Annotated in this window: 103 protein-coding genes and 1 tRNA gene (2 of these 104 cut by a window edge); 13 read left to right on the plus strand and 91 right to left on the minus strand. The window is 72.3% G+C overall.

The annotated features are described in order from the left end of the window. The 16 genes from gltB to M3666_RS08935 all read right to left on the minus strand — a co-directional run. On the minus strand, positions 1 to 3,448 hold the 5' portion of the coding sequence (gene gltB, locus M3666_RS08860) for a glutamate synthase large subunit (RefSeq protein ID WP_251155141.1). Its footprint begins 1,028 nt before the window's first position; only the first 3,448 of its 4,476 coding nucleotides appear in the window; its start codon is at positions 3,446 to 3,448; its stop codon lies off the left edge, out of view. 347 nt (positions 3,449 to 3,795) lie between these two features. After that, a complete protein-coding gene (lgt, locus tag M3666_RS08865) occupies positions 3,796 to 4,791 on the minus strand; it encodes a prolipoprotein diacylglyceryl transferase (RefSeq protein WP_081984882.1) in 996 nt (331 codons plus the stop codon). Between the two features lie 202 nt (positions 4,792 to 4,993). After that, the gene (trpA, locus tag M3666_RS08870; protein ID WP_251155142.1) at positions 4,994 to 5,758 is read right to left on the minus strand and encodes a tryptophan synthase subunit alpha; all 765 of its coding nucleotides are present in this window, start codon (positions 5,756 to 5,758) and stop codon (positions 4,994 to 4,996) included. 35 nt (positions 5,759 to 5,793) lie between these two features. After that, positions 5,794 to 7,008, minus strand: coding sequence for a tryptophan synthase subunit beta (trpB, locus tag M3666_RS08875; protein WP_066654498.1), 1,215 nt, complete (start codon positions 7,006 to 7,008; stop codon positions 5,794 to 5,796). Positions 7,009 to 7,070: 62 nt separating this feature from the next. Continuing rightward, a complete protein-coding gene (gene trpC, locus M3666_RS08880) occupies positions 7,071 to 7,871 on the minus strand; it encodes an indole-3-glycerol phosphate synthase TrpC (protein WP_251155143.1) in 801 nt (266 codons plus the stop codon). Between the two features lie 13 nt (positions 7,872 to 7,884). Beyond that, entirely contained in the window at positions 7,885 to 8,124 is a 240-nt protein-coding gene (locus M3666_RS08885) for a DUF6704 family protein (RefSeq protein WP_066654504.1), read from the minus strand. Then, entirely contained in the window at positions 8,121 to 8,825 is a 705-nt protein-coding gene (locus tag M3666_RS08890; protein ID WP_066654506.1) for a Trp biosynthesis-associated membrane protein, read from the minus strand. Before M3666_RS08890 ends, M3666_RS08885 begins: the two co-directional genes overlap by 4 nt. Then, the gene (locus tag M3666_RS08895; RefSeq protein WP_251155025.1) at positions 8,822 to 10,366 is read right to left on the minus strand and encodes an anthranilate synthase component I; all 1,545 of its coding nucleotides are present in this window, start codon (positions 10,364 to 10,366) and stop codon (positions 8,822 to 8,824) included. The genes M3666_RS08890 and M3666_RS08895 overlap by 4 nt, the downstream gene beginning before the upstream one ends. After that, on the minus strand, positions 10,363 to 10,812 hold the full coding sequence (hisI, locus tag M3666_RS08900) for a phosphoribosyl-AMP cyclohydrolase (protein ID WP_251155026.1): 450 nt from the start codon (positions 10,810 to 10,812) through the stop codon (positions 10,363 to 10,365). Before hisI ends, M3666_RS08895 begins: the two co-directional genes overlap by 4 nt. 40 nt (positions 10,813 to 10,852) lie before the next feature. Further along, positions 10,853 to 11,650: an imidazole glycerol phosphate synthase subunit HisF gene (hisF, locus tag M3666_RS08905; protein WP_251155027.1), complete on the minus strand. Its 798-nt coding sequence runs from the start codon at positions 11,648 to 11,650 to the stop codon at positions 10,853 to 10,855. 20 nt (positions 11,651 to 11,670) lie between these two features. Then, positions 11,671 to 12,510, minus strand: coding sequence for an ATP phosphoribosyltransferase (gene hisG, locus M3666_RS08910; RefSeq protein ID WP_251155144.1), 840 nt, complete (start codon positions 12,508 to 12,510; stop codon positions 11,671 to 11,673). Positions 12,511 to 12,585: 75 nt separating this feature from the next. Then, entirely contained in the window at positions 12,586 to 12,849 is a 264-nt protein-coding gene (locus M3666_RS08915; RefSeq protein ID WP_058726551.1) for a phosphoribosyl-ATP diphosphatase, read from the minus strand. 92 nt (positions 12,850 to 12,941) lie between these two features. Further along, a complete protein-coding gene (gene rpe / locus M3666_RS08920; RefSeq protein ID WP_251155028.1) occupies positions 12,942 to 13,601 on the minus strand; it encodes a ribulose-phosphate 3-epimerase in 660 nt (219 codons plus the stop codon). Between the two features lie 9 nt (positions 13,602 to 13,610). After that, positions 13,611 to 14,486 (minus strand): Abi family protein, encoded by an 876-nt coding sequence (locus M3666_RS08925; RefSeq protein ID WP_251155029.1) that lies wholly within the window; start codon positions 14,484 to 14,486, stop codon positions 13,611 to 13,613. A gap of 183 nt (positions 14,487 to 14,669) precedes the next feature. After that, on the minus strand, positions 14,670 to 16,253 hold the full coding sequence (locus M3666_RS08930; RefSeq protein ID WP_251155030.1) for a transcription antitermination factor NusB: 1,584 nt from the start codon (positions 16,251 to 16,253) through the stop codon (positions 14,670 to 14,672). After that, positions 16,250 to 17,185: a methionyl-tRNA formyltransferase gene (locus tag M3666_RS08935; RefSeq protein ID WP_251155031.1), complete on the minus strand. Its 936-nt coding sequence runs from the start codon at positions 17,183 to 17,185 to the stop codon at positions 16,250 to 16,252. Before M3666_RS08935 ends, M3666_RS08930 begins: the two co-directional genes overlap by 4 nt. A 93-nt stretch (positions 17,186 to 17,278) precedes the next feature. Here M3666_RS08935 and M3666_RS08940 point away from each other — a divergent pair, with 93 nt between their 5' ends. Beyond that, complete coding sequence (locus tag M3666_RS08940) at positions 17,279 to 17,734, plus strand: DUF4383 domain-containing protein (protein ID WP_174234689.1); 456 nt, start codon at positions 17,279 to 17,281, stop codon at positions 17,732 to 17,734. A gap of 94 nt (positions 17,735 to 17,828) precedes the next feature. On the opposite strand, the gene M3666_RS08945 is transcribed toward M3666_RS08940, so the two are convergent. The 16 genes from M3666_RS08945 to M3666_RS09020 form a co-directional block, all read right to left on the minus strand. Further along, positions 17,829 to 19,010, minus strand: a complete 1,182-nt coding sequence (locus M3666_RS08945; RefSeq protein ID WP_066654521.1) for a glycine C-acetyltransferase — start codon at positions 19,008 to 19,010, stop codon at positions 17,829 to 17,831. Beyond that, positions 19,010 to 20,062 carry an L-threonine 3-dehydrogenase gene (gene tdh / locus M3666_RS08950; protein WP_251155032.1) on the minus strand — a complete coding sequence of 351 codons (1,053 nt, stop codon included), beginning with the start codon at positions 20,060 to 20,062 and terminating at the stop codon, positions 19,010 to 19,012. The genes M3666_RS08945 and tdh overlap by 1 nt, the downstream gene beginning before the upstream one ends. A gap of 156 nt (positions 20,063 to 20,218) precedes the next feature. Continuing rightward, positions 20,219 to 22,201: a primosomal protein N' gene (locus M3666_RS08955; RefSeq protein ID WP_251155033.1), complete on the minus strand. Its 1,983-nt coding sequence runs from the start codon at positions 22,199 to 22,201 to the stop codon at positions 20,219 to 20,221. 7 nt (positions 22,202 to 22,208) lie between these two features. Next, on the minus strand, positions 22,209 to 23,423 hold the full coding sequence (metK, locus tag M3666_RS08960; protein ID WP_251155034.1) for a methionine adenosyltransferase: 1,215 nt from the start codon (positions 23,421 to 23,423) through the stop codon (positions 22,209 to 22,211). Between the two features lie 5 nt (positions 23,424 to 23,428). Beyond that, positions 23,429 to 23,692, minus strand: coding sequence for a DNA-directed RNA polymerase subunit omega (rpoZ, locus tag M3666_RS08965; RefSeq protein WP_022906709.1), 264 nt, complete (start codon positions 23,690 to 23,692; stop codon positions 23,429 to 23,431). 115 nt (positions 23,693 to 23,807) lie between these two features. Continuing rightward, complete coding sequence (gene gmk, locus M3666_RS08970) at positions 23,808 to 24,701, minus strand: guanylate kinase (protein ID WP_066658295.1); 894 nt, start codon at positions 24,699 to 24,701, stop codon at positions 23,808 to 23,810. 56 nt (positions 24,702 to 24,757) lie between these two features. Next, on the minus strand, positions 24,758 to 25,642 hold the full coding sequence (gene pyrF / locus M3666_RS08975) for an orotidine-5'-phosphate decarboxylase (RefSeq protein WP_251155035.1): 885 nt from the start codon (positions 25,640 to 25,642) through the stop codon (positions 24,758 to 24,760). Further along, positions 25,639 to 28,917, minus strand: a complete 3,279-nt coding sequence (gene carB / locus M3666_RS08980) for a carbamoyl-phosphate synthase large subunit (protein ID WP_251155036.1) — start codon at positions 28,915 to 28,917, stop codon at positions 25,639 to 25,641. The genes pyrF and carB overlap by 4 nt, the downstream gene beginning before the upstream one ends. Beyond that, positions 28,917 to 30,146 (minus strand): glutamine-hydrolyzing carbamoyl-phosphate synthase small subunit, encoded by a 1,230-nt coding sequence (gene carA, locus M3666_RS08985; protein ID WP_209682459.1) that lies wholly within the window; start codon positions 30,144 to 30,146, stop codon positions 28,917 to 28,919. Before carA ends, carB begins: the two co-directional genes overlap by 1 nt. Beyond that, entirely contained in the window at positions 30,146 to 30,688 is a 543-nt protein-coding gene (locus M3666_RS08990) for a hypothetical protein (RefSeq protein WP_251155037.1), read from the minus strand. The genes carA and M3666_RS08990 overlap by 1 nt, the downstream gene beginning before the upstream one ends. A 16-nt stretch (positions 30,689 to 30,704) precedes the next feature. After that, a complete protein-coding gene (locus tag M3666_RS08995; RefSeq protein ID WP_209682454.1) occupies positions 30,705 to 32,078 on the minus strand; it encodes a dihydroorotase in 1,374 nt (457 codons plus the stop codon). Next, positions 32,075 to 33,037: an aspartate carbamoyltransferase catalytic subunit gene (locus M3666_RS09000; protein ID WP_066654539.1), complete on the minus strand. Its 963-nt coding sequence runs from the start codon at positions 33,035 to 33,037 to the stop codon at positions 32,075 to 32,077. The genes M3666_RS08995 and M3666_RS09000 overlap by 4 nt, the downstream gene beginning before the upstream one ends. Further along, complete coding sequence (pyrR, locus tag M3666_RS09005; protein ID WP_251155038.1) at positions 33,034 to 33,627, minus strand: bifunctional pyr operon transcriptional regulator/uracil phosphoribosyltransferase PyrR; 594 nt, start codon at positions 33,625 to 33,627, stop codon at positions 33,034 to 33,036. The genes M3666_RS09000 and pyrR overlap by 4 nt, the downstream gene beginning before the upstream one ends. A 57-nt stretch (positions 33,628 to 33,684) precedes the next feature. After that, positions 33,685 to 34,170, minus strand: coding sequence for a transcription antitermination factor NusB (nusB, locus tag M3666_RS09010; protein ID WP_066654543.1), 486 nt, complete (start codon positions 34,168 to 34,170; stop codon positions 33,685 to 33,687). Positions 34,171 to 34,181: 11 nt separating this feature from the next. Then, positions 34,182 to 34,745, minus strand: coding sequence for an elongation factor P (gene efp / locus M3666_RS09015; RefSeq protein ID WP_058729119.1), 564 nt, complete (start codon positions 34,743 to 34,745; stop codon positions 34,182 to 34,184). A gap of 171 nt (positions 34,746 to 34,916) precedes the next feature. Further along, positions 34,917 to 36,605, minus strand: a complete 1,689-nt coding sequence (locus tag M3666_RS09020) for an AarF/ABC1/UbiB kinase family protein (RefSeq protein ID WP_251155039.1) — start codon at positions 36,603 to 36,605, stop codon at positions 34,917 to 34,919. Between the two features lie 126 nt (positions 36,606 to 36,731). On the opposite strand from M3666_RS09020, the gene M3666_RS09025 reads away from it, so the two are divergent. Both M3666_RS09025 and M3666_RS09030 read left to right on the plus strand, forming a co-directional pair. Next, positions 36,732 to 37,040, plus strand: a complete 309-nt coding sequence (locus tag M3666_RS09025; protein WP_251155040.1) for a hypothetical protein — start codon at positions 36,732 to 36,734, stop codon at positions 37,038 to 37,040. Continuing rightward, complete coding sequence (locus tag M3666_RS09030; protein ID WP_209682440.1) at positions 37,037 to 37,219, plus strand: hypothetical protein; 183 nt, start codon at positions 37,037 to 37,039, stop codon at positions 37,217 to 37,219. Before M3666_RS09025 ends, M3666_RS09030 begins: the two co-directional genes overlap by 4 nt. Positions 37,220 to 37,236: 17 nt before the next feature. Here M3666_RS09030 and aroB read toward each other — a convergent pair whose 3' ends face one another. The 9 genes from aroB to M3666_RS09075 form a co-directional block, all read right to left on the minus strand. Continuing rightward, positions 37,237 to 38,334 (minus strand): 3-dehydroquinate synthase, encoded by a 1,098-nt coding sequence (aroB, locus tag M3666_RS09035; RefSeq protein ID WP_200884091.1) that lies wholly within the window; start codon positions 38,332 to 38,334, stop codon positions 37,237 to 37,239. After that, positions 38,331 to 38,975, minus strand: coding sequence for a shikimate kinase (locus M3666_RS09040; protein ID WP_374109575.1), 645 nt, complete (start codon positions 38,973 to 38,975; stop codon positions 38,331 to 38,333). Before M3666_RS09040 ends, aroB begins: the two co-directional genes overlap by 4 nt. Beyond that, the gene (gene aroC, locus M3666_RS09045; protein WP_066658306.1) at positions 38,972 to 40,207 is read right to left on the minus strand and encodes a chorismate synthase; all 1,236 of its coding nucleotides are present in this window, start codon (positions 40,205 to 40,207) and stop codon (positions 38,972 to 38,974) included. The genes M3666_RS09040 and aroC overlap by 4 nt, the downstream gene beginning before the upstream one ends. Before the next feature lie 55 nt (positions 40,208 to 40,262). After that, complete coding sequence (gene mltG / locus M3666_RS09050) at positions 40,263 to 41,852, minus strand: endolytic transglycosylase MltG (RefSeq protein ID WP_251155041.1); 1,590 nt, start codon at positions 41,850 to 41,852, stop codon at positions 40,263 to 40,265. Between the two features lie 89 nt (positions 41,853 to 41,941). Next, entirely contained in the window at positions 41,942 to 42,385 is a 444-nt protein-coding gene (ruvX, locus tag M3666_RS09055) for a Holliday junction resolvase RuvX (protein WP_066658313.1), read from the minus strand. 8 nt (positions 42,386 to 42,393) lie between these two features. Beyond that, positions 42,394 to 45,051, minus strand: a complete 2,658-nt coding sequence (alaS, locus tag M3666_RS09060) for an alanine--tRNA ligase (protein ID WP_251155042.1) — start codon at positions 45,049 to 45,051, stop codon at positions 42,394 to 42,396. Between the two features lie 56 nt (positions 45,052 to 45,107). Then, the gene (locus M3666_RS09065; protein ID WP_066654557.1) at positions 45,108 to 45,290 is read right to left on the minus strand and encodes a hypothetical protein; all 183 of its coding nucleotides are present in this window, start codon (positions 45,288 to 45,290) and stop codon (positions 45,108 to 45,110) included. Positions 45,291 to 45,426: 136 nt separating this feature from the next. Further along, positions 45,427 to 46,056, minus strand: a complete 630-nt coding sequence (gene rpsD / locus M3666_RS09070) for a 30S ribosomal protein S4 (protein ID WP_066654559.1) — start codon at positions 46,054 to 46,056, stop codon at positions 45,427 to 45,429. 236 nt (positions 46,057 to 46,292) lie between these two features. Then, a complete protein-coding gene (locus tag M3666_RS09075; protein WP_209683326.1) occupies positions 46,293 to 47,705 on the minus strand; it encodes a replication-associated recombination protein A in 1,413 nt (470 codons plus the stop codon). A 129-nt stretch (positions 47,706 to 47,834) separates the two neighbouring features. Between M3666_RS09075 and M3666_RS09080 the strand changes: the two genes are divergently transcribed. Further along, positions 47,835 to 48,647: a peptidylprolyl isomerase gene (locus M3666_RS09080; protein ID WP_209682435.1), complete on the plus strand. Its 813-nt coding sequence runs from the start codon at positions 47,835 to 47,837 to the stop codon at positions 48,645 to 48,647. 149 nt (positions 48,648 to 48,796) lie between these two features. Then, positions 48,797 to 50,029: a DUF349 domain-containing protein gene (locus M3666_RS09085; protein WP_200884092.1), complete on the plus strand. Its 1,233-nt coding sequence runs from the start codon at positions 48,797 to 48,799 to the stop codon at positions 50,027 to 50,029. Positions 50,030 to 50,277: 248 nt separating this feature from the next. On the opposite strand, the gene M3666_RS09090 is transcribed toward M3666_RS09085, so the two are convergent. The 5 genes from M3666_RS09090 to M3666_RS09110 form a co-directional block, all read right to left on the minus strand. After that, entirely contained in the window at positions 50,278 to 51,240 is a 963-nt protein-coding gene (locus tag M3666_RS09090) for a bifunctional riboflavin kinase/FAD synthetase (RefSeq protein WP_209682432.1), read from the minus strand. A gap of 8 nt (positions 51,241 to 51,248) precedes the next feature. Then, a complete protein-coding gene (locus tag M3666_RS09095; RefSeq protein WP_066654565.1) occupies positions 51,249 to 51,689 on the minus strand; it encodes a hypothetical protein in 441 nt (146 codons plus the stop codon). A 65-nt stretch (positions 51,690 to 51,754) separates the two neighbouring features. Continuing rightward, positions 51,755 to 52,120 carry a hypothetical protein gene (locus M3666_RS09100; protein WP_209682430.1) on the minus strand — a complete coding sequence of 122 codons (366 nt, stop codon included), beginning with the start codon at positions 52,118 to 52,120 and terminating at the stop codon, positions 51,755 to 51,757. After that, on the minus strand, positions 52,117 to 53,079 hold the full coding sequence (gene truB, locus M3666_RS09105; RefSeq protein ID WP_209682427.1) for a tRNA pseudouridine(55) synthase TruB: 963 nt from the start codon (positions 53,077 to 53,079) through the stop codon (positions 52,117 to 52,119). The genes M3666_RS09100 and truB overlap by 4 nt, the downstream gene beginning before the upstream one ends. Before the next feature lie 48 nt (positions 53,080 to 53,127). Further along, on the minus strand, positions 53,128 to 53,574 hold the full coding sequence (locus M3666_RS09110) for a hypothetical protein (protein WP_144411305.1): 447 nt from the start codon (positions 53,572 to 53,574) through the stop codon (positions 53,128 to 53,130). A 52-nt stretch (positions 53,575 to 53,626) separates the two neighbouring features. Here M3666_RS09110 and M3666_RS09115 point away from each other — a divergent pair, with 52 nt between their 5' ends. Then, the gene (locus M3666_RS09115) at positions 53,627 to 54,526 is read left to right on the plus strand and encodes an A/G-specific adenine glycosylase (protein ID WP_374109580.1); all 900 of its coding nucleotides are present in this window, start codon (positions 53,627 to 53,629) and stop codon (positions 54,524 to 54,526) included. 108 nt (positions 54,527 to 54,634) lie between these two features. Here the strand turns inward: M3666_RS09115 and rbfA are convergent, their stop codons facing one another. From rbfA to M3666_RS09175, 12 genes are all read right to left on the minus strand, one after another. Then, complete coding sequence (gene rbfA / locus M3666_RS09120; protein ID WP_209682424.1) at positions 54,635 to 55,084, minus strand: 30S ribosome-binding factor RbfA; 450 nt, start codon at positions 55,082 to 55,084, stop codon at positions 54,635 to 54,637. Positions 55,085 to 55,173: 89 nt separating this feature from the next. Then, a complete protein-coding gene (gene infB / locus M3666_RS09125) occupies positions 55,174 to 58,035 on the minus strand; it encodes a translation initiation factor IF-2 (protein ID WP_251155043.1) in 2,862 nt (953 codons plus the stop codon). Between the two features lie 75 nt (positions 58,036 to 58,110). Beyond that, positions 58,111 to 58,428 (minus strand): YlxR family protein, encoded by a 318-nt coding sequence (locus tag M3666_RS09130; RefSeq protein ID WP_082687788.1) that lies wholly within the window; start codon positions 58,426 to 58,428, stop codon positions 58,111 to 58,113. A 99-nt stretch (positions 58,429 to 58,527) separates the two neighbouring features. After that, on the minus strand, positions 58,528 to 59,523 hold the full coding sequence (gene nusA, locus M3666_RS09135; RefSeq protein WP_066654582.1) for a transcription termination factor NusA: 996 nt from the start codon (positions 59,521 to 59,523) through the stop codon (positions 58,528 to 58,530). A gap of 143 nt (positions 59,524 to 59,666) precedes the next feature. Continuing rightward, positions 59,667 to 61,421, minus strand: a complete 1,755-nt coding sequence (locus M3666_RS09140) for a proline--tRNA ligase (protein WP_251155044.1) — start codon at positions 61,419 to 61,421, stop codon at positions 59,667 to 59,669. A 38-nt stretch (positions 61,422 to 61,459) separates the two neighbouring features. Then, positions 61,460 to 62,593: a flavodoxin-dependent (E)-4-hydroxy-3-methylbut-2-enyl-diphosphate synthase gene (gene ispG / locus M3666_RS09145; protein WP_126892096.1), complete on the minus strand. Its 1,134-nt coding sequence runs from the start codon at positions 62,591 to 62,593 to the stop codon at positions 61,460 to 61,462. Positions 62,594 to 62,643: 50 nt separating this feature from the next. Then, on the minus strand, positions 62,644 to 63,219 hold the full coding sequence (locus tag M3666_RS09150; RefSeq protein ID WP_251155045.1) for a cysteine hydrolase family protein: 576 nt from the start codon (positions 63,217 to 63,219) through the stop codon (positions 62,644 to 62,646). Further along, entirely contained in the window at positions 63,216 to 64,664 is a 1,449-nt protein-coding gene (locus M3666_RS09155; protein ID WP_251155046.1) for a cytosine permease, read from the minus strand. Before M3666_RS09155 ends, M3666_RS09150 begins: the two co-directional genes overlap by 4 nt. Positions 64,665 to 64,711: 47 nt before the next feature. Further along, positions 64,712 to 66,046 carry a site-2 protease family protein gene (locus M3666_RS09160; RefSeq protein ID WP_251155047.1) on the minus strand — a complete coding sequence of 445 codons (1,335 nt, stop codon included), beginning with the start codon at positions 66,044 to 66,046 and terminating at the stop codon, positions 64,712 to 64,714. 145 nt (positions 66,047 to 66,191) lie between these two features. Beyond that, positions 66,192 to 67,277 (minus strand): 1-deoxy-D-xylulose-5-phosphate reductoisomerase, encoded by a 1,086-nt coding sequence (gene dxr, locus M3666_RS09165; protein ID WP_066654590.1) that lies wholly within the window; start codon positions 67,275 to 67,277, stop codon positions 66,192 to 66,194. Positions 67,278 to 67,280: 3 nt separating this feature from the next. After that, positions 67,281 to 68,252 (minus strand): FKBP-type peptidyl-prolyl cis-trans isomerase, encoded by a 972-nt coding sequence (locus M3666_RS09170; RefSeq protein ID WP_251155048.1) that lies wholly within the window; start codon positions 68,250 to 68,252, stop codon positions 67,281 to 67,283. Between the two features lie 6 nt (positions 68,253 to 68,258). After that, entirely contained in the window at positions 68,259 to 68,735 is a 477-nt protein-coding gene (locus tag M3666_RS09175) for an OsmC family protein (RefSeq protein ID WP_066654593.1), read from the minus strand. A gap of 70 nt (positions 68,736 to 68,805) precedes the next feature. On the opposite strand from M3666_RS09175, the gene M3666_RS09180 reads away from it, so the two are divergent. Next, entirely contained in the window at positions 68,806 to 69,798 is a 993-nt protein-coding gene (locus tag M3666_RS09180) for an asparaginase (RefSeq protein ID WP_251155049.1), read from the plus strand. 25 nt (positions 69,799 to 69,823) lie between these two features. Here M3666_RS09180 and M3666_RS09185 read toward each other — a convergent pair whose 3' ends face one another. The 22 genes from M3666_RS09185 to M3666_RS09295 all read right to left on the minus strand — a co-directional run bounded on the left by M3666_RS09185 (position 69,824) and on the right by M3666_RS09295 (position 97,532). Further along, entirely contained in the window at positions 69,824 to 70,669 is an 846-nt protein-coding gene (locus M3666_RS09185; protein WP_251155050.1) for a hypothetical protein, read from the minus strand. A 109-nt stretch (positions 70,670 to 70,778) separates the two neighbouring features. Then, complete coding sequence (locus M3666_RS16725; protein ID WP_308301846.1) at positions 70,779 to 72,698, minus strand: zinc-ribbon domain-containing protein; 1,920 nt, start codon at positions 72,696 to 72,698, stop codon at positions 70,779 to 70,781. Then, complete coding sequence (locus M3666_RS09200) at positions 72,695 to 75,211, minus strand: transglutaminase domain-containing protein (RefSeq protein WP_251155051.1); 2,517 nt, start codon at positions 75,209 to 75,211, stop codon at positions 72,695 to 72,697. The genes M3666_RS16725 and M3666_RS09200 overlap by 4 nt, the downstream gene beginning before the upstream one ends. After that, positions 75,208 to 76,620, minus strand: coding sequence for a DUF58 domain-containing protein (locus tag M3666_RS09205; RefSeq protein ID WP_251155052.1), 1,413 nt, complete (start codon positions 76,618 to 76,620; stop codon positions 75,208 to 75,210). The genes M3666_RS09200 and M3666_RS09205 overlap by 4 nt, the downstream gene beginning before the upstream one ends. Continuing rightward, positions 76,617 to 77,588, minus strand: coding sequence for a MoxR family ATPase (locus M3666_RS09210; protein WP_066654604.1), 972 nt, complete (start codon positions 77,586 to 77,588; stop codon positions 76,617 to 76,619). Before M3666_RS09210 ends, M3666_RS09205 begins: the two co-directional genes overlap by 4 nt. A 48-nt stretch (positions 77,589 to 77,636) precedes the next feature. Continuing rightward, positions 77,637 to 83,480, minus strand: a complete 5,844-nt coding sequence (locus tag M3666_RS09215) for an Ig-like domain-containing protein (RefSeq protein ID WP_251155053.1) — start codon at positions 83,478 to 83,480, stop codon at positions 77,637 to 77,639. Further along, positions 83,477 to 84,886 (minus strand): serine/threonine-protein kinase, encoded by a 1,410-nt coding sequence (locus tag M3666_RS09220; protein ID WP_251155054.1) that lies wholly within the window; start codon positions 84,884 to 84,886, stop codon positions 83,477 to 83,479. The genes M3666_RS09215 and M3666_RS09220 overlap by 4 nt, the downstream gene beginning before the upstream one ends. Before the next feature lie 152 nt (positions 84,887 to 85,038). Further along, entirely contained in the window at positions 85,039 to 85,860 is an 822-nt protein-coding gene (locus tag M3666_RS09225; protein ID WP_209682393.1) for a PP2C family serine/threonine-protein phosphatase, read from the minus strand. 51 nt (positions 85,861 to 85,911) lie between these two features. Then, positions 85,912 to 86,637, minus strand: coding sequence for an FHA domain-containing protein (locus M3666_RS09230; RefSeq protein ID WP_251155055.1), 726 nt, complete (start codon positions 86,635 to 86,637; stop codon positions 85,912 to 85,914). A 2-nt stretch (positions 86,638 to 86,639) separates the two neighbouring features. Then, positions 86,640 to 87,251 (minus strand): hypothetical protein, encoded by a 612-nt coding sequence (locus M3666_RS09235; RefSeq protein WP_251155056.1) that lies wholly within the window; start codon positions 87,249 to 87,251, stop codon positions 86,640 to 86,642. A gap of 108 nt (positions 87,252 to 87,359) precedes the next feature. Further along, positions 87,360 to 88,133 (minus strand): peroxide stress protein YaaA, encoded by a 774-nt coding sequence (locus tag M3666_RS09240; protein WP_308301847.1) that lies wholly within the window; start codon positions 88,131 to 88,133, stop codon positions 87,360 to 87,362. Further along, positions 88,127 to 88,390 carry a F0F1 ATP synthase subunit epsilon gene (locus tag M3666_RS09245; protein ID WP_058729238.1) on the minus strand — a complete coding sequence of 88 codons (264 nt, stop codon included), beginning with the start codon at positions 88,388 to 88,390 and terminating at the stop codon, positions 88,127 to 88,129. The genes M3666_RS09240 and M3666_RS09245 overlap by 7 nt, the downstream gene beginning before the upstream one ends. Position 88,391: 1 nt before the next feature. Next, the gene (atpD, locus tag M3666_RS09250; protein WP_066654617.1) at positions 88,392 to 89,846 is read right to left on the minus strand and encodes a F0F1 ATP synthase subunit beta; all 1,455 of its coding nucleotides are present in this window, start codon (positions 89,844 to 89,846) and stop codon (positions 88,392 to 88,394) included. A 46-nt stretch (positions 89,847 to 89,892) separates the two neighbouring features. Then, complete coding sequence (locus tag M3666_RS09255; protein WP_069710758.1) at positions 89,893 to 90,795, minus strand: F0F1 ATP synthase subunit gamma; 903 nt, start codon at positions 90,793 to 90,795, stop codon at positions 89,893 to 89,895. After that, a complete protein-coding gene (gene atpA / locus M3666_RS09260; protein ID WP_066654625.1) occupies positions 90,796 to 92,424 on the minus strand; it encodes a F0F1 ATP synthase subunit alpha in 1,629 nt (542 codons plus the stop codon). Positions 92,425 to 92,533: 109 nt separating this feature from the next. Further along, positions 92,534 to 93,328: a F0F1 ATP synthase subunit delta gene (locus tag M3666_RS09265; RefSeq protein ID WP_066654626.1), complete on the minus strand. Its 795-nt coding sequence runs from the start codon at positions 93,326 to 93,328 to the stop codon at positions 92,534 to 92,536. A 2-nt stretch (positions 93,329 to 93,330) separates the two neighbouring features. Continuing rightward, the gene (locus M3666_RS09270; RefSeq protein ID WP_066654628.1) at positions 93,331 to 93,885 is read right to left on the minus strand and encodes a F0F1 ATP synthase subunit B; all 555 of its coding nucleotides are present in this window, start codon (positions 93,883 to 93,885) and stop codon (positions 93,331 to 93,333) included. A gap of 9 nt (positions 93,886 to 93,894) precedes the next feature. After that, on the minus strand, positions 93,895 to 94,131 hold the full coding sequence (gene atpE / locus M3666_RS09275; protein WP_027465781.1) for an ATP synthase F0 subunit C: 237 nt from the start codon (positions 94,129 to 94,131) through the stop codon (positions 93,895 to 93,897). A 62-nt stretch (positions 94,132 to 94,193) separates the two neighbouring features. Continuing rightward, positions 94,194 to 94,979 carry a F0F1 ATP synthase subunit A gene (atpB, locus tag M3666_RS09280; protein WP_144411309.1) on the minus strand — a complete coding sequence of 262 codons (786 nt, stop codon included), beginning with the start codon at positions 94,977 to 94,979 and terminating at the stop codon, positions 94,194 to 94,196. Between the two features lie 179 nt (positions 94,980 to 95,158). Further along, positions 95,159 to 95,638 (minus strand): hypothetical protein, encoded by a 480-nt coding sequence (locus M3666_RS09285; protein WP_081984896.1) that lies wholly within the window; start codon positions 95,636 to 95,638, stop codon positions 95,159 to 95,161. Continuing rightward, positions 95,635 to 96,861, minus strand: coding sequence for an MraY family glycosyltransferase (locus tag M3666_RS09290; protein ID WP_066654629.1), 1,227 nt, complete (start codon positions 96,859 to 96,861; stop codon positions 95,635 to 95,637). The genes M3666_RS09285 and M3666_RS09290 overlap by 4 nt, the downstream gene beginning before the upstream one ends. After that, on the minus strand, positions 96,858 to 97,532 hold the full coding sequence (locus M3666_RS09295) for an L-threonylcarbamoyladenylate synthase (RefSeq protein ID WP_251155057.1): 675 nt from the start codon (positions 97,530 to 97,532) through the stop codon (positions 96,858 to 96,860). The genes M3666_RS09290 and M3666_RS09295 overlap by 4 nt, the downstream gene beginning before the upstream one ends. A gap of 37 nt (positions 97,533 to 97,569) precedes the next feature. On the opposite strand from M3666_RS09295, the gene M3666_RS17075 reads away from it, so the two are divergent. Beyond that, the gene (locus M3666_RS17075) at positions 97,570 to 98,217 is read left to right on the plus strand and encodes an HAD family phosphatase (protein ID WP_251155058.1); all 648 of its coding nucleotides are present in this window, start codon (positions 97,570 to 97,572) and stop codon (positions 98,215 to 98,217) included. A 123-nt stretch (positions 98,218 to 98,340) separates the two neighbouring features. Here M3666_RS17075 and prmC read toward each other — a convergent pair whose 3' ends face one another. From prmC to argS, 9 genes are all read right to left on the minus strand, one after another. After that, positions 98,341 to 99,216: a peptide chain release factor N(5)-glutamine methyltransferase gene (prmC, locus tag M3666_RS09305; RefSeq protein WP_251155147.1), complete on the minus strand. Its 876-nt coding sequence runs from the start codon at positions 99,214 to 99,216 to the stop codon at positions 98,341 to 98,343. Positions 99,217 to 99,235: 19 nt separating this feature from the next. After that, positions 99,236 to 100,318: a peptide chain release factor 1 gene (gene prfA, locus M3666_RS09310; RefSeq protein ID WP_066654635.1), complete on the minus strand. Its 1,083-nt coding sequence runs from the start codon at positions 100,316 to 100,318 to the stop codon at positions 99,236 to 99,238. Between the two features lie 3 nt (positions 100,319 to 100,321). Beyond that, complete coding sequence (gene rho, locus M3666_RS09315) at positions 100,322 to 102,532, minus strand: transcription termination factor Rho (RefSeq protein ID WP_251155059.1); 2,211 nt, start codon at positions 102,530 to 102,532, stop codon at positions 100,322 to 100,324. Positions 102,533 to 102,709: 177 nt separating this feature from the next. After that, entirely contained in the window at positions 102,710 to 103,666 is a 957-nt protein-coding gene (gene thrB, locus M3666_RS09320; RefSeq protein WP_251155148.1) for a homoserine kinase, read from the minus strand. A gap of 32 nt (positions 103,667 to 103,698) precedes the next feature. Further along, positions 103,699 to 104,778 carry a threonine synthase gene (gene thrC / locus M3666_RS09325; RefSeq protein ID WP_066654638.1) on the minus strand — a complete coding sequence of 360 codons (1,080 nt, stop codon included), beginning with the start codon at positions 104,776 to 104,778 and terminating at the stop codon, positions 103,699 to 103,701. A 50-nt stretch (positions 104,779 to 104,828) separates the two neighbouring features. Beyond that, entirely contained in the window at positions 104,829 to 106,148 is a 1,320-nt protein-coding gene (locus M3666_RS09330; RefSeq protein WP_066654640.1) for a homoserine dehydrogenase, read from the minus strand. Between the two features lie 56 nt (positions 106,149 to 106,204). Next, complete coding sequence (lysA, locus tag M3666_RS09335) at positions 106,205 to 107,605, minus strand: diaminopimelate decarboxylase (RefSeq protein ID WP_066654642.1); 1,401 nt, start codon at positions 107,603 to 107,605, stop codon at positions 106,205 to 106,207. 87 nt (positions 107,606 to 107,692) lie between these two features. Further along, on the minus strand, positions 107,693 to 108,448 hold the full coding sequence (locus M3666_RS09340; protein WP_251155060.1) for a DUF2993 domain-containing protein: 756 nt from the start codon (positions 108,446 to 108,448) through the stop codon (positions 107,693 to 107,695). 465 nt (positions 108,449 to 108,913) lie between these two features. Then, complete coding sequence (gene argS, locus M3666_RS09345) at positions 108,914 to 110,584, minus strand: arginine--tRNA ligase (RefSeq protein ID WP_251155061.1); 1,671 nt, start codon at positions 110,582 to 110,584, stop codon at positions 108,914 to 108,916. 72 nt (positions 110,585 to 110,656) lie between these two features. Between argS and M3666_RS09350 the strand changes: the two genes are divergently transcribed. After that, positions 110,657 to 111,229 carry a hypothetical protein gene (locus tag M3666_RS09350; protein WP_251155062.1) on the plus strand — a complete coding sequence of 191 codons (573 nt, stop codon included), beginning with the start codon at positions 110,657 to 110,659 and terminating at the stop codon, positions 111,227 to 111,229. A gap of 134 nt (positions 111,230 to 111,363) precedes the next feature. Beyond that, positions 111,364 to 111,435 (plus strand) — tRNA-Arg (locus tag M3666_RS09355). Between the two features lie 16 nt (positions 111,436 to 111,451). Here M3666_RS09355 and M3666_RS09360 read toward each other — a convergent pair. Further along, complete coding sequence (locus M3666_RS09360) at positions 111,452 to 111,757, minus strand: helix-turn-helix domain-containing protein (RefSeq protein WP_209682366.1); 306 nt, start codon at positions 111,755 to 111,757, stop codon at positions 111,452 to 111,454. Positions 111,758 to 111,804: 47 nt separating this feature from the next. Here M3666_RS09360 and map point away from each other — a divergent pair, with 47 nt between their 5' ends. After that, positions 111,805 to 112,575: a type I methionyl aminopeptidase gene (gene map, locus M3666_RS09365; RefSeq protein WP_251155063.1), complete on the plus strand. Its 771-nt coding sequence runs from the start codon at positions 111,805 to 111,807 to the stop codon at positions 112,573 to 112,575. Positions 112,576 to 112,670: 95 nt separating this feature from the next. Here the strand turns inward: map and M3666_RS09370 are convergent, their stop codons facing one another. After that, entirely contained in the window at positions 112,671 to 112,874 is a 204-nt protein-coding gene (locus M3666_RS09370; protein ID WP_058729997.1) for a hypothetical protein, read from the minus strand. A gap of 325 nt (positions 112,875 to 113,199) precedes the next feature. Between M3666_RS09370 and M3666_RS09375 the strand changes: the two genes are divergently transcribed. Both M3666_RS09375 and M3666_RS09380 read left to right on the plus strand, forming a co-directional pair. Continuing rightward, the gene (locus tag M3666_RS09375) at positions 113,200 to 115,146 is read left to right on the plus strand and encodes a TPM domain-containing protein (RefSeq protein WP_251155064.1); all 1,947 of its coding nucleotides are present in this window, start codon (positions 113,200 to 113,202) and stop codon (positions 115,144 to 115,146) included. A gap of 79 nt (positions 115,147 to 115,225) precedes the next feature. After that, positions 115,226 to 115,343, plus strand: partial view of a PspA/IM30 family protein gene (locus tag M3666_RS09380; protein WP_066654658.1) — the beginning only. Its footprint extends 608 nt past the window's final position; only the first 118 of its 726 coding nucleotides appear in the window; it begins with the start codon at positions 115,226 to 115,228; its stop codon lies beyond the right edge, outside the window.

Genomic DNA, 115,343 nt, shown 5'->3' on the forward strand with positions numbered 1-115,343 from the left:
CGAGCTCGGCGAGGAGCTCCCGGACCTCCTGCGCGATGAACTCGAAGAAGTTGACGACGAACTCCGGCTTGCCCGTGAAGCGCTTCCGGAGCTCCGGGTTCTGCGTCGCGACGCCGACCGGGCACGTGTCCAGGTGGCAGACGCGCATGAGGATGCAGCCCTCGACGACGAGCGGAGCCGTCGCGAAGCCGTACTCCTCGGCGCCGAGCAGCGCCGCCACGACGACGTCACGGCCGGTCTTCATCTGCCCGTCCACCTGCACGACCACCCGGTCGCGCATGCCGTTCAGCATCAGGGTCTGCTGGGTCTCGGCGAGACCGATCTCCCACGGGGTGCCCGCGTGCTTCAGCGAGTTGAGCGGGGACGCGCCGGTGCCACCGTCGTGGCCCGACACGAGCACGACGTCGGCCAGCGCCTTCGTCACGCCCGCTGCGACCGCGCCGATGCCGGACTGGCTCACGAGCTTCACGTGGACGCGCGCGGCCGGGTTCGCCCGCTTGACGTCGAAGATCAGCTGCTTGAGGTCCTCGATCGAGTAGATGTCGTGGTGCGGCGGCGGCGAGATGAGTCCGACGCCGGCGGTGGCGTGCCGCGTGCGGGCGACCCACGGGTACACCTTCGTCGGCGGCAGCTGCCCGCCCTCGCCCGGCTTCGCGCCCTGCGCCATCTTCAGCTGGATGTCGGTCGCGTGCGTCAGGTACATGCTCGTGACGCCGAACCGACCGGAGGCGACCTGCTTGATCGCACTGCGACGCTCGGGGTCGAGCAGACGCTCGACGTCCTCGCCGCCCTCGCCCGTGTTCGAGCGCGCACCGAGGCGGTTCATCGCGATCGCGAGGGTCTCGTGGGCCTCTTGTGAGATCGACCCGTAGGACATCGCGCCGGTGTTGAACCGCTGCACGATCGACTCGATCGGCTCGACCTCGTCCAACGCGATCGGCTTCCGGACGCCGTGACGGAACCGGAACAGACCGCGGAGCGTCATGAGCTCCTCGGACTGGTCGTCGACCGCCTGCGAGTACTCGCGGAAGATGTCGTACCGGCGGGCACGGGTGGCGTGCTGGAGCCGGAACACCGTGTCCGGGTTGAACAGGTGCGGCGGACCCTCACGGCGCCACTGGTACTCGCCGCCGGTCTGCAGCCGCTCGTGCGACAGCACGGCGCCGTCCTGCGGGTACGCCTGGGCGTGCCGCTCGGCGTTCTCCTTGGCGATGACCTCGATCCCGACGCCACCGAGGATGGACGACGTCCCGGTGAAGTACCGGTCGACGAACTCCTGGCTGAGCCCGACCGCCTCGAACGCCTGGGCGCCGGCGTAGCTGGACACCGTCGAGATGCCCATCTTCGACATGATCTTGAGCACGCCCTTGCCGAGCGCCTTGATGACGTTCCGGACGGCCTGCTCCGGGGTGATCCCGGTGATCATCCCCGAGCGCACGAGGTTCTCGCAGGTCTCCATGGCCAGGTACGGGTTGATCGCCGAGGCGCCGTAGCCGATCAGGGTCGCGACGTGGTGGACCTCGCGCACGTCGCCGGCCTCGACGATGAGGCCGACCTTCATGCGCTGCTCGGTGCGGATGAGGTGGTGGTGCACCGCAGCGAGCAGCAACAGGCTCGGCACGGGTGCCTGCTCGGCGTTGCCGTCACGGTCGGACAGCACGATGAACTGCTTGCCCGACTCGATCGCCTGGTCGACCTCGTCGCAGACCGCGGCGATGCGCTTCTGCATCGCCTTCTTGCCCGCGTCGACGCGGTACAGGCCCTTGATCGTCACCGTCAGGTGCCGACCGGACTCCGTCTCGAAGTGCTGGATCTTCGCGAGCTCGTCGTTGTCGATCACCGGGAAGTCGAGCACGATCTGCTTCGCGTGCTCGGGGCCGGCGCTCAGCAGGTTGCGCTCCGGCCCGAGGCCCATGCCCATCGAGGTGATGACCTGCTCGCGGATCGAGTCCAGCGGCGGGTTCGTCACCTGCGCGAACTGCTGCGTGAAGTAGTCGAACAGCAGGCGCGGGCGCTCGGAGAGCACGGCGATCGGCGTGTCCGAGCCCATCGCGCCGAGGGGCTCCGCACCCGTCTGCGCCATCGGGCGGAGGAGGATGCGGACCTCTTCCTCCGTGTAGCCGAACGCGCGCTGTCGCCGGGTGACCGACGCCGGGGTGTGCACGATGTGCTCGCGCTCCGGCAGGTCGCTCAGGTTGATGCGCCCCTCGTCGAGCCACTGCGCCCACGGCCCCGCGGTCGCCAGCTCGCGCTTGACCTCGTCGTCCTCGATGATCCGCCCGGCCTCGGTGTCCACGACGAACATCCGACCCGGACGCAGGCGGCCCTTGCGGACGACCTTGCCCGGCGGCACGTCGATGACGCCCGTCTCCGAGCCCATCACGATGAGGCCGTCGTCGGTCACCAGGAAACGCCCGGGACGCAGGCCGTTGCGGTCGAGCGTCGCGCCGACGACCGCGCCGTCGGTGAACGTGATGGCCGCCGGGCCGTCCCACGGCTCCATGAGCATCGAGTGGTACTCGTAGAACGCCCGCAGGTCGGGGTCCATCCCGACCTGGTTCTCCCAGGCCTCCGGCACCATCATCGACACCGCGTGCGGCAGGCTGCGGCCGGTCAGCGTGAGCAGTTCGAGGGTCTCGTCGAACGACGCCGAGTCGCTCGCGCCCGGGCTGACGATCGGCAGCAGCGGTGCGAGGTCGCCGAGCAGCTCGCTCTCGAGCTGCGACTGGCGCGCCCGCATCCAGTTCCGGTTGCCGCGGACGGTGTTGATCTCGCCGTTGTGGGCGAGCGTCCGGAACGGTTGCGCCAGCGGCCACGACGGGAAGGTGTTCGTCGAGTAGCGGGAGTGCACGATCGCGAGCTTCGAGGCGAAGCGCTCGTCGCTGAGGTCCGGGTAGAACGGCTCGAGCTGGAGCGTCGTGACCATGCCCTTGTAGACCATGGTGCGGCTCGACAGCGACATGAAGTAGACCTCGACGCCGTGCTCCGCGCGCTTGCGCAGCCGGAAGGCCTGCCGGTCGAGGGCGATGCCGCTCCAGGCGGCGCCGTGCACGTCGTGTCGGGTGGAGGCGACGAACAGCTGCTCGAACGCGGGCATCGCGGCGCGCGCGAGCGTCCCGAGGACCTCGGGCCGCACCGGGACCGCACGCCACCCGAGGACCTTCAGGCCCTCCTCGCGGGCCAGGCGCTCGACCGCACCCTTCACCGCGTGGCGCTCGTCCTCGTCGACGGGCAGGTAGGCCGTCCCGACGGCGTACTCCCCCGCGGCGGGCAGGTCGAACGGCACCTCGTCGCGCAGGAACGCGTCCGGCACCTGGCACAGGATGCCCGCGCCGTCACCGGTGCCCGCGTCGGAACCGACGGCGCCGCGGTGCTCGAGGTTCCGGAGTGCACCCAGCGCGGCGTCGACGATGTCGTGCCCCGCGGTACCGCGGAGCGTCGCGACCATCGCGAGGCCGCAGGCGTCCTTCTCGTTCGCCGGGTCGTACGCACCGGTCGCCTCGGGCACGGCCGAGAATCGTCGGTGCGCCGGCTGCAGGGAGCGCGTCGAACGGGGGGCAGGGTCTGGCTGGAGCGCCATGGGGAACCGTCCTCACGAGGGAGTGGAACAGGGACGTCGGTGGCCCGGTGGTGCGTTCCGCCCGAGCGGGCGGACCTGGTGCCCGTGCGCGTCGCCGTGGAGGGTGCGCAGACGACGCGCGAGGTGGCGGGGCCGCTCGTGGCGACCCGACCGTTCGGATGGTGCCCCGCGGCCGGCGGGTGCCGTCCGAGGAGCCGGTGCTGCCGGTCGCGGAGTTACCGCGCGCGGCCTGCTGCTGGGACCGGATCGGCGTCGTCGGCGACCGCCGGAGCGTCGTCGTCGTGTTCCGACCAGGTGTCGTCCGAGTCTACATCGGAGGACCGACGCGGCTCGCGACCCGGCAGGTACGGGCTGGGCTCGTTGCCGGTGTGCCGACGGGTCTGCACGAGGAAGATCACGATGCCGAGCAGGATCGCGGCGAAGGACATCCAGACGTTCGTGCGGATCCCGGCGAAGGTCTCGCTCGTGTCGACGCGGATGGACTCGAGGACCGAGCGACCGGTGCCGTACCAGATCAGGTAGAGCGCCATGACCTTGCCCCACTGCAGCCGGAAGCGCTTGTCGAGCAGCAGGATCACGACGACGCCCACGACGTTCCAGATGATCTCGTAGAGGAAGGTCGGGTGGAACAGGGTGCCCTCGGGCAGCCCCTTCGGGAACGCCGCGTTCGACGACTCGATCTCGAGCCCCCACGGCAGGCTCGTCGGCATGCCGAAGAGCTCGTGGTTGAAGTAGTTGCCGAGGCGACCGAACGCCTGGGCGAGCAGGACGCCGGGAGCGATCGCGTCGATCAGGGTCGAGAAGCGCAGGCCCACCTGACGGCACCCGATGTACGCACCGACCGACCCGAGGATGAGCGCGCCGAAGATGGCCAGCCCGCCCTCCCAGATGTAGAGGAACGAGAGCGGGTCACGCCCCGGCCCGAAGTAGTCGCTGACGTGGCTGAACACGTGGAACAACCGACCGCCGATGATGCCGGCGGGCACCGCCCAGATCGCGATGTCGATGATGATCCAGCGCTCGACCCCGCGGGCGTTGAGCCGCCGGTTCGCGAGCACGACGGCCGCGACGATGCCCAGCAGGATGCAGATCGCGTACGCGTGGATGCGGAAGTCGAGCGGCAGCGACCACCCGAAGACGTCGCGCAGCCAGGCGGTCAGGTCGAAGTACTGCCACGCGGTGCTCGGGCTCGGGATGCTCAGGAGGGGCATGGAGGTGCTGTCGCCTTTCGGTGCTGGACGGCCGCGGTGCCGCTGGAGGGTCGGCCCCGCTCACTGTAGCGCGGGAACCGCGCCGACCAGGAACGGGGTGGTTCGACCTGTGGGAACTGGGAGCACGGTGCACGGGAGGCGCGGGGCCGGTGCGCCGGTCGACCCACCGACACCGCGCCTCCCGTCCGGACCGGTGCTCGCCTCAGCTGCGCGCGGCGCCCCTGGTCAGGTCGGCCGCGCGGTCCGCGACCCCCTGCACGCCGAGGTCGGCGAGGGCGCGCACGAAGGCGGACCCGACGATCGCCCCGTCGGCGTACTCGAGGACCTCGCGCACCTGGTCTGCCGTCGAGATGCCGAGGCCGACGCACGTGCGCTCCACACCGGCGTCGCGCAGTCGCGACACGACGGTGCGGGCGGCGGTGTCGACGCCGACGCGGGCGCCGGTGACGCCCATCGTCGACACGGCGTAGACGAAGCCGCGGCTGGAGCGGACCGCCTGTTCCATGCGGGTGTCCGTCGAGGACGGCGCCGCGAGGAAGACCCGGTCGAGCCCGGTGCGCTCGGAGGCGTCGATCCAGGCGCGACCCTCGTCCGGGATGAGGTCCGGGGTGATGAGCCCGGACGCCCCGGCCGCGACGAGGTCGTCGGCGAACCGGTCGACCCCGTACCGGAGCACCGGGTTCCAGTAGGTCATGACGAGCACGGGCACGTCGACACGGCTCGTGATCTGGTCGACGGCGTCGAAGACCTGCGCGACACGGAAGCCGTTCGCCAGGCTCTCCTCCGCGGCGCGCTGGATCACCGGACCGTCCATCACCGGGTCGGAGTACGGCAGGCCGAGCTCGATGACGTCGACGCCGTTCTCGGCGAGGGCGACCGCCGCGTCCACGCTCGTCTGCAGGTCGGGGAAGCCGGCGGGCAGGTACCCGACGACGGCTCCGGCGCGCTCGGCGTTGGCGGTGTCGATCGTCGTCGCGACCGAGGTGGAGGGACCGGGGTTCGTCACAGCTGCACCGCGTTCTCGTCGAGGATGCCGAAGTAGCGACTGGCGGACGCGACGTCCTTGTCACCACGTCCGGACAGGGACACCAGCACGACGCCGTCGGGGCCGAGCTCCTTGCCCAGCTTGATCGCCCCTGCGAGCGCGTGCGCCGACTCGATGGCCGGCAGGATGCCCTCGGTCCGGCCGAGCAGGCGGAAGGCCTCCATCGCCTCGGCGTCGGTGATCGGCGAGTACTGCGCGCGGCCGATCGAGGCCAGGTAGGCGTGCTCGGGACCGACGCTCGGGTAGTCGAGGCCCGCCGAGATGCTGTGGCTCTCGATGGTCTGGCCGTCCTCGTCCTGCATGAGGTACGACATCGTGCCCTGGAGGACACCGGTGCGCCCGAGCGAGATGCTCGCGGCGTGCCGCCCCGTCTCGATGCCGTCGCCGCCGGCCTCGAAGCCGTGCAACCGGACCGACTCGTCGTCGAGGAAGGCCTCGAAGATGCCCATCGCGTTCGAGCCGCCGCCGACGCACGCGGCGACGGCGTCCGGCAGGCGACCGATGCGGTCGAGGACCTGCTGTCGGGCCTCTTCGCCGATCACCTTGTGGAACTCGCGGACCATCTCCGGGAACGGGTGCGGCCCCGCGACGGTGCCGAGCAGGTAGTGCGTCGAGTCGACGTTCGCCACCCAGTCGCGCAGCGCGTCGTTGATGGCGTCCTTCAGCGTGCGCGAACCCGTCTCGACCGGGATCACCTCGGCACCGAGCAGCCGCATCCGCGCCACGTTCAGTGCCTGGCGCTCGGTGTCGACGGCGCCCATGTACACGACGCAGTCCATCCCGAAGAGCGCAGCGGCGGTGGCCGTCGCGACGCCGTGCTGCCCGGCTCCCGTCTCGGCGATGAGCCGGGTCTTGCCGAGCCGCTTCGCGACGAGGGCCTGACCGAGCACGTTGTTGATCTTGTGCGAACCGGTGTGGTTGAGGTCCTCGCGCTTGAGGATGATCCGGGCACCACCGGCGTGCTTCGCGAACCGCGGCGCCTCGGTGATGATCGACGGGCGGCCGGTGTACTCGCGCTGGAGCGTGTCGAGCTCCTCGCGGAACGCCGGGTCCGCCCAGGCCGCGCGGAAGGCGGTCTCGAGCTCGTCGAGCGCGAGCACGAGCGACTCGGGGACGAAGCGTCCGCCGAAGTCGCCGAAGTACGGGCCCTGCAGGTCACGGAGTGAGGTCACGGTGGGTCTCCCGGGGTGTTCGGACGCCCCGGTGTGCGGGGCGACCGGTGGGACGGTGTCGGTCAGGCGCGCGGGCGGCCGGAGCCGTCCGCGGCGGCGATGAACGACGCGAGGGTGGTGGCGGGGTCCGCGCCCGTGACGAGCGCCTCCCCCACCAGGACGACGTCGGCACCCGCTGCGCGGTAGTGGGCGACGTCGGCGGGCCCGGCGACGGCCGACTCGGCGACGCGCACGACCCCGTCGGGGATGCGGTCGGCGAGGGAGCCGAAGAGGTCGCGGTCCAGCGAGAAGTCGGTGAGGTCGCGGGCGTTGACGCCGAGGATCCGCGCGCCGGCGTCGAGGCCACGGGAGACCTCGTCACCGGAGTGGGCCTCGACGAGCACGCGCATGCCGAGCTGCTCGGCGAGCTCGTGCAGCTCCACGAGCTGTCGCTGCTGGAGCGCCGCCACGATGAGCAGCACCAGGTCGGCACCGGCGGCGCGGGCCTCGAGCACCTGGTACGGGTCGGCGATGAAGTCCTTGCGGAGCACCGGCAGCGACACGCGCGCCTTCACCGCCTCGAGGTCGGCGAGGCTGCCGAGGAACTTCCGCCCCTCGGTGAGCACGCTGATCGTCGACGCTCCGCCACGCTCGTAGTCGGCGGCGAGGGCGGCCGGGTCCTCGATGGGCGCCATGGAGCCGCGCGACGGGCTCGCGCGCTTGACCTCGGCGAGGATCTTCACGCGGTCGCCGGGCGACAGGAAGTCGAGGGCGTCGAGCGGCGACGCCACCCGGTCCAGGTCGCGCTCGACGTCCGAGAGCGGACGGTCGACACGACGGGCGGCGGCGTCCTCGAGCGCGCCCGCGACGAGGGTCTCGAGCACGTTCGGCACGGGACTACTCCGCGTGGTGCTTGGCGACGTACTTCGGACCGTTGACGCCGTAGCCGGCCTTCGCCATCACGGCGCCGACGACGAGGCCGATCACCACGACGACGGCGGACGCCCAGACGCCCCACGCCAGGTCGAACCAGAAGAACAGCGTGCCTGCCGCGAAGCCGATCAGCATGATCACGACGGCGGTCCAGGCGGCGGGCGAGTGGCCTTCGCCGAGTTCTGCGGGCTCAGTGTTGCTCACGGTGCTCCTCGTTCTGCTCCGGCGCCGTCGTCCGATCGGCGCCGATCCGATCCTACCGTGTCGGTCGTGGGCGGTTCCCCCACCGCACCGTCCCCGGCGGTCGGGTCGTCACCGGCGCTGAGGTCGTCCCAGTCGGTGATCGCGTCGCGCTGGGTCGGCGCGGCCGCACGGGCGTCGGCGGCGGCCCCGGCGGTCGCCGCGGCGTACTTCCGGGTCGGCCCGGGCCACTGCCGCTGCACCACGAACACGACGATCCCGAGCACCACGGCGAGCACGCCACCCGCGATGCCGACGGCGGGCCACGCGGTGACGTCGACCCGGTCGACGACCTGGCGCACCGCGCCGGTGTCGCTGACGCCCGCGACCTCGCCCACCGCGCCCTTCGACGCCGCGACGGGGTCCGCCAGGGCGCCGATGCCGGTCGCCACGACGGCGATGCCGAGCAGCACCTCGACGGCCGCGAGCACGACGCGCAGCACACGGCCGGCGATCGTCAGCGCGAGGAACAGCGCCAGGCTCGCGATCGCGAGCGCCGTGTACTGCGGGACGACCGCGGCACCGTCCGCCACCACGCGCGGCACCACCGCGGTACCGGCGTGCAGGTGCACCGTGAACCACGTCTGGGTCCACGACAGCATCACGATGCCGGCGACCGCGAGGCCGGCGACGACGACGAGCGGGCGGGAGCGCCGGGCCGTCACGCGCGCACCTCGCGCATCCGGTTCGCGGTCGCGACCGCGCGCAGCGGGGCGGCCGCCTTGTTCACGGCCTCCTCGTGCTCGGTGCGCGGGTCGGAGTCGGCGACCAGGCCGGCACCGGCCTGCACGCGTGCGACCCCGTCCTTGATGAGCGCCGTACGGATGGCGATCGCCAGGTCGGCGTCACCGGCGAAGTCGAAGTAGCCGACCACGCCCGCGTACGCCCCGCGCTTCGCCGGTTCCAGCTCGTCGATGATCTCGAGCGCACGCGGCTTCGGTGCCCCCGACAGGGTGCCGGCCGGGAAGGTCGCGCGGAAGACGTCGATCGCCGACGCCCCCGGTCGGACCGATCCCTCGACGCTCGACACCAGGTGCATGATGTGGCTGAAGCGCTCGACGGTCATGAACTCGGTCACCGCGACGGTCCCCGGCTCGCACACCTTCTGCAGGTCGTTCCGGGCGAGGTCGACCAGCATGAGGTGCTCGGCGCGCTCCTTCGGGTCGGCGAGCAGCTCGTCACCCAGGCGGACGTCCTCGACCGGGCTCGCGCCGCGTGGGCGCGAGCCGGCGATCGGGTGGGTGATCGCCCGCCCGTCCTGCACCTTGACCAGGGCCTCGGGCGAGGCGCCGACGATCCAGAAGCGCTCGTCGGCGCTGTCCGCCAGCGCGAGGAAGTACATGTACGGGCTCGGGTTCAGTGTCCGGAGCACCCGGTAGACGTCGAGCGGATCGGCGGTGACGTCGTGGTCGAACCGCTGCGAGACGACGACCTGGAAGACGTCACCGTCGCGGATGAAGTCCTTGGACCGCTCGACCGCGGCCATGTAGTCCTCCGGCGACGTCCGGTGGCGCGGGGTCGGCTCGGCGATCTCGAACGCCTCGGCGACCGTCGCCGCGCTCGGCTGCACCAGGTCCGCCTGCATCCGGTCGAGCCGGGACTGCGCGTCGGACCACATCGTGTCCGGGTCGTCGGTGCCGTCGTTGAGGACGCTCGCGACGAGGAGCACGAGGCCGGTGCGGTGGTCGAGCGCCGCGAGCTCGGACACGAAGGCGAGGGCCTGCCCGGGCACCTCGAAGTCGGCCGCGGGCACGTTCGGCAGGTGCTCGAGCTGCCGCACGGCCTCCCACCCGATGAACCCGACCGTGCCGCCGACCAGGGGCGGGGTGCCGGGAACGCGGGGCGTCGCCCACCGGTCGTGCAGGCGGGCGAGGACGTCGAGGGGGGCACCGTCGAGCGAGCCGACGGCCCGCGACGCCGGGATGCCGGTGTCGATCCAGGACGCCCGGTCGCCGTCCTGGGTCAGGACGCCGAAGCTCCGGACGCCGACGAAGGACCAGCGCGACCACAGGCCGCCCTGGCCGGCGGACTCGAGCAGGAACGAACCGGGGCGACCGTCCGCCAGCTTGCGGTACACACCGACCGGCGTCTCGCTGTCGGCGTAGAGCGCGCGGACGACGGGGACGACGCGGTGCCCGTCGAGCAGGTCGTCGAAGGCCTGCCGGGAGGTCGTGCGCGGCTCCTCCGCGCGGCTCGCGCCGGTCATCGGATCGCCTCCGCGGTCGTGGTCGCCGACGTCGGGCCAGTCGCGTCCGTCCCGGCCTGCGCCGGCGCGGCCTGCACCGGCGCGGTCGCGGTCACGGGCTCGAGCGGGTCGACCTCGAAGCAGCTGTGCGCACCGGTGTGGCAGGCGGCCCCGACCTGCTGCACGGTGACGAGCAGCGTGTCGTCGTCGCAGTCGAGTGCGGCAGCCCGGACGTACTGCGCGTGCCCGGACGTGTCGCCCTTGCGCCAGTACTCCTGTCGGGAGCGCGACCAGAAGGTCACGCGGCCCTCGGTCAGGGTGCGGCGGAGGGCTTCGCGGTCCATCCAGCCGAGCATGAGGACGTCCTTCGAGGACTCCTCCTGCACGACTGCGGGGAGCAGGCCGTCCGCACCGAACCGTGCGCGGTCGAGGACCGCTTCCGTGCTGGTGCTGGTGCTGTCGGTCATGAGACTCCTAGCCTACGGCGGGGTGTCGGCGGACGGGGTGTCAGCGGACGGGCTGGCCGGCGGCGCGCAGCGCCGCCTTGACGTCCCCGATGGTCATCTCGCCCCGGTGGAAGACGCTGGCAGCGAGCACGGCGTCCGCGCCCGCCTCGACGGCCGGGGCGAAGTGCTCGAGGCGACCAGCGCCTCCCGAGCCGATGACCGGGACCGACGACACCGCACGCACCGCGGCGATGAGCTCGAGGTCGAAGCCGTGCTTCGTGCCGTCCGCGTCGATCGAGTTGACGAGCAGCTCGCCCGCGCCGCGCTCGACGCCCTCGCGTGCCCACGCGATCGCGTCGAGGTCGGACTCGGTCCGTCCGCCGTGGGTCGTGACGACGAAACCGGAGGGCATCCGGTCCGAGCGCTTGACGTCGAGCGACAGCACCACCGCCTGCGCGCCGAAGCGGTCGGCGATCTCGCTCACGAGCTCCGGCCGCGCGATCGCCGCGCTGTTGACGCCGATCTTGTCCGCGCCGCACTGCTGCAGGCGGGAGACGTCGTCGACGCTCCGGACGCCACCGCCGACGGTGAGCGGGATGAAGACCTGCTCCGCCGTGCGCGTCACCGTCTCGTACATGGTCGCGCGGTTCTCGACCGTGGCACCGACGTCGAGGAAGGTCAGCTCGTCGGCACCCTGCTCGTAGTAGCGGGCCGCGAGCTCGACCGGGTCGCCGGCGTCCTGCAGGTCGAGGAAGTTGACGCCCTTGACGACGCGACCGCCGGACACGTCGAGGCACGGGATGACCCGGACCGAGACGCCACCGGCGACACCGGCCGCGCCGCTGTCGGGTCCGGTCACGTCGGCTCGCACCGCGTCGTTCACAGGCGTGCGGCGTGGATCGGGCTGACCAGGATGGCGCGCGCACCGAGGTCGTACAGCGCGTCCATGATGAGGTTCGCGTCCTCGCGCGGGATCATCACGCGGACGGCCGACCAGTCGCGGTCGTGCAGCGGGGAGACCGTCGGCGACTCGATGCCAGACGCCACCGCGGTGGCCTGCTCCAGCAGGTCGGTCGGGATGTCGTAGTCGAGCATGACGTAGCCGCGGGCGACGAGCACGCCCTGCAGGCGGCGACGCAGGACGTCGATGCCCGGGATGCGCTCGTCGGTCGAGATGAGCAGCGCGGTCGACTCGAGGATCACCGGACCGAAGATCTCGAGCCCGGCGGCACGGAGCGTGCTGCCGGTCGAGACGACGTCGGCCACGGCGTCCGCGACTCCGAGTCGCACGGCGCTCTCGACGGCGCCGTCGAGCTTCACGAGGGTCGCGGTCACCCCGTGCCGGGCGAGGAACTCCCCTACGAGACCCGGGTAGCTGGTGGCCACGCGGACGCCGTCGAGGTCCTGCAGTTCGGTGAACCGGCCGGGCGTCCCCGCGAACCGGAAGGTCGAGTCGGCGAAGCCGAGCGCGTCGACCTCGTGCGCCGCCGACCCGGAGTCGAGCAACAGGTCGCGGCCGGTGATGCCGACGTCGAGTGCGCCGGAGCCGACGTACGTCGCGATGTCGCGCGGGCGGAGGAAGAAGAACTCGACGCCGTTGCGCTCGTCGAGGAGGTGGAGCGCCTTCGGGTCGCGGCGACCGGCGTACCCGGCCTCCTTGAGCATCTCGGAGGCGGTGTCGGACAGCGAACCCTTGTTGGGCACGGCGATGCGGAGCATCAGGTGGTCTGCTTTCTGCTGGAGGTCGGGACGGCTGCGGGTCGCGGTGGCGCTCGGTGAGCGCGACACGCGTTCCTACAGATGTCGCCAGACGTCCGCCGGGGTGAGCCCCTTCGCGACCATGAGCACCTGGAGGTGGTAGATCAGCTGCGAGATCTCCTCCGAGGTGCGCTCGTCGCCCTCGTACTCGGCCGCCATCCAGACCTCGGCGGCCTCCTCCACGATCTTCTTGCCGATCTGGTGCACGCCGGCGTCCAGTTCGGCGACGGTGCCGGAGCCCTCGGGGCGCGTGCGCGCCTTCTCGGTCAGCTCCGCGAACAGGTCGTCGAACGTCTTCACGGGGACCAGGCTACCGTCCTGCGCGGCTGCGCCGGACGCACCGTCCGGACGGGAGGCGCCGGTCGCCCCCGGCGCGCCGCCCACCTGGGCGGTCACGCGCGTGCCGCCGCAGCCGCCTCGCGCAGGTCGGCGATGCGCTGCGCGGGCTCACCGCCGTAGACGGCGGATCCGGCGACGAGCGTGTCGGCGCCGCTGCGGACCGCCTCGGGCACGGTGTCGACCGCGATGCCGCCGTCGACCTCGAGCCAGACGTCGAGCCCCGAGGCGTCGACCGCGGCACGGGCGTCGGCGAGCTTCGGCATGACCGAGGGCATGAACGACTGCCCGCCGAACCCGGGCTCGACGGTCATGAGCAGGATCATGTCGTACGCGTCGAGGTGGTGGAGCACCTGCGTGATCGGGGTGCCGGGCTTCACGGCGACGGCGGCGCGGGCACCGTTCGATCGGATCGCCGCGGCGGTCGCCACCGGGTCGTCGGCGGCCTCGAGGTGGAACGTGACGCTCGAGGCGCCGGTCTCGGCGTACTTCGGCGCCTGGGTGTCGGCGTCGGTGATCATGAGGTGCACGTCGAGCGGCACCGGCGAGACGTCCTGCAGGCGCTGCACGATCGGCAGGCCCAGGGTGAGGTTCGGCACGAAGTGGTTGTCCATCACGTCGACGTGCACCATGTCGGCGCTCTCGATGCGGTGCAGCTCCCGCTCGAGGTTGGCGAAGTCGGCGGACAGGATGCTCGGCGAGATGCGGATCGTCACCCGGCAACCCTACCGAGCGCCGCTGCCCGTCCAGACGGCGGTCTCCCACTCCAGCGGGGCTCCCGTGTCGGAGAACGGGACGAGCGGCACGGTCGGGAACTCGCGCAGGACACCGGTGAGCTGCGTCGCGGTCCCCAGTCCGCTCCGGACACGGAGGTACTGCACCAGGGTGAGCTGCCCGTACGTGCGGTTCATCGATGCGCGTGCGGTGTCCAACGAAGGGTCGGCGCCGACCGGGGCCAGCTTCGGTCGGATGGCGTACGCGCGGTTGAACAGGCGTCCGTGGTGGGCACATGCGTTGCGCACCACGTTGAGCGCGCGCAACCACGAGGTCAGCTGCGGTGCTCGGAGACCGAACCGTCCGCTCAGCTCGGTCTGGACGCTCGGCGGCGCGAAGCCGAGCAGCCTCGAGACCGTCCCCCAGTCCATCACCTCGACCGCGGCCCACACCGGCAGGACTCCCCCGTACCAGGACCGGTGGTGCTCGACGAACTCCTCCCGGCTCCTGGCGACCTCACCGCGGTGCCGCTCCAGCCAGTTGCGGTGGCCGTCGCCGGCGCGTGCCAGCGGACCGAGCAGATCGGGACGCAGATGGGCGCTCGGGTGGAGCCACCCGAGTGCGTGCCCCAGCGCGGCTCTCAGTGCGAGCTCGACCGGAGCGAGGGCGTCGAACACCGTCGTCCGCAGACGCTCGTCGAAACGGTGGAGCGCGAGGACGTCCTCGAGGTGGGTCCCCGGGCGGAAGCGATCACCCCGCGCACCGCCCGTGGTCTCGCGGAACGCGTACCAGTAGCCACTCAGCCGGTAGTAGTTGACGAGGCGCAGTTCGCGGACGGCGGCGTCCTCGTCGGGCACGTGCATCCCACGTCCTCGCAGGAGTGCCACCTGCTCTCGGTACGGCCGGAACGGCTTGGGTTCCACAGCAGGCCTCCCCCGGGCCGAGAACGCAGAGGACCGGCCCTGGACCTGCTCTCGCAGGCGGAACCGGTCGTGTTCCTCCAACATATCAGATCGTTCCTGGGCCGACAACCCGCGAGCAGACGCCGAGGTTGCGTGTTGCGGAAGGGGTCAGGGGCGACGACGGAAGAGGGCGACGAACATGGCGTCGGTGCCGGTCCGGTGCGGCCAGAGCTGCACCGTCGGACCGTCGGCGACCTGCGGGTCCCGGGCCGCCACCGACCGGACCACGCCGGCGGTGTCGAGCTGGTCGAGCACGTCGCCGTGCCGCTCCAGGAGCGCGTCGACCTGCCCGCGCGTCTCGGCCAGGTGCGGCGAGCACGTGACGTACGCGAGCGTGCCACCCGGCGCGAGTGCACGGACCGCCGCGTCGAGCAGCTCGGCCTGCAGCGCCGCGAGTTCGGGGACGTCCTCGGGCTGCTTGCGCCACCGCGCCTCGGGACGCCGACGGAGCGCGCCGAGGCCGGTGCACGGAGCATCGAGCAGGATCCGGTCGAACAGCTCGTCGCCCGGCTTGCCGAAGCGCCGTCCGTCGCCCTCGACGACCGTGACGGTGTCGTCACCCGCCACGGTGGACAGGGCCTTGCGCACGAGTCCGGCGCGGGCGGGCACGAGCTCGTTGGCGACCAGGGACGCTCCGCCCTGCGCGGCCTCGGCGGCGAGGAGCGCGGCCTTGCCCCCGGGCCCGGCGCACATGTCGAGCCACCGCTCCCCCGGACGGACGGCGGACGACCGCGTGAGGGCGAGGGCCGCGAGCTGCGACCCCTCGTCCTGCACCCGGAGCCGACCGGCGGCGACACCGGGGACCCGTGCGGGGTCGCCGGTCGTCCCGCGGATGCCGACCGGGGACACCGGGCCGGCGTCGGCCCCGGCGACCCGGCCGGGAGGCGCGGTGCCGGTCTCGTCGTCAGCTCCGGCTCCGTCGTCGGTGCGGGGCTGCTCGTCGGCTCCGGCCCCGCCGTCGGCTCCGTCCCCGCCGTCGGCTTCGGGCCCGCCGTCCGCTCCGGATCCGTCCTCGGCAGCGGTCGCCGTCGCGGTGCGGACGTCCTCGTCGGTGGCGAGCCCGGGCAGCGCGACGAGCTGCACGCGGGGCGCGACGTTGTCGGCCGCGAGCAGGGCAGCGAGCTCGTCCCGCGACCGCTCGGCCGCCAGGGCGTCACGGAGTGCGGCGACCACCCACGACGGGTGCGACCAGCGGGTGGCCAGCAGCGCGTCGCTGCTCCGACCCTCGGTGACCAGGGCGTCCCACTCGTCGTCGGTCTTCGCGGCGACCTTGCGCAGGACCGCGTTGACGAAGCCGGTGGCCCGGCGGGCGCCGATCTCGCGTGCGAGCTCCACGGTCGCCGAGACCGCCGCGTGCGTTGGTGTGCGCATGCCGAGCAGCTGGTGCACGCCGAGGCGCATCACGTCGAGCACGTCGGACTCGATGTTGTCGACCCGGCGACCGGATGCGACCCCGACGATCGCGTCGTAGCGGCCGAGCATGCGGATCGACCCGTAGGTGAGCTCGGTGGCGAAGGCGGCGTCGCGGGCGGACAGACCGGCGCGACGGATGCGCGTGGGCAGGAGCAGGTTCGCGTAGGCGTCGTCGACCTGCACCGCGCGGAGCACGTCGAACGCGACCCGCCTGGCGCTGGTCGGACGGGGGCGACGGTCGCCGCGCGACCGCCGGGAGGACTGCTGTGCGGCGCTCACGAGAGCACCACGCCCTCAAGCGAGCCGAGGCCGCGTGCCCACGCAGCGCCGTCCATCGCCTTCTTGCCGGCGGGCTGGACCTCGGTGAGCACGAGCGGGACGTCGGCCGTGCCGACGAGGAGTCGTCCCTCGACCAGTGCGAGCGCACCGGGCGCGAGGTGCGGGGCGGAGGAGGCCGCGCCTCCCGGCAGGAGCGCGCTGCGGAGCAGCTTCACCCGCGTCTGGCCGAGGTGGGCGAACGCGCCGGGCTCGGGCGTCACACCGCGGACGCGGGCACGGACGGCCACGGCCGGCTCCGTGAAGGCGACGTGCGCGTCGTCGGCGGTCGGCTTCGGGGCGAGGGTCACCGTCCCGGACTGCTCGGTGGCGACCGCGCTGCCGTCGGCCAGGGCGTCGACGACCCGCAGGACGGTGTCCGCTCCGGTCTCGGCCATCGCGGCGAGGACGTCGCCGCTGGTGGCGTCCGGGTCGATCGTGAACGGGTCGGCGGCGTACACGGGACCGGCGTCGAGCGCCTCGACGAGCTGGAAGACGGTCGCGGCGGTCCGGGTGTCGCCCGCCATCACGGCACGCTGGACGGGTGCGGCGCCGCGGTACGCCGGCAGCTCGGAGAAGTGCAGGTTGACCCAGCCGAGACGTGGAGCGTCCAGGGCGGGACGACGGAGGAGCGCACCGTACGCGACGATGACGCCGAGGTCGGCCTGCAGTTCGACCAGCTGCGCGGTGACGGCGTCGTCCACCCGGGTGGCCTCGATGACGGGCAGTCCGAGCTCCTCGGCGACCTGCGCCACCGGGGTCGGCGTGAGGACACGCTTCCGACCCTGGGGTGTCGGGGGTCGGGTGAGGACGGCCGCGATCTCGTGGTCGGAGGCGGCGAGACGTCGGAGGGTGGGGACGGCCGCAGCGGGGCTGCCGGCGACGACGAGACGCATGGGGTCCATCGTCCCACGGCCGACGGTGTCCGACGCGCGCGGGACGCTGCCGGCCGGGAACGGACTGCGAGCGGGCTGGGTAACGTCCGGACCATGAGTGACGTCACCACCTCCACCAACCGCTACGCCGGCTCGTCGATCCAGAAGGTCGCGCTCGTCGTCGGCATCGTGTTCCTGCTCGTCGGGATCGCCGGGTTCGTGCCGGGGCTGACCTCCGGCGACCTCGGCGGTGCCGGGCACCACTCGATGGCGATGCTGCTCGGGATCTTCCAGGTGTCGGTCCTGCACAACATCGTGCACCTGCTGTTCGGCGTCGTCGGCCTCCTCGCGGCGAACCGGGCGACGGGGTCGCGGATGTACCTCGTGATCGGCGGCGTCGTCTACTTCGTGCTGTGGGTCTACGGCCTGTTCACGGCGGGCACGATGTCCGGCGCGAACTTCGTCCCGCTCAACTGGGCGGACAACTGGCTGCACCTGGTGCTCGCGATCGGCATGGTCGCGCTCGGCGTCGTCTTCCCGCGGGAGCGCCGCCGTCCGGTCGGCGCCTGACCCGGGGCCGAACCCGCTGGACGCAACGTCGGCGGCTCCTCGCAGCGGTACTCCCCTGCGAGCGGCCGCCGTCGTTGCGTTCCGCGGGAGGTCGTCAGGCGTCGACGGCGGCGCGGGCCCCGACGAAGGCGTCCACGCAGCGGCGCACCTGCTCCTCGGTGTGCGCCGCGGAGAGCTGCACCCGGATCCGGGCTCTCCCCTGCGGCACCACCGGGTAGCTGAACGCCGTCACGTAGACGCCCCGCGCCTGCATCTCGTCCGCGATCCGCGCGGTACGGCCGGCCTCGTGGAACATCACGGGCACGATCGGGTGCTCCCCCGGCAGCAGCTCGAAGCCCGCGTCCGACATGAGCGTCCGGAACGTCCTGGCGTTGGCTGCGAGCCGGGCGCGGGCGTCGTCCGACCGTTCGACGAGGTCGAGCGCCGCGACGGTCCCCGCCGCGATCACCGGCGCGAGCGAGTTCGAGAACAGGTACGGGCGTGAGCGCTGCCGCAGCAGGTCGACGATCTCCCGGCGCGAGGCCACGTACCCGCCGGACGCCCCGCCGAGCGCCTTGCCGAACGTGCCGGTGTAGACGTCGACGCGGTCCGCGACGCCGCACAGCTCGGGGGTGCCCCGCCCGTGCTCGCCGACGAACCCGACGGCGTGCGAGTCGTCGACGATGACGAGTGCGTCGTACCGCTCGGCGAGGTCGCAGATCTCGGCGAGCGGCGCGATCGAGCCGTCCATGGAGAAGACGCCGTCGGTGACCACCGCGCGGAACCGGGCGGACGAGGCGGCGGCGAGCTGCGCCTCCAGGTCGGCCGTGTCGCGGTTGCGGTACCGGAACCGCTGCGCCTTCGAGAGCCGGATGCCGTCGATGATCGACGCGTGGTTGAGCTCGTCGGAGATGATCGCGTCCTCCGGGCCGAGCAGCACCTCGAACAGCCCACCGTTCGCGTCGAAGCACGACGAGTACAGGATCGCGGCCTCGGTGCCGAGGAAGCCGGCGACCCGACGCTCGAGGTCGAGGTGCAGGTCCTGCGTGCCACAGATGAACCGCACGCTCGCCACCCCGTAGCCCCAGCGGTCGAGGGCGTCCTTCGCCGCGTCGACGAGGTCGGTCGAGTCCGCGAGCCCGAGGTAGTTGTTCGCACAGAAGTTGAGCAGGTCGGTGCCGTCCGCCGCGATCGCCGCACGCTGCGGACCGGCGATGCCGCGCTCGCGCTTCGTCAGCCCCGCGGCCTCGATCCCGGCGAGCTCCGTCGCCAGGTGGTCCTTGATCGCGCCGTACATCAGGTCTCCGTCCAGTCGATGACGACCTTGCCGCCGTCCGCGCTCGCCGCCGCGGCGAACGCTGTCTCCCAGTCGCGCGCCGGGTGGCACGCCGACACGATCGAGCCGATGCGCTCGCGCAGGACCGCACTCGTGGCGAGCATCGAGCTCATCGCCTGCCACGTCTCGTACATCTCACGGCCGTAGATGCCCTTCACCGTGAGCATGTGCGTGACGACCTTGGCCCAGTCCACCGCGATCGGGCCGCTCGGCAGCCCGAGCATCGCGATCCGCCCCCCGTGGTTCATGTTCTCGACCATCGCGGGCAGTGCGGTCGGGGCGCCGGACATCTCGAAGCCGACGTCGAAGCCCTCGCGCATGCCGAGCCGCTCCTGAGCCGCACGGACCGTGGCCGCCCCGTCGTGACGCACGTCCACCCCGAGGTCGGCGCCCATGCCCTCCGCGAGGCGCAGCCGCTCCGTGCTGACGTCCGTCCCGACGACGAACCGCGCACCGGCGTGTCGGGCCACCGCGATCGCCATGAGGCCGATCGGTCCGCACCCGGTGACCAGCACGTCCTCGCCGACCAGGGGGAACGCGAGCGCGGTGTGCACCGCGTTGCCGAGCGGGTCGAAGAGTGCGCCCACCTCGGGTTCGACGGGACCGTGGTGGACCCACACGTTCGTGCCCGGCAGCGTCAGGTACTCCGCGAACGCGCCGTCGCGCTGCACGCCGAGGCCCTTCGTGCGGATGCACATCTGCCGACGCCCGGCGCGACAGTTCCGGCAAGTGCCGCAGACGACGTGCCCCTCGCCGGACACGAGGTCGCCGACGGCGACGTCGCGCACGGCGGCGCCGACCTCGACGACCTCGCCGGAGAACTCGTGGCCGGGCACGAGCGGCGCGGTCACGGCCGATGCGGCCCAGTCGTCCCACCGCTCGATGTGCAGGTCGGTCCCGCAGATCCCGGTCCGCAGCACGCGGACGAGGACCTCGTCCTCGGTCGGGGCCGGCACCGGCCGGTCGGTCATGATCAGTCCCGGACCGGCGTCCGGCTTCCAGAGCGCCCGCATCGGCGTCACCTCGTCACTCCGTCGTGCGTGTGGTGTGGTCGTCGGCGGCTCGTGGCCACCACCGACCAGCCTGGCACACCGTCCGGACGGACGGGAGGCTCGGTGCGCGCCCGGCGCGTCGTGGCACCTCGTCCGCGTGGGCGCGTCCGCGGCGGGTCAGACCTCGGTGAACGGCTCGGCGTCGTCGAGTCGCACGCGCAGGGTCGGCGCCGCGCGACGTCGGTTGCCGCCCGGGAGCACCCGGCGCGTCGACGAACGGCGGATGACCTCGGCCTTGAGCGTCGCCGCGACCTCGGCCCCGTGCGCGTAGGCGAAGCGCACGATCGCACGGACCGTCCCGGGCACCGGGTCGTCGGGTACCGGAACCGGCCCGAGCACCGCCCCGACCACCGCGTCACCGAGGGCCTCGACCGCCTCGGTCACCGCCTCGTCCGTACCGGTGAGCGTCGCCACCCGGACGGCCGGCGGGAAGTGCAGGGCCCGTCGGTCGACGAGCTCGTCGTGCGCCGGCCCGTCGAGCCGCCAGAGGGCCATCGCCGTGGCGAGCTTGCCGCCGATGCCGACGAGGTACACCTCGGCGCCGGGTGCGCCCTTGGCAGCGGCGTTCGTCCAGAAGCGGAGCACGTCCTCCTGCACCCGGAGGCCCTCGCGGGCCAGGAGCCGTTCGCCGTCGAGCAGCAGTACGCACGCGTACCCGCCCGGCGCGCTCGGCTCCGCGCCGCGTGTGGCGACGACGACCGCGGGGCGGGCGGGGACCTCGTCGAGCGGTCGGGAACCGTCCGCCACCACGATCCGGGTGCCGGGGAACGCCCGGCCGAGCTCGTCGGCGGTCCGCTGGGCCCCCTGCCCGACGGGCTTGAGCCGCCCGCCGCCGCACGTCGGGCACCGGAACCCCACGGCGAGGGCACCGCAGAACCGGCACTGCGGGGTCGCGTTCCGGTGCGGGCTCCCCAGGGGGCCGCCGCACACCCGGCAGTGCGCGCGTTCCCCGCAGTCGGCGCAGACCAGCCCGGTGCCGAAGCCCGGGTTGGCGACCTGCACGAGGACGGGCCCGTGCTGGCTTGCCTCCCGCGCGGCGCGCCACGCCGTGCTGGGGATGCGGGCCTGGGCCGCGAAGCCCTCGGCACCCGCCTGCTGCGCGGTCGGGATCACCTTCGGCGTCGGTACCCGGTACGGCGCGAGCTCCTGGAGCCAGTGCAGCTCGACGAGCCGCTGGACGTCGGTCGACCTGGCGTGCGCGACGAAGAGGAGTGCGGCGCCGGACTGCGCGGTCCGCACGAGGGCGACGTCGCGCGTGTGCACGTACGGGGCCCGGGGCTCGACGAAGGACGCGTCGCCGTCGTCCCACATCGCCACGAGCCCGAGCTCGGACGCCGGTGCGAACGCCGCGGTCCGGTTGCCGATCGCCACGACGGCGTGCGTCCGCGCCTGCAGCAGCGCCTTCGCACGCTGCCCGTTCGTCTGCTTGGCGTCGAACCGGACGACGCGCTCCGGCGGGAGCACCGCGAGGAGCGCGCGTTCGAGGTCCGTGACGTCGCGGAAGTCCGGGACCGCGAGCACGGCCGACTGCTCGCGGGCGACGACGTGCGACGCCGCCTGCGCGAGCGTCGCGGCCCAGCCGGGCACCCACACGGGGTCATCGGCGGTCCCGAGGTCGACGGGGTGGGGCACGGCGTCGACCGCAGCCCGTCCGTGGTCGGCGAGCAGGGCCTCCAGGACGCCCTCGGCGTAGCCCGTCACCGGGGTCGGCTCGACTGTCGGCGGTGACCACGAGGTGTCGCGGGCGAGCCAGGCCTTCTCGGCACGGACCTGACGGGTCGGCACGGCGAGCCGGAGCACGTCGGAGGCGACACCGGCGGCGCGGTCGGCGACGGCACGCGCGAGCGTCCAGATCTCCGGGGCCAGCACGGGCACCGCTGACACGACCTGTTCGACGGGACTGAGCTCCCCCGGCCAGTCTCCCTCGGAGACGACCTCGACGACGTACGCGTCGGACATCCGGGCGCCGGTGCGCAGCGGCACCTTGACCCGGACCCCCGGCACGCAGTCGTCCTCGAGCTCGGCCGGCACCCGGTAGTCGAACAGACGGTCCAACTGCGGGAGCGGCGAGTCGAGGACGACGCGCGCGACGGTGGTCACACGGTGCCTAGACGGCGGCGGTGACGAGTCCTGCTGCGGCGCGGAGCTCCTCGACGCGGTCGAGCTGCTCCCAGGTGAAGCCCGGCAGCTCGCGGCCGAAGTGGCCGTACGCCGCGGTCTGGGCGTACCGGGGCTTGAGCAGGTCGAGGTCGCGGATGATCGCGGCGGGACGCAGGTCGAACACCTCGGTGATGGCGGCCTCGATCGTGGCGTCGTCGACGTGTCCGGTGCCGAACGACTCGACGTACAGACCGACGGGCTTCGCGCGGCCGATCGCGTAGGCGACCTGGACCTCGAGCCGGTCCGCGAGCCCCGCGGCGACGACGTTCTTCGCGACCCAGCGGAGCGCGTAGGCGGCCGAGCGGTCGACCTTCGACGGGTCCTTGCCGCTGAACGCGCCGCCACCGTGGCGGGAGGCCCCGCCGTACGTGTCGACGATGACCTTGCGTCCGGTGAGTCCGGCGTCACCCTGCGGGCCGCCGATCTCGAAGCGACCGGTCGGGTTCACGATCACGTCGACGTGCGACGAGTCGAGGTCGACCAGGTCGAGCACCGGACGGATGACGTGCTCCGTCATCTGCGCGGTGAGCTCGTCGAGCGTGACCGCGGGCGAGTGCTGCGTGGAGAGGACCACCGTCTCGACGGTCTTCGGCACGACGCCGTCGTAGCCGACGGTGACCTGGGTCTTGCCGTCCGGGCGGAGGAAGTCGAGCTGCCCGCTCTTGCGGACCTCGGCCAGCCGCTCCGCCAGGCGGTGCGCGAGCCAGATCGCGACGGGCATGTACTCGGGCGTCTCGTTCGTCGCGAAGCCGAACATGATGCCCTGGTCGCCGGCGCCCTGGCGGTCGAGCTCGTCGAGGCCCGCACCGGACCGGCTGTCGAGCGACTCGTCGACGCCCTGGGCGATGTCCGGCGACTGCGCACCGATCGACACCTCGACACCGCAGGTGCGGCCGTCGAAGGAGACCTCGGACGAGTTGTACCCGATGCCCGTGATGACGTCGCGGACCAGCTTCGGGATCTCGACGTAGCCGGACGTGGTGACCTCGCCCGCGACGTGCACGAGCCCGGTGGTGACCATCGTCTCCACGGCAACGCGCGCGTGCGGGTCGACCGTGAGCAGCGCGTCGAGGATCGTGTCCGAGATCTGGTCGCAGATCTTGTCGGGGTGCCCCTCCGTCACCGACTCGGACGTGAAGAGGCGCAGGTTGGTGCCGCTCACCGGGGTCAGTCGGTGGGCTGCTGCTGCTTGGTGACGGTCAGCTTGTCCTCGTTGATCTCGTGCAGAGCAACGGACAGCGGCTTGTCGTCGATCGTCGAGTCGACGAGCGGACCGACGTTGTCGAACAGCGACCCCTCGTGCAGGTCGGCGTAGTAGTCGTTGATCTGACGGGCGCGCTTCGAGGCGAAGATGACGAGCGCGTACTTCGACTCCACCTTGGCGAGCAGGTCGTCGATGGGCGGGTCGATGATGCCCTGGGGGTTGGCCATGGTGTCTCCTGTCGGCTGCGGGTGCGTGGGGCGCGGGTCCGACCGGATCGGACCGCCCGACCGCGGTCGGGCTGCGCGGGCGCGACGCCGAGGAGGCGCGCGCGGGTGCGCCGTGTCAGGGCGCAGAGAACAAGTCTACGACCTCGCGTGCCGCGGTGCCGACATCCGAGTTCACGATGCGCACGTCGAACTCGTCCTGCGCGGCCAGTTCGACCTTCGCGGTCTCGAGTCGGCGTGCCTGTTCCTCGGCGGACTCGGTCCCGCGACCGATGAGCCGCCGGACGAGTTCCTCCCACGTCGGCGGCAGCAGGAACACGAGCACGGCCTCGGGCATGGCGTCGCGGACCTGCCGAGCACCCTGCAGGTCGATCTCGAGCAGCACCTTGTCGCCGGCGTCGAGCGCGCGGTCGATCGGCGGCCGTGGCGTGCCGTACCGGTAGGAGTTGTGCACCACGGCCCACTCGAGCAGCTCGCGGTCCCGGATCATCCGGTCGAACTCGGCGTCGTCCACGAAGTAGTAGTGCACGCCGTCGACCTCGCCCGGGCGGGGCTTCCGGGTCGTCGCCGACACGCTGAGGTCCACGTCGGGGAAGTGCTCGCGGATGTGCGCGCTCACGGTGCCCTTGCCGACGGCGGTCGGTCCGGCCAGCACGACGAGCTTCGACGCACCGCGCTTCCGGCCGCGGGCGGCGAGCCAGTCGGCCAGGGCGGAGCGCTGCCGGGTGCCGAGCCCGCCGAGCCGCTTCGACGGGGCGATGCGGAGCTCCCCCATCACGGCCTCGGCACGCGCCGGGCCGATCCCGGACATGCTCGTGAGCAGGTCGCGCACGCGCAGCGACTTCTCGGCGGGCAGGTCCGCGTCGGACCACGCGGCGCGAGCGACCTCGAGGGCGCTGCGCTCCCCCGACGCCACCTGCGCCTTGACGGCAGCACGGGCGCGCCGGGCGGCGACCGCCGCGCGGGCGGCGGCGACGCGGTCGACCTCCGGCGGGTTGCGGTGCGCGGGCAGGTCGCTGCGGTCCGGGGTCCCGGAGCCGGGCGTCTGGCCCGTGGGCGTCTGGTCCGTCACGCGGCGGCCCCGAGTGCGGCGTGGATGCGGTCCACGCGGTCCTGCACCAGCGCGGCGACCCCGTCCGGGCCGTCGGTCAGCAACCCGCGCGACTCGTTCACCAGGACCTGCTCGGCTCGCACACCGTACCGGGCGCGCAGGTCCTCGATCCGGGCACCCTGGGCACCGAAGCCCGGGGCGAGCACCGGCGCGTTGCCGATGGCGCCCGCGTCGATGCCGAAGTCGTCGAGGTCGAGGGTGGCGCCGAGCACGAGCCCGACGTCCCCGAGCGGCTGCTCGCCGCCGGTCCGGTTGTCGTCTGCCACAGCAAGGACGATACCGGCAGCGACGGACCGTCCGGCACGCGGCCCCTCGGCGAGCACGGCCGTCTGGAGCACGCGCGCCTCCGGGTTGCTCGTCGCCGCGAGCACGAAGACGCCCGCACCGTTCCGTCGGGCGACGTCGACCGTGCCGGCGAGGGACCCGTACCCGAGGTACGGCGAGACCGTCATCGCGTCCGCCCGGAACGGCCCGTCGCGGTCGAGCCACGCGAGCGCGTAGTCGTCGCCGGTCGAGCCGATGTCGCCCCGCTTCACGTCGGCGACGACCAGGAGGCCCGCATCGCGTGCCCGACGCAGGGTCGCGTCGAGCGCGCGGTAGCCGGGGACCCCGGCCGCCTCGAAGAAGGCGATCTGCGGCTTCACGATCGCGGCGCGGCCGGCGGCCGCGTCGACCAGGGTCGCGCCGAAGGCGGTGAGGCCCTGCTCGTCGCGGCCGAGCCCCCACGCCGCCAGGGTGGCGGCGTGGGGGTCGATGCCGACGCACAGGGGGGAACGCTCCCCCACGGCGGCGGCGAGGCGGACACCGAAGGAGGCCGGGCCTCCCGTCCGTCCGTCGCTCACCAGGTCGCGCGCTCGAGCGCGTAGTCCTGCAGGCTGCGGGCGCTGAGCGGGGTGCCGATCGTCTCGATCGCGGCGACGGCCGCACCGAGCTGCGCGATCGTCGTGAAGAGCGGCTTGTCCGCGGCGACCGTGGCCGCACGGATCTCGTAGCCGTCCGCACGACCGGCGGCGCCGGAGGGCGTGTTGATGACGATGTCGACCGCGTCGCGGGCGAGCAGGTCGACCACGCTCTCACCGCCCTCGCTGTACTTGCCGACCAGGGTGACCTCGATGCCGTTGCGGCGCAGGACCTCGGCGGTCCCCTCGGTCGCGGTGATCGTGAAGCCGAGCTGCTGCAGGCGGTGCACGGGCAGGACGACCTGGCGCTTGTCGGTGTCCGCGACGCTCACGAAGACCGTGCCGCTCGTCGGCAGGCCGCCGTACGCGGCGTCCTGCGACTTGAGGAACGCCCGCGGGAAGTCGCGGTCGATGCCCATCACCTCGCCCGTGGAGCGCATCTCGGGGCTGAGCACCGAGTCGACGACCTGGCCGTCGTGGGTGCGGAAGCGGCGGAAGGGCAGCACGGCCTCCTTGACGGCGACCGGTGCCTGCGGCGGCACCGAGGAGCCGTCCCGCTCCGGCAGCATCCCCTCGGCGACGAGCGCGTCGATCGAGGTGCCGGTCATCACGCGGGAGGCCGCCTTGGCGAGCGGGATGCCGAGTGCCTTCGACACGAACGGGACCGTGCGGCTGGCGCGCGGGTTCGCCTCGAGGACGTAGAGCACGCCCGCACCGATCGCGAACTGCACGTTCAGCAGGCCCTGCACGCCGATGCCGCGGGCGATCTTCTCGGTGGCCTCGACCACGCCGCGGATCTCCGCCTTGCCGAGTCCCACCGGCGGCAGGGTGCAGGCCGAGTCGCCGGAGTGGATGCCGGCCTCCTCGATGTGCTCCATGATGCCGCCGACGTAGAGCCGCTCGCCGTCGAAGAGCGCGTCGACGTCGATCTCCACCGCGTCGTCGAGGAACCGGTCGACCAGCAGCGGCAGGTCCGGACCGATGATCGCCTGGTCGGCCATCCGGTCGAAGTAGTCCGCCAGGGCGGCCGGGTCGTAGACGATCTCCATGCCGCGTCCGCCGAGCACGAAGGACGGGCGGACGAGGACCGGGTAGCCGATCTCCTCGGCGACCGCGGTCGCGCTCGCGAGGTCGTGGGCCGTGCCGTTCCGCGGTGCGAGCAGCCCGGCCTGCTCGAGGATCGCGGCGAACTGGCCACGCTCCTCGGCGGAGTCGATCGCGCTCGGGGTCGTGCCGAGGATCGGGATGCCGGCGGCCTCGAGGGGCTTCGCCAGGCCGAGGGCGGTCTGCCCGCCGAGCTGGACGACGACGCCGACGAGCTCACCGGAGGCCGCCTCGGCCTCGATGACCTCGAGGACGTCCTCGGTGGTGAGCGGCTCGAAGTAGAGCCGGTCCGAGGTGTCGTAGTCGGTGGAGACCGTCTCGGGGTTGCAGTTGATCATGATCGTCTCGTAGCCGGCGTCGCTCAGTGCGAACGAGGCGTGCACGCACGAGTAGTCGAACTCGACGCCCTGACCGATGCGGTTCGGGCCGGAGCCGAGGATGACGACCTTCTTCCGGTCGCTCGGGGCGACCTCGGTCTCCGCGTCGTACGACGAGTAGTGGTACGGCGTGAGGGCCGGGAACTCACCGGCGCAGGTGTCCACCGTCTTGAAGACCGGGCGGATGCCGAGCGCGTGACGGGCGTCGCGTGCCTCCTGCTCGGAGATGCCGCGCAGGGACGCGATCTGGGCGTCGCTGAAGCCGTGCTCCTTCGCCCAGCGCAGGGTGTCCGCGTCGAGCGTCTCCGCCGCACGCACCTCGTCGGCGACCTCGTTGATGAGGACGATCTGGTCGATGAACCACGGGTCGATCTTCGTGGCCTCGAACACCTCGTCCGCGGTGGCGCCGGCGACCAGGGCCTGCTGCACGGTCACGATGCGGCCGTCGGTCGGCACCTGGGCCTTCGACAGCAGCGCGTCCTTGTCGAGCTCGGCCGCCGGGGTGTCCCAGTGGAAGCTCGACCCGCGCTTCTCGAGGCTCCGCAGGGACTTCTGCAGCGCCGTTGCGTAGTTGCGGCCGATGGCCATCGCCTCGCCGACGCTCTTCATGGTGGTGGTCAGGGTGGCGTCGGCCGCCGGGAACTTCTCGAACGCGAACCGCGGGGTCTTCACGACCACGTAGTCGAGCGTCGGCTCGAAGCTCGCCGGCGTCACACGGGTGATGTCGTTCTCGATCTCGTCGAGGCGGTACCCGATCGCGAGCTTCGCGGCGATCTTCGCGATCGGGAAGCCGGTCGCCTTCGACGCGAGCGCGGACGAGCGCGACACGCGGGGGTTCATCTCGATGACGATCAGGCGCCCGTTCGACGGGTCCACGGCGAACTGGATGTTGCAGCCGCCGGTGTCGACACCGACGCGACGGATGATGTCGATGCCGATGTTCCGCATGTTCTGGTACTCGCGGTCGGTCAGCGTCAGCGCCGGGGCGACGGTGATCGAGTCGCCCGTGTGCACGCCCACGGGGTCGACGTTCTCGATCGAGCAGATCACGACCGTGTTGTCGAAGTTGTCCCGCATGAGCTCGAGCTCGTACTCCTTCCAGCCGAGGATCGACTCCTCGAGGAGCACCTCGGTGGTCGGGCTGGACTGCAGGCCGTCGCCGACGAAGCGGACGAGCTCCTCCTCGTTGTACGCGAAGCCGGAGCCGAGACCACCCATCGTGAAGGACGGCCGGACGACGAGCGGGTAGCCGAGGTCCTGCGCGAACGCCTTCGCCTCGTCCAGCGTGTGCGCGATGTGGCTGCGGGCGACGTCGGCACCGGACTCGAGCACGAGCTCCTTGAAGAGCTGGCGGTCCTCGCCGCGCTGGATGGCGTCGACCTTGGCGCCGATGAGCTCGACGTCGTACTTGTCGAGGATGCCCTCGGAGTCGAGCTTGATCGCCGCGTTGAGCGCCGTCTGCCCGCCGAGCGTCGGCAGGACCGCGTCCGGGCGCTCGATCTTGATGATCTCCTCGAGCGAGGCGCTCGTGATCGGCTCGATGTACGTCGCGTCGGCGAAGTCGGGGTCGGTCATGATCGTCGCCGGGTTCGGGTTGACGAGGATGACCCGGACGCCCTCGGCGCGGAGGACGCGGCACGCCTGGGTGCCGGAGTAGTCGAACTCGGCGGCCTGACCGATGACGATCGGGCCCGAGCCGATGACGAGGACGGAGTTGATGTCTGCGCGCTTCGGCATCAGTTGCTGCTTTCGTTCTGCGCGGCCGACGCGCCGGCGTCGGTCGTCGGGTCGGCTGCGGGGGTCGTGGCGGTGGCGGTCGCCGCGTCGAGCGGCTCCCCGTCGCGTCGCGCACGGACCAGGTCCGCGAACCGGTCGAACAGGTACATGGAGTCGTGCGGGCCGGCCGCCGCCTCGGGGTGGTACTGCACGCTGAACGCGGGCACGTCGAGCGCGCGGAGGCCCTCGACCACGTCGTCGTTCAGGGAGTAGTGCGAGACCTCGACCCGCCCGAACCCGGCCGGCGACTCGAGCACCTCGCCCAGGGGCGCGTCGACCGCGAAGCCGTGGTTCTGGCTCGTGATCTCGACCTTGCCGGTGGCGGTGTCGAGCACGGGCTGGTTGATGCCGCGGTGGCCGAACGGCAGCTTGTACGTGCCGAAGCCGAGCGCGCGACCGAGGAGCTGGTTGCCGAAGCAGATGCCGAAGAACGGGCGGCCGGTCCGCAGGGACTCCTGCAGCAGGGACACCTGCGCGTCGCTCGCGGCGGGGTCACCCGGGCCGTTCGAGTAGAACAGCGCGTCCGGGTCGAGCTGCTGCAGCGCCTCGGACGTGATGTCCTGCGGCACGACGTGCACCTCGAACCCGCGCTCGGCGAGGTAGCGGGTGGTCGAGGCCTTGACACCGAGGTCGAGCACGGCGAGCCGGCCGATCTGCTCGCCGACGGCGGGGACCACGTAGGTCTCCGGGGTCGACACGATCGACGAGAAGCTCGCGCCGGTCATCGCGGCCTGCTCGCGCACGGCCCGGAGCTGCTCCTCGGCGGACAGGTCCGCGTCGGCGCCGCTGAACACGCCGCCCTTCATGGCGCCGGCGTCGCGGATCCGGCGGGTGAGCGCGCGCGTGTCGATCCCGGAGATGCCGACGATGCCGTCGCGCACCAGGTGGTCGTCCAGCGTCGCGTTCGCGCGGTGGTTCGACACGACGCGGCTGGGGTCGCGCACCACGTACCCGGCGACCCAGATGCGACGGGACTCGGGGTCCTCGTCGTTGACACCGGTGTTGCCGATGTGCGGCGCGGTCTGCACCACGATCTGTCCGGCGTAGGACGGGTCGGTCAGCGTCTCCTGGTAGCCGGTCATGCCGGTGGCGAAGACGACCTCTCCCAGGGATCGGCCTCGGGCGCCGTACGCCCGTCCGTCGTAGCGGGTGCCGTCCTCGAGGACCAGTACGGCCCGTTCGCGTGTCATCAGTTCGTCCCTTCGCCCGCGGTGTGCGGGTGTTCGTGCGTCGTCGTCAGTCCCTGCAGGGCGGCGAGTGCTGCTGCGCCGCCCTCCGGGAACCGGAAGTAGGTGTCGAGGTCCGTCGCTGCTGCGGCGCCGGTCGCCGTCCATCGCAGACGGACCAGTCCCCCGGGTTCGACCACGCGGTCGATGGCCGCGGTGGCCCGGTCGGCGCCGCGGACGGCGGTCGCGGCGATCCACCGGTCCTCGGCTCCGGCGTGGTGCAGGACCACGCCGGTGTCGTGCACGGTCACGCCGCCGCGGCCCCGGAACCCGAGACCGCCTGCCGTGATCCGCTCGAGCGGCGCGTCGGCGCGGGTCGTCGCGACCGTGAACCCGTCCCACGACCCGACCGCCGGTCCCAGCCCGGTCGGGACCGGGACCGGAGGCACGGCTGCCGTCTGCGCGCGGGTCCGGGTCCGCCAGGTGCGCGCCATCGCGACGAACAGCGCGGCCACCAGGAGCAGGATCGCCGCTCCGGTCAGCCAGCGCAGCGCGTCGCCGCTCACCGTGTCACCGCCCGGCTCACGCGGACGCCGCCTTCGTCGACCGCGCCGACGGGGTCGCGGCTGCGGCCGCGGCGACGGTCTCGGTGTCGACGAGCACGCCGTCGAGCAGCGTCGGGTAGCCGTGGTGGAAGGTCGCGACCACCCTGCCGGGCAGCCGCATGCCGAGGTACGGCGAGTTCTGCGACTGGCCGTGCAGGTCGTCGACCGAGAACTCCCGCACCGCCGCGGGGTCGTACAGCGTCAGCTCGGCGGGGGCACCCTCGGTGATGCGCTGACCGTGCCCCTCGACCTGGCCGATGCGCGCCGGTGCCTCGGACAGCACGCGGGCGACGTCGGCCCAGTCGAGCCGGCCGTCCTCGACCACGGCGGCGTGCACGACGCTCAGCGCGGACTCGAGCCCGACCATGCCGTTCGCCGCGGCCGGCCACTCGCAGCACTTCGCCTCGGCGGTGTGCGGCGCGTGGTCGGTCGCGACGATGTCGATCGTGCCGTCGGCCAGTGCTCCGCGCAGCGCGTCGACGTCCTCGCGGGAGCGCAACGGTGGGTTCACCTTGTACCGGGCGTCGTACCCGGGTGCGCCGTCGATCCCCGCGATGAGGTCCTCGGTCAGGGTCAGGTGGTGCGGTGTGACCTCGGCGGTGACGTCGATGCCGCGGGACTTCGCCCAGCGGATCACCTCGACGCTGCCGGCGGTCGAGACGTGGCAGACGTGCAGCCGTGCGCCCACGTGGTCGGCGAGCAGGACGTCGCGGGCGATGATCGCCTCCTCGGCGACGGCCGGCCACCCGGCGAGCCCGAGCTCCGACGAGAGCCGGCCCTCGTTCATCTGCGCGCCGATCGTCAGCCGGGGCTCCTGCGCGTGCTGTGCGAGCACACCGCCGAAGCCCTTGACGTACTCGAGCGCCCGGCGCATGAGGAGCGGGTCCGACACGCAGGAGCCGTCGTCCGAGAACACCCGGACCCGGGCGCGCGAGGTCGCCATCGCGCCGATCTCGGACAGGTGCGTGCCCTGCAGCCCCTGGGACACCGCGCCGATCGGGCGGACCGTCACGTACCCGGCGTCGTCGCCGAGCGCCTGCACCTGCTCGACCACACCGGCGGTGTCGGCGACCGGCGACGAGTTCGCCATCGCGTTCACCGCGGTGAAGCCGCCGGCTGCCGCGGCCCGCGAGCCGGTCAGGACGGTCTCCGACTCCTCGGAGCCGGGCTCACGGAGGTGCGTGTGGAGGTCCACGAGCCCGGGCAGGGCGAGCAGACCGTCCGCGTCCACGACCGTCGCGCCGACCGTGTCGAGACCGGAGCCGACCGCGGTGATGCGTCGTCCCTCCAGGCGGATGTCGGCACGCGAGCCGTCGACCAGCTGGGCGCCGCGGATGAGGTGGGCGGTCATGCGACGGGCTCCTTCGGTTCGTGCTCGCCGGTCAGGGCGAGGTACAGGACGGCCATGCGGACCGACACGCCGTTGGCGACCTGCTCGACGACGGTCGAGCGCGGGTCGTCGGCGGCGACGCCGGCGATCTCCAGGCCGCGGTTCATCGGGCCCGGGTGCATGATCAGCGTGCGCTCCGAGAGGGCCGCCGCCCGTGCCGCCGTCAGGCCGAAGTGCCGCGTGTACTCGCGCGGGTTCGGGAAGAACGCGTCGTTCATCCGCTCCTGCTGGATGCGGAGCAGCATCACGACGTCCGGGTCCTCCCCGAGGGCGGCGTCCAGGTCGTGGTGCACGGCGGCGCCGAACGGACGGTCGACCGCGGGCAGCAGCGTGGGCGGCGCGGCGAAGGTCACCTCGGCACCGAGCGTGCGCAGCAGCCAGGCGTTGCTCCGGGCGACACGGCTGTGCAGGACGTCGCCGACGATCGCCACGCGGACGCCGTCGAGCGCCCGGCCGCGGCTGTCGGTGCCGTGGATCCGTCGGCGCATCGTGAAGGCGTCGAGCAGGGCCTGCGTCGGGTGCTCGTGCGTCCCGTCACCGGCGTTCACGACCGGGACGTCGATCCAGTCGGCCTCGGCGAGGACCCGCGGGGCTCCCGACGCCGGGTGGCGCATGACGATGCCGTCGATGCCCATCGCACCGAGGGTCTGCACGGTGTCCTTCAGCGACTCGCCCTTCGAGACGCTGGAGCCCTTCGCCGCGAAGTTGATGACGTCGGCGGAGAGCCGCTTGGCGGCTGCCTCGAACGAGATGCGGGTCCGGGTCGAGTCCTCGAAGAACAGGTTCACGACGGTCTTGCCGCGGAGGGCCGGGAGCTTCCGGACCTCGCGGGTGTTGACCTCGGCCATCTCCTCGGCGACGTCGAGGATCCGGACGGCCTCGGCGCGCGACAGGTCGGCGGTGGAGAGCAGGTGCTTCACGGGGCGACCCCCTGCTCGTGCTGCGGCGTGTGCTGCGGCGTCTCGTGCTGCTCGATGACGACCTCGTCGGTGCCGTCCGTCTCGGTCAGGCGCAGCGTGACCCGCTCGTCGGCGGCCGTCGGCAGGTTCTTGCCGACGTGGTCCGCCCGGATGGGCAGTTCGCGGTGGCCGCGGTCGACGAGCACCGCGAGCCGCACCGCCCGGGGCCGGCCGATGCCCTGCAGGGCGTCGAGCGCTGCCCGCACGGTGCGACCCGAGTAGAGCACGTCGTCGACCAGCACGACGACCTTGCCGTCGATGCCGCTCGTCGGGATCGTCGTGCGGTGCGGCGCACGACCGATGCCGTGGCCGAGGTCGTCCCGGTGCATCGTGACGTCGAGCGTGCCGAGCCGCTGGTCGCGGTCCGCTGCCCACTCGGGTTCGATGACGGCCAGGACGCGGTCGAGCCGCTCGGCCAGGACGGCACCCCGTGTCGGGATGCCCAGGAGCACGAGGTCCGAGGCGCCGTGGTTGGCCTCGAGGATCTCGTGCGCGATGCGTGTCAGAGCACGCGTGATGTCGGGGTGTTGCAGGACCGTTCTGGTGCCCACGCCGACCTCCTTCCCCGCCTCACCGGACGGACTTAAAGGATGCTGACGTGGACAACCCTACTCGGACTCCTGGTCCCCCGCGACAGTCCGACCGGACGGTGCGGCAGCCTCGTCGGCGCTCCGACCGGACGGTGCACGGCCGCCCGCGACGGCGCCGAGGACGCCGTTCACGAAGCCGGCCGAGTCCTCCGTCGAGAGCGACTGCGCGAGCTCGACCGCCTCGGCGATCGCGACCGCGTCCGGGACCTCCGGGTTGTACCGGAGCTCCCAGACGCCCATCCGGAGGATGCAGCGGTCGAGGACGGGCATGCGGGCGACGGACCACCCCTGCGCGTGCTCGACGATCACCTTGTCGATCGCCGCGCGGTCGTCGTCGATGCCGGTGACGATCTGCCGGGCGTAGTCCCAGCTCGAGGCGCGCTCGGGCTGGTCGAGGTGCCGTACCGTCTCGGTCGCCAGGACGTCCGCGATCGGGAGCTCACGCACCTCGGCGACGTAGAGCATGTCGAGGGCGCGCTTGCGGGCCTTCGAACGAGCACTCATGTGGTCGGCGCCTAGTTGTTGACGCGGCCGAGGAAGCTGCCGTCGCGCGTGTCGATCTTCACGGTGGTGCCGTTCTCCAGGTACAGCGGCACCTGGATGCGGTGACCGGTCGCGATGATGGTCGCGTCCTTCGTGCCACCGGAGGAACGGTCGCCCTGCAGGCCCGGCTCGGTCTCGACCTCGGTGACGATCGACGTCGGGAGCTCGATGTACAGCGGGTTGCCCTCGTTCATCGCGATGGTGACCATGGCGGACTCGAGCAGGTAGTTCTTGGCGTCGCCGACGACGGTCTCCGACACGGGGACCTGGTCGTACGTGTCGGTGTCCATGAAGACGTAGGACTCGCCGTCCTGGTACAGGTACTGGTAGTCGCGGCGGTCCACGGTCGCGGTGTCGATCTTCGCGCCGGCGTTGAACGTGCGGTCGACGACCTTGCCCGAGACGACGTTCTTGAGCTTGGTGCGGACGAAGGCGCCGCCCTTGCCCGGCTTCACGTGCTGGAACTCGACGACCGACCAGAGCTGCCCGTCGATGATGAGAACGGCGCCGTTCTTGATGTCAGTGGTACTCGCCATGGGTCTTCCGTTCGATGGTGTTGTGAAGGTCTCCCGGACGTGCGTCCGGTCCCGGCGACGGCGGGGTGTGCCCGCGCCAACGCCCCGTCGAGTGTAGCGGACGGGCACGGACCGGCCGGGGCGGGGCGCAGTGCGGGCGGCGGCGTGGCTGCCCGGCCGGCCACCCGTGGGTCACCGCCGGCGTCGAGCCCGCCACGCGTCGATCGCGGCCCACACCAGCAGCACCACGGCGGTACCGCCCAGGATCCCGCCCGCGGCGCCGGTCGAGAGCACCGCGGTCGGCCGCGCCGGCGAGGCGAGGTACACGATCGCCAGCACGCCGGCGCCCGCTCCGAGCAGGACGAGCAGGACGCGCCGGACCAGACCGGAGACCACCTCGCGGTCCCGCCGGTCCGAGAACAGCCGGATGTTCACCGCGAACCTGCCGGTCTCGAGCGCCTCGGTGATCCGGTCGACCCGCCGGGGCAGCTTGCGCGCGGCCGACACCACGCCGAAGAGCTCACGGACCGCGAGGTCCCGGACCGCTCGCGGTCGGAGCTGGTCGCGGATCTGCCGCCTGGCCAGGTCGCGGGACTCCTCGAGCAGGTCGAACGACGGCGCGAGGCTGCGCAGGGTGCCCTCGAAGATCGCCAGCGCGCGGGCCGCGGCGACGAAGTCCGGCGGCGGCTTGAGCCGGTAGCGCCCGAACACGGCGACGGCGTCGTCCACCGTCTCGACGCCGATCCGTGCACCGGGCCCGAGCTCGTCCGCGACGAACGCGGCGATGTCCCGGCGGAAGTCCGGCTCGTCCTCGACGTCGCGCACCGGGGCCATGCGCATCACCGCGTCCGCGATCCGCTCGGTGTCGTCCTGGATGTAGCCGGCGAGCAGGTCCTGCACGGTGCTCCGCAGGCCCGGGTCGAGCCGACCGACGGACCCGAAGTCGATCAGGGCCGGACGGCCGTCGGGCAGCAGCACGACGTTGCCCGGGTGCAGGTCAGCGTGGTAGATCCCGTCGAAGACGATCTGCCGGAGGAAGGCGTCGAGGACGGCCCGCATCGGGGCGTCGAGGTCCTGACCGCCCCCGGCGGCCCGGACCGCGCTGAGCGTCTCGCCCTCGAGGAACTCCATCACCATCACCCGACGCCCGGAGAGGTCGCGGTACGGCTCGGGGTAGGCGACCGCGTCCGGTCGGGCGCTCCGCGCCTGCGCCGCACGCAGTGCGGTGAGGTTCCGCATCTCCGACGTGAAGTCCACCTGCCGCACGAGGTCGTCGGCGTACTGCTGCGCGACGTCCGCGACGCCGACCTGTCGTGCCTCGGTGCTCGTCCGGGCCAGGAACCTGACGACCCGCAGCGCGATGTCGACGTCGCGCCGGACCGCGGCGTCGATCCCGGGTCGCTGGACCTTCACGGCGACGACGGTGCCGTCACGGAGGGTGGCCCGGTGCACCTGCGCGATGGACGCAGCGGCGACCGGTCCGGTGTCGAAGGACGCGAACACCTCGTCGACGGGCGCGCCCAGCTCCTCCTCGAGGAGCGCCGCGACCTCGACCGCGTCGGCGGGGCGGACGCTGCGCTGCAGGTGCGCGAGCCCCTCGGTCCACTCGTCCGGCAGCAGGTCGTCGCGCGTCGACAGGAGCTGTCCCATCTTCACGAACCCGCCGCCCGCCTCCTCGAGGGCGCGACGCAGGTGCTCGGCCTGCCGCCGCCGCAGGTCCGACGTCTCCGGGTCGCGTGAGAAGTCGAGCCGTCGGAACGGCACCAGTTCGTGGCGCCGGGCGATCGACAGGAGTTCGGCGAAGCGTCGGGCACGGGTACGCAGGCTGCCGACGGCGGCGTCCTGCTGGCCGAGGTCGCTCAGGCGGGGCGGGGTGGGCACCGCACCAGTCTGCTCCCCGGGCCTGCGGGCCTGCCCCGTCCCTGCACAGCCGGGAGGCACGGTTCACCGCCCACAGGTCGGCTGACCGGACGCGTCTGGTCGGCTCCGCTGCGCGACCCTCGTTGCATGGACACTGCACTCACCACCGCCGCGATCGCTGCGACGGCGTCGATCGCCGCAGCCGTCGTCAGCTGGTTCGGCGCGTTCCAGGCGCGACGCACCGCGGTACGCCACCACGCCTGGGAACGGTTCACATGGGCGCTCGAGCAGCGTCCCGGTGACCGTGCACACGACATCTCGATCGCTGTGCTCCGGCACCTCGCGACCGTAGCGTGGTGGTCGAAGGCCGACCGCCGGCTGGCGCACCGGGCACTGCGCCGACAGTCGCAGAGCGGCTACCGAGCAAGCACACCCACAGGAGAGGACCTCGGATGATGCGGATCTTCAAGCCACTCCCCGACGCGCTCGACCCTGACCGCGACGACGACGAGTACTGGGCGTGGGAGAACGGCGCCACACTCGACGAGTTCCGCGAATGGGAGCGGACCGGTGTGCTCACCCTCTCCATGCGGCTCAGGTGGTGGTGGCGTCGGACTCGTCCGACGCTCCGCTGATCTGGCGGGCGGACCCGCTAGACGCCGACCTCCTGGTACGCGGTGAACAGCAGGTGGTCCTCCGGACCCTCGAGGGTGGCGGGCTTGCCGACCCCGTCGAGGATGATGAAGCGCAGCATGCCCGCTCGTGCCTTCTTGTCGCGCCGCATCGTCGCGAGCAGGCCCTCCCAGCGACCGAGGCCGTAGGTCGTCGGCAGCTCCAGCGACTCGAGGATCGAGCGGTGCCGGTCGACGGTGGCGTCGTCCAGGTGGCCCGTCAACCGGGCGAGCTCCGCGGCGAACACCATGCCGACGGACACCGCCGCGCCGTGTCGCCACTGGTAGCGCTCGGCGTGCTCGATCGCGTGCCCGAGGGTGTGCCCGTAGTTGAGGATCTCCCGACGCCCCTGCTCGGTGAAGTCCTCCGACACCACTTCGGCCTTCAGCGCGATCGCGAGCTCGACCACGCGGCGGAACTCGGGCGTCGTCGGGTCGGTGACGCGGGCGACGTCGGCCTCGATGACGTCCAGGATCTCGGGGACGGCGATGAAGCCGGCCTTCACGATCTCGGCGAACCCGGTGAGCACGTCGTTCCGTGGCAGCGTCCGGACGAGGTCGAGGTCGGCGACCACCGCGCGCGGGTGGTGGAACGCCCCGACCAGGTTCTTGCCCTCGTTGGTGTTGATGCCGGTCTTGCCGCCGACGCTCGCGTCGACCAGCCCGAGCACGCTCGTCGGCATCGCCAGGAACGGCACCCCGCGCAGCCACGTCGCCGCGACGAACCCGGCGAGGTCGGTGACGGCTCCCCCGCCGAGCCCGATGACGGCGTCGGTCCGGGTGAAGTCCGCCTGTCCCATGACCTGCCAGCAGAACGCGGCGACCTCGACGCGCTTGGCGGCCTCGGCGTCCGGGACCTCGGCGATCAGTGCGTCGAGACCGGCTTCGACGAGGACGGCACGCAGCTCGTTCGCCCGCGCTCCCAGGGTCGGTGCGTGCACGATGAGCACCTTCGCAACGCGGGGTCCGAGCAGCGACGGGACCGAGCCGGACAGGTCGTTGCCGACCACGACGAGGGACCCGCCCTCGCCGCCGACCCGGATCTCGGTGGTGCCCTCGGGCAGGTTCGACGCGGTCACGGTGTCCCTCCGGTGGTGTGCTCCTGGTCGGAGCCGATGTGCTCCTCAGCGGAGTCGGTGCGCTCCTCGGCGGAGCCGGTGCGCTCCTCGCCGGAGCCGGTCTGCTGCTCGGTCACCCACGCGACGACGTCCCGGACGACGTGCGACATCGGGCGGCGCGACGTGTCGAACGTCGCGTGTGCGAGCTCGGCGTAGGTCGCCGCCCGCTCGTCGGCGATGGTCTGCCACGCGTCGATCCCGCCCTGCGCGAGGAGCGGCCGGTCGGTCCCCGCGATCCGGGCTGCGACGGCCTCGGGTGACACGGTGAGCAGCACGACCCGGGCGCCACGCAACGCAGCACGGGTGTCCGGGTGCGTCACGGCTCCCCCACCGACGGAGACCACACCGCCGGTCGCGACGGCTGCGCGCACGGCCTCGGCCTCGAGCGCGCGGAACGCCGGCTCACCGCGGTCGGCGAAGATCCCCGGGATCGGGCCGTGCTCCCGCGCGATCACGCGATCGGTGTCCGTGAACGGCACGCCCAGGGCCTTGGCGACGCGCTTGCCGACGCTCGACTTGCCGGCCCCCATCGGCCCGATCACGACGACCGGCGCACCGGTGCCCGCGGGACCGCCGGTGGTCGACGCGTCGGCGCCGCTCACCGGACGGTCGTGGGCTCGGCCGCGCGCGACTCAGCGCCGTCCGTCCGGCGGGTGCGCAGGGTCTCCGGCAGGGCCGCGAGGTACGCGTCGAGGTTGCGCTTCGTCTCGGTCAGGCTGTCGCCGCCGAACTTCTCGAGCACGGCATCGGCGAGCACGAGCGCGACCATGGCCTCGGCGACGACGCCCGAGGCCGGTACCGCGCAGACGTCGCTCCGCTGGTGGTGGGCGGCCGCGTCCTCGCCGGTGGCGACGTCGATGGTGTGCAGGGCGTGCGGCACGGTCGCGATGGGCTTCATGCCCGCGCGGACGCGGAGCACCGTCCCGGTGGACATGCCGCCCTCGGTCCCGCCGGCGCGGTCGCTCGTCCGGACGATCTCGCCGTCCTCGCGGTACAGCTCGTCGTGCGCCTCGGACCCACGGCGTCCCGCGGTGGCGAACCCGTCGCCGACCTCGACGCCCTTGATCGCCTGGATGCCCATGATCGCCGCGGCGAGCCGCGCATCGAGACGACGGTCCCAGTGCACGTGGGAGCCGAGCCCCGGCGGGACGCCGTAGAACAGGACCTCGACGACCCCGCCGAGGGTGTCGCCGTCCTTCTTCGCCGCCTCGACCTCGGTGACCATCCGCGCGGAGGTCTCCGGGTCGGCACAGCGGAGCTGGTCCTCGTCCAGGCGGTCGACGTCGTCGGGCAGGGGCAGCGGCGTGCCGTCGGGCACGCGGACGGTGCCGACCTGCAGGGTGTGGGCGATCGAGCGGATGCCGAGCTCGGCCAGGAAGGACTTCGCGACCGCGCCGAGGGCGACCCGCGCCGCCGTCTCGCGAGCGGACGCGCGTTCGAGGATCGGTCGGGCCTCGTCGAACCCGTACTTCTGCATGCCGACCAGGTCGGCGTGTCCGGGACGCGGTCGGGTCAGGGGCGCGCTGCGACCACGGGACATCTCGGTCGACTCGACCGGCTCGGGGCTCATGACCTCGACCCACTTGGGCCACTCGGTGTTGCCGATGCGGATGGCGATCGGGCTGCCGAGCGAGTACCCGTGGCGGACGCCGCCCGAGACGTGGAGCTCGTCCTGCTCGAACTTCATCCGCGACCCGCGCCCGTAGCCGAGCTTCCGACGCGCGAGGTCGGCGCGGATGGACTCGAACGACACCGGGACGCCCGCGGGCAGGCCCTCGAGCATCGCGATGAGTTCGGGTCCGTGGGACTCACCAGCGGTCAACCAACGAAGCATGTCGACCATCCTCCCACAGGGTCCGGTCGTGCGACGCGACCGGACCGCCGCGGGCCTACTGGTACTCGGGGTGTGCGCGGAGCCAGGCCTGGAACTGCTTCACGGCCACCTGGTGCTCCGCGTACGTGTCCGAGAAGACGGTCTCACCCGTGTCGAGGTCGACCGTCACGAAGTAGAGCCACTTCCCGTCGGCCATGTTCGTGACGGCCTTGATGGCCAGGTCGCCGGGGTTCGAGATCGGTGCCGGGGGCAGACCCTTGTGCACGTAGGTGTTGTACGCGTTGCCCGCGTCCGCTCGCTCCTCGTCGGTCGTGGTCACCTTGTGCGTGTTGCCCGTCCCGTAGGCGACGGTCGCGTCCGACTGCAGCGCCATGTCGATGTCGAGCCGGTTCTGGAACACCCGCGCGACCTTCGGGTAGTCGGCAGCCAGGCCGGCCTCCTTCTGCACGAGCGAGGCGAAGACGACGACCCGCTCCTGGTCACCCTCGGCCACGCCGGCGGCGGCCAGGTGCTCCTTCATCGTGTCGACCATCGACTGGAAGTACTGCTTCGCGGTCCACCCGGGGTTGATCGGGTACGTCGCCGGGAAGAGCCATCCCTCGAGCGTCGTCACGCCGGACGGGAGCCCGTACGCCTGCACGTCCTTCGCCGCTGCACTGACCTCGGCCTCGGTCAGCCCCGCCTTCGAGACCATCCCCGCCTCGATGTCCTGCAGCGCGGTCCCCTCGGGGATCACGATCGAGGCCTGGACGCGGTTGTCGGAGTCCTTGAGCGCGTCGAGTGCGGCCTTCGAGCTCATCTCCTTCTTGAGCTCGTACGAGCCCGGCTGGAACGAGACGTCCGGTGAGGTCAACAGCAGCTTGTAGAACACCTTCGAGCTCTTCACGACACCGCTGCGCTGCAGGGTCTTCGCGACGTCCTCGCCGATGTCGCCCTGCTTGATGGTCACGGTGACCTTGCTCGTCCCGTCGCCGGTGTAGTCGTCGGGCTCGCTGGACCCGCCGATCGCACTGAGCACCTGCTGCACCTTGGGTGCGGCGAAGGCGTACGCGCCGACGCCGCCGCCCAGGACGAGGGCGACGATCACGATGCCCGCCACGAGCGGGCCACGTCGCCGCTTCGGCCGCGGTTCGCGTGGCGGCCGGGAGGCTCCCCCGCCTCCGGCACCACGCCCACGTCCGCCTCCGGTACCGCCGGTTCCCGGGTCGGCTCCGGCAGGCCCGCCCGCGGCGGCAGCGGAACCGTCGACGACGCCCGCGTCACGCGTGGCCCGGCCCGGGCCGGCCTCGGCCCGCGCCGCACGCACCGCCTGCGCATCGGGCGCCCGGAGCTCCCCGGTCAGGAGTGCTCGGACGTCCGGGTGGAGCTCGTCGTCCGACCGCGCGACCGGGGCGTCCGCCGGCGATGCCGGTCGCGTCGCCGCCGTCGAGGGCTGCGACGCCGGGTCCTGGTCCGCTGGACGACGACCGTCGGTGTCCTCCGCCGGCGCCCGCCGCGCCCGCTCGGACTCGGCTGCCTCGGCAGCACGCGCCTCACGACGGGACATCGGTCGGTCGGGCTCGGCGTCGGGGTCGGTGGGGCGACGTCGCCGCCCTGCGTCGTCACCGGGCGCGATGATCGCGTCCCAGTCCAGGTCGTCTGCCAAGGGATCCTCGGTCTCTCGGGTCGGGGGCTCCACCTGGGCCCCGTCGGTCCGGGAACGACGGTCTCCCGACCCGTCCCGGGGCCGGTCGGTCAGGGGAGCGTTGCGCCGGGAGCGGCGCTGGACGCACGCTCGTGGTCGAGCGCGTGTTGCAGGATGATAACAGCGGCCGCTTGGTCGATCACGGCGCGGGACTTCTTGGTGTTCTTCCCGGCCTGGTGCAGACCGCGCTGCGCCGTCACCGTCGAGAGCCGTTCGTCGACAAGCCGTACGGTCCGGTGCTCGGCCAGCCGCTCCGCGAAGCCCCTGGCATCGGCGGTCGACGGGGTGTCGTCACCCGACATCGAGAGCGGCAGCCCCACGACGATCTCGAGCACGTCGTACTCGTCGGCCAGTTCGACGATCCGGCGCACGTCGGTCGCCTGGGCCCGGGGCACCGTCTCGACCGGGGTGGCCAGCAGGCCGTCGCGGTCGCAGACCGCGACGCCGATGCGGGCCTTGCCGACGTCGACGCCGAGCCGGCGGCCCGGACGCACCGGCACGATCAGCCCGCCAGTCGTGCGGTCACGGCGCGCAGCGCCGCGGGCAGCGCCGCCGCATCGGTGCCACCGCCCTGGGCGAGGTCGGGCTTGCCGCCGCCACCGCCGCCGAGGACACCGGCTGCCTCCTTGGCGAGGGGACCCGCCTGCATGCCGGCCGACCGCGCCGCGTCGTTCGTCGCGACGATCACCACGGGCTTGCCGCTGATCACGGCACCGAGCACCACGACCGCGGCATCGTCCCCGAGCTGACCGCGCACGCCCGTCGCGAGGGCACGCAGGTCGTCCCCGGACTGCAGGCCGTCGACCGTCTCGGCGACCACGGTGACCGCGCCGACCGTCTCGGCCCGGCGTGCGATCGACGGCACCCGCTGCTGCAGGTTGGCGGACTCGAACTCGGCGATCCGCTTCTGGGCGGTGCGCAGGTCCTCCATCAGGCCCTGCACGCGGGTCGGCAGGTCCTCACGGGGAGCCTTCAGCGCACTCGAGAGCTGCGACACGATCGTCCGCTCGACGGCCAGGTCGCGGAAGCCCTCGAGTCCGACGAGGGCCTCGACGCGACGGTTGGTCGAGCCGACGCTCGACTCCCCGACCAGGTTGACGAGGCCGACCTGCGCGCTGGAGGCGACGTGGGTGCCACCGCAGAGCTCGCGCGACCACGGACCACCGATGTCGACCATGCGGACCTCGGCGCCGTACTTCTCGCCGAACAGCGCCTGCGCACCGAGCGCCTTGGCCTCGTCGAGCGGCAGCACGCGCGTCTGCACCGCGAGGTCCGAGCGGATCGCCGCGTTCACGACCTCCTCGATCTCCGAGCGGGTGGCACCGGAGACCGGCTGCGACCAGGAGAAGTCGAGGCGCATGTAGCCCGACTTGTTGTACGAGCCGGCCTGCAGGGCCTCCGGTCCGAGCACGTCGCGCAGCGCCGCGTTGACCAGGTGCGTCGCCGAGTGCGCCTGGGTCGCGCCGCGGCGGTACTCGCCGTCGACGACCGTCGTGGCGGCGTCACCGACGCCGACCTCGCCGGAGCGGACCTGCACGGTGTGGCTCCAGAGCCCGGCGACCGGGCGCTGCACGTCGAGCACCTCGAGGTCGAAGCCGTTGCCGACGATCGACCCCTGGTCGGCGTCCTGACCGCCGGACTCGGCGTACAGGGACGTCTCACCGAGGATCACCTCGGCGATGTCACCGGCGACGGCGCGGTCGACGCTGACGCCGCCCACGATGATGCCGAGCACGGCGGACTCGGCCTCGAGCGCGTCGTAGCCCAGGAAGACCGTCTCGCCCTTCGCGCGGAAGGCGCTGTAGACACTGAGGTCGGCGAGGGCGGTCTTCTTGCTCTTCGCGTCGGCCTTGGCGCGGGCACGCTGCTCCGACATCAGGGTCTCGAACGCCCCGCGGTCGACCCGGACGCCGGCCTCGTCCGCCATCTCCATCGTCAGGTCGATCGGGAAGCCGAACGTGTCGTGGAGGAGGAACGCGGTGTCGCCGCCGATCGAGGGGGCACCGTCCTGCTTCGCGCGCTCGACCGCGACGTCGAGGATCGTGGTGCCCTGCGCCAGCGTGCGGAGGAACGTCTCCTCCTCCGCGTAGGCGATCCGGGCGATCCGGTCGTAGTCACCGGCGACCTCCGGGTAGGCCTCGCGCATGGCGTCGCGCGACGCCGGGAAGAGCTGCGGGAAGGTCGCACCCTCGACGCCGAGCAGGCGCATGGCGCGCACCGTGCGGCGGAGCAGACGGCGGAGGATGTACCCGCGGCCCTCGTTCGACGGGGTGACGCCGTCCGCGATGAGCATGAGCGACGATCGGACGTGGTCGGCGATGACCCGCATCCGGACGTCGTCCTCGTGCACGGCGCCGTACTGACGGCCCGAGATCGCTGCGGCGCGGTCCAGCACCGGACGCACCTGGTCGATCTCGTACATGTTGTCGACGCCCTGCTTGATGAAGGCGACGCGCTCGAGCCCCATGCCCGTGTCGATGTTCTTGTTCGGCAGTTCGCCGGTGATCGTGAAGTCGTACTTCGACCGGACGTCGGCGATCTGGTACTGCATGAACACCAGGTTCCAGATCTCGACGTAGCGGTCGTCGTCGGTCGCCGGGCCTCCGTCGATGCCGTACTCCGGGCCGCGGTCGAAGAAGATCTCGGAGCACGGGCCGGCGGGTCCGGGCTGCCCGGTCGACCAGTAGTTGGTGTCCTTGCCGAGGCGCTGGATCCGGTCGTCCGGCAGCGACGAGTGCTGCTTCCAGAAGGCGATCGCCTCGTCGTCGTCCTCGTAGACCGTGACCCACAGGTCGTCGGCCGAGAACCCGAGGCCGCCGTCCGACTCCGGCGTCGTCAGGAACTGCCAGGCGTACTGGATCGCCTGCTCCTTGAAGTAGTCCCCGAAGGAGAAGTTGCCGTTCATCTGGAAGAACGTGCCGTGCCGAGGGGTCTTGCCGACCTCCTCGATGTCGTTGGTCCGGATGCACTTCTGCACGCTCGTCGCGCGCGGGTACGGTGCGGGGACCAACCCGGTCAGGTACGGGATGAACGGGACCATGCCGGCGACCGTGAAGAGCAGCGACGGGTCGTCCGAGACGAGCGACGCGGACGGGACGACGGTGTGTCCGCGGTCGCCGAAGAACTGGAGCCAACGGCGGCGGATCTCTGCGGTCTGCATGGTGCTTCCTGATTCAGGTCGGCGGAGGGTGCGTGGGAGCTGGGGCGCGGTGACGCTCAGGCGTCGGTGCGGAGTTCGGCCTCGCGGGAGCGGTACCCGTCGGCGACGGCGTCGGTGAACGCCTTCGTCCTGGCGTTCACGTCCGCGAAGAGGCGGGCGCCGCCGGGTGTGTTCGCGATCCGGTGCGCGGCGGCGAAGCCGATGACGACGCCGACGGCGACGAAGAACAGCTGCTTCACGGTGCCTCTCCCTCTCCCTCTCGCGCACGCGAGCGGTGCGTGCCCGAACGAGTGTAGTGGCGTGGGACGGCCGGGACGCCGAACGGCGGGCCGTCCTCCTGAGAGGACGACCCGCCGTTCGGGCGTGATCCGTGGATCAGCGAGCTGCGTAGTACTCGACGACGAGCTGCACTTCACAGGTCACGGGGACCTCGGCGCGCTTCGGGCGACGGACCAGGCGGGCCTGGAGCTTCTCGATCTCGACCTCGAGGTAGCCCGGGACCTTCGGCAGGACCTCGAGGTGACCACCGGCAGCGGCGACCTGGAGGGGCTCGAGGGACTCGGAGCGCTGCTTGACGTGGATCATCTGGCCCTCCTTCACGCGGAAGGAGGGACGGTCGACGAGCTTGCCGTCGACCAGGATGTGACGGTGCACGATCAGCTGGCGCGCCTGCGCGGTGGTGCGGGCGAAGCCGGCACGCAGCACGAGGGCGTCGAGGCGCTGCTCGAGGAGCTCGACCAGGTTCTCACCGGTCAGGCCCTTCGTCTTGCGGGCCTCTTCGAAGACGATGCGGAGCTGCTTCTCGCGGATGCCGTACTGGGCGCGCAGACGCTGCTTCTCACGGAGGCGGACGGCGTAGTCGCTGTCCGCACGACGGCGGGTACGGCCGTGCTCACCGGGGCCGTAGGGGCGCTTCTCGAGGTAGCGGGCCGCCTTCGGCGTCAGCGGGATGCCGAGCGCGCGCGAGAGGCGGGTCTTGCTGCGGGTGCGTGACTTGGTAGACACAGGGTCCTTTTCTCTGTCTGAACTGAATGACTCGCCGGACACGGCACGCACTCGTGCGCGCGGTCCCGGCGACGGGATCCAGAGGGATGAGCCTGTGGGATCGGACGGCTACAGTCCGAACCTCTGTCCCCGTCCCGCCGGAGCGGGACTCTGTCCTCGGCGCAGCCGCACGCGAGGACCAGGACGTAGGCCCGTCAACGATAGCAGCATCGAGAGGCCCGGAGAAGCACCGGGCGTCACTCGCCGCGGGTGATCTTCCGGAGTCGCTCGAGCCGGGGCCCGACCTCACGCTCGTACCCGTTGCCGGTCGGCGTGTAGTACTCCGTGCCCTCGAGGGCGTCGGGCAGGTACTGCTGCCGGGCGACCCCGTGCTCGGCGTCGTGCGAGTAGACGTAGCCCTTGCCGTGCCCGAGCCGCTTCGCGCCGGGGTAGTGCGCGTCGCGCAGGTGCGCCGGGACGACGCCCATCCGCCCGGCCTTGACGTCCGCCACCGCCGCGTTCACGCCGTTGTAGGACGCGTTCGACTTCGGGGCCGTCGCCAGGTAGACCACGGCCTCGGCCAGCGGGATGCGCCCCTCGGGCATCCCGATGAGCTGCACCGCCTGCGCGGCCGCGACGGCGATCGGCAGGGCCTGCGGGTCCGCCATGCCGATGTCCTCGGACGCCGAGATGATGATGCGCCGTGCGATGAACCGCGGATCCTCGCCGGCCTCGATCATCCGTGCGAGGTAGTGCAGCGCGGCGTCGACGTCGCTCCCCCGGACCGACTTGATGAATGCGCTGATGACGTCGTAGTGCTCGTCGCCCTGTCGGTCGTACCGCAGCAGGGCACGGTCCACCGCGGCGGCCACCGTGTCGGCGTCGACCAGCGGCACCCTCTCGACGTCGTCGAGGGCGACGTCGAGGGCGACGTCGTCGCGCGGTTCGTCCTCGTCGTCGTCCGCATCGCCGGTGCGCGCCGCGATCGCGGAGGACGCGGCGGCCTCGAGCGCGGTGAGGGCCCGACGCGCGTCGCCGGATGACAGCCGGACGATCGCCGAACGAGCGTCGTCCCCGAGGACGACCGAGCCGCCCAGGCCCCTCGGGTCCTCGACTGCCCGGTCCACGAGCATGCCGAGGTCCTCGTCCGTGAGCGGCTTGAGGGTGAGCAACAGGGAACGGGAGAGCAGCGGGGAGATCACGGAGAACGAGGGGTTCTCGGTCGTCGCGGCGATGAGGATGACCCACCCGTTCTCGACACCGGGCAGCAGCGCGTCCTGCTGGGCCTTGCTGAAGCGGTGGATCTCGTCGAGGAACAGCACGGTGGTCGAGCCGTACAGGTCGCGGTGCGTGAGGGCCTTCTCCATGACCTCGCGCACGTCCTTCACGCCGGCCGTCACGGCCGAGAGCTCCACGAACTCGCGACCGGACTGCCGCGCGATCGCCTGTGCCAGGGTCGTCTTGCCGGTGCCGGGCGGACCCCAGAGGATCACCGACACCCCGCCGGGGTTCTCACGCGTCCCGGTGGCGAGCTGCACCAGCGGACTGCCCCGCCCGAGCAGGTGCTGCTGCCCCGCGACCTCGTCCAGGCTCGTCGGACGCATCCGCACCGCCAGCGGGACGGACCCCTGAGCCAACCCGGCGCGACCACCCGTCGTGGGCGCGCGCATGCCCGATCGATCCGCTGCCATGCTCCGATGGTAGGCCGGACCGCCGACGTGCTGCGTGCCTCCAGGCCGGGCGTCCCCCGCGGTCCGCTACGCTCGTCGGCACAGTCGACGAGAGGTCCGATCAGCACCGTGGCACCGAAGAACCAGGCGCGCGACAACCGCGAGGCGCGTGAGCGGCTCCGTCTGTACCAGGCCCGACAGGGCCTGCACGACCGGCAGCGACGCCGGAGGGTGCGGGACAACGTCGTCGGCGCGGGTGTGCTCGTGCTCGTGGCGGCGCTCGCCACCGGGTCGCAGCTCGCCTTCGCAGGATCGCGGGCCGGCGATGCACCGGACGCGAGCGCGAGTGCCACGTCCACCCCGACCCCGTCGGCGAGTGCGACGGCCGGCAACACCGGGAAGGTGCCGAGCAAGGGCATCGCGGACGGGGCGACCTGGACCGGCACGCTGACGCTGAACAAGGACGTCGAGCTCGGCATCGAGCTCGACGGCGCGGCCGCTCCGCAGGCGGCGAGCGTGGAGATCGACCTCATCCGGAAGCAGTTCTACGAGGGCACCACCTGCCACCGGTTGGCCGACAGCGCCGACTTCCGGTTCCTGCAGTGCGGCTCGGCGAACGGGGACGGCACGGGTGACGCCGGGTTCCAGTACGGCCCGCTCGAGAACGTCCCGAGCGACGGCCGCTACGCCGAGGGCACGCTGGCGATCGCGCGCGGCGCGTCGCCGTACTCGCAGTCCACGCAGTTCTTCATCGTCTACGGCGACACGACGCTCGACGCGTCGACGGGCGGCTACACCGTGGTCGGCAAGGTCACGAGCGGGCTCGGCGACCTGGAGCGCGAGATCACCTCGAAGGGCATCGCGTCGGCGGGGTCCGACGGCACCGGCGAGCCGGAGGTCGCCACGACGATCACCGGCGCGACCATCCGGAAGGACGGCTGACCGGACCGGGTCGCCGCGGACCCGGGTCCGCGGTCGTCCACAGCCCGCACGTCCCACTGGCCCCCGCGCCCCTCCGGTGCAATAGGCTGACGACCTGACCGTGCCGACGGGGACGTCGGTGATGCACGACCACGATCGAGGCGAGACCTGTGGGACCTGACGAAGCAACGACCTGGGGCCGGGTCGACGAGAACGGGACGGTGTACGTCCGGTACGACGACAGCGAGAAGGCTGTCGGCGAGTACCCGGACGCCACCCCGGACGAGGCCCTCGCGTACTTCGCGCGCAAGTACGCCGACCTCGAGGGGCAGGTGAAGATCGCCGAGCAGCGCGTCCAGCGTGGCGCCTCGGCGAACGACGTCGCCCGGACCGTCGAGCACCTGCGCACGCAGGTCGCCGAGGCCCGGGTCGTCGGCGACCTGAAGTCGCTCGAGAACCGTGTCGCGAGCCTGTCGGAGCAGGTGGGGTCGCTCACCAAGGAGCAGCAGGCGCAGGCGCAGCAGGCGCTCACGGACGCGCTCGCGTACCGCGCGTCCCTGGTCGAGGAGGCCGAGTCGCTCGCCGCCGTCGACCCGGCCCGCGCGCAGTGGAAGCAGATCACCGCGCAGCTCGACGACGTCTTCGCCCGCTGGCAGCAGCACCAGCACGACGGTCCGCGCCTGCCGAAGAACGACGCGAACGACCTCTGGAAGCGCTTCCGTGCCGCCCGCTCGACGGTCGACCAGCACCGCCGTGCCTTCTACTCGGAGCTCGACGCGCAGCACCGCGACGCGCGGAACCGCAAGCAGGAGCTCGTGCAGCAGGCCGAGGCGCTCGCGACCCGCGGGACGGACGGCATCCCGGCCTACCGCGAGCTGCTCGACGACTGGAAGCGGGCCGGGCGCGCCGGCAAGCGCCACGACGACGCACTCTGGGCACGGTTCAAGGCAGCCGGCGACGTGCTGTTCGAGCAGCGCCACGCCGAGGCCGCCGTCGAGAACGAGGAGTTCAGCGCGAACCTCGTCGCGAAGCAGGCCCTGCTGACCGAGGCCGAGCCGCTGCTGCAGCAGACCGACCGCGTCGCCGCACGCCGGACCCTGACGGACATCCAGCGCCGGTGGGACGAGATCGGCAAGGTCCCCCGCGGCGACGTCCGCCGGATCGAGGACCGCCTGCGCGCGGTCGAGGACCACGTCCGGAGCCTCGAGGACGAGCACTGGAAGGCCTCGGACCCGGAGCGCAAGGCGCGACAGTCCGGCCTCGCCAGTCAGCTCGAGGACGCCATCGGCAAGCTCCAGGCCGAGCTCGAGGCCGCACAGGCCTCCGGTGACGCCCGCAAGATCACGGCGGCGCAAGAGGCCCTCGACGCCCGCAAGATCTGGCTCGACGCCCTCGGGAGCTGATCAGCACCGCGCAGGACGCCCCGTGACCGTTGATCGGTCGCGGGGCGTCCTGCGTGGCAGCGTGCTGCGTGCTGCGTGCTGCGTGCTGCGTGGCCGAGTCTCGGGCTGAACGACGGTGCTCGTGCTCGGACGCGCGAGACGTGTCGCTCAGGCCGAGACTCGCCCTCGGTTGGCCGAGACTCGCCCCTGGCCGGCCGAGACTCGCGCGGGGCTGGCCGAGACCCGCGCGGGGCGCGCCGAGCCCGGCGTCAGACCGGCGCGGGCAGTCCGAGCAACAGCCGGATGTCGAGGTCGTCCTGCCGCATCTGGGCCGCGAGCTCGTCCATCGACGAGAACGCGACCATGCCGCGGACGAACGACACGAACAGCACCGAGATGGTGTCCCCGTACAGGTCGATGTCGACGTCGAGCAGGTGCGCCTCGATCTGCTTCGCCGGGACGCCCTCGAACGTCGGGTTGTTGCCGACGGACACCGCCGCCGGGTACACCGTGCCCTCGTGCAGCACGCGAGCCGCGTAGACGCCGTCGGCCGGGACGAAGCCCTCGCACGCAGGGTCGAGGTTCGCCGTCGGGTACCCCATGGCCCGACCACGCTGGTTCCCGTGCACCACCGTGCTCCGGACCGCGTGCTCGCGCCCGAGCAGACGGGCAGCCTCGGCCACACGTCCGTCACCGAGCAGCTCGCGGATCCAGGTGGACGAGACGCGTCGCTCGTCAGCGGGGCGCACGTCGTCGCGCAGGTCGACGTCGTCGATGAGCTCGACGCGGAAGCCGTGCTGCTCCCCCAGTCGACGCAGGAGCGCGACGTCGCCGGCACCGCGGGCGCCGAACCGGAAGTCGCTGCCGACGAACACGAGCTCGGCGTGCAGGGTGCCGACGAGGATCTCGGAGACGAACGCCTCGGGGGCCTGCGACTGCAGGTCCTGGTCGAAGCGCAGCAGGAGCATGGCGTCGACCCCGATGCCCTCGAGGAGCTCGCGTCGCTGCGGGGTGCTCGTCAGCGCCGGCGGAACCCGTTCGGGGTCGATGACGCTGAGCGGGTGGCGGTCGAAGGTCACCACGGTGGACACCAGCCCGCGCTCACGGGCGGCGCGTTCGAGGTGCGCGATCACCGCCCGGTGTCCGACGTGGACGCCGTCGAACTTGCCGATGGTGACCGCACTCGGTCCGAAGCCCTGCGCCACGTCGGCGACGTCGTCGTAGTACTGCACGTCGATCCCTACTCGCCGACCGTCGCCGACGCGGCAGCGGGTCCGGCGACGGCGGTGCGGTGGTGCTTGCGGAGCCACCAGAGCCCGGCGATCGGGAGCACGAGCGGTGCGAAGAGGTAGCCGAGGCCGTAGTACGACCACACGGTGTCGTCCGGGAAGAGCTGACGGTCGAGGAGCGACAGGGTGCCGACGACCAGCACGCCGGCCATCTCGAACCCGATGGTCACGCAGGCGACGCGGTACCAGGCACGGCCGGGGGCGATGAGCGCGATCATCGCCACGATGTAGACGACGGCGGCGACGGCGCTCAGCGTGTAGGCGAACGGTGCGAAGGAGAACTTCTCGATGATCTGGACGACGCTGCGCCCGGTCGCCGCGAGGGCGAGGATGCCGTACACGGCGATGAGGACGCGGCCGATGCCGGTCGCGAGGGAGGATCTGTTCGCCACGGCGACGAGTCTACCGACGACGGGTGACGCGCGCGGACGAGCGGGCACCGGCGACGACGGCGGGCTCAGTTCAGCGCGAACCAGATCTGGTACATGCGGTAGACCATCACCGCGACGGTGAACGCTCCGGCACCGAGCACGACCGTGCTCCACTTCGTCCGGTCGATCAGGGCCCACAGGATCGCTGCCGGCGGCACGAGCAGCACCGACACGGCGTACACCCCGAACTCGAGCGCGTTGCCCTGCGGCGGACTGCCGACGGCGGGGAGGACGAGCGAGACCACGCCCTGCGCCAGGAGCAGCAGCTCGATGAGGGCGAGGGACCCGACGGTGTAGTCGTTGGGCTTCCAGCCGAGGAACCCGACGACCACGGCGAACAGCCCGGCGACCACGGCCACCGCCAGCTGCACCCACATGAACCACTCGATCACGCGCGCGCTCCGTCCGTCGTCGTCCCGACGGTCGCCGGGGCCGGGAAGTTGGTGATGACCCGCAACCGACCGCGCCGCACCGAGACGAGGCCGACCAGCCGGTCGTCGTCCTGCGCGACCGCAGCGACCGGTCCGTCGTGGTCGGGGTGCTCGACCGCGACCCGCTTGCCGTCCGTGAGGTCCTTCGCCGCGGCTGCGTCGAGCGTGACGACGTCGAACAGTCGACGCGCGACGTCCGCCGGGCGTGCCAGGGCCGCCGCGACGTCGACCGATTCGTCCTCGAGGTCCACCGCGTCCGCGACGGCGAAGGGGCCGACGGCGGTGCGGCGGAGCGCCGTGAGGTGGGCGCCGGTGCCGAGGGCCGCCCCGACGTCACGCGCGAGCGCCCGGACGTAGGTGCCCGAGGAGCAGTCGACCACGACGTCGAGGTCCACGACGGGGACCGCTGCACCGTCGACGGTGACGGTGTGGTCGTCGCGGCCGGTGACCTCGAAGCGGGACACCGTGACGGTGCGGGAGCGCAGCACGACCTCCTCGCCCTTCCGGGCGAGGTCGTAGGCCCGTCGCCCGTCGACCTTGATCGCACTGACCGTCGAGGGCACCTGGTCGATCACCCCGCGCTGCGCGGCGACCGCACGCTCGATGGCGTCGTCGGACACGTCGGCGTCCGTGACCCCGACGGCTGACGTCGGCGTGCCGTCCGCGTCGTCCGAGTCCGTCCCGACGCCCAGTCGGATCGTCGCCGTGTAGGTCTTCCCGAGTCCGACCAGGTGCGTGAGGAGCCGGGTGGACGGTCCGGCGCCGAGCAGCAGCAGACCGGTCGCCATCGGGTCGAGGGTGCCCGCGTGGCCGATCTTCTTCAGGCCGAGGCGCCGACGTGCGATCGACACCACCCGGTGACTGGAGATGCCCTGCGGCTTGTCGACGAGGAGGATGCCGTCAGGCGGGGTAGCGAGCACCGGACGAGGGTACCAGCGACGTGCGTCAGCCCGACCTGCCCGGTGTGGTCAGCAGGCGTCGTTCCACTCGCGACGGGGGTGGTCCGGGTCCGTCACGTCGAGCACGGCCGAGGCGGCGATCTTGACGTCCGCGCGACGCTCGAGGCGGCCGTCCTCCTGCTCCACCCACAGCGACCAGCGCCAGAGCCCCCGCGGACCCGGTGCGAGCAGTCCCTGCCCGTGCACGACGAGCACGCCCTCCCCCGCCCCGGTCGTGCGGAACGGCGTCACGACGTCGGCGCGGAGGACGTCGAGGTCGGCGGACGGCGCAGCGGCAGCCATCGCGGACACCCCCTGCTGCTGGAAGGCCCCGACGAGCGCCGCGGCGACCCGTTCGAGGTCGGTGCCGTCCTGCCCGTCGATGCCGACGACGGTCCGGTTCGTCCCGACCTGCGCGATCACCTCGCTCGCGATCGCGGCCATCGTGTCGGTCTCCTGCGGTGCCCAGCGTGCCATGCACCCACCGTAGGCTGTCGTGGTGAACGCGAGCGGAGCCTCCCGACCGGCTGTGGAGAACCCGACGGACCGGAGCCGTCCCGACATCGCGTCCCCGCTGGTGGCCTGGTTCCGCGCCGAGGCCCGCGACCTGCCGTGGCGGCGGCCGGGGTTCCCCGCCTGGGGCACGCTGGTGAGCGAGATCATGCTGCAGCAGACGCAGGTCGCGCGGGTCGTCCCCCGTCTGGAGGCGTGGCTCACCCGGTGGCCGACGCCTGCGGACCTCGCGGCGTCACCCCCCGGCGACGCGGTCCGCGCGTGGGACCGGCTCGGCTACCCGAGACGGGCGCTCGCACTGCACGCGGCGGCGACCGTGATCGCCGAGCAGCACGACAACGTGGTCCCGCGCGACGTCGACGCGCTCCTCGCCCTGCCCGGCATCGGTGACTACACCGCCCGCGCCGTGGCGGTGTTCGCGTACGGCGACCGGCACCCCGTGGTCGACGTGAACGTCCGCCGTGTGCTCGCGCGTGCGGTCCTCGGCGAGGGCGAGCCCGGACCGGCGAACGCGAAGCGGGACCTGCCGCTCATGGACTCGGTGCTCCCCGAGGACCGCGACACCGCAGCGGCCACGAACGCCGCGGTGATGGAGCTCGGCGCGCTCGTCTGCACCGCCCGTTCCCCCGCGTGCGACGCGTGCCCGATCGCCGACCGGTGTGCCTGGCGGGCTGCCGGGTACCCGGAGCACGACGGGCCACGGGCGCCGAAGCAGGCGCGCTTCGCCGGCAGCGACCGCCAGGTGCGCGGTCTGGTGATGGCCGAGCTGCGGGCCAGCGACGTGCCCGTCACGCGCGACGAGGTCGACCTGGTGTGGCCGGACGCCGAGCAGCGAGCCCGGGCGCTCGCGTCCCTGCTGCGCGACGGACTCGTGACCGGCGACGACGCGTCCGGGTACCGACTGCCCGACGCTTGACGGCCGTCGGGCCCGCCGCCTGACGCCCCCGTCCGCCCCGTGGCCGCCCGTCGCACGACGACGGCCGCCGGACGGGGTGTCCGGCGGCCGTCGTGGTGCTGCGGCAGGTCAGGCGCGCTCGTCGCGCTCCTCGTCCTCGTCCTCGTCGTGCTTGTACGGGTCGGCATCACCGGCGTACTGTGCGCCGGCCGACGCGGCGCGCACCTGCGCGTCACGCTGCTGCGCCTGGACGAGCAGGTCCTCCATGTGCGCCGACGTCTCGGGCAGGGCGTCCGCGATGAACTCCAGCGACGGGGTGAGCCGCGCCGTGATGTTCTTGCCGACCTCGCTGCGGAGCATCCCGGTCGCGGCCTTGAGCGCGGCGGCCGAGTCGGCACGCTCCTCGTCGGTGCCGTAGACCGTGTAGAACACCGACGCGTGCTGCAGGTCGCCCGTCACGCGGACGTCGGTGATCGTGACGAATCCGAGGCGCGGGTCGCGCAGCCCCTTGTCGAGCCGCCGTGCGACGACTTCCTTGATGCGGTCCGCCATCTTGCGAGCGCGCTGCGGATCGGCCATGGGTGCCTCCTGGGGCAGGGAATCTACTGGTGGAACGGGACGGACCCCGCCCCTCCCGAGGGAGGAGCGGGGTCCAGGATAGCCAGGCGTCAGTCGCGCGGCTTCTCGACGAGCTCGGTGGTCTCGATCTCGTCGCCGATCTGGATGTCGTTGTACTTGCCCAGACCGATACCGGCCTCGAAGTCCGTGCGGACCTCGGTGACGTCGTCCTTGAAGCGACGCAGCGACTCGATGGCCAGGCCGTCGGCGAGCACCACACCGTCACGGATGACGCGCGCCTTGGCGTTGCGCGTGATCGTGCCGGAGCGGACGATGACACCGGCGATGTTGCCGAACTTCGAGGAGCGGAACACCTCGCGGATCTCGGCGACACCCGACTGGACCTCTTCGTACTCGGGCTTGAGCATGCCCTTGAGGGACTGCTCGATGTCCTCGAGTGCGTTGTAGATGACCGAGTAGAAGCGCACGTCGATGCCTTCGCGCGCCGCACGCTCGCGGGCCTTGACGTCCGGGCGGACGTTGAAGCCGACGACGATCGCGTTGTCGATCGTGGCCAGGTCGATGTCCGACTCCGTGATCGCACCCACACCGCGGTGCAGGATGCGGAGCTGGACGCTGTCGTCGACCTCGATGTCCAGGAGCGACTGCTCGAGTGCCTCGACGGCACCGGAGACGTCACCCTTGATGATGAGGTTGAGCGAGTCGACCTTGCCCTCCTCGAGAGCACGGGTGAAGTCCTCGAGCGAGATGCGCTTGCGGGCCTTGGCCAGCTGGGCGTTGCGCTCGGCCGCTTCACGCTTCTCGGCGATCTGGCGGGCCGTGCGGTCCTCCTCCGTGACCAGGAAGGTGTCACCGGCGCGCGGCACCGACGACAGACCCTGCACCTGGACCGGACGGCTCGGCGTCGCGGCCTTGACCGCCACACCGTTCTCGTCCGTCATGGCACGGACGCGACCGTAGGCCGTGCCCGCCACGATGGCGTCGCCGACGTGCAGCGTGCCGGACTGGATGAGCACCGTCGCGACGGAACCGCGACCCTTGTCGAGGCGGGCCTCGATCGCGACACCGCGGGCGTCCTTGTCGGGGTTCGCACGCAGGTCGAGACCGGCGTCCGCCGTGAGCAGCACCGCGTCGAGCAGGTCCTGGATGCCGACGTTGTTGCGCGCCGACACGTCGACGAACATGACGTCGCCGCCGTACTCCTCGGCCACCAGGTTGTACTCGGTGAGCTGCTGCCGGACCTTCGCCGGGTTCGCGCCCTCCTTGTCGATCTTGTTCACCGCGACCACGATCGGCACGTTGGCCGACTGCGCGTGGTTCAGCGCCTCGATCGTCTGGGGCATGATGCCGTCGTCCGCCGCGACCACGAGGATCGCGATGTCCGTCACCTGCGCACCACGGGCACGCATGGCGGTGAAGGCCTCGTGACCCGGGGTGTCGATGAACGTGATCGGACGCTCGATGCCCTCGTGCTCGGTGACGATCTGGTACGCACCGATGTGCTGCGTGATGCCGCCGGCCTCGCCCTCGACCACCTTCGAGTTGCGGATGGCGTCGAGGAGTCGGGTCTTGCCGTGGTCGACGTGACCCATGACGGTGACGACCGGGGGACGCTGCTGCAGGACGGAGTCGTCCTCGTCGGCGTACTCGGCGTCGATGTCGATGTCGAAGCCCTCGAGGAGCTCGCGGTCCTCGTCCTCCGGCGACACGATCTGGATCTTGTAGCCGAGCTCCTCGCCGAGGACCTCGAACGTGGCCTCGTCCAGCGACTCGGTCGCCGTGGCCATCTCACCGAGGTGGAACAGCACGGTCACCAGGTTGCCGGGCATGGCGTCGATCTTGTCCGCGAAGTCCGAGATGCTCGCACCGCGACGGAGTCGCACGACCGTGTTGCCGTCGCCACGAGGGACCTGCACACCGCCGAGCGACGGCGCCTGCCGCATCTCGTACTCGGCGCGCTTCGTCCGCTTCGACTTGCGGGCACGGCTCTTGCCGCCACCGCGACCGAACGCACCGGCGGTACCACCACCGGGGCCACGACCGCGGCCACCGCCACCGGCGGGACGCGGACCGCTGAACGCCGGGCGCGGGAAGCCGCCACCGGCACCACCGGCACCACCCGGACGACCACCGGGGCCGCCACGACCGCCGCCCTGGCCCGGGCGCTGCCCGAAGCCGGGGGCACGGTTCGCCTGACCGGGGCCACCCGGTCGCGGTGCGCCCGGACGGGGCACGCCGGGACGCGGCGGGGCCGGACGCGGGATGCCGTTGCCGCCACCGGGACCGCCGGCGGGACGCTGACCCATGCCCTGGTTGGACGAGTACGGGTTGTTGCCGGGACGCGGCGGGCGCGAGCCCATGCCCTGGCTGGACGCGTAGGGGTTGTTGCCCGGGCGTGCGCCGGGCTTCGGACCGCCGGGCTTGGGACCGGCTGCGGAGCCGGGCTTCGGCGCACCGCCCGGCTTGACGGCGTCGCTCTTCGGAGCGCTCGCGTCGTCGCCGGACTGCTCACCCGACGCTGCCTGCTCGGCAGCGGCGGCCTTCTCGGCAGCCGCGGCCTTCTGTGCAGCCTCGGCCTCGGCCTGGCGCTGCGCGACCGACTTCGGCGCGGCGGGCGTCGGGGTCTCGGCGACGGGCGCCTCGACCTCGGGCTCGGCCTTCGGCGCGGGAGCCGGACGCGCCGGACCCGGACGGGGACCGCCGGGCTTCGGGGCGCCGGACCGCGGGGCAGCGGCCTTCGCGGGAGCGCTCGGGCTCGCCGAGGCCGCGGGCTTCGACGCCGTCGAGGCGCCGTCCGCCTGCAGCGCAGCACGGAGCTTGCGCGCGACGGGGGGTTCCACACTGGAGCTGGGACCCTTGACGAACTCGCCGAGTTCCTTGAGCTTCTCCATTGCGGTCTTGCTGTCGACACCGAGTTCGGATGCGATCTCGTGTACGCGTGGTTTTGCCACTGTTCTCCTTCACGGGTCCCACCCCGCGAAGGGGGCAGGACTCAATGGATGACGGGTCTCACTTCGAGCCGCTCATCAGTTGTCCATAAGCCGTTCAGCCTGTTCTGTCGTGTCCCGGTGACGCGCCTGCTCTTCGGCGCTGAGCGCCTCGAGGTAGTCACGTACCGCTGACGTGTCCGGTTCACGGTCGAGCCGGAGCGCGCGGCGGTAGGCCCTGCGCTTGACGGCCTGATCGTGTGCTTCGACGGTCGGGGTGAGCCAGGCTCCCCGCCCCGGCATGACTGCCTTCGGGTCCGCCACGACGCGACCGTCGCTCAGGGCGACGACACGGAGGAGGGAGGACCGGGGAGCACGACGACGACTGCCGATGCATGTTCTGACGGGAACCACCATACTCCTTGCCTCCGACCACCGCGATCCGGCGCGCCCGGACGGGCCACGCCACCAGCGAAACGGTGCCGGGCGACGAGCGTCGCCCGACACGGTCGTGTCCTACTCGTCGCCGTCCAGGATCGAGTCCGGCTGGATGTCGATGCGCGCACCGGTCAGCTTCGCGGCGAGACGGGCGTTCTGCCCTTCCTTCCCGATCGCGAGCGACAGCTGGTAGTCCGGCACCAGGGCACGGACCGCCTTCGTCGACGCGTCGAGCACGAACGCGCTCGTGACCTTCGCGGGCGACAGTGCGCTCGCGACGAACGAGGCCAGGTCGGACGAGTAGTCGACGATGTCGATCTTCTCCGCACCGAGCTCGGTCGTCACGGCGCGGACGCGCGCACCGAGCTCGCCGATGCAGGCGCCCTTCGCGTTGACGCCCGGCTCGTTCGCCTTCACCGCGAGCTTGGTGCGGTGCCCGGACTCACGCGCGATCGACGTGATCTCGACCACGCCCGACGCGATCTCGGGGACCTCGAGCGCGAAGAGCTTCCGGACCAGGCCCGGGTGGGTGCGCGAGACCGTGATCTGCGGGCCCTTGGCACCGCGGCCGACGCTCGTGACGTAGACGCGGATGCGGTTGCCGTGCTTGTACTCCTCGCCCGGCACCTGCTCCTCGGGCGGCAGGATCGCCTCGACCGTGCCGAGGTCGACGTGCACCATCTTCGGGTTCGGACCCTGCTGGATCACGCCCGCGACGATGTCGCCCTCCTTGCCACGGAACTGGCCGAGGATCTTGTCGTCGCCGATGTCGCGCAGACGCTGGTTGATGACCTGCTTCGCGGCGAAGGCGGCGATGCGGCCGAAGTCGCTCGGCTGGTCGACGGCCTCGCCGACGACGGTGCCGTCCTCGTCACGCTCCGGCACGTAGACGGAGACCTCGCCGGACTTGCGGTCGAGCTCGACACGGGTCTGGGCGTCGACGGGCTCGTCGTTCTCCGCGCGGTGCTTCTGGTACGCCGTCAGGATGGCGGATTCGATGATGCGGACGAGTTCGTCGAACGGGATCTCCCGCTCGCGCTCCATGAGTCGCAGGACTGCGAGGTCGATCTTCACCGAGGTGCCTCCGTGTTCAGCTGAGTCGCTCCTGCGGGTGGAACTGCGCAGAAGTCGGCTACAAGCGTACCCCAGAACCACGAGACGGACCGGAGGCGCGGTGCCGGTCGACACCGCGCCTCCAGTCCGTCAAGGAGTCGCGATCAGATCGCGCGGACCGCCTCGAGCAGCTCGGCCACCGGGACGTCCCGACGCTCGCCCGAGCGGCGGTCCCAGAGCTCGACCACACCGTCGGCGGCGTTCCGCCCGGCGACGACGACGACCGGGACACCGAGCAGCTCGGCGTCGCGGAGCTTCACGCCCGGGGAGACCTTCGGACGGTCGTCGTACACGACGTCGTACCGCTCGCCCTCGAGGCTGTCGATGAGCGACGCAGCGAGGTCGTACGCGACCTGGTCCTTGCCCGTCGCCACGACGTGGACGTCGAACGGCGCGACCTCCTTCGGCCAGGCCAGGCCCTTCTCGTCGTTGTGCGCCTCGGCCAGGATCGCCATGATGCGCGTCACGCCGATGCCGTACGACCCCATGGTGACCGTCGCGAGCTTGCCGTTCTCGTCCTGCACCTTGAGGTCGAGCGCCTCGGCGTACTTGCGGCCGAGCTGGAAGACGTGACCGATCTCCATGCCGCGGGCGGTCTCGAGCGGGCCGGAGCCGTCCGGAGCGGGGTCGCCCGCACGGACGTCGGACACCTCGGCGACGCCGTCCGCGGCGAAGTCGCGACCCATCACGAGGCCGGAGACGTGGACGCCGCGCTCGTTCGCGCCGGTGATCCAGCTCGTCCCCTCGACCACGCGCGGGTCGACGAGGTAGCGGATGCCCGACGGGCTCGCGGAGCCGAGCACCTTCGGGCCGATGTAGCCCTTCACGAAGACGCCCGGGTGCTTCCGGAAGTCGTCGTCGCCGGCGGCCTCGACCTCGGCCGGTGCGAAGGCGACCTCGGCGCGCTTCAGGTCGACCTCGCGGTCACCGGGCAGTCCGACCACGACGACCTCGCGGGTGCCGTCGAGGTGGGTCAGCGCCAGCACGACGTTCTTCAGCGTGTCAGCAGCGGTCCACGGTGCGCCGTCACGCGGGGCGACCTCGTTCGCGTGGGCGACGAGTGTGTGGATCGTCGGCGTGTCGGCAGCGGGCAGGAGCACGGGCTCGGGCTGCCCCGCGATCGGCAGGGCGTCGGGGACGGGCGTGACGTACGCCTCGACGTTCGCCGCGTAGCCGCCGGCGCTGCGGACGAAGGTGTCCTCGCCGACGCCGATCGGGTGCAGGAACTCCTCGGACTTCGAGCCGCCCATCGCGCCGGCGTCGGCCGCGACGATGACGTACTCGAGGCCCAGGCGGGCGAAGATCTTCTCGTAGGCGTCGCGCATCACCTGGTAGCTGCGGTCGAGCCCCTCGTCGGTGAGGTCGAACGAGTACGCGTCCTTCATCGTGAACTCGCGGCCGCGGAGCAGACCGGCGCGCGGGCGGGCCTCGTCGCGGTACTTGTCCTGGATCTGGAACAGCGTGACGGGCAGGTCCTTGTACGAGCCGTACAGGTCCTTCACGAGGAGCGCGAACATCTCCTCGTGCGTCGGCGCGAGCAGGTAGTCGGAGCCCTTGCGGTCCTGCAGGCGGAACATGCCGTCGCCGTACTCGGTCCAGCGGTTCGTCGCCTCGTAGGGCTCGCGGGGCAGCAGCGCCGGCAGCAGGACCTCCTGCGCACCGGCGGCCACCATCTCCTCGCGGATGATGTCCTCGATCTTGCGCCGCACCCGCAGGCCGAGCGGGAGCCACGCGAAGATGCCCGGGGACTGACGGCGGACGTACCCGGCGCGGACGAGCAGCTTGTGGCTCGTCACCTCGGCGTCGGAGGGGTCGTCGCGGAGCGTGCGGAGGAAGAGATGGGAGAGCCGTGTGACCACGGACGCAAGCCTAGCGGCGCGCGTCCGACGACGGCGTCTCAGGTCGTCGTGACGACCTGCGGGGTCCCGGTGGCGGCGTCCGGACCCATCTCGTCGGCGATGCGGTTCGCCTCCGCGATCAGCGTCTGCACGATCTCCCGCTCCGGGACGGTCTTGACGACCTGCCCCTTCACGAAGATCTGTCCCTTGCCGTTGCCGGAGGCCACGCCGAGGTCCGCCTCGCGCGCCTCGCCCGGACCGTTCACGACGCAGCCCATGACGGCGACGCGCAGGGGCACGGTCATGCCCTCGAGGCCCTTCGTCACGTCGTTGGCCAGCTGGTAGACGTCGACCTGTGCACGGCCGCAGCTCGGGCAGGAGACGATCTCGAGCTTGCGCTCACGCAGGTTGAGCGACTGCAGGATCTGCAGGCCGACCTTGACCTCCTGTGCAGGGGGCGCGGACAGCGAGACGCGGATGGTGTCGCCGATGCCCTCGGCGAGCAGGATGCCGAACGCGGTGGCGCTCTTGATCGTGCCCTGGAACTCCGGCCCGGCCTCGGTGACACCGAGGTGCAGCGGCCAGTCCCCCGCGGCGGCGAGCTGGCGGTAGGCCTTCACCATGACGATCGGGTCGTTGTGCTTGACCGAGATCTTGAAGTCGTGGAAGTCGTGCTCCTCGAAGAGCGATGCCTCCCACACGGCGGACTCGACGAGCGCCTCGGGCGTGGCCTTGCCGTACTTCTGCAGCAGGCTCGGTTCGAGTGACCCGGCGTTGACACCGATGCGCAGCGAGACCCCGGCGTCCTTCGCGGCCCGGGCGATCGCACCGACCTGGTCGTCGAACTTCCGGATGTTGCCCGGGTTCACACGGACCGCGGCGCACCCGGCGTCGATGGCCTGGAAGACGTACTTCGGCTGGAAGTGGATGTCGGCGATGACCGGGATCTGCGACTTCTTGGCGATGATCGGCAGTGCGTCGGCGTCGTCCTGGCTCGGGACCGCGACGCGGACGATGTCGCAGCCGGACGCCGTGAGCTCGGCGATCTGCTGCAGCGTCGCGTTGATGTTCGTCGTCGGCGTCGTCGTCATCGACTGCACGGAGACCGGGGCGTCACCGCCCACGAGGACCTTCCCCACCCGGATCTGCCGCGACTTCCGACGCGGGCTCAGGGTTTCGGGGACTTTCGGCAGACCGAGGTTCACTGCTGGCACGGGTGTGACTCTACGCGCTCCCGGTGACGTCACACCTGGTCGGTGACCAGGTCCGCCCCGCGGTCCACGACCGTGATGAGCGGCCCGTACAGCCGCATGAGCGCGAGGGCACGCTCGTGGTCCTCGTCGCTCGCGCCGGCGCACGCGTCGGCGACGACCGTGACGGTCGCTCCCGCGTCCGCCGCAGCCAGCGCGGTGGACACGACGCAGCAGTCGGTGGACACCCCGGTGAGCACGAGGTGCGGGTGCTCGCCGACGACGGCCCGGAGGCCCGCTCCCCACTTGCCGAACGTCGGCTCGGTGACGACGGTGTCGCCGTGGGCCGTCGCCGCAGCCGAGAAGGGGGCGGTCAGGTCGTACAGGGGGTCGGTGTCGGGCACGAGCGCGAACGACCACTCGCGGTAGTAGGGCACCCACGCGCCCTGCGGGCGCTCGGGCGCGACGAACCGGGTGAACACGGTGCGCCCGGCGAACCGCGGGAGCAGCCGTCGCGTCCCGGCAGCGGCGTCGTCGTACCGCGGTGTCGCCCACGGGCTGTCGCCGGTGAAGACCTCCTGCAGGTCGATCGCGACGAGCCAGGCATCGGTCGGGACCGTGACGCTCATGCGTCGTGCTCCTGGCGGCGGATCGTCCCACGCGCCGTGAGCAGCGTGCCGGCGAAGCCGACGACCAGGGCGACGAGGACCCCGAGGTTCGCGTACGCCCAGGCGCCCTCGCGGCCGCCGAGGCCGAACGGTCCCAGCAGGTACCCCTGCCAGTTGAGCCACGCGGGCACACCGTACGTGTTCGTGACGAGTCCCCAGCCGAGCACCGTCCCGAGCAGGACGAGCCCGATCGCGGCCCAGCGCACGTCCCCGTAGCGACCGCGCACGTCGTCGAGCTCGCCGTCGGCGTAGGCCCGACGCCGCAACACCACGTCGGCGACGAACACCCCGGCCCACGCGGCGATCGGGACGCCGAGCGTGACGAGGAACGCCTGGAACGGCGAGATGAAGTCCTTCGCGAAGAAGACGACGTACACGGCGCCGGCGACCATGAACACGCCGTCGACGCCCGCCGCGACCGGCCGCGGGATCCGCACGCCGGCGCTGAGCAGCGCCAGGCCCGACGAGTAGATGTCGAGCACGGCACCGCCGACGAGTCCGAGGATCGCCACGAGGGCGAACGGCACGAGGAACCAGACCGGCAGGATCGTCGTCAGCGCGCCGATCGGGTCCGCGCCGATCGCGCCGTTCAGGTCCTTCGACGAGCCGGCGAGCAGGACGCCGACGACGACGAGGACCGCGGGCGCCAGGGCGCCGCCGAACGTCGTCCACCAGACCACGCCGCCCGTCGAGGACGTCCGCGGGAGGTACCGCGAGTAGTCCGCCGCCGCGTTGACCCAGCCGAGGCCGAAGCCCGTCATCACGAGCACCAGCGCGCCGATGACGTTCTGCGCGCTGCCCGCCGGCAGGGCGCCGAGGGTGCCGAGGTCGATCGAGGGCACCGCGAGGACGACGTACACGACGGTGAGCACGGCGGTCACGACGGTGATGACGGTCTGCAGGCGCATGATCACGTCGAAGCCCGCGATCCCGGCCCCGACCACCAGGGCCGCCACGACGACGAGGGCGACGAGCTTCGTCACCACACCGTCGTCCCAGCCGAGCTCGCGGAACACCGTCGAGGTGGCGAGCACCGCGAGCGACGCCAGTGCGGTCTCCCACCCGACCGTCAGGACCCAGCTGAGGAACGACGGCAGCCGGTTCCCCCGCACGCCGAAGGCCGCGCGGCTCAGCACCATCGTCGGAGCCGACCCCCGCTTGCCCGCGATCGCCACGATGCCGCACAGCAGGAACGAGAAGGCCACCCCGACGACGGACACGATCGTGGCCTGCGCCAGGGAGATGCCGAAGCCGAGGACGAACGAGCCGTAGCTCAGCCCGAGCACCGACACGTTGGCGGCGAACCACGGCCAGAACAGCCCGCGCGGGCGCCCCTTGCGGTCGGACTCGGCGATGACGTCGATGCCCTGGCGCTCGACGGCGCGGACCTCTGGCGCGGTGCTCATGCGCCGAGCGTAGTGGGCAGCGCGACCCGCGTGCGCGAGCGGCCGCGCTACCCGAACAGGTTCACGGGACGGACGATGTCGGCGTAGATGAGCAGCGCGCTCATCCCGGCCAGCAGCACCACGACGACCATCGTCAGCGGCATCGACTTCGCCAGGTCGATCGCGCCCGGGTCCGGCTTGCCGACGAGCACGTACGCACGGCGCTTCACGGCCTCCCACAGCGCACCGGCGATGTGCCCGCCGTCGAGCGGCAGGAGCGGCACCATGTTCAGCACGAACAGGCCGATGTTGAGCGAGGCGAGCAGCCCGAGGATCGTGTACGCCTTGTCGACCACCGGCACGCCGCTCATCGACGAGACCTCGCCGATCGCCCGACCGACGCCGACGACCGACACCGGGCTGTCCTGCGACCGCTCCTGCGCGCCGAAGGCCGCGTTCCAGACGGCGACCAGACGCTGCGGGAGGTCGATGATGAGGTGCGCCGACGCGGCGATCTGCGCCCCGGTCGCGGGCAGCACCGCCGCCGGCGACTGCCGGACCAGCGACTGCCCGATGCTGACACCGACCACGCCCACGCGCTGGGTCTTCGTCGAGCCGTCCGCGTTCTTCGCGACCGTGCCCTGCTCGGTGACGACGTCGCGGGTCGCGAGCTGCGGCGTGACCTCGAGCGTCCGCCGCTGGCCGTCACGCTCCACGACGACGCTGACGCTCTCCCCTGCCGACCGCTGGAACACACGGGACACCTCGGCGATCGTCGGGTCCTGCTGCCCGTCCACCGCGAGCACGACGTCGCCGTCGCGGATGCCCGCCTGCTTCGCGGGCGATTCGGCATCCCCGGCGGCGCAGGTCGTCGCGCTGCTCGACGGCAGCACGCAGTCGACGCTCGACGTGAAGGTGGTGGTCGGCGCGCCGAACCCGCACAGCAGCACGCCGAACAGCACGATGCCGATCACCAGGTTCATGGCGGGCCCCGCGACCATGACGATGATCCGCTTCCACGGCGTCAGCCGGTAGAACGCGCGGGAGTCGTCGCCGCCGGAGTCGGCGATCTGCTCCGCGCTGGCCTGGCGGGCGTCCTGCACGAACGCGCCGTACATGCCGGTGTTCGTGATCGCGTTCGGCCGGCCCGATGCACGCGGCTTGAGCATGCCGACCATGGAGATGTACCCGCCGAGCAGGATCGGTCGGATGCCGTACTCGGTCTCCCCCCGTCGGAAGGACCAGATCGCCTTGCCGAAGCCGAGGGAGTACTGCGTGACCTTCACCCCGAAGAGCTTCGCGAACGACAGGTGTCCGAGTTCGTGGAGTCCGATCGAGACCAGCAGGCCGACGATGAAGACGACCACGCCGAGGACGAAGAGGAGCACGGATTCGACGGTCACCGTCAGAGGGTACGGGACCCTTCCCATGACGGAGCCGAACGCGCCCTGAGAGGTCTGCCGTGCCTCCCGGCCGGCCTGGAGGCACGGATCACCGTGGGCGCACCCGTCGCGCGACCGCGCGGCGGGCTCGCGACGCCCGGGTGCGTCAGCGGGCCAGCAGGCGGTCCGCCGTCACGCGCGCCCAGCGCTCCGCCGCCAGGACGCCGTCGAGGGAGGACTCCCCCGCGGTGTGCTCGTCGACGACGCGACGGACGGTGTCGACGATGTCGAGGAAGCCGATCGCACCCGCGTGGAACGCGGCGACCGCCTGCTCGTTCGCCGCGTTGAAGACCGCCGGGAAGGTCCCACCCAGCACGCCCACGTGCTTGGCCAGGTCGACGGCGCCGAACGCCTCGGCGTCGAGCGGTTCGAACGTCCAGGTGCTCGCGGTCGTCCAGTCCAGCGGGACCCCGACGCCGGGCACCCGGTCCGGCCAGGCGAGGCCGAGCGCGATGGGCAGCCGCATGTCCGGCGGTGAGGCCTGGGCGATCGTCGACCCGTCGACGAACTCGACCATCGAGTGCACGATCGACTGGGCGTGCACGGTGACGTCGATGCGGTCGTAGGGCACGCCGAACAGCAGGTGCGCCTCGATGACCTCGAGCCCCTTGTTCACCAGCGTGGCGGAGTTCGTCGTCACCACCAGGCCCATGTCCCACGTCGGATGCGCGAGGGCCTCGGCCGGGGTGACGTCGCGCAGGCTCTCCCGTGAGCGTCCGCGGAACGGTCCGCCGCTGGCCGTGAGCACCAGGCGGCGGACCTCCGCGTCGGAACCGGAGCGCAGCGCCTGCGCGATCGCGGAGTGCTCGCTGTCGACGGGCACGATCTGCCCGGGACGGGCGGCGGCCTGCACGAGCGCACCGCCGACGATCAGGCTCTCCTTGTTCGCCAGGGCGAGCGTCGCACCGGACTCCAGCGCGGCGAGCGTCGGACCCAGGCCGACGGAACCCGTGATGCCGTTGAGCACGACGTCCGCCTCGACGCTCCGGACGAGGCGTTCGGCGTCGGCCGCGCCGAAGGCGGTGTCACGGACGTGGAACCGCTCGGCCTGTTCGGCGACGAGGGCACGGTTCGTGCCGGCGGTCAGGCCGACGACCTCGAAGCGGTCGGGGTTCCGGGCGACGACGTCGAGGGCCTGGGTGCCGATCGAGCCCGTGCTGCCGAGGACGACGATGCGACGCCTGGTCGGCACGGGTCAGCCCTTGGCGAGGACGTCGACGACGAAGACGAGGGAAGCGTCCTTCGGGATGCCCGAGCCCTCGGGCGGGTTCGAGCCGTAGGCGTCCTCGGGCGTGGTCACGATGAGGACCTGGGACCCGACCTTCTGCCCGACGAGCCCGGTGACGAAGCCCTTGATGAGCGAGCCCTCGGAGACGGTGAAGGTGGTCGGAGCACCCTTCGACCACGAGGAGTCGAACTCCTTGCCGTCCGCCAGGGTCACGCCCTTGTACTGCACGAGCGCGGTGTCACCGTTCTCGATCGTCGCGCCGTCGCCCTGCTTGAGGACCTCGACCTCGGTCTTCGACGGGGCCGTCGCACCGGACGGGATCGTGATCTCCGGCTCGCCGCTCGCCTTGTCCTCGACCGTGGGCAGCGACGGGTCCTGCGTCTGCGGCGTGCCGGTCGCCTTCGTCGGGGTCTGCGCGACGACGTCCGCCACGACGACGATCTCGCCGCCGGTGTTGAAGCCGAGCGCCGACGACTCACCGACCACCGCGACGCGGTCCCCGACCTTCGTGCAGGCGAGCAGCGCGCCGAAGCCGGTCCCGCCGACGGAGAGCACCTGCGGGTTCCCCTGGTCGAACCCGACCGCGCCGAGCTTCGAGGCGTCCGAGGCCTTGTAGACGGCGTACGACACCTGGGCGAACTCGCCGCTCTTGAGCGCCTTGCCCGAGCCCTGCACCACCGTGGTGGCCTGCGGGGTCTCCGCGCTGAGGCCCTTGTCGAAGGTGACCTTCGGCGCCTCCGACCCGGCGACCGCGCCGGTGACCGCGATGCGCTTCGACGCCAAGCCCGACTCCGGGCACGACGAGATGGGCGTCGCCGTGGCGCTGGCGGACGCGCTGGGCGAGGCCGAGGCGTCACCCGAGCCGTTCCCGGAGCAGGCGGCGAGTCCGAGCACGACGGCTGGGACGATGGCGATCGGGAGCAGGCGGAGACGCTTCACGAGGCCCTATCCTGCCGCACGCACCTTGGTGACGGGCGTGTGGTGGACGGGGAACGCCACCGAGCGCGCGATGAAGCACAGGCGGTTCGCCTCGGCGTGGGCGGCCTCGACGTCCGCGACGCGGTCGGCCTCGAGCACGGTGACGACGGGGTGGAGGGTGACCTCGGTGACCTCGCCGGTACCGTCGCGGTGCACGTCGAGCGAGGCCGTCGCCGTGTCCTCGTAGTCGACCACGGTGAAGCCCCGCTGCACGGCGACGTACAGGTAGCTCATCATGTGGCACTGGGCGAGGGCGCCGAGCAGCATCTCCTCGGGGTTCCACCGGTCGCGGTCGCCGCGGAACGCGGGGTCCGCCGAACCGGCGATGGCGTGCTTGCCCGGCGCCGTGACCTCGTGGTCGCGGCCGTAGTCGCGGTAGCCGCTCGTCCCGGTGCCGCGGTCACCCGTCCAGCGGACGGAGACCTCGTACGTGTGGTCGGTCACGGTGCGCTCCTTCGTGCGTGCTGCTGGGTGCTGGACGTGGCGCCTGCCGGCCCCTCGCTACGATGACGGCATGACGGTGAGCCACGACGTCCGCACAGACCGCCATCCTCTCACCGCCGAGGGCTCCGTCGAGCTCGCGGTGCTGGACCGGAACGGCTTCGACGAGAGCCGGCACGTCGGTGCCGGCGTCGTCGTCGCGGCCGACGGGACCGTGCTCGACGCCGTCGGCGACGTGACGGCGAGCGTGTACCCCCGCTCCACGATGAAGCCCTTCCAGGCCCTCGCCGTCCGTCGCGCCGGCGCGGTCTTCAGCGACGACGAGCTCGTGCTCACGACGGCGAGTCACGCCGGCACCGCTGCGCACCAGGCCCTCGCGCTGCACATGCTCGAGTCCTTCGACCACGTCGAGTCCGACCTGGGCTGCCCGCCCGACCTGCCGTTCGACCGGGCCACCGCCCGCACCATGGACGGCCCGCGGCGCCTGGCGATGAACTGCTCGGGCAAGCACGCCGGGATGCTCGCCGCGTGCCGGGTGAACGGCTGGGACGAGGCGACCTACCTCGACGTGGCGCACCCGCTGCAGCAGCGGGTCCGGGAGACCGTGGAGGCGTACACCGGCGAGACCGTCGACGTCGTCGGCACGGACGGCTGCGGCGCGCCCGTGTTCCCGCTCACCCTGCAGGGGCTCGCCCGTGGGTTCGCGGGTGTCGTCGCCCGTTCGGACTCGGACACCGCGGCACTCGTGGACGCCGTGCTCGACCACCCGTGGGCGATCGACGGTGTGGGTCGGGCGAACACGGTGACGATCGAACGACTCCGGGTGCTCGCGAAGTTCGGTGCCGAGGGCGTGATGGTGATGGGGCTCCCCGGTGGAGCGGCGGTCGCGGTCAAGACGCTCGACGGGTCGCAGCGTGCCGGGACGCTCGCGGCGCTCACATTGCTCGAGCGGAACGGCATGGTGGACGCCGCGGGCGTCGCCGACGTGCTGGCCGCCACCAGCGAGCAGGTGCTCGGTGGCGGCGTGCCGGTCGGTGCCGTGCGCGCGGGGGCCGGACTGCGCTGACCGCCGGCTGCCCGACACGGCACGGTCACCCTGCGACGAGCTCGTCGACGGGATCCCCGGCCAGCAGCGGGAGCACGGGCTCGAAGGACGGCGCCACGCCGTCGCCGTCGCCGTCGTTCCACAGCCGGCACCCGTGCCGCGTGACCTCGATGACGCGGTCCCGTCGACGCGGGAGCAGGTGGACGCCGGGGACGAGCACCACGGTCGCCTGCACCCTGCCGAGACCGTCGTGGCGCACGGCGACCGCGGTCCCCGTCGGTGTCGGACGCACGCCGGGCGGCGCTCCGGACTGCGGACCCGCATCGGAGACGATCCGCACGCCGGCGTCCGCGCTCCCCGCCGCACCGGCTGTCCCGTCGATGGCGGACGCGGCGAGCTGGGCGCCGAGCGCATCGAACACCGCCCGCGCGAACGCCCCGACGCCGAGGACGACGACGTGGGACGGCGACCCGGGGTCGGCGCGGATCCGCTCGGCTCGACCGTCGGGTCCTCGTCCGAGCACCAGCCCCTCGACGACGGCGCCGCCGACGCCGACGCCGGAAGCGTGCGGGTCCGGGGTCCACGACGACGCCCCGACGGCGTCGCTCAGCGCGTCGTCTCCGCACACTGCTGGTGCGGCGACTGCTGATCCGGAGACTGCTGATCCGGCGACTGCTGGTCCGGAGACGGCATCCGCCGGCATGGTGACGACGACCGCGGGCGGAGGATCGGCACCGGTGCCCCGGACCGTCAGGGCGTCGAGCACCGCGCAGCTCGCTGCGGCGACGAGCAGCACCGTCCTGGCGACCACCGGGAGGTCGGCGACGACCCCGACGAGCAGCAGCACCACCGCCGGACCGACCAGGCAGCAGCGGGCGACGAGCGGGGACACGGACCGAGACTGACAGCCCCGCGCGCCCAGGATCGGACGCACGGGGCTGCTGGTGGAGACCGGGTCGCGGTCGCTGCCCTGTGGAGGAACGGCCGGCTGCCCGTCAGGGCTACTGCACGAGGAAGAACTGCTCCCCGATGTCGACCCGTGCACCGCGCTCCACGCGGTAGCGACGCCCGGCTTCACAGCGGCGGATGCTCCCGTCGATGTGCCGGATCACCGTGCCGTTGCCCGAGTGCCGGTCGGACACCCAGAGGTCGTCGCCGTCACGCCCGAGCTCGAGGTGCGTCTTGGACACCGACTTGCCGGGGTCGTGCACCGTGAGCAGGTCGTCGAACCGCTCGCCCGGCTGCGGTCGGGGCAGCCGGCCCAGCAGGCCCGTACCGTGCACCGCCGTGCGCTCCCCGGTGCTGAAGTGCAGCACGAACGGCGCGTCCGAGGTGGTCTTGACGACGATCCGCGTCTCCTCGACGTCCTCGTCGGGGTCGGGGTCGGGGTCGCCGCTCGACGGCACCGTCGTGGACCCGACGGGCGGGAGGACCGGGCCGGTCGCCCCCGGGATCGGGGGCAGCGGCGCGGCACGCGGGACCGGCGGCAGGTCGGGACCGACGGCGCCCTGCGCCGAGGACGGCAGGGCCGGCGAAGCGGGAGCAGGCGGGACCGGTCCTCCGTCGTGTGCGCTCCGGTGCCCGCCGGGCGCGGCCCCCTCGTCGTCGGCGAGGTGGCGGCCCGGCCCCGCAGCGGGCTCGTCCGACCGGTCCTCGTGCGCCTGGTCCGCGTCGGGCCGCTCGGCGTCGGGACGTCCAGCGTCGGGCTGGCCGGCGTCGGGCTGGCCGGCGTCGGGCTGGCGGGTGTCGGGCTGTCCGGCATCGTGCTGTCCGGCGTCGGACGCCGCACCGTCGCGGTGCTCGGTGCCGGACCCGGCGTCCTCGGGGACATCCGATTGCGACGCGTGGTCCGTGGAGCCCGGCTCGGCGCCGCCGTCCGCGGAACCGGGGTCCGAGGGCTCGTCGTCCACACGGATCTCGTCGTCGGCCGCCCAGTCGGGTCGCGCCAGGGGCAGCGGCACGACGGGCCCGGTGAAGGCAGCGGTCACGGTCGGACGGACGGCGCCGCACTCCGCGCAGAAGATGTCGTCGGGTTCGAGGGCGTGGCCGCACACCGGGCAGGTGGCCGGACCGTTCCCCGGAGCGATCAGGGGCGTCGGTGCCGGACGACGGTCGACCAGTGGCTCCACGACGGCGGTGTCGCCGGCACGGGGACGTTCGTCGGCGGACGGGTCCTCGACCTGGTCCTCGACCGGCGGCTCGGCTGCCGCGCCTCCGCGGCCCACCCACCACGACGGTCGCGACGGAGCTGCCGTCGGCTGCTGTGCGACGGGCGGCGCCCACACCGGGGCCGTCGGCGGCGCCTCGGGCGCAGCGGACGGTGCCTCGGGCACGGGGGACGGCGTCCCGGAGCCGGACAGGTCCCCCGGGGCCGGCGCGAGACGGGTTCGTTCGGTGTCGGCCTCGTCGTCGGCGGAGGACCCCGTCGGGGACGACGGGTACGCGTCGGGATCGAGGGGCGGCTCCGGCTCCGGCTCCGACGCACCGGACCGCTCGTCCGTGCGGTGCTGCTCGTGCGTCCACCGGTCGTCCCCGACGCGGTCCGACCGACCCGGGTCGACGCCTTCGGGGCGCAGCCACGACGGATCGTCCGCCGGAGCTGCGGGAACGGCCGGGACCACAGGAGCGGACGGTGCGGTGGGGCGAGCGTCCCCGGTCGCGCCGGAGCGCTGCCGGTCCTCGCCGATGAGCCACGCACGGGTCGCGGGGTCGAGCGTCGCCTCGGGCAGCCAGGCCTCGGCGGCGGGATCGGGACGGCGGCCGTGCTGGTCGGGTTGCCGGAGCGGTGGCGGCGGGGTGTCGTCCACGGGCGCAGCCGGCGCGGGCCGACGGTTCGCCGAGACGTTCACCGACCGCCCGCACTCACCGCAGAAGATCGCCCCGTCGGGCAGCATCGAGCCGCAGTGTTCGCATCTGATCACGGTTCGCCTCTGTCCTCACTCGGCCGTCCACGACGCTCGCCGGCCTCCGGCCCATCGTAGTCACCGGCCCCGGGACGCCCCTGGTCGTGGCGATCGGTGCCGGACGGACGCATCGCACCACTCGGCCTCCGCCGAGTCGCCGGACGGCGTCGACCCCACCACCCGGCGGAGCGGAGGGACCGCAGCGACACGGCCGCCCGCCAGCGCTGGCGCCGCGTGCGGTCATCGGCCAGGCTCGCGATGGCCTCGTCCGTCGCTGACCACATCCGGTCCGCGGTCGCCGCGTCGACCGCCCCGGGTCCGAACACACTGCGGTCCGCCAGCGCGGCGAGTCCGGTCCCGCCGCGGCCGGGCGCGCCGGCGACCACCTCGCGCCGCGTCGCTGCGCCCGGCACCTCGTGCCCGCGGTCGAGCAGCGCGTCCCGGTACTCCTCCCACGCGCCGGTGACCCGGGCACGCGGTGTCGGGGCGCGGCGACGTCGACGTCGGCGCAGCCGTTTGCGCAGCAGCACCACCGCGAAGGGCAGGAGGACGAGCGCGAGGAACCCGAGGGTCGCGAGCACCCACGGCAGGGCTGCGAGCAGCACCTGTAGCCACAGCGGCGGGACGGGCGGTGTCTCGCGGTCGCTCTGCGGCGGGGCCTGCTGGTCCTGGTCCTGCTGCTCGACGGGCGGCGGTGGGACGACGGTCTCCGGGCGCGTGACGGGTTGCGGCGTCTGGTCCTGCTCGTCCGGGATCTCGCGGAGGACGGGGTTCGGGTCGAGGGTGACCCACCCCCACTGCGCGGTGTCCACCTCGACCCGCGCGGTCACGTCCGACCCGCGCAGGGTCGTGGCCCCGCCCGACGGACCGGCTGCCGCCGAACCCGGATCCGACGAGGACCTCCGGACGTCCCCGCCCGGGGTGAACCCCATCACCACCCGCGACGGGAACCCGATCTGCCGGGCCATCAGCGCGGCGGCGACCGCGTACTGCTCCTGGTCACCGATCATGACCGGCGCGGTGAGGAGCTCCTGGATCCGGTCAGCGCCGTGCCCGGACCGGCTGGACCGGTCGTCGCCGACGCCGTGGCTGACGTACCCGGTGCTGGTGAGCCACCGGACGGCCGCGACGAGCTCCTCGCCGGGCGTCCGTGCGTCCGCAGTCGTCGACTCGACCCGCTCCCGCACCGCGTCCGGCACCCCGGTCGCCGACGGCACGTCGGCGGTCCCGGGACGCGCCGAGGCGAGCTGCTCGTCGTCCGGCTGGTCGGGCAGCACGGCCTCGAGGTCGTAGCGTGTGTCCGTCCCCACCCCGCCGACCACCGCACCGGTCGACGTCGCGCGGTCGTAGAAGAAGGACCGGCGATCCTGCTCGGCGTCGGCCCCGCGGAACGTCACCGACTCCAGGTCGCCGACGGTGGGCAACCACACGCCGCGGTAGGCGGCGACGTCCACCCCGAGGCGCACGTCGCTGCCGCGCACGTTGCTCACGTCCACGGTCGTGGGGACCCGTTCGAAGGTGCCGGAGGCCGAGGACCCGTCGTCGCCACCCACACGGAAGACGACACCGTCGTACGTGTCGAGGGTCGCGATGCGCACGAACCCGCCCTGCGGCAGCCCGGTGACGCGCAGCTGCGGTGCGTCGGCAGCACCCGGTTCCTCGTACGACCGGAACGCGCTGAGCGGGCTCACCTCGTCCCGCGGGTCGAACGGTCGCACGACGTCGGTGCGCGCGACGCTCCGGCCGACCGTCGGCGGGGCGACCGACCCGAGACCGGTCGCGACGACCGCAGCGGCCAGGACCGTCCCGGTGCCGACGAGCGCCGGACGCGCGACGGACCGCCACACCGGCACACGGGCGCCGACGGTCGTCGCCACGGCGACGGCACGGCGTGCGTGCCGGACCGTGAGCGCCCACACGAGCGCGATCCCGCCGAGGCCGACGGCGGTCGCGACCGACAGGTCGAGACGGCTCGGACCGACCACGACGCCCGCTGCGAAGAGGACGAGCGCCGGGATGCTCGCGGTCTCCGGCCGGGAGGCACGGATCGCCACGGTCACGGCCGTCACCGTGGCGACGAGGGTCGCCACGAAGTACGGGACGAGCAGCGACTCGTAGGACCCGACCGGCAGGCTGACGGTGACCAGCCGCTTCCAGTCGAGCGCGACGCCGGCGAAGAGGTCGACGAGTCCGGGTCCGGTCGGCAGCAGCCCCGCCGACTCCCCCGGGACCGCGGCGGGCACCCCGGTCACGGTGAAGACGGCCACGGTGAGGACGCCGACGACCGCCGCCGGCAGCCGACCCAGTGCACCGGTCAGCGCGACCGCGGTGCCCGCGACCACAGCGGTGACGCCGGCGGTCACCATCGACCCGTCCCGGTGGACCGGCCACCAGGCGGTGCTCGCCACGGCGAGCAGGAGCCAGACGACCAGGGTGCCGCCGACCGAGCGGACCGGGGCGCGCCGGCGAGCCGCTCGGCGCGTGGCGCGGCGGCCCCTGGTCGGGCCTTCGAGCGGGGGTGCAGCACTCACGCGGCGGCCGCCGTCCGGTGCAACGCCTGGCGGAGGTCCTCGAGGTAGCCGATGGTCAGGACGGTGAGCCCTGCCACCCGGAGCACCCGGGGCTGGGCCTCCGGTTCGCAGGTGACGGCGACGACCTCGACCCCGACGGGGAGGCGCGTGGCGGCGAGCCGGAGCGCGGGGAGCCCGACCGTCGACCCGACGACCAGGAACGCGACGGAGATACCCGCCGTGTCGTTCCCGACGATCCGGGCGACCTCCGCGACGGGCAGGCACGCGTCGGACAGCCCGACGGTCGCGAACTCGTCGAGCAGGCGGGTCGGCGTGACGGTGGCGAGCCGGTGCACCGCGTAGGACGGCCGCTTCGCGTACTCCGACGTGCGCTCGGACACCACGACCGAGACGTCCCGTCCGTCGCGGACCGCACGAGCCCCGAGTGACGCGGCGGCGCTCACCGCCAGCTCGAACTCGTCGTCGTCCGCGAACTCGGCCCGACGGCTCGCGAGGGCGACGACCAGGTGCGAGCGTCGGGTGTCCTCGAACTGCCGCACCATGAGCGCGCCGGACTTCGCGGTCGACTTCCAGTGGACGGTGCGCGGGTCGTCGCCCGGGACGTACTCGCGGACGGCGTGGAAGGCGATGTCCGCCGGGGAGAGGTCGGTCGTGGCCTGCCCCTCGAGGTCGCGGACGAGTCCCGTGCTCGTCGACGGGATCGCGATCGTCCGCGGGTGCACGATGACCTGTTCGCGGGCGGTCCACACGACCTCGCGCCGCACCAGCCCCACCGGGTCGGCCCGGACGCCGGTGACCGGTCCGACGTCGAGCACCCCGCGCCGGACCGTCGGCACGGGTACCTGTTCCTCGAACACGCCACCCGGGGCGACGGTCGGCACGGCGACGTCCACGAGTCCGTCGCCGACCGGCAGCTCCACCGTGGTCGGGACCGACGGCAACCGGGCCGGGTTCTCCGCGGTGACCACGACGCCGGCGTCGTCGCCGACCGCCACACGGTGCTGCGGCAGACGCATCCGGACCACGAGCCGGGTCCGCCCGACGAGGGCGACGGCGGCCACGACGGCGAGCACCGCCCCGGCGAAGCCCACGACGACGACCTCGCGCAGACCGAAGCGGTACCCCACGGCGAAGGCGACGACCGTGACGACGGCGACCGTCCAGCCCAGACCGGTGACCACCGCGGCGACCTCGCCCCACAGACGCCGCACGGTCCTCCAGGCCGTCGCCCACGCCTTCGCGACCCCGACGACGGCGTCGGCGGCGACGCCCTCGCGGTCACCGACGAGCCGGGTGCGCACGTTCGTGAGCCCGGCGACCGTCGTCGTCCGCTCGGCGGCGACGGAGCCGCGACGGGACCTCGTGCTGCCGCGTCGCGTCCTGGTGCTGCCGGGACGGCGGTCGGTCACGACGCCGCTCGGTCGGCGGGCGGCGGGGTCTCGACGAGGAGCTGCGCCACGACGCTGGTGGCGCTGACCCCGTCGAACTCCGCCTCGGCGTCGAGCACCAGGCGGTGTGCCAGCACCGGGACGGCCAGGGCCTTGACGTCGTCCGGCGTGACGTAGTGGCGGCCCTGCACGGCGGCGTACACGCGTGCGGCACGGATCAGCCCCATGGCACCGCGGACGCTGACGCCGAGTCGGACCTCGCTCGCGGCGCGGGTCGCGTCGACCAGGCGTGCCACGTAGTCGGCGATCGTCGGGTCGACGTGGACCGTGCGGGCGAGTGCGGCCATCTCGGTCACGGTCGCTGCGGGGACGACGCTCGGCAGCGGCACCGAGGCGGACGGCGCCGACGACGTCTCGAGGATCCGCACGGTGGCCGCGTGGTCCGGGTAGCCGATCGAGGTGCGCACGAGGAACCGGTCCAGCTGGGCCTCGGGCAGGCGGTACGTGCCGGCCTGCTCGATCGGGTTCTGCGTGGCGATGACCATGAACGGGGCGGCCAGGCGGTGGTTCACACCGTCGACGGTCACCGTCGACTCCTCCATCGCCTCGAGGAGCGCGGACTGCGTCTTCGGGCTGGCCCGGTTGATCTCGTCGGCGAGGACGACGTTGGCGAACACCGGCCCGCGGTGGAAGTCGAACTCCTGCGTGCGCTGGTCGTACACGCTGATACCGGTGATGTCGCCGGGCAGCAGGTCCGGGGTGAACTGGATCCGGTTGGTCGACCCCTGCACGCTCTGCGCCATCGCACGGGCGAGGCTCGTCTTGCCCGTGCCGGGGACGTCCTCGAGGAGCAGGTGTCCCTCGCTGAGCATGGTCGTCACGGCGAGGCGGATGACGAACGTCTTCCCGAGGAGCACCTGCTCGACGTTGGTCACGATCCGTCCGGCGACGTCGGCGAACCAGGCGGCCTGCTCGGGGGTCATGCTCATGCGGTGGGGTCCTCGTTCTGGTGGTGGGATCGCTGCCGGGTCGTGACCCTAGCCTGCGGAGGAGGTACTCGGGTCGGTGCCGGACGGCGGGTCGGACGTGCCGGCGTCCGGAGTGGTGACGGCGCCGCGAACACCGGTCGGGTCCTGCTGCCCGTTCACGGTTGCCTGCACCACGATCGCGCTGGAGCCTGCCGGGACGGCATCGCCCGTGGTCCACGCCTTGCCGGTCTCCGGGTTCGTGTCGGAGCAGCTCTCGCTCCCGAGCAGCCCGGGTCGGCAGTACGAGATCCGGTAGCCGTCCGGTGCGATGCGCCCGTTGTTGTCCGGCGGGTTGATCACCGGCGCCTGCCCGACGACCGCGCTGACCACGGTCGCCCGCGTGGTGAACGCGGTGGCGGTCGCCGGGGCGCTCGACGCGCAGTACTGTCCGTCGGTCGCGCACGCGGTGAACACCACGCTCGTCTCGAGCCCGTAGCCTGCCCCCGCCCCGAGCGACGCCGACCCGCTGAAGCGCACGCGGGGACCGCCGCCCACCGAGTAGTAGAGGTAGGGCGTGGACGCCTGCGCGGTGGCGCGGAGGCCGACCGCCCCGTCGGAGTCGGGCCCACCGGCCGGTTCGACCGTGCCCGTCGGGGCGTCGGGCGTCTGGTAGCCCTGCACGCTGGCCGGCTGCGACGCCGTGCAGAAGAGCCCGTTGTCGGCGAGGGCGACGTAGCGGTACTGACTCGTGATGCGGTCGTTCGCGGACGAACCGTTCCAGACCTTCTCGGCTCCGGCGGTCGAGCACCCGGACGGGATCGGGGTGGACGCCGCGTACTTCGCGATGCGCCAACCGGGGGTCCCGCCGGCCCAGTCGGCCTCGGACGCGCTGAGGGCGACCGCGGTCGTCGATCCGTCCGGCTGTCCCGTGGCCGACAGCTCCGGCGTGCCGGGGGCACCGACGGCCGAGCCGGTGGCCGACGCGTCGTTCCACTGCACCGGGCTGCCGTCGCGGTCGGCGGCGTTCCGGGCGGAGACCCGCACCGTGTACTCGGCGCCGCTCTGCGCGCCCGGGAAGGAGGTGCTCGTCGCGGTCCCGACGTTCTTCGTCGTCGACAGTCCCGGCCCCTGGACGGACACGACGTAGTTCGAGACGGACGACCCGCCGTTCGGCGTCGCGACACGGTCCCACGCGACGTCGAGCTGGTCCGGCGTCGCGCTGCTCGGCGTGACGCGCACGCCCTTCGGCGCTGCCGGGACGAAGTCGGCGCTCATCGGCGCGGACTGCGGCGAGGGCTCCGAGTCGCCGACGGCGTTCCGAGCGACGACGGAGAAGCGGTACGACGCGGACGGGTCGATGCCCGTCAGGGTGCAGACCGTCGCGGTGCCGCAGTCCTTCGCGACGCCGTTCGTCCCCTGGACCCGGTAGCCGGTGATCGGTGCGTTGTTCGCCTGCGGGGTGGCCCACGTCAGCGTCAGCTGGCCACCCTGGAACGTGCCGGTCCGGGTGGGCGCGCCCGGCGCGTCGGGGGTGTCCTGGACGGCGATGGTCACGTCGCCCCAGACGTACCGGGACGGGTCGTCCGTCGCGTCGGCGACCTGGTACTGCAGGTGCGCGTCGACGGGTTGGGCACGGTCGCCGACGGTGACCTGGAGCCGCGACCGGTCGGCGCTGGGCGTCACGCTCACGCCGGCGGAGAGACCGCCCGAGAGTCCGCGGATGGCGACGACCCGCAGCCGCTGGTCGGGGAACGGGTTCGTCGCCTGGTCGTTCGACAGGACGTCGATGGTCGCGGTCGTGCCACGCTCGACGACCGCCCGGTCCGCCCCGGGCTGCACGAGCGGCCTGGTCGAACCGACGATGCCGACCCGAACCACCCCGGCGCGACCGGCGTTCGCGTCGTCCGACACCCCGATGCCGATCGAGGCCGTCGTGTCCTTCCGGGCGTCCTCCGCCACCGAGATCCGGAGCTGCTGGCCCTGCACGGTCGCGGTGGTGCCGGCGCCCGGGCGGCTGACCACCGAGTACCGGAGCTCCCGGAGGTCGTCCGGGTACGGGTAGTCCGTCAGCTTCGTCAGGTCGAGGGTGCGGGAGTCACCGGGCTGCAGGTCGATCGACGACCCGGTGAACGCCGGCGGCTGGTTCGACCGGGGTGTCACCTTGATCGGGAGCACGAGCGTCGCGACGCGGCCCTTGCCGCCGTTCGCGCTCGACCCGTCGGTGACCTCGAACGAGATCGACGCGTTGCCGTAGTACAGCTTCGAAGACGTGAACTGCAGCGTGGACCGGTCGACGACGAGGTCCTGCCCGTTCGCGTGCGTCGCCTTGACGGTCCCGCGATCGGTGATCTGCGCGGTCCGTCCGTTGGCCGTGACCACGTAGCGGTCGAGCGGGATGCGCACGGTGGCCTCGCTCTTCACGGTCACCGCGCCCACGCTGCGGTCCACCTGCGGCAGGGCGTCGTCGAACCCGGGCACGTGGACGAACCCGTAGGCGACGACGTCGGGGTGGTCGCTCCGGGTGACGGAGAACGGCACGACCTGTGACGCGTCCGTCAACCGGATCTCGATCCGACGGTCGCTCGTGACCCGGGCGGTGTCGCCGTACCCATCGACCACCCCGACCTCGAGGCGGGAGGTCGACCCCTCGGCGAAGAAGACGTTCTGCAGGACGTCGACGGTGACGCTCTCGCGACGCAGGATGTCCTGCAGGTCGAGCGTGGTGTCCTCGACCTCGGGACGAAGCGGCGGGGCGTCGCGGTCGACCGTCACCGTCAGGAACGCGGTGCTGGAACCGCCGCTCTCGTTCGTGACGGTGTAGAGCACCGCGAAGTCGCCCTCGGTCGCCGAACGCGGTGGCGTGACCCGGACCTGGCTGCGGTGGAGCACCTCGGCGGTGACCCCCGGGGCGGTCGGCTCGGCCGCGGTGACGGACAGCTGCCCGCCCTCCGGGTCGGAGTCGTTCTGCAGCACGCGCACGGTCACGGACCCACCGGGGCGGATGGTGACGTGGTCGGCCTGGGCGACCGGGTTCGATGCCTGCTCCGCACGGGGGCTGATGCCGACCCGGACCGTGCCGGTCGCGCGGGCACCCAGCGCGTCGACCACCGTGTAGGTGAACTCGTCGGTCCCGGCGGAGTAGTCCCCGGCGTCGTAGGTCAGCGCATCGGCGGTGACGTCGCTGACCGAGCCCTTCTCGGGGTTGTCGCCGACCCCGACGAGCTGCACCGAGTCGCCGTCCGGATCGGTGCCGTTCAACGGCACGGTGATGCGCACCGCCTGCCCCGCGACCGCGCGCGCCGTCACGGTCTTCGGCACTGGCGGGTTGTTCGTCGCGGCGTCACGCTCGCGCACCGAGATCGAGACGGACGCGTCCGCGTACTGCCCGTCCGGACCGTGGACGCGGTAGACCGCGGTGTGGTTGCCGGGTGTGTCCGGGGCGAGGTACCGGAGCCGGTCGCCGGACACGAAGAGCAGCCCGCCGTCACCGGGCACGTTCTGCACGAGCTGCGGGTCGAGCGTCAGCGGCTCGCCCTCCGGCTGGGTGTCGTTCGCCAGCACGTCGATCTCGGCGACGTCGCCGACCCGCACCGTGGCGGAGTCGGACTGCGCGACCGGCGGCTGGATGCGGTCCGGTTTCGGGATCTCGACGACGGTGATCGTCCCGGTGGCGCTGGCCAGACCGTTCGACTCCGTGTACGCGAAGGTCACCGGTGCGTCGAGCGGCGCGGTCAGGGTGACCCGTACGACGTGCTGGTCGAGGATGCTCGCCTCGACCCCGCTGCCGCGGCCGGGGCCGTCGAGCGCCGTGACCATGAGCACACCGCCGGCCGGGTCGGTGTCCGTCGCGGTGACGTCGGTGTCCTTCGTCGAGAGTGTGGTCACGAACACCGTCTTCGGCGTCGTGATCGGTGGCGTCGAGGCGTCGGGCGGAGCGAGCACGGAGACGCGCACGACGCCGCTCGCGGTCTTCGTGCCGTCCGTGACGGTGTACTCGAGCTGGTGGTCCCCCGCTCCGGCCCCCTGGACGCGGAACGTGCCCGCGTCGTAGGACGGGGTGACCGTCAGGCCGCTCGACGAGGAGACGCTGGTGAGCGTGACGGCCCCGTTGCCCCCGCGGACGTGGTCGAGCGGCGTCACCGTGAACGCCTTGCCCGCGTAGCCCTGCACGGCGAACGCGTCGGCGCGCAGCGGCACGCTCCCCTGGGCGGCGACACGCACGGTCATCGATCCGCGGCCGGGGTCGCGGCCGTCGCTCACGACGAGCTGGACGCTGCGGTCACCGGTGCGACCGCTCGCGTTGCGGAAGTCGAGCAGCCCGTCCGGTGTCGTGGAGACGCGGTCGCCGTCCGCCGAGGCGGACTCCAGGTAGACCGGGTCGCCGTCGGGATCGACCCAGTCCGACAGCACGTCGGTGACGACGTGCCCGTTCTGCACGACGTCCGCCGAGGTGCTCCGGACCTGCCGCGGTGGCTCGTTCTCGGACTCGGGGCGGACGGTCACCCGGACGGTTGCGCTGGCCGACCCGCCGTTGCCGTCGGTGATCGTGTACGGGAACGAGAGCGTGCCGCTGGCCTCCGCCGTGAGCGAGACCTGGAGCCGTTGGCCGTCACCGACGACGGCGACGCTGCCCTGGCCGTCGGGGACGTCGCCGACCTCGCTGATGACGAGTGGGTCGCCGTTGGGGTCGTAGTCGTTGAGGAGCACCGGCAGGCTGGTCGTGCGACCCGGTCGTGCGCCGAGGTCGTCGTCCACCGCCACGGGCGGCTTCTGCTCCTTGTCCACCTGCGGGTCGTCGTCCGACACCCGTTCCTGCTGCCGCTCGTCGTCCTGGTCGACCAGGTCCGCCCAGTTGTCGATGAGCTGTCCACTGCGGCCGATGGCCCACGACCGCCCACTGCGCGGGTCGTTCGCCACGACGGTGTCGCCGTTGTGCACGATCTGCAGGTCGTCGGCGTCGGCGGTCTGCGCGAGCCGCTGGAGGCCGGTGCCCCGACACGAGTCCATCGCCTGTCCGCCCGCCCACGCGGCGTAGGTGCAGGAGCCGACGACGGTCGGTCGTGCCGCTCGACCCGACACCCGGAGCGCGGTCCGGTCCACCTGACCGGAGGCGGAGACGCGCACCAGCCCGGCCGTACCGGCGACGAGGACCGTGGACGAGGAGTCCGAGGACCGCTGCAGCGCGGGCGATCCACCGACGCGGTCGCCGAGGTCGACGCTGTCCCCGTCGACCGAGAGCTGCCCCGAGGTGCGGTCGAGCACGGCGACGTGGTCCCCGAAGGACGCCACCTGGAACTCGTGGCTGCGGTCGAACCGGACCTCCCACCGCCGCTCGACGGTCAGCTCGGTGCCGACGTCGACGAGGGAGGCGCGGCCGGTGCGCGGCGAGTACACCGCGACCCGCTCGTCGGAGGCGTCGAGGACGGCGTCGGCGCCGAGGCTCAGGTCGGCCTTCGTGGACGCGTCGAAGTCGGACAGCTCGGCCGCCGGGGTCGCCCAGAGCTCGCCCGTGTCGCCGTTCCCGACCACCGCGGTGTCCCCCGCGAAGAAGACCTGCGGCGAGCCCGCCGGCAGCGTCACGGCATCGCCCACGGCGGCGTCGGCGACGTCGACCTTCGCGACGGTGCCCTTCGTGCCGTCCACGCTGTACACCTCGGAGCCGCGCTGCACGACCGAGAGGTCGTCGCTCGGGGTGTCGACGGCGGTGTTGAGCTCGAGCACGCCGGTGTTCGCGCGCCCGACGGCGCCGTACTCCGCCGACGGCACCCAGACGGTGCCGTCCCCCAGGTCGACCCGTTGGGTGTGGTACCCCGTGGACACCACCGCGGCGGTCGCGACGACGGCGCCGACGAGGATCGACGCGCAGGCCGTCACCGCCGCGGAACGGTGCTCGGCGAGGAACGCCCGGATCACCCGGCGCTCCCGATCGTGCCGCACTGTTCGGGACTCGCGGCCCCCGTCCTGCCGTCCCGGTTCACCGCGACCGTGATGCACTGCTCGGTACCGGGGTCCCCGGACACGACGAAGGTGGTGCCGGTCTGCTGGCTCGTCGCGCCGGCTGACGTGATGACGTAGGTGTCCCCGGCACGGAGCCCGGGATCGTCCCAGCTGAAGGACACCGAGTCGCCTCCCCCGCGTGCGGTCACGTCGCGCACCGTCGGGACGGACCCCGTGCCGGCGCGCGTCACGAGCAGGACGCTCACCACGGCGAGGGCCGCGACCACGACGACACCGGCCGCGCCGGCGACCACGAGGGTCGAGCGCTTCCGGCGACGCGCGATCGTCGCCGACCCGGTGCGGTGCACGGTGCCGACGCTCTGGACGCCGACCGACGTCCCGCCCTGCACCGCCCGCCGTGTCCGTCGGCGGGCCGCCACACGCGAGGGTGCCTGCAGTTCCCGCACGACGGTCCGGTCGCCCTCCGACGACGGGGTGGCCACCGCCCACGACTCGACCGCCACGTCGGCCGGGGTCTGCGGGATCCCGAGCTCCGCCTCGACCTGTTGGAGCCCGCGGACGAACTCCATCACGGTGGCGGGACGAGCAGCCGCACGACGGGCCATCGCCGTCGCGAGCAGCCGTTCGAGCGACGGGGGCACGTCGGTCCGGCCGGTCGACCCCACGCCGCCCTTGTCGATCCGGTCCATCAGGTCTGCCGCCGAGTTCCTGCCGCCCGGGACCTCGAACGGAGAGCGCCCCGCGAGCAGCGAGTACACGGTCGCTGCGAGCGAGTAGACCTCGGACTGGACGGTGCCGCGGGACTCGTCCCCCAGCACCTCGGGCGCGGACCACGGGATGGACATGCCCACCGGCTCGTCGGGGTCGGCGCTGCCGATGGTCGCGGCGATGCCGAAGTCGGAGAGGACGGGGCTGCCGTACGCGGTGCGCAGGATGTTCGAGGGCTTCACGTCTCGGTGCAGCACACCCTCGCGGTGGGCCGTCTCGAGCGCGGAGCCGATGCGGACACCGACGGCCAGGACCTCGGACACGGGGAGCGGCTCGCGTCGGTAGCGCTGGCTGAGCGACGACGAGCACAGCTCCATGACGAGGTAGGGACGGCCGTCGGCCGCGATGCTCGCCTGGAACACCGTGAGGATCGCGGGGTGCGTGCTGAGCCGCGCCATCAGGTTCGCCTCGGCCTGGAACATCTGCCGCACGCGCTCGTCCACGACCTCGTCGAGGAGCACCTTCACCGCCACCTGCCGGCGTGGCATGTCCTGCTCGTAGAGGAAGACGTCGGCGAAGCCCCCGGAGCCGAGGACGTGGACGGGGGTGAACCCGGCGATCACCGGCGGGTCGGACGGCAGGCGTCGAGCCATCAGCGTCGTTCCCTTCCCCGGCCCGCGGCCGGCCCTTCCGTTCGTCGCGGCCAGGCCATTCTACGAAGGGCGATCCGACGGCCGGCGGCCGCGGGCGTCCCTGTGGAGGGCGGCCATCCCCCACTTCGGGGGTGGTCGTACGGGTGCGACGCTCAGTGGCGCGGCAGGGTGTCCTCGACGTCGGAGTCCTCCGGTGCGGCGTCGACCTGCACGACCACCACGGTGACGTTGTCACGACCGCCGGCGACCACCGCGTCGCCGACCAGACGTTCCGCCAGTGCCTGTGCCGCGGGAACCCGGGCCGCGATCCGGGCGATGCCGACGTCGCCGAGCTCCTTGGTGAGGCCGTCGGAGCAGACGATGTAGCGGTCCCCCGCGCGGAGCGGCAGCGTCCACCAGTCGGGCTCCGGGGGCTCGCCGAAGCCGACTGCCCGCGTGATGACGTTGCTGTCGGGGTGCTGCTCGGCGTCCTCGGCCCGGAGCAGCCCGGCGTCGACCATCTCCTGCACGACCGAGTGGTCGATCGTCACCCGACGGAGCGCGCCGGACTCGATCCGGTAGGTGCGGGAGTCGCCGACGTTGAAGACCAGCGCTGCCGGCTGCCCGTGGGACGCGACGAGTGCGACCCCGGTCACGGTCGTGCCGGCGCCGAGGGCGTTGCCACCGGCAGCGCGCTCGATGTCGGCGGTCGCGAGCAGCAGCGCGCGCTGGATGTCCTGACGGCTGGTGAAGGCACCGGTGGTGACCTGGTCGAGACGACGGACGACCGCGTCGCTCGCCCGGTCACCCGCGAGGTGTCCGCCCATGCCGTCGGCGACCACGAAGAAGGGTGCGCCGACGAGGTAGCTGTCCTCGTTGTGGTCGCGACGGCGACCGACGTCGGTCGCCGCTCCCCACGAGAGCGTCAGGGGTGTGCCGGCAGCGCCGGGGACGTCGATGGCGTGCTCGGTGGCAGCTCGGCCGAGTTCGGTCACGGTTTCAGGGTCGCTCTCTGGGAGTGGAGGGGCGTGCCGACGGTGGGTCCGTCACGGGGCCGGCGGGAACGGTGGGAGGCCGTCGTCCGGTCCGGCCCGGAGGTGCGGCGACAGGACCTCGATGACGTTGCCGTCACCGATCTCGACGAGCGTACCCGTCAGGACGACGATCGATGCACCCGCCGTCATCCGGAACGGCGCGGCGCCGGGAGGGCGGACGACGGTCCCGTTCGTCGACCGCAGGTCCGCGACGACGGCGGCCTCGCCCTCGGCGTGCAGCAGCACGTGCGACGACGACACGTGGCCGCTCGGCGACGGGACGGTCACCAGGACCGGCCCGCCGTCGACGACGACGCGCGGCGCGGCGGGCCGACGACCCACCACCAGGGGCCGGTCGAGGCGGACCACCCGGCCGCCGACGCGGACCGACGGGGTCCGGCGGACGACCGGCCGGTCCCCGGCACGTGGTGCTGCCGCTCCGGGCGGCGCCACCGGTGGTGGGCCACCGGGTCGAGCGCGCAGGACCGTGTCCTCGTCGGACGGCCCGGCCCCCGGTCGCGCACCGCGCCCGGGCCGGACGACCGTGTCGCCGTACGGGTCGCCGTACGGATCGTCGTCGAGGGCACCGTCGGCGGCCGCAGCGGCGGCGCCGAGGGCACGGAGGCCGGCGCTCCCCGTGCGGGACGGGTCACGACCTGCGTCGGTCGGCGACGGTCGGGCACCGGGGCGCGCACGGATGACCGTGTCGTCGTCCTCGCGCACCGGTTCCCGCACCATGGTCATCCCACCGTAGACGATCCGGTCGACCCCGTGGGGGTGCCCCACGCCGGTCCGTGGCCGGACCGGACCGCGCGCAGGACCAACCACCCGAAGGGGTCGTCCGGTCGGGAGTCGAGGGCGTGCCGGGCACGGACCTCCGCACGGGCGGACGACCCGAGCGCCCAGGCGCACCAGGCGCCCAGCGCCAGCGCACCGGCCGCCCCCACCGCGACGTCGCCGCCCGGGGCTCCGTCCGCACGCCAGGTCCGCCATGCCGAGGCACACCGGTCGCCGGCCAGCCGGAGTCGCGCGCGGTCCGGCTCCGGACCCGACCCGCCGAGCGCGGGCGGCGTCGGATCGCGGAACGGGTCGAACGGCACGACCGTCCGGGGGTCCGGCCGGTCACGCGCGGCCAGGAAGCCGACCAGCGCGAAGCGGGTCGCGAGGGCGCCGCACGCCGTCGCGACCGCGACCGCCTGCGGTCGGGCGAGCGCTTCCGCGCCGGTGCCTCCACCGGTCGCCGCCTCCGGCGCCACGAGGGCGACGCAGGCGGCACGCAGCGTGACCGCGGCCGCGATCTCGCGCGGGTAGCGCACCAGGGTGGGTGGGAGTCCGTGTCTCGTCGAGGTCATGCACGAGATCGTGACGGGAGGAGCGCCTCCAGACCGGCGCGCCCCGACCCGTCTGTGGACGGCCACGGCCGTCCGGGAGGTTGTGCAGGAGCGAGCGCTGCTCCGCCGTCAGACCCGCGCGGGCTCGAGGCTCTCCGCGACCAGGTCCCAGCCGTCGTCGGTCCGCTCCACCACGACGCCGTGCTCGCCCGCCCACCGCAGGAGCGATGCCGGGTCGCCGACGTCCGCACCGGTCCGTGCGAGCAGCGCGGTCAGTCGACCCTTCGCCGTCTTGTTCCAGTGGTTGAGCGCCCGACGTCGTCCGCCGCCGTCGACACTGACCACCCGCAGGACGACCGCGTCGTCCACGGGTCCGAGCGACCGGTAGCCCTCGGAGCGCAGGTCGAGCACGAGACCGCCGGTCCGAGCGCCGAGCACGTCGCTGGACGGTCCCGGCCAGTGCTTCGCGAGCCGGAGCGCACCGAGCCTCGAGTCGTGCGAGAGCCGGTACGCCGGGATGTGGTCGCCCGCACCGATCGGTCCGAACATCGCGGACTGGACCAGCACGTGGTCCGTCCACCAGCGACGTGTGGCGTCGTCCGCGCCCGTGGCGTCGAGCGGGTCGTAGAGCACGCCCGTGTAGCGCTCGACCGCCGGCAGTGTCGGCGCGGTGTCGAGCTCGAGGTTGCGGAGGCGCTCGGCCACCGACTTCGGTCCGAGCTTGAGGGCCGTCCGTGCCGTGGACTCCTCGGAACTGACGGAGCGGGCCGCGGTGATCACCGCTGCCCGCTCGTCGGCCAGTTCCGGGAAGGACAGCGCACCCAGGTCGAGGGTGCGTGCCGTGTCCCCGCCCTCCCGCTTCGTCTCGGACGGCGGGAGGAGGACGGTCAGTCCGGTCAGGATGCCAGCGCGGCCTGCCGCGCCACGATCGTGACCGTGTCGTGCTCGACCGACAGGAAGCCGTCCTCGGCGTCCGCCGTCACCGTCGAGCCGTCGGCCCGGGTGATGCGGACCTGGCCCTGCGCGAGGGTGGCGAGCAGCGGCTCGTGCCCCGCGAGGATGCCGATCTGGCCCTCCGTCGTGCGTGCCACGACCATGGTGGCGTCGCCCGTCCAGACCTCACGGTCCGCCGAGACGACGCTCACGGTGAGTGCCGCCATGTCAGCGGTTCTCCTTCTGGATCTGCGCCCACTTCTCTTCGACGTCGTTGATGCCACCGACGTTGAAGAAGGCCTGCGTCGCCACGTGGTCGAACTCGCCGTCGGCGATCGCGCGGAAGGACTCGATCGTGTCCTTGAGCGGGACCGTCGAACCCTCGACACCCGTGAACTTCTTGGCCATGTAGGTGTTCTGCGAGAGGAACTGCTGGATGCGACGAGCGCGCTCCACCGTGATCTTGTCCTCTTCGGAGAGCTCGTCGACACCGAGGATCGCGATGATCTCCTGCAGCTCCTTGTTCTTCTGCAGGATCTGCTTGACGCGCGTCGCCGTCTCGTAGTGGTCGGCACCCAGGTACCGGGGGTCCATGATCCGCGACGTGGAGGTCAGCGGGTCGATGGCCGGGTACAGACCCTGCGACGCGATCTCACGCGAGAGCTCGGTCGTGGCGTCGAGGTGCGCGAACGTGGTCGCCGGAGCCGGGTCGGTGTAGTCGTCGGCCGGCACGTAGATCGCCTGCAGCGAGGTGATCGAGTGACCACGCGTCGAGGTGATGCGCTCCTGGAGCACACCCATCTCGTCGGCGAGGTTCGGCTGGTAGCCCACCGCGGACGGCATGCGACCGAGCAGCGTCGAGACCTCGGAGCCGGCCTGCGTGAACCGGAAGATGTTGTCGATGAAGAGGAGCACGTCCTGCTTCTGGACGTCGCGGAAGTACTCCGCCATCGTCAGCGCCGACAGGGCCACGCGCAGACGCGTTCCCGGCGGCTCGTCCATCTGGCCGAACACGAGGGCGGTCTTGTCGAAGACACCCGCCTCTTCCATCTCACCGATGAGGTCGTTGCCCTCACGGGTGCGCTCGCCGACACCGGCGAACACCGACACACCACCGTGGTCCTGCGCGACGCGCTGGATCATCTCCTGGATGAGGACCGTCTTGCCGACGCCCGCACCACCGAAGAGGCCGATCTTGCCACCCTGCACGTACGGCGTGAGGAGGTCGATCGACTTGATACCGGTCTCGAACATGGTGGTCTTCGACTCGAGCTGGTCGAAGGCCGGCGCCTTGCGGTGGATCGGCCAGCGCTCGGTGATCTCGAGCTTCTCGTCGGTGTTGAGCACGTTGCCCAGCACGTCGAAGACCTTGCCCTTGGTGACGTCGCCGACGGGGACCGAGATCGGGGCGCCCGAGTCACGGACCTCCTGACCACGGACCAGGCCGTCGGTCGGCTTCAGCGAGATGGCGCGGATCAGGTCGTCGCCGAGGTGCTGCGCGACCTCGAGGCCGATCTCCTGCGACGAGTCACCGATGGTGATGGTCGTGTACAGGAGGTTGTACATCTCCGGGATGGCGTCGTGCGGGAACTCGATGTCGACGACGGGACCCGTGACACGGGCGATCCGGCCGACACCGGGCGCCGACGACGTCTCGACCGCGGTGGTGGCGGTGTCGGTCATGGCTGGTGCCTTCCTGAGGGGTTCTGTCCGCGAGCTTCGCGGACCACTACTTCTTCTTCGACGAGAGGGCGTCGGCGCCGCCGACGATCTCGGAGATCTGCTGGGTGATCTCGGCCTGACGCGCGTTGTTCGCGAGACGGGTGAACTCGCTGATGAGCGAGTCGGCGTTGTCACTGGCGGACTTCATGGCCTTCTGCCGGGCGGCGTGCTCGGAAGCGGCCGACTGCAGCATGGCGTTGAAGATGCGGCTCTCGATGTAGACCGGGAGCAGCGCGTCGAGGACGGCGTCCGCATCGGGCTCGAACTCGTAGAGCGGCAGGGGCTCACCGTTCGACGGCTCCTCCACACCCTCGACGACCTCGAGCGGGAGCAGGCGCACGACCTGCGGCTCCTGGGTCGCGAGGCTGATGAACCGGTTGAAGACGATGTGGATCTCGTCCACGCCGCCCTCCGCCGTGTCCTGGAGGAACTTCGACACGACCGCGTCGCCGATCTCCTTCGCCGTCGAGAACTCCGGCTGGTCCGTCCCGCCGATCCACTGCCGCTCGGACGGGCGCTCGCGGAACGCGAAGTACCCGACCGACTTGCGACCGACGAGGTAGAACACGACGTCCTTGCCCTCGCTGCGGAGCAGGGAGGCGAGCTCCTCGCCCTGCTTGAGGACGTTCGAGCTGAACGCGCCGTTCAGGCCGCGGTCCGAGGTGAACAGCACCACGGCTGCGCGGGTCGACGACTCGGGCTCGGTGGTCAGCACGTGGTCGACGTTCGAGAACGTCGCCACGGCCGACACGGCCCGCGTCACGGCCCGCGAGTACGGACCGGACGCGGCCATGCGCGCCTGTGCCTTCTGGATCCGCGACGCCGAGATCAGCTCCATCGCGCGGGTGACCTTCTTCGTGGTCTTCGCCGACTTGATGCGCTGGCGGTAGACCCGGACCTGTGCCGCCATCTAGCGACGACCCTTGACGATCTGCTCCTGGTCGACGTCCTCGGCCTGGGCCGCGTCGAACGACTCCGAGCCGAGCGTCTTGCCGTCGCTCGTCTGGAAGCCCTTCGTGAAGGCGTCGATCTCGCGGTCCATCGCGGCGACGGTCTCGTCGCTGAGCTGGTTCGTCTCACGCAGGGTGGTCAGGACGTCGGAGTTGCGACGCAGGTGCTCGAGCAGCTCGGCCTCGAAGCGGAGCACGTCGGGGACGGGCACCTCGTCGAGCTTGCCGTTCGTGCCGGCCCAGATCGAGACGACCTGCTCCTCGACCGGGTACGGCGAGTACTGCGGCTGCTTGAGGAGCTCCGTCAGGCGCGCACCACGGTCCAGCTGGCGACGCGACGCCTGGTCGAGGTCGGACGCGAACATCGCGAACGCCTCGAGCGAGCGGTACTGCGCGAGCTCGAGCTTGAGCGTGCCGGAGACCTTCTTGATCGACTTGACCTGGGCGTCACCACCCACGCGGGACACCGAGATGCCCACGTCGACGGCCGGACGCTGGTTCGCGTTGAACAGGTCCGACTGCAGGAAGATCTGGCCGTCGGTGATCGAGATCACGTTGGTCGGGATGTAGGCCGAGACGTCGTTCGCCTTGGTCTCGATGATCGGGAGACCCGTCATCGAACCGGCACCGAGGTCGTCGGACAGCTTCGCGCAACGCTCCAGCAGGCGGGAGTGCAGGTAGAAGACGTCACCCGGGTAGGCCTCACGGCCCGGCGGACGACGCAGGAGGAGCGACACCGCACGGTAGGCCTCGGCCTGCTTCGACAGGTCGTCGAAGATGATCAGGACGTGCTTGCCGCCGTACATCCAGTGCTGGCCGATGGCCGAACCGGTGTAGGGGGCGAGGTACTTGAAGCCGGCCGGGTCGGAGGCCGGGGCGGCGACGATGGTGGTGTACTCCATCGCACCGGCGTCCTCGAGCGCACCCTTGACGGAGGCGATCGTGGAGCCCTTCTGGCCGATGGCGACGTAGATGCAGCGGACCTGCTTGTCCTCGTCGCCCGACTCCCAGTTGGCCTTCTGGTTGATGATCGTGTCGATCGCGATGGCCGTCTTGCCGGTCTGGCGGTCACCGATGATCAGCTGACGCTGACCGCGGCCGACGGGGATCATCGCGTCGATGGCCTTGATGCCGGTCTGCAGCGGCTCGTGGACCGACTTGCGGGACATGACGCCCGGGGCCTGGAGCTCGAGGGCACGGCGACCCTCGGCCTGGATCTCGCCGAGACCGTCGATCGGGTTGCCGAGCGGGTCGACCACGCGGCCGAGGAAGCCGTCGCCGACGGGAGCCGAGAGGACCTCGCCGGTGCGGGTGACCTCCTGGCCCTCCTCGATGCCGCCGAACTCGCCGAGCACGATGGCGCCGATCTCGTCCTCGTCGAGGTTCTGCGCGAGACCGAGGGTCCCGTCCTCGAAGCGGATGAGCTCGTTCGCCATGACGCCGGGCAGGCCCTCGACGTGCGCGATGCCGTCGCCCGCGTCGGTGACGTGCCCGACCTCGGCCGTGGAGGCCTTCGTCGGCTCGTAGTTCGAGACGAAGTCCTTCAGGGCATCACGGATCTCATCGGGGCTGATGGTGATGTCTGCCATGGGATTTTCCTTGTTGGTTTCCGGGGCCCTGCGGCTCCGAGAGGGTGATGCTGCCCGGTGAGGGACAGTTCCCGTTGTGGACTTGGAGGGGTCGGCTTCGACGGTACGCTCAGCCGGCCAGCTGGAGCCGGAGCTCCGACAGGCGCGTGGACACCGTGCCGTCGATGACGTCGCCACCGACCTGCACACGCATCCCGCCGACGACCGCGGGGTCGACGACCTGGTTGACGCTGATGTCCTTGCCGTACCGCTCGCTGATGCCGCGGGCGACGCGAGCCGCCTGACCGTCCGAGAGCGGGGCCGCGGTGGTCACCGTGGCGACGAGCTTGCCGGCCTGGTCGGCCACGATCCGCGAGGCATCGCGGACGATCTCACCGATGCGGCGGCCGCGGGGCTGCTGCACGAGGTGCTCCAGGATCGCGGTGGTCTGCGCCGAGACCTTCGAACCGACGAGCCGCTGGACGAGCGCAGCCTTCTCCGACGGGCTGCCGAGCTTCGTGCCCAGTGCCAGCTCGAGCGCCGCGTCCGAGCGGACGGCGGTCTCGAAGGAGAACAGCTCGGCCTCGATCGACGTCTCCGACGATGCGGTTCCGGCGACGGCGCGGATGCCCGCGTCCTCGACACCCGCGAGCAGGTCCGACGGCGAGGACCAGCGCGAGCCGGCCACCGCGGTCAGCACCGCACGCGTCGCCTCGGACTGACCGGCGAAGACGCGGTCGATGAGGACCTTCTTGCCGACGACGTCCGCGGTCGGGTCCGCCAGCAGTCCGAGCAGCTGGGACGAACCGGCGATCGCACGCCCGGTGGAGAGGATCTCGATGCCCGTGGCGAGGTCGACCGACCCGCCGAGGTCAGCGAGGACCGCCCGCGTGGACGAGAGTGCGGACCGCGTGGCGCTCCGCATGCTCAGCGCTCCCCGGCCGGCTGGCCCTGGGACGCCTCGAGGTCGGCGATGAAGCGGTCGACGACCGCAGCCGACTTCGCGTCGTCCCGCAGGGACTCACCGATCACACCGGAGGCGAGGTCGAGGGCGAGGGTGCCCACCTCGCTCCGCAGCGACTGGAGCGCGCTCTGCCGCTCGGCCTCGATCTGCGCCTGGGCGTTGGCGGTGATGCGTGCTGCATCTGCCTGCGCCTGCTCGCGGACCTCGTTGCCGATCGCGGTCGCGTCGGCACGGGCCTGCTCACGGATGCGCGAGGCCTCGGCACGCGCGTCGGCGAGCTGCTTGTTGTACTCGTCGAGTGCAGCGGCGGCCTGCTCCTGAGCGGCCTCCGCCTTCTTGATGCCACCCTCGATGGCCTCGGTGCGCTCATCGAGCATCTTCGTGATGCGCGGCGTCACGACGCGCCACATCACGAGGAAGATGATGACGAAGGCCACCGCGGACCACACGATGTCGTACACCGGTGGGATCAGCGGATTGTGGGTCTCCTCCGCCGCGATGATGAGTGCAGTCTGCATCGAGAAGCCTTAGTTGGTGAAGATGAAGTACGTCGCGATACCGATGAAGGCCAGGGCCTCCGTGAAGGCGATACCGATGTACATGAGGGTCGTCAGACGGCCCTGGAGCTCGGGCTGGCGAGCGACGGACTCGATCGTCTTGCCGACGACGATGCCGACGCCGATGGCCGGACCGATCGCAGCGAGGCCGTAGCCAACCGTCGCGATGTTGCCGTTGATCTCCGCGAGAACGGTCGTTGCGTCCACGTGTTTTCCTTTCGAGTGCGGCCCGACGGATGTCGTGCCGTATGGGGGTCAGAAGGGGTCGGTCAGTGCTCGTCAGCCAGCGCGAGCTGGATGTACACAGCGGTCAGCAGCATGAAGACGTACGCCTGCAGCAGCGCGACGAGGATCTCGAAGAAGCTGAACGCGATGCCGAACGCCAGGGTCCCGATGCCGAAGAGCTTGAAGAGGCTCTCGGCGTCGAAGAAGAAGAACCAGGTGGCCGAGAAGAAGAGCACCAGGAGGAGGTGACCCACGACCATGTTCATGAGCAGTCGCAGCGTCAGCGTCACCGGACGGAGCACGAAGGTCGAGACGAGCTCGATCGGCGTCACGATGATGTAGAGCGGCCACGGGACACCGGGCGGGAAGAGCGCGTTGCGGAGGAACGTGCCCGGGTGCTTGCGGAGGCCCGCGTAGATGAACGCGACGTACGCGACGATCGCCAGGATCATCGGCATCGCGATGCGGCTCGTACCGGCGATGTTCATGAACGGGATGAGACCCGTGAGGTTCATGAACAGGACACCGAAGAACACCGTGGCCAGGAGCGGCAGGAAGCGCTTGCCGTCCTTCTCACCGAGGTTGTCGAAGGTGTTGCGGCGGACGACGTCGAACGCGTACTCGATGAAGGCCTGTCCGCGGTTCGGGACGAGCTTCAGGGCACGGGTCCCGACGAACGCGAAGACGAGCAGCACGGCCACCGCGAACAAGCGGATGAGGACGATGCGGTCCATCTCGATCGGGGTCCCGGCGAAGAAGATCGGGTCCGGGAAGAACTCGTTGATCGACGGACCATGGAATTCGGCGGCCTTGCTGCTCCCCGCCGCCACGGTGTTGGCCGCGGCGGTGAGGGACAGGGGAAGAGCGTGGGATAGCAGCGCTGTCTCCTGTGTCGGCGCGCGCACACACGGCACGCGATGGTGGACTTTGTGGAGGCTCGTCCGCTCCGAGCGAGGCTCCGGACGCGGACTTCGAGAAGCCTATCAGGTGCGAGAGGCTTCTCGGGCTCTCAGGGCCGTGGGGTGTCGTTCCCAGGATCGACCGCGTCGCCGGGCAGGTGCACCCCGATCGGGATGCGGGCCTTGGCGACCGCCACCACGTCGATCACGAGCGACCCGACGACGCCCGCGATGATCACCACGGCGAGCACCGGGAAGTCCACCCAGGCGCGGTCGCGCAGTGCGAGCAGGACCACCAGGAAGAGCACGAACTTCAGGATCCACGTCCCCATCACGATCCCGAAGAAGGCGCCCGAGATCATCTGCCCCTTCGACACCCGGAGGGCGACGAGCACCGAGACCGCGGTGAGCCCGAGGAACACCACGCTCAGCACCGCGCCGAGCAGGCCACCGGCGAGTCCCGGCGTCCCGGCGACGACGAGCCCGACGACTCCCCCGACGACGGCCAGGCCGACGGCGAGGAGGGCCGCCCAGAGGAGGATCCGGCGGAACACCGGCCGGACGTGGTCGAGGGCGTTCGGTGCGGTCACGAGGGGTCTCCAGGGATCGTTCGGTCGTTGGCGGCGCGGTCGAGCGGGTCGAGGCTGGCGTCGACGACGGTGTTCGAGCGGGTGGCGGCCTGCGCGGCGAACTCCGCGCGCTTCCGGCCGAGCGGGGCGAAGGTGGCGATCGCGCACACGGTGAAGCCGATCGCGACGACGGTGACCACCCAGTACCACTCGACGAAGAGGAACAGCAGGCACCCGACGGCGACGGTGGCCGTCCACGCGTAGAAGATCAGCACGGCGTGGAAGTGGGAGTGCCCCATGTCGAGCAGACGGTGGTGCAGGTGCTTCCGGTCGGCCGAGAACGGCGACTTGCCCGCGCTGAGCCGACGGGTGACGGCGAGCCCGAAGTCGAGGATCGGCACGATCAGGATCGCGAAGGGCAGCAGGATCGGGATGAACGCCGGCAGCAGGGCCTGGCGTGTCGAGATGACCGCGGGGTCGATGTTGCCCGTCACGGACACGGCGCTCGTGGCCATCAGGAACCCGACGAGCAGCGCGCCGGCGTCGCCCATGAAGAGCTTCGCCGGGTGCCAGTTGAGGACGAGGAACCCCGTGCAGGCACCGACGAGCACCGCCGTGAGCAACGAGGGCAGGTTGAAGAAGAACTCCGTCTGCACGACCACGCGGTTGATGAAGAACGTGTAGAGGAAGAACACGCCGCCGGCGATGATCGCGACCCCGGCGACGAGGCCGTCCAGACCGTCGATGAAGTTGACGGCGTTCATCACGAGCACGACCGCGAGCACGGTGAAGATCAGGCTCATGTAGGACGACCCGACTCCGAGCGTGTTGCCGATCGGCAGCGACACGATCGCCACGCCCTGCCAGGCCAGGATCCCCGCGGCGATGATCTGCCCGGCGAGCTTCGTCATCCAGTCGAGGTCCCAGATGTCGTCGGCGACACCGAGCACCACGATGATCGTCGCACCCGCGAGCACCGCGATCACGCGCCCGGGTTCCGAGAACACGAGCCGGAAGTAGTCGGTCCCCGCGATGGAGGGGAAGAGGAACCAGGCCGCCAGCAGCGACACGATCACGCCGAGGTACATCGCGATCCCGCCGAGCCGCGGTGTGGGCGTGCGGTGCACGTCGCGCTCGCGGACCTTCGGGTACCAGCCGTAGCGCAGGCCGAGCTTCCACACGGCCCAGCTGCAGACGAAGCTCACCACGGCCGCGATGGCCCCGGCGAGCAGGTAGTACTTCACGTGACGAGGTCGGCTCCGACGACCCGGACGATGTCCTCGTCGGCGACCACCCCGTGTCGGACGATCGTCAGCTTCCCGCCGGTCGAGAGGCCGGTCGCGTCGACGATGGTCGACCCGGTCGAGGCGGCGAAGCCGTCGTGCACCGCGAGCGGTCCCCCGTCGAGGTAGACCGACACGCTGTCGCCGAGCATCGACTCGGCCCGGTCCACGTCCATCGCGGCAGGGTCTCCGGTCGAGTTCGCGGAGGAGACCGCGAGCGGTCCGACCTCCTGCAGCAGCTCGAGGGCGATGCGCGAGTCCGGCATGCGGAGCGCGACGGTCCCCCGGGTCTCCCCCAGGTCCCAGTCCAGCGACGGTTGCGCGCGCAGGATGACGGTGAGCCCGCCGGGCCAGAACTCGTCGACGAGGTCGCGGACCTGCTGCGGGATCTCGGTCGCCAACGCCTCGAGCGTCGGCGGTCCGGGGATCAGCACCGGGGGCGGCGACTGGCGGGTGCGGCCCTTGGCGTCGAGCAGGCGCTGGACGGCGGTCGCGCTGAAGGCGTCCGCCGCGACGCCGTAGACGGTGTCGGTCGGGACGACGACGAGTTCTCCCCGGCCGAGGGCGGCACGTGCGAGCCGCATCCCGGTCAGGAGCCCGTCGGGGTCGGTGCAGTCGTATCGGGAGGCCATGACTCGACGATGATAGTGCGACACAATGGACGGCATCGTGAACGAGACGCCCGCGCCCCGACTCCTGTTCCTCTTCGACATGGACGACGTGCTCGTCCGGTACGACTGGCGGGTCCGGATGGCGGCCCTCGGCGAGTACACCGGACACTCCTTCGAGGAGCTCCGCCGACGCTGGTGGGACTGCGGCCACGAGTCCCGTGCCGAGGCCGGGCACTTCCCCGACGGGGACGCCTACCTCGCCGCCTTCGCCGAGGCGATGGGCTGCGCGGTGCCCGAGGCGGACTGGGCGCGCATCCGCGGCGCGGCGATGACCGAGCTGCCCGAGCGCATCGAGGCCGTCCGGATCGCGTCCGAGCACGGCCGTGTCGGCCTGCTCACGAACAACGGTCCGCTCGCGGGCCGGTGGATCGGGAGGTGGGCACCGTCGTTGCCGCCGCTCTTCGGCGAGCACCTGGACACGACGAGCAACTTCGGCGCGCGCAAGCCCGAACCCGAGGTGTTCGAACGGGCGCTCGCGCACCACGGTGTGCCCGCCGAGCGCGCGTTCTTCGCCGACGACATGCCGGTCAACGTCGAGGCGGCCCGCGTCGTCGGCATCCACGCGGTCCTGGTCGAGGAGCACACCGACCTGCGCAGAGCGGTCCGCGCCTTCGTCGCAGCCCAGCAGCGGGTCGCCACCGCCTGACCCGTCACGCCCGCGACACGCGACGAGCGCGGTTCCTCGCAGCGCTCTACCGCTGCGCAGATCCGCCGAGGTCGCGTCGTGCGGGCACCGGGACGACGGCCGGGAGGCCCGGAGCCACCCCGCCTAGCGGGTGGCGGTGGTCGTGCGGTCGCGCCCCGTCAGGTCGACGTGCGTCTCCGGGGACCGGAACCCCCGCCGTGCGAGCACGTCGCGCACGCCGGCGCCCTGCTGCTCGGCGTGCTCGATGACGAGGAGCCCTCCCGGGACGAGGAGCCGCCAGGCGGTGTCGGTGAGTGCCCGGACGGCGTCGAGCCCGTCGGGTCCCCCGTACAGCGCGAGCGCCGGGTCGTGGTCGCGGACCTCGGGGTCGACGGGCACCATGTCGTCGGGGACGTACGGCGGGTTCGAGACGACGACCGAGACCGTGCCGTCGAGCTCCGGGAGCGCGTCGGCGAGGTCGCCCTCGACCAGTCGGACGGTGCCGCCGTGCGCGTCGATGTTGCGCCGGGTCCAGGGCAGCGCCTGGGGTGACCGCTCGACCGCGTAGACGAGGGCGTTCGGCACCTCGGTGTCCATCGCGACGGCGATCGCCCCGCTGCCGGAGCCGAGGTCCACCGCCACCGGCTCGGCCACCGCGGTCGCACGCAGTGCGTCGATGCCGAACTGCACGACGCCCTCGGTCTCCGGCCGGGGCACGAAGACGCCCGGCCCGACGGACAGCGTCAGCGCCCGGAAGTGCGCCTCGCCCGTGATGTGCTGCAGCGGCTCGCGGGTGGTGCGACGGGCGACGGCGTACCGGAAGCGCTCGACGTGCTCCGCCGCGATGGCGCCGCCCGTCAGGGCACGGGCCTGCACGGCACCCCGCGACGTGTCGGTCGCCCAGGCGAGCAGGAGTTCGGCGTCGACGCGCGGGGTCGGGACACCGTGCGCGACGAGCGCAGCGGTCGCCTCGTCGAGGAGGCGATCCGCTGCGGACGTGGGTCGGCTGTCGGAGGTGATCCGTGCCTCCAGACCGGGCCTAGGCGTCCTGGTCGCCGATGGCGGCCAGGCGTGCCTCTTCGTCCGCCTGGATGGCGGACCGGACGACGGGCTCGAGCGCACCGTTCATCACGCGGTCCAGGTCGTACGCCTTGTACCCGGTGCGGTGGTCCGCGATGCGGTTCTCCGGGAAGTTGTACGTGCGGATGCGCTCCGAACGGTCCATGCCGCGGATCTGCGACTTGCGTGCGTCCGAGGCGATGGCGTCGAGCTCCTCCTGCTGTCGCGCGAGGATGCGGGCACGCAGGACGCGCATGCCGGCCTCACGGTTCTGCAGCTGGGACTTCTCGTTCTGCATCGCCACCGTGATGCCCGTGGGCAGGTGGGTGATGCGGACGGCGGAGTCGGTCGTGTTGACCGACTGCCCGCCGGGGCCGGACGACCGGTAGACGTCGATCTTGAGGTCGTTCTGGTTGATCTGGACCTCCTCGGGCTCGTCCACCTCGGGGAACACCAGCACGCCGGTGGTCGAGGTGTGGATGCGGCCCTGCGACTCGGTCGCCGGAACGCGCTGCACCCGGTGCACACCGCCCTCGTACTTCAGGTGCGCCCAGACGCCCTGGGACGGGTCGGTCGCGTTCGACTTGATCGCGACCTGCACGTCCTTGTAGCCGCCGAGGTCGCTCTCGGTCCGCTCGAGGAGCTCGACCTTCCAGCCCTTCGTCTCGGCGTAGTGCGAGTACATGCGGAGGAGGTCGGCCGCGAAGAGCGCCGACTCCTCACCACCCTCACCGCCCTTGATCTCCATGATGACGTCGCGGCCGTCGTCCGGGTCCCGCGGGATGAGCAGCCGGCGGAGACGCTCCTGGCGCTCCGACAGCTGCTCCTGGAGCGCCGGGACCTCGTCCGCGAACGCCTCGTCCTCGCGGGCGAGCTCCTGGGCGGCGGCGAGGTCGTCCCCCGCCGCCTGCCAGGCCTCGTACGCGGCCTTGATCTGGTTGAGCTCGGCGTACCGCCGGTTCACCTTCTTCGCGCGGGCCGCATCGGCGTGGAGCGCGGGGTCCGACAGCTGCTGCGTCAGGTCCTCGTGTTCCGCCAGCAGCCCGGCCACCGACTCGAACACGCGTTACTCCTGGTGGCCGTCGTGGCGACCGCCGGTCGTGGGGACCGACTTCTGCACCTGGACCAGGAACTCGACGTTCGACTGCGTCTCCTTGAGGTTGCGGAGGACGACGTCGAGCGCCTGCTGCGGGTCGAGCCCGGCGAGGGCACGGCGCAGGCGCCACGTGATCTTGACCTCGTCGGCGGAGAGGAGCTGCTCCTCGCGCCGGGTGCCGGAGGCGTTGATGTCGACGGCCGGGAAGATCCGCTTGTCGGCGAGGTGCCGGTTGAGGCGGAGCTCCATGTTGCCGGTGCCCTTGAACTCCTCGAAGATGACCTCGTCCATCTTGGAGCCGGTCTCGACGAGCGCGGTGGCGAGGATGGTCAGCGAGCCGCCGTCCTCGATGTTGCGCGCCGCGCCGAAGAACCGCTTCGGCGGGTACAGGGCCGCCGAGTCGACACCACCGGAGAGCACGCGGCCGGAGGCCGGCGTCGCCAGGTTGTAGGCGCGGCCGAGACGGGTGATCGAGTCGAGGAGCACGACGACGTCGTGGCCCAGCTCGACCAGGCGCTTCGCACGCTCGATGGCGAGCTCGGCGACCGTGGTGTGGTCCTCCGCCGGACGGTCGAAGGTCGAGGCGATGACCTCGCCCTTCACCGAGCGCTGCATGTCGGTGACCTCTTCGGGCCGCTCGTCCACGAGCACGACCATGAGGTGCGCCTCGGGGTTGTTCTTGGCGATCGCGTTGGCGATGGCCTGCAGCACGACGGTCTTGCCGGCCTTGGGCGGCGAGACGATGAGGCCGCGCTGACCCTTGCCGATCGGTGCGACCAGGTCGATGATGCGCGTGCTGAGCTTCGCCGGCTCGGTCTCGAGGCGGAGACGCTCGTTCGGGTACAGCGGGGTCAGGTCGTGGAACTCGACACGGGCCGCTGCCTCGTCCGCGGTCTGGCCGTTGACCGAGTCCACCTTGACGAGCGCGTTGTACTTCTGGCGCGCCTGCTGCTCGTTGTCGCGCGGCTGCTTGATCGCACCGACGATCGCGTCGCCCTTGCGCAGGTGGTACTTCTTCACCTGGCCGAGGGACACGTAGACGTCGCTCGGTCCCGGCAGGTAGCCGGTCGTGCGGACGAACGCGTAGTTGTCGAGGACGTCGAGGATGCCCGCGATCGGGATGAGGACGTCGTCCTCGGTGATCTCCGGCTCGAACTCGTCGTTCTGACCGCCGCGGCCGCGTTTGCGGTCACGCTGACGACGACCGCGGCCGGCCTCGGCCTCGTCGGCGTGCTGCTGCTGCTGGGCGTTCTGCTGCTGGCCGTTCTGCTTCTGCTGGCCGTTCTGCTTCGGCTGACGGTCGTCCTGCTTCGCGTCGCCGGACTTCTGCTCGTCCTGCTTGCCGTTCTGCTTCTGCTGCTGACCGTTCTGCGGGCCGGCGTTCGCCTGGCCGCCGTTCTGCTGGCCGCCGTTCTGCTGGCCGCCCTGCTGGTCACCGCTCTGCTGTTCGGTGCCCTCGGCGTTCTGCCCGCGGCCACGACCGCGACCACGGCTGCGACGTCCGCGGCGCGAACCGCCCTCGCCCTGCTGGTCGGCCTGGTCGCCCTGGTCCGTCGCCGAGGTCGGCTGCGCGCCGGTCGCCTCGTCGGTCTCGGGGGCAGCGGCCTGCTCGGCGCCGTCCCGCTGCTGGCCGCCGTCCTGCTGGCCGGCGTCCTGGTTCCCGCGGCGGCCGCGGCGGCGACCGGACTGCGCGGCCTCCTCCGCGTCCTTCTCGGCACGGACCTGGTCGAGTCCCGCGAGCAGGTCCTCGGTGCCGGTGTGCCCGTGGTTCGTGTGCTCCGCGGCCGAGGTCTGCGCGGTGTTCACCGTGCCGGCCGAGGAGGCGCGGCGCGAGCGGCGACCGCGGGGCTCCGGAGCCGACTCCGTCTGGTCGGCTGCGGCGTCGTCGGCGGCCGGCGAGGTCGCCGGTGCGGCCAGCGTCGGCTGCTCGGCGGGGGTCTCCTGCGCCGCGGGTGCGGCCTCCGCGGCGGCGGGTGCCTCGTCGGCCGGCGTCTCGGCAGCGGGGGCGGCGTCGTCGGTCGCGGGGCGCTTGTCCTCGATCGACGCGATGAGGTCGCCCTTGCGGAGCTTCGAGAGCCCCGTGATGCCGAGCGAGGAGGCGATGCGCTGGAGCTCCGGGAGACGGAGCGCGCGCAGGTCGCTGGGGATCTCCACCGGGGTGGAGTCGTTGACGTTCGTCAAGGTCGGTGTTTCCTTTCGAACCGCAGAACGCGGAGAGTTTCCACCGTCCCGGCGCATGGGTGCGCTGCGACCGCCGTTCAGACGACGGACCGGGATTCGGTGATCTGAAAGAGAGTGCCCCCGCGCACCGGACCCTGCGCCAGCGCCGACGGATCCGGTTCGGATCGGTCTGTGCGCCTACGCTGGATCGGCTTCGAGCGCCGAGTGCGGCACCACTGTAGCACCACCGAGGTCCACGGCCAGCATGAGCGCCCGCCAGTCGGACTGCGCGTGTCGCGCCACCAGGTCGGCCGCGGTGAGGCGCTGTGCCGGGTCGCTGCCCAGCACGAGCAGGCTCGGCCCGGCGCCGGAGACCACCGCGGCGAGCCCGTGCTGCCGCAGCAGACCGATCAGTGCATCGGTCTCCGGCATGGCGCTCGCACGGTACGACTGGTGCAGCCGGTCCTCGGTCGCGGCGAGCAGCAGCTCCGGGCTCTGGATGAGGGCGGCGACGAGCAGCGCCGAGCGCGACACGTTGAACGCGGCGTCCTCGTGCGGCACGCTCGCGGGCTGCAGGGACCGCGCGAGCTTCGTCGAGAGCGTCGACGTCGGCACGAAGACCACCGGCGAGACGCCTCGGTGCACCAGCAGGCGCTTGACCGCGGGACCCTCGGCGGTCATCCACGCGATCGTCAGACCACCGAAGAGCGCCGGAGCGACGTTGTCGGGGTGGCCCTCCATCTCGGTGGCCAGGGTGAGCAGGGTCGACGCGTCGAGGTCGACGACCCCCTCGAGCAGGCCGCGGGCCGCCATCAGCCCGGCGACGATGGCGGCGGCCGACGAGCCCATGCCGCGGCCGTGCGCGATCGCGTTCACGGCGTGCAGCTCGAGTCCGGGCTGCTCCACACCGGCGTGCTCGAGGCCACGACGAACGGCCTGCACCACGAGGTTCGACTCGTCGGTGGCGACCTCACCGGCACCGACGCCCTCGACGATCACGGTCGCGCCGGGCTCCGGGCGGACGCGGACGACCACCTCGTCGTAGACCGACAGCGCCAGCCCGAGCGAGTCGAAGCCCGGGCCGAGGTTCGCGGAGGTCGCCGGGACCCGCACACGGACCGCCCGTCCGGCCGGTACAGCGCTGCGGGCGGTCACGCCCTCCCCCGGTCCGGACGAGCGGTCGACGCTCACGCGGAGCCGACCAGTCCGAGCACCTCGGCGACCGACTTCGTGTCGACCGGGACGCTCGTCGGTGCGACCTCGCCGCCGTCCTCCGTGCGGAGGGCCCACTGCGGGTCCTTCAGGCCGTGGCCGGTCACCGTGATGACGACCTTCGCGCCCTGCGGCACGACACCGGCGTCCGCACGCTCGAGCAGCCCGGCGACGCCGATGGCCGACGCGGGCTCGACGAAGACCCCGACCTCGGCGGACAGGATGCGGTGCGCGGCGAGGATGCCCTCGTCGGTGATCGCACCGAAGTAGCCGTCGGTCTCGTCACGCGCCTCGAGCGCGTACTGCCACGACGCCGGGTTGCCGATTCGGATGGCGGAGGCGATGGTGTCCGGGTGGCGGACGACCTCGCCCGAGACGATCGGGGCGGAGCCGGCGGCCTGGAAGCCGAACATGCGCGGCATCCGCGTCGAGCGGCCCGCGGCGACGTCCTCGCGGTAGCCGCGGGAGTACGCGGTGTAGTTGCCCGCGTTGCCGACCGGCAGGAAGTGGAAGTCCGGGGCGTCGCCCAGCACGTCGACGACCTCGAACGCGGCGGTCTTCTGCCCCTCGATGCGGTCGTTGTTCACCGAGTTGACCAGGTGCACCGGGTAGTTGGCGGCGAGGTCGCGCGCGATGTCGAGGCAGTCGTCGAAGTTGCCCTGCACCTGCAGCAGCTGGGCGTCGTGCGCGACGGCCTGGCTGAGCTTGCCCATCGCGATCTTGCCCTCGGGCACGAGCACCGCGGCGGTGATGCCCGCGTGCGTGGCGTAGGCGGCCGCCGAGGCGCTGGTGTTGCCGGTCGACGCGCAGATGACGGCCTTCGCGCCGTGCTCGACGGCCTTCGAGATCGCCATCGTCATGCCGCGGTCCTTGAACGACCCGGTCGGGTTCATGCCCTCGAACTTGACGTACACGTCCGCGCCGGTGCGCTCCGACAGGCGTCGGGCCGGGATGAGCGGCGTGCCGCCCTCGCCGAGGGTGACGACGGGCGTCGCCTCGGTGACGTCGAGACGGTCGGCGTACTCGCGCAGGACTCCCTGCCACTGGTGGGCCATCAGGCTCTCCTTGTTCGGTGTTGTGCAGTCGGGTTGCTGACGGTGCGGGGCTAGGCCCCGACCACCCGCAGGACGCTGGTGATCTCGACGACGACGTCCTCGCTCCGGAGCGCGACGACCGTGGCGGCCAGGTCGGACTCGCGGGCGAGGTGCGTGCCGATGACGAGGTTCGCGGTGCCGGCCGTGCCGTCGCCCGGGTCGGTCGCGGCGGACTGCTCGACGGTCTCGACGCTCACGCCGTGCTTCGCCAGGACGCCGGCGACGGTGGACAGCACGCCGGGGGCGTCGGCCACGTGCAGCGTGATCTGGTAACGGGTGCGGACCGTCCCGATCGGGAAGACCGGCAGCGCCGACTGGGTCGACTCCGCGATGCCGGGGCCGCCGATGACGTGACGACGGGCGGCGGACACCAGGTCGCCGAGCACGGCCGACGCGGTCTCGACGCCACCGGCACCGGCGCCGTAGAACATCAGGTCGCCGGCGGCCTCGGCCTCGACGAACACGGCGTTCTTCGCCCCGTGCACACTGGCGAGCGGGTGCGACTCCGGCACGAGCGCCGGGTAGACACGGGCGCTGACGCCCTCGACGCCGTCCTCGTCGGTCAGGCGCTCGGCGGTCGCCAGGATCTTCACGACGTAGCCGGCCTTCCGCGCGGCGCGGACCTGCTCGATCGTGACGGCGGTGATGCCCTCGCGGTGCACGGCGGCCAGGGGCACGGAGGTGTGGAACGCGAGCGAGGCGAGGATGGCGGCCTTCTGCGCGGCGTCGTAGCCCTCGACGTCGGCGGTCGGGTCGGCCTCGGCGTACCCGAGCTCCGTGGCGGTCGCGAGGGCCGCCTCGAAGGTCGAGCCCTCGCGGTCCATCAGGTCGAGGATGAAGTTCGTCGTGCCGTTGACGATGCCCATGATCCGCTCGATGCGGTCGCCCGCGAGCGAGTCGTGCAGCGGCCGGATGATCGGGATCGCGCCGGCGACCGCGGCCTCGTAGTAGAGCTGTGCGCCGACCTGCTCCGCCGCGGCGAAGAGCTCGGGGCCGTGCGTGGCGAGGAGCGCCTTGTTGCCGGTGACGACGTCCGCACCGGACTGCAGCGCCTGGAGCACCAGCGTGCGCGCGGGCTCGATGCCGCCGATCAGCTCGACGACGATGTCCGCGCCGAGGATGAGCGACTGCGCGTCCGTCGTGAAGAGCTCCTTCGGCAGGTCCACGTCGCGCGGAGCGTCGAGGTCCCGCACCGCGATGCCGACGAGCTCGAGTCCGGCACCCGCGCGCGAGGCCAGCTCGTCGCCGTGCTCGAGGAGCAGGCGCGCCACCTGGGAACCGACGGAGCCGGCTCCGAGCAGCGCGACGCGGACGTTGCGGTATTCGATCATGTGGTGCGCATTCCTGTGGGGCGGGCGGCAGCCCGGTCGGGTCGGGGTCAGCGGCGTCAGCCGGCGACGACCCCCGTGTCGCGGGCGAGCAGGTCGTCGATCGACTCGCCACGGACGAGGATACGGGCTGCGCCGTCCGCGACCGCGACGACCGGCGGACGGCCCACGTGGTTGTAGTTGCTGGCGAGGGACCAGCAGTAGGCACCGGTCGCCGCGACGGCGAGCAGGTCACCGCGGTGCACGTCGCCCGGCAGGTACTCGTCGTTCACGACGATGTCGCCCGACTCGCAGTGCTTGCCGACGACCCGGGTCAGCACCGCCGGGGCGTCCGAGCTGCGGGCGAGCCGGGCCGTGTAGTCGGCGCCGTACAGCGCCGGACGGGCGTTGTCGCTCATGCCGCCGTCGACCGACACGTAGGTGCGGGTCGCCGAGGAGCCGTCCTCGGTCTCCAGCGAGACGGGCTTGACGGTGCCGACGCGGTACAGCGTGGTGCCGGCCGGGCCGACGATGTAGCGACCGGGCTCGACGGCGATCTCCGGGACGGGGATGCCCCGCTCGGTGCAGGCGTCGGCGACGATCGTGGCGAGGGCCTCGGCGACGTCCTCGGGCGCGAACGCCTCGTCTGCCTCGGTGTAGTCGATGCCCCACCCGCCGCCGAGGTTCAGCTCCGGGACCGGACCCGTCGCCACGAGTTCGGCGTGCACGTCCATCAGTCGCCGAGCTGCCTCACGGAACCCGGACTCGTCGAAGATCTGGGACCCGATGTGCGAGTGGAGCCCGACGAAGGCGAGCGACGGCTCTGCCCGGACCGCCGCCGCGGCGGCGACGGCCTCGCTCAGGGGGATGCCGAACTTCTGGTCCTCACGCGCCGTGGCGAGGTACTCGTGCGTCGAGGCGTGCACGCCGCTGTTGATCCGGATGCGCACGCGCTGGACCGTGCCGGCGTCGGCGGCGGCACGCGCGACGCGGCCGATCTCCTCGTGGCTGTCGAGGACGATCGTGCCGAGGCCGACCTCGACCGCGCGGGCGATCTCGGCGTCCGACTTGTCGTTGCCGTGGAAGCCGAGCAGCGCGGGGTCCGCTCCCCCGGCCAGCGCGACGGCGAGCTCACCGGCGGTGCACACGTCCAACCGCAGTCCGGCCTCGGTCATCCACGCGGCGACCTGGGTCGTGAAGAACGCCTTGGCGGCGTAGTACACGTGGGCCCGCGTGCCGATGCGGGCGAACGCCTCGGTGAAGGCCGTGCGGACCCTCGACGCGCGTGCCTGGACGTCCCGCTCGTCGACGACGTAGAGCGGGGAACCGAACCGGGCGACCAGGTCCGACGCCGTGATGCCGCCGACGGCGAGCTCACCGTCGTCCGTCCGCGTGGCCGAGGCCGGCCAGATGCGCGCGGTCAGCGCGGAGGCGTCGGCGGGGAACCGCAGCCGCGGCGGGGCAAGGGGGTTGGCGCTCACGGGACCCGATCCTACCGAGCCGCCACGGGCCTCCAGGCCGGTGTTACGCCCGTCGACCGCGGTGGTGACGCGCCGGGATCGACGGCGTCAGCCGCAGTCGCCGACCGTGCGCAGGCCCTGCTCGGTCAGCGGCAGCGAGTCGGCGGTGACCCGGACGGTGGCCTCGGCGGAGGTCACGTCGACGGACCGGACCCGGAGCTGCTCGGGCAGGAACTGCGCTGTGCAGACCTGCACCGGGACGCCCGTGACGCCGGGGATGCGGTCGACCTTCAGGCCGAGGTCCGAGTTCGTGATGCGGACGCTCTGCGGGGTGATCGTGACGCCACGGCCGTCCTGCTGCGCCACCACGTCGCCGGTGGCCGCGTAGCCGATGTCGTACCCGAGCACCGCGGTCGAACCGGACAGCTCGACGCCGCCGTCGACGAGCCGGAGCCGCTCGAACAGCGGGCTGTACTTGGCCAGGTCCTGCACGCTCGTCGCGGCGAGGGTGACGTGGCCGTCGACGTCGTGCACGTCGCCCTTGCCGTCCACCGGGACGTCGCGAGCGGTGACGTCGGCGGCCAGCGGGACCCCGTCGACGGTCAGCCGGTCCGAGGTGATGTCGACCCGGTCGAGCGTGCCCGCGAGCAGCTGCGGGACGACGATGCCCTCGGCGTGCGCGGTGACCTCGCCGGTGGCGCCCTCCGGGAGGGACTGCTCGACCTGGTCGGCGATGATCCGGTCGACGACGCCCCGGAGCACGAACTCCGCGACGACGACGAGCGCGGCGAGCACGAGCACCAGGACGACGAGGACGACGGGCCAGCGACGACGCTTCCGGGAGGGCTCGGTGGCGACGGACATGCGTCCCACCCTGCCAGGTGCTCCCCGCAGCCGGCCTGGAGGCGCGGTGTGCGCCCGGTGTGCGCGCTGCGGCGGCGGGGCGGGGCGGGGCGCGGCTGGGCGGCGGGGCGCGGCGGGGCGAGGCGAGGCGGGGCGCGGTGCGGCGGCGGGGCGAGGCGAGGCGGGGTACGGCGCGCGGGGTGCGGCGCGCGGCGCGCGGCGCGGCGGCCGGGCTGGGAGCGCCCGGTGTGTGTGGCGGCGGGCGGGCGCGGTGCGCGGCGCGACGTGCTCGCGCACAAGCAGAAGCACGTCGCGCCACGAGATCACCTGGCGCGACGTGCTTCCGGTTGTGCGGACGCGTGCTGGGCGCGCCGGCGACGAACCATTGAAACGACATCGAACCAGGCGGATCGCCTGGCTCGATGTCGAGAACGTGGTTCGACGCGACGCGACGCGACGCCGCGCAAGCGCGCGCCGCGCGCCGCGCTACATGCGCTCGGGCGCGCTCACCCCGAGCAGGCCGAGACCGTTGCGGACGACCTGCCCGGTCGCGTCGTTCAGCCACAGGCGCGTGCGGTGCAGGTCCGACACGGCCTCGTCGCCGAGCGGCGTCACCCGGCAGGAGTCGTACCAGCGGTGGTACAGCCCGGCGAGCTGCTCGATGTACCGCGCGATGCGGTGCGGCTCGCGGAGCTCCGCGGCCTGGCGCACCACGCGCGGGTACTCGGCGAGGGCTCCGAGGAGGGCGCTCTCCGTCTCGTGCGTGAGCAGGGACGCGTCGAACGCGGAGCGGTCCACGCCCGAGGCCGCAGCGTTGCGGGCGACCGACTGCGTGCGGGCGTGGGCGTACTGCACGTAGAAGACCGGGTTGTCGTTGGTGCGCTTGGTGAGCAGGTCGAGGTCGATGTCGATCGAGGTGTCGCTCGCGAACCGCACGAGGGCGTAGCGACCGGCGTCGACACCCACGGCGTCGACGAGGTCCTCCATCGACACGATCGTGCCGTTGCGCTTCGACATGCGGAAGAGCTGGCCGTCCTTGAGCAGGTTCACCATCTGGCCGATGAGGATCTCGAGGTTCTTGCCGGGCTCGTCACCGAACGCCGCGCACATCGCCATCATGCGACCGACGTAGCCGTGGTGGTCCGCGCCGAGCATGATGAGGTTGCGCTCGAACCCGCGCTCGCGCTTGTCGAGGTAGTACGCCAGATCGCCCGCGATGTACGCCGGCTGCCCGTCGGACTTGATCACGACGCGGTCGCGGTCGTCGCCGAAGTCGGTCGTGCGGAGCCAGAGCGCGCCCTCGGCCTCGTACATCTTGCCGAGGGACTGCAGCCGCTCGATGGCCCGCTCGACGGCCTTCGACTCGTGCAGCGAGTTCTCGTGGAAGTAGACGTCGAAGTCCACGCCGAAGTCGTGCAGCGAGGACTTGATGTCGGCGAACATGAACTCGACGCCCTCGCGGCGGAAGAGCTCCTGCGCCTCGTCGCGCGGCAGGTCACGCACGTCGGTGCCGGCGGGCAGCGTCGCGATGACCCGCGCGGCGATCTCGCCGATGTAGGCACCGCCGTAGCCGTCCTCCGGCGTGGGCTCCCCCAGCGCCGAGGCGACGAGCGACCGGGCGAAGCGGTCGATCTGTGCGCCGTGGTCGTTGAAGTAGTACTCACGGGTGACGAGGCCGCCCTGCGCCTCGAACACGCGGGCGAGCGAGTCACCGACGGCGGCCCAGCGCACACCGCCCATGTGGATCGGACCGGTCGGGTTCGCGGACACGAACTCGAGGTCGATGGACACGCCCTCGTACAGGTCGCCGTGTCCGAACGCGTCGGCCTGGTCGACGATCGTGCGGGCGATCTCACCGGCGGCGGCGGCCTCGAGCGTGATGTTGATGAAGCCGGGGCCGGCGACGTCGACGGACGCGACACCGTCGAGCTCGGTCAGCTCGCCGGCGATCTCGGTCGCGAGCTCGCGCGGGTTCGTACCGAGGCGCTTCGCGAGCTGCATCGCCGCGTTCGAGGCCCAGTCGCCGTGCGCACGGTTCTTCGGCCGCTCGAGGGCCACGTGGGACTCCCCGATGGTCACGGTGTCGGACGCGCCTCGTCGCTCGACGATCCCGGTCAGGATCGACAGGTACGCGGCGGAGAGTTCGGCAGGAGTCACGAGGGTCGAGTCTACCGGGACGCCCAGGTGCCTCGCGGGCCGGTGCCGGACGGCGTGCAGCATCATGGCTGGATGACCTCCCGCAGCCGTGTCCGGGCGATCACCGTCGCCCTGCTCTCCGTGTCCGCCGCCGTCGCCCTGTCCGGCTGCACGGGCCGGTCCGACGACGCGGCCCCGAGCGCGAGCGCCACCCCGATCGGCACCGCCGTGCGGCAGACGTGCGCCGAGCTGCTGCCCACGAGCGTCCTCGCCGTCTACGGCAAGACCTTCGAGCAGGACACGACCTGGACGCCCGCGAAGGGCACGCCGGCCGCGACGATCGCCCGCCAGCGCGGCCGGGTCTGCCACCTCGTCGCCACCGACGACCCGTCGACGACGATCACGCTCGCCGTGGCGCACCTGCCTGAGAAGTCGCTCACGACGCTCAAGGACGCCCTCTACGAGCGCGGTGGGTCCGTCCCGACCTACCGCGTCGAGGGCTACTACGCGCTGGACGACGGCGTCGGCCGCGCGGACGCCTTCCCGGATCCGTACTGGGTCACCACCGAGTCGACGCTGTACACCGAGCCCGGCGGGGCGCAGCCCGTCGTGGACGCGGTGCGCTCCGTGCTGCTGCCGTCCGCGTCGGCCAGCCCGGCGGGCTGACGGCACCGCAGCCGGACGGGAGGCACGGTGCGGGCCCGTGCCGCGCCTCCCGTCCGACGGTGGCCGCGACACGGACGCGACACGCGCTGTCGGGACCGGCTCGCGTTACCTGCTACGGTTGATCTCACCCACGAGCCCCCATAGCTCAGGGGATAGAGCACTGCCCTCCGGAGGCAGGGGCGGAGGTTCGAATCCTCCTGGGGGCACATCGAGCCCCCGGCGTCATCGCCGGGGGCTCTCCTCGTGCACGGGGTGCGTCGCCCGGTCCGGGGCCACCCGTTCCGCCTCGGGGTGCACCTCGTCCCAGAGCGCGTCGAGCGACAGTCGGACGACGCTCGCGACCGCGGCGATCGTGGCGAACGACGGCGTCGCGATGCGACCGGTCTCGATCTTCCGCAGGGTCTCGGGCGACACGCCCGCATCGAGGGCGACGTCGAGGATCGAGCGCTCACCCCGAGCACGACGGAGCAGTGCGCCGAGCCGGCGACCGCGTTCCAGCTCGGCGGGGCTCAGCGGGAGTCGGACCATGGCGCCGATACTAGTACCGGCCAGACAATACCGGTACGATCATCGGCATGATCGAGATCCTCTCCCCCGCCGAGGTCGACCGGGCCCGTCGCACCGGCGCCCTCGTCGGCACGATCCTGCAGACCCTCCGGGAGCGGACGACGGTCGGCACGAACCTGCTCGAGGTGGACGGGTGGACCCGGACGATGATCGAGGAGGCCGGCGCGATCTCCTGCTACGTCGACTACGCCCCCTCGTTCGGTCGTGGCCCCTTCGGCCACCACGTCTGCACCGCGGTGAACGACGCGGTGCTGCACGGCCTGCCGCACGACCGCGAGCTCGCCGACGGCGACCTGCTCACCCTGGACCTCGCGGTGACCCTGGACGGGATCGCCGCCGACGCGGCGATCAGCTTCGTCGTCGGGCGCGCCGACCCGGCGGACACCGCCCTGATCGACGCCACCGAACGGGCGCTGGCCGCCGGCATCGCCGCCGCGGGCCCCGGTGTCCGGACCGGGGACGTGTCGCACGCCATCGGCGAGGTCCTCACCGCCGCGGGCTACGCTGTGAACACCGAGTTCGGCGGGCACGGCATCGGCTCGACGATGCACCAGGACCCGCACGTGGCGAACACGGGTCGGCCGGGGCGCGGCTACACCCTGCGACCGGGGCTGGTCCTCGCGCTCGAACCCTGGGTGATGGCGGACACGGACGAGCTCGTCACCGATCCCGACGGGTGGACCCTGCGGAGCGCGACGGGGGCGAGGACCGCGCACACCGAGCACACCGTCGCGATCACCGAGGACGGCGTCGAGGTGCTCACCCGTCCCGGCAGCTGACACGGTCGAGGTCGGCCACTGCGCCTCCACGTCAGCGTCTCGGCGCCTCCACGTCAGCGCGAGGCTGGAGCGGTCGCCGCGGATCCGGCGCGGGCTCAGGCGTGGGTGAGCGCGATGAGCGCGACGTTCATGGTGCTGTAGGCGCCCTCGGAGCGCGTGGCCTGTCGGACCCGGCCCCGGAGGACCTCGTAGCGGCCGTCCTGCTCACGGACGAAGCCGATGACACCGCTCGCCGGTGTCGAGACGCGGTGGTAGCCGTCCTCCAGTGGGACGACCTCGGTGCTCGTCGTACGCTCCATCGCTTTCCCCTTCCGCTCGTCGTCGAACGATGGCCTCCACCATACCCCGGTCCGGGGTACAAGTCCTCCAGATGACGGACGTCGCCGGGGGTCCTCCGAGGATCCACCCGCTGTGTGCGTGCTCTGGATAGCATCGGGGCGACGGCGCCCGTGCGGGGGCCGTCGGGGGCGCAACGTGGGCTCCCGGACGACGGATGGAGGACGGATGCGAGCGGCTCACCACGGATCGCGCACCGACGATGGATCGGCCCCTCGGGCGCTCGGTCGGCATCGCGAAGGCCCCCACGCGGCCGTCCGCGGCGCCCGCTCGGCGATCACCCGCGCCGTGGGTCGGATCGGTGCCGTGCTCCTCGCGGCCGGACTCGTGATCACGCCCGCCGCAGCAGCCCACGCGACGGACCCGGTCGACCTGGGCGGCGCCTACGTGGTCGACGAGGCCGGTGCCCTCAGCAGCGGTCAGCGGACCCAGGTCGAACGGGCGGTCCAGGACCTCTACGACCGGACGCAGACGCAGCTCTACGTGGTCTACGTGCCGACCTTCACGAACCCGACCGACCACGCCGCCTGGGGTGACGCCCTGATGGAGCGCAACCAGATCGACTCCGACGCGATCGTGCTCTCCGTGGCGGTCGACGACCGGATCGCCGACATCCAGCAGACGAACGCGACCGCACTGTCGAGCAGCGACGTCGAGTCCGCCTACCAGCAGGACGCCGTCCCGCAGCTGCGGGACGGCGACTGGTCGGGCGCCGCCGTCGCCCTCGCGGACGGACTCGTCTCCTCGCAGGCCCCGCCGGACCTGACCTGGCTGTGGGTCCTGCTGCTCGTGGTCGTCGTCGGTGCGGTCGTCGCCGTCCTGGTGATCCGCACCCGCAACAAGCGACGCACTGCCGAGGCCGCACGAGCGCAGGAGGCGTCCCTCGCCGGGCTCGAGCGCAAGGCCGGCGCAGCGCTGGTCACCATCGACGACGAGCTCCGGACGGCCGAGCAGGAGGTCGGCTTCGCCACGGCGCAGTTCGGCGAGGACGCGGCGAAGCCCTTCGCCGAGGCCGTCGCGACCGCGAAGCGGAACGTGCGGCAGGCGTTCTCCTACCAGCAGCAGCTCGACGACGAGGTACCGGACTCACCGCAGCAGCGCGCGCAGTGGGCGAACCAGATCGTCGCCATCTGCGAGCAGGCGCACGCGTCGATCGACGAGCAGACCGAGGCCTTCGACCACCTGCGGTCCCTCGAGGACGGGGTCGAGGACGCCGCGACTGCCCTCGCCTCCGCGGTCGCGGCAGCGCCGGTCGAGCTCGACGCCGCCCGCCGCGCGCTCGACCGGGTGCGTGGGTCGTACGGCGGCCGGACCCTGGCGACGGTCTCCGACAACGTCGACCAGGCCGACCAGGTCCTCGGCTACGCGACGGAGCGGTCGCAGGCGGCGACCGCGGCCATCGCGTCCGGGGACAAGGGCGAGGCGGTCATCGCCGTGCGCGACGCCCAGCACGCGCTCGCACAGGTGCAGCAGCTGACCGCGAGTGCGACCGGCGCCGAGCGCACCTTCGCCGAGGCGACCGCCCGGGTCCAGGCGATGCGCGCGGACATCGAGGGAGACGTCGCCGCAGCCCGTTCGATGCGGTCCGGCGACCCGGCCCTCGCGGCCGCGGTGACCCGTGCCGACACCGTCCTCCGTCAGGGCTCCGACCCGCGCGACCCGATCGCCGCCGTCGACGCGCTGACGAAGGCGAACACCGAGATCGACGCCGCACTGGCCGCCGCGCGCGGTGCACAGGAACAGCAGCAGCGCGCACGCCGCGCCCTCGACGACGCCCTGCGCGACGCCCGGGCCCGGATCAGCCAGGCGCGCGACTTCATCTCGCTCCGCCGGGGAGCCGTGGGCACGACGGCCCGGACGCGCCTGTCCGAGGCCGAGCGCGCGCTCGACGACGCGGTCGACCTCGCCACGAGCGACCCCGCCCGCGCCCTCGGGGCTGCACGCGCCGCCGAGCAGTACGCCGCCGCGGCGATGGACGCGGCGAACGACGACATGGGCGGATGGCCCGGGCAGGGCGGCGGCGGGAACGGCGCACAGCTCGGTGGCCTCGTGACCGGGATCGTGCTCGGCGGCCTCCTCGGCGGACGCGGCGGCAGCTACGGGGGCGGCTCCTTCGGCGGTGGCGGCTTCGGCGGTGGGGGCTTCGGCGGCGGCGGGGGCTTCAGCGGCGGCGGGGGCTTCGGCGGAGGCGGCGGCGGAGGCGGCGGGGGCTTCTCCGGCGGCGGCCGCTTCTGACACCCGGCACCACCCCCTCGGGACACACGACCACCAGGACCAGCAGCACCACGAGAGACCTTCCACGAAAGGGAACACAATGGCAAAGCAGACGATTCTCGGCCGGATCTCCTCGCTCATCCGGGCGAACGTGAACCAGCTCATCGACGACGCCGAGGACCCGCAGAAGATGCTGGACCAGCTCGTCCGCGACTACA

Source organism: Curtobacterium sp. ODYSSEY 48 V2 (assembly GCF_023712625.1).
Lineage (GTDB): Bacteria > Actinomycetota > Actinomycetes > Actinomycetales > Microbacteriaceae > Curtobacterium.

Bases quoted from the DNA above. Each gene is read 5' to 3' on its own strand.
- lgt (WP_081984882.1), bottom strand. From the start codon at position 4,791: ATGCCCCTCCTGAGCATCCCGAGCCCGAGCACCGCGTGGCAGTACTTC.
- M3666_RS08895 (WP_251155025.1), bottom strand. From the start codon at position 10,366: ATGACCGGCGCGAGCCGCGCGGAGGAGCCGCGCACGACCTCCCGGCAG.
- hisI (WP_251155026.1), bottom strand. From the start codon at position 10,812: ATGACCGACAGCACCAGCACCAGCACGGAAGCGGTCCTCGACCGCGCA.
- hisG (WP_251155144.1), bottom strand. From the start codon at position 12,510: ATGCTCCGCATCGCCGTGCCCAACAAGGGTTCGCTGTCCGACACCGCC.
- M3666_RS08935 (WP_251155031.1), bottom strand. From the start codon at position 17,185: ATGCGTCTCGTCGTCGCCGGCAGCCCCGCTGCGGCCGTCCCCACCCTC.
- M3666_RS08940 (WP_174234689.1), top strand. From the start codon at position 17,279: ATGAGTGACGTCACCACCTCCACCAACCGCTACGCCGGCTCGTCGATC.
- M3666_RS08945 (WP_066654521.1), bottom strand. From the start codon at position 19,010: ATGTACGGCGCGATCAAGGACCACCTGGCGACGGAGCTCGCCGGGATC.
- tdh (WP_251155032.1), bottom strand. From the start codon at position 20,062: ATGCGGGCGCTCTGGAAGCCGGACGCCGGTCCGGGACTGATCATGACC.
- rpoZ (WP_022906709.1), bottom strand. From the start codon at position 23,692: ATGGCCAACCCCCAGGGCATCATCGACCCGCCCATCGACGACCTGCTC.
- carB (WP_251155036.1), bottom strand. From the start codon at position 28,917: ATGCCGAAGCGCGCAGACATCAACTCCGTCCTCGTCATCGGCTCGGGC.
- carA (WP_209682459.1), bottom strand. From the start codon at position 30,146: ATGACACGCGAACGGGCCGTACTGGTCCTCGAGGACGGCACCCGCTAC.
- M3666_RS08995 (WP_209682454.1), bottom strand. From the start codon at position 32,078: ATGACCGCCCACCTCATCCGCGGCGCCCAGCTGGTCGACGGCTCGCGT.
- nusB (WP_066654543.1), bottom strand. From the start codon at position 34,170: ATGAGTGCTCGTTCGAAGGCCCGCAAGCGCGCCCTCGACATGCTCTAC.
- efp (WP_058729119.1), bottom strand. From the start codon at position 34,745: ATGGCGAGTACCACTGACATCAAGAACGGCGCCGTTCTCATCATCGAC.
- M3666_RS09025 (WP_251155040.1), top strand. From the start codon at position 36,732: ATGGACACTGCACTCACCACCGCCGCGATCGCTGCGACGGCGTCGATC.
- M3666_RS09030 (WP_209682440.1), top strand. From the start codon at position 37,037: ATGATGCGGATCTTCAAGCCACTCCCCGACGCGCTCGACCCTGACCGC.
- aroC (WP_066658306.1), bottom strand. From the start codon at position 40,207: ATGCTTCGTTGGTTGACCGCTGGTGAGTCCCACGGACCCGAACTCATC.
- alaS (WP_251155042.1), bottom strand. From the start codon at position 45,051: ATGCAGACCGCAGAGATCCGCCGCCGTTGGCTCCAGTTCTTCGGCGAC.
- M3666_RS09075 (WP_209683326.1), bottom strand. From the start codon at position 47,705: ATGCGCGCGCCCACGACGGGTGGTCGCGCCGGGTTGGCTCAGGGGTCC.
- M3666_RS09110 (WP_144411305.1), bottom strand. From the start codon at position 53,574: ATGGCACGCTGGGCACCGCAGGAGACCGACACGATGGCCGCGATCGCG.
- rbfA (WP_209682424.1), bottom strand. From the start codon at position 55,084: ATGGCCGATCCGCAGCGCGCTCGCAAGATGGCGGACCGCATCAAGGAA.
- M3666_RS09130 (WP_082687788.1), bottom strand. From the start codon at position 58,428: ATGGTGGTTCCCGTCAGAACATGCATCGGCAGTCGTCGTCGTGCTCCC.
- M3666_RS09150 (WP_251155045.1), bottom strand. From the start codon at position 63,219: ATGAGCGTCACGGTCCCGACCGATGCCTGGCTCGTCGCGATCGACCTG.
- M3666_RS09155 (WP_251155046.1), bottom strand. From the start codon at position 64,664: ATGAGCACCGCGCCAGAGGTCCGCGCCGTCGAGCGCCAGGGCATCGAC.
- M3666_RS09180 (WP_251155049.1), top strand. From the start codon at position 68,806: ATGACGGTGAGCCACGACGTCCGCACAGACCGCCATCCTCTCACCGCC.
- M3666_RS09210 (WP_066654604.1), bottom strand. From the start codon at position 77,588: ATGAGCATGACCCCCGAGCAGGCCGCCTGGTTCGCCGACGTCGCCGGA.
- M3666_RS09220 (WP_251155054.1), bottom strand. From the start codon at position 84,886: ATGGCTCGACGCCTGCCGTCCGACCCGCCGGTGATCGCCGGGTTCACC.
- M3666_RS09230 (WP_251155055.1), bottom strand. From the start codon at position 86,637: ATGGTGCGGGAACCGGTGCGCGAGGACGACGACACGGTCATCCGTGCG.
- M3666_RS09235 (WP_251155056.1), bottom strand. From the start codon at position 87,251: ATGACCTCGACGAGACACGGACTCCCACCCACCCTGGTGCGCTACCCG.
- M3666_RS09245 (WP_058729238.1), bottom strand. From the start codon at position 88,390: ATGGCGGCACTCACCGTGAGCGTCGTCTCGGCGGACCGTGAGGTCTGG.
- atpD (WP_066654617.1), bottom strand. From the start codon at position 89,846: ATGACCGACACCGCCACCACCGCGGTCGAGACGTCGTCGGCGCCCGGT.
- M3666_RS09255 (WP_069710758.1), bottom strand. From the start codon at position 90,795: ATGGCGGCACAGGTCCGGGTCTACCGCCAGCGCATCAAGTCGGCGAAG.
- atpA (WP_066654625.1), bottom strand. From the start codon at position 92,424: ATGGCAGACATCACCATCAGCCCCGATGAGATCCGTGATGCCCTGAAG.
- M3666_RS09265 (WP_066654626.1), bottom strand. From the start codon at position 93,328: ATGCGGAGCGCCACGCGGTCCGCACTCTCGTCCACGCGGGCGGTCCTC.
- M3666_RS09270 (WP_066654628.1), bottom strand. From the start codon at position 93,885: ATGCAGACTGCACTCATCATCGCGGCGGAGGAGACCCACAATCCGCTG.
- M3666_RS09295 (WP_251155057.1), bottom strand. From the start codon at position 97,532: ATGGCCTCCCGATACGACTGCACCGACCCCGACGGGCTCCTGACCGGG.
- thrC (WP_066654638.1), bottom strand. From the start codon at position 104,778: ATGGCCCACCAGTGGCAGGGAGTCCTGCGCGAGTACGCCGACCGTCTC.
- M3666_RS09330 (WP_066654640.1), bottom strand. From the start codon at position 106,148: ATGATCGAATACCGCAACGTCCGCGTCGCGCTGCTCGGAGCCGGCTCC.
- M3666_RS09340 (WP_251155060.1), bottom strand. From the start codon at position 108,448: ATGTCCGTCGCCACCGAGCCCTCCCGGAAGCGTCGTCGCTGGCCCGTC.
- M3666_RS09350 (WP_251155062.1), top strand. From the start codon at position 110,657: ATGACCTCCCGCAGCCGTGTCCGGGCGATCACCGTCGCCCTGCTCTCC.
- M3666_RS09360 (WP_209682366.1), bottom strand. From the start codon at position 111,757: ATGGTCCGACTCCCGCTGAGCCCCGCCGAGCTGGAACGCGGTCGCCGG.
- map (WP_251155063.1), top strand. From the start codon at position 111,805: ATGATCGAGATCCTCTCCCCCGCCGAGGTCGACCGGGCCCGTCGCACC.
- M3666_RS09370 (WP_058729997.1), bottom strand. From the start codon at position 112,874: ATGGAGCGTACGACGAGCACCGAGGTCGTCCCACTGGAGGACGGCTAC.